This window comes from Pedobacter sp. MR2016-19 (assembly GCF_014947265.1).
In the GTDB taxonomy this organism is placed as follows: domain Bacteria; phylum Bacteroidota; class Bacteroidia; order Sphingobacteriales; family Sphingobacteriaceae; genus Pedobacter.
Genome location: NZ_JADCNK010000011.1, coordinates 57672 through 173014, shown reverse-complemented (window position 1 = coordinate 173014; position 115343 = coordinate 57672). Strand labels below are relative to the sequence as shown.

At 37.5% G+C, this 115343-nt stretch carries 106 protein-coding genes, 1 pseudogene and 1 riboswitch (1 of these 108 only partly in view); of the genes and pseudogenes, 49 read left to right on the top strand and 58 right to left on the bottom strand.

Translation table 11 applies throughout. The features are described 5' to 3' along the window. Positions 1 to 122: 122 nt before the first annotated feature. The 3 genes from IM793_RS15745 to IM793_RS15740 form a co-directional block, all read right to left on the bottom strand. Positions 123 to 503, bottom strand: a complete 381-nt coding sequence (locus tag IM793_RS15745) for a RidA family protein (RefSeq protein ID WP_193422940.1) — start codon at positions 501 to 503, stop codon at positions 123 to 125. Positions 504 to 513: 10 nt separating this feature from the next. Beyond that, positions 514 to 651, bottom strand: coding sequence for a DUF6728 family protein (locus IM793_RS25160; protein ID WP_370629795.1), 138 nt, complete (start codon positions 649 to 651; stop codon positions 514 to 516). A gap of 98 nt (positions 652 to 749) precedes the next feature. Beyond that, a complete protein-coding gene (locus tag IM793_RS15740; RefSeq protein ID WP_193422939.1) occupies positions 750 to 2093 on the bottom strand; it encodes an OmpA family protein in 1344 nt (447 codons plus the stop codon). A gap of 172 nt (positions 2094 to 2265) precedes the next feature. Between IM793_RS15740 and IM793_RS15735 the strand changes: the two genes are divergently transcribed. Continuing rightward, complete coding sequence (locus IM793_RS15735; RefSeq protein WP_193422938.1) at positions 2266 to 3555, top strand: aminopeptidase P family protein; 1290 nt, start codon at positions 2266 to 2268, stop codon at positions 3553 to 3555. 92 nt (positions 3556 to 3647) lie between these two features. On the opposite strand, the gene meaB is transcribed toward IM793_RS15735, so the two are convergent. Further along, a complete protein-coding gene (meaB, locus tag IM793_RS15730) occupies positions 3648 to 4544 on the bottom strand; it encodes a methylmalonyl Co-A mutase-associated GTPase MeaB (RefSeq protein WP_193422937.1) in 897 nt (298 codons plus the stop codon). A gap of 57 nt (positions 4545 to 4601) precedes the next feature. Between meaB and IM793_RS15725 the strand changes: the two genes are divergently transcribed. The 5 genes from IM793_RS15725 (at position 4602) to IM793_RS15705 (ending at position 10963) form a co-directional block, all read left to right on the top strand. Continuing rightward, a complete protein-coding gene (locus IM793_RS15725) occupies positions 4602 to 5477 on the top strand; it encodes a glycosyltransferase family 2 protein (protein ID WP_193422936.1) in 876 nt (291 codons plus the stop codon). A gap of 47 nt (positions 5478 to 5524) precedes the next feature. Next, the gene (locus IM793_RS15720; RefSeq protein ID WP_193422934.1) at positions 5525 to 6580 is read left to right on the top strand and encodes a glycosyltransferase family 1 protein; all 1056 of its coding nucleotides are present in this window, start codon (positions 5525 to 5527) and stop codon (positions 6578 to 6580) included. A 428-nt stretch (positions 6581 to 7008) separates the two neighbouring features. Next, entirely contained in the window at positions 7009 to 8844 is a 1836-nt protein-coding gene (locus tag IM793_RS15715) for an ABC transporter ATP-binding protein (protein ID WP_193422932.1), read from the top strand. 8 nt (positions 8845 to 8852) lie between these two features. Further along, entirely contained in the window at positions 8853 to 10016 is a 1164-nt protein-coding gene (locus IM793_RS15710) for a glycosyltransferase (RefSeq protein WP_193422929.1), read from the top strand. Continuing rightward, complete coding sequence (locus IM793_RS15705; RefSeq protein ID WP_193422927.1) at positions 10013 to 10963, top strand: glycosyltransferase; 951 nt, start codon at positions 10013 to 10015, stop codon at positions 10961 to 10963. Before IM793_RS15710 ends, IM793_RS15705 begins: the two co-directional genes overlap by 4 nt. A gap of 45 nt (positions 10964 to 11008) precedes the next feature. Here the strand turns inward: IM793_RS15705 and IM793_RS15700 are convergent, their stop codons facing one another. Then, complete coding sequence (locus tag IM793_RS15700; protein ID WP_193422925.1) at positions 11009 to 12118, bottom strand: glycosyltransferase family 4 protein; 1110 nt, start codon at positions 12116 to 12118, stop codon at positions 11009 to 11011. Positions 12119 to 12322: 204 nt separating this feature from the next. Here IM793_RS15700 and IM793_RS15695 point away from each other — a divergent pair, with 204 nt between their 5' ends. Further along, a complete protein-coding gene (locus tag IM793_RS15695) occupies positions 12323 to 13168 on the top strand; it encodes an alpha-1,2-fucosyltransferase (protein ID WP_193422923.1) in 846 nt (281 codons plus the stop codon). Then, positions 13153 to 14193 carry a glycosyltransferase gene (locus IM793_RS15690; RefSeq protein WP_193422921.1) on the top strand — a complete coding sequence of 347 codons (1041 nt, stop codon included), beginning with the start codon at positions 13153 to 13155 and terminating at the stop codon, positions 14191 to 14193. The genes IM793_RS15695 and IM793_RS15690 overlap by 16 nt, the downstream gene beginning before the upstream one ends. A 140-nt stretch (positions 14194 to 14333) precedes the next feature. Here the strand turns inward: IM793_RS15690 and IM793_RS15685 are convergent, their stop codons facing one another. Beyond that, positions 14334 to 15425, bottom strand: coding sequence for an acyltransferase (locus IM793_RS15685; RefSeq protein WP_193422919.1), 1092 nt, complete (start codon positions 15423 to 15425; stop codon positions 14334 to 14336). Between the two features lie 239 nt (positions 15426 to 15664). On the opposite strand from IM793_RS15685, the gene IM793_RS15680 reads away from it, so the two are divergent. Beyond that, positions 15665 to 16414 carry a DUF268 domain-containing protein gene (locus tag IM793_RS15680; protein WP_193422917.1) on the top strand — a complete coding sequence of 250 codons (750 nt, stop codon included), beginning with the start codon at positions 15665 to 15667 and terminating at the stop codon, positions 16412 to 16414. A 63-nt stretch (positions 16415 to 16477) separates the two neighbouring features. Here IM793_RS15680 and IM793_RS15675 read toward each other — a convergent pair whose 3' ends face one another. From IM793_RS15675 to IM793_RS15665, 3 genes are all read right to left on the bottom strand, one after another. After that, on the bottom strand, positions 16478 to 17782 hold the full coding sequence (locus tag IM793_RS15675; protein ID WP_193422915.1) for an MAC/perforin domain-containing protein: 1305 nt from the start codon (positions 17780 to 17782) through the stop codon (positions 16478 to 16480). 551 nt (positions 17783 to 18333) lie between these two features. Beyond that, entirely contained in the window at positions 18334 to 19767 is a 1434-nt protein-coding gene (locus IM793_RS15670) for an MAC/perforin domain-containing protein (RefSeq protein ID WP_193422913.1), read from the bottom strand. Positions 19768 to 19927: 160 nt separating this feature from the next. Next, positions 19928 to 21229 carry a S41 family peptidase gene (locus IM793_RS15665; RefSeq protein ID WP_193422911.1) on the bottom strand — a complete coding sequence of 434 codons (1302 nt, stop codon included), beginning with the start codon at positions 21227 to 21229 and terminating at the stop codon, positions 19928 to 19930. A 189-nt stretch (positions 21230 to 21418) separates the two neighbouring features. Between IM793_RS15665 and IM793_RS15660 the strand changes: the two genes are divergently transcribed. Then, on the top strand, positions 21419 to 21697 hold the full coding sequence (locus IM793_RS15660; protein WP_193422909.1) for a helix-turn-helix transcriptional regulator: 279 nt from the start codon (positions 21419 to 21421) through the stop codon (positions 21695 to 21697). Here IM793_RS15660 and IM793_RS15655 read toward each other — a convergent pair. From IM793_RS15655 to IM793_RS15635, 5 genes are all read right to left on the bottom strand, one after another. Further along, positions 21692 to 22924 (bottom strand): ATP-binding protein, encoded by a 1233-nt coding sequence (locus IM793_RS15655; protein ID WP_193422907.1) that lies wholly within the window; start codon positions 22922 to 22924, stop codon positions 21692 to 21694. The two genes, IM793_RS15660 and IM793_RS15655, sit on opposite strands and share 6 nt — an antisense overlap. Positions 22925 to 23095: 171 nt before the next feature. Beyond that, on the bottom strand, positions 23096 to 26191 hold the full coding sequence (infB, locus tag IM793_RS15650) for a translation initiation factor IF-2 (RefSeq protein ID WP_193422905.1): 3096 nt from the start codon (positions 26189 to 26191) through the stop codon (positions 23096 to 23098). A 62-nt stretch (positions 26192 to 26253) separates the two neighbouring features. Further along, positions 26254 to 27498, bottom strand: a complete 1245-nt coding sequence (nusA, locus tag IM793_RS15645) for a transcription termination factor NusA (RefSeq protein ID WP_193422903.1) — start codon at positions 27496 to 27498, stop codon at positions 26254 to 26256. A gap of 2 nt (positions 27499 to 27500) precedes the next feature. After that, a complete protein-coding gene (gene rimP / locus IM793_RS15640; protein ID WP_193422901.1) occupies positions 27501 to 27965 on the bottom strand; it encodes a ribosome assembly cofactor RimP in 465 nt (154 codons plus the stop codon). Positions 27966 to 28086: 121 nt separating this feature from the next. Continuing rightward, positions 28087 to 28473, bottom strand: a complete 387-nt coding sequence (locus IM793_RS15635; protein WP_193422899.1) for a hypothetical protein — start codon at positions 28471 to 28473, stop codon at positions 28087 to 28089. A gap of 63 nt (positions 28474 to 28536) precedes the next feature. Between IM793_RS15635 and IM793_RS15630 the strand changes: the two genes are divergently transcribed. After that, entirely contained in the window at positions 28537 to 28881 is a 345-nt protein-coding gene (locus tag IM793_RS15630; RefSeq protein ID WP_121284438.1) for a phage holin family protein, read from the top strand. 67 nt (positions 28882 to 28948) lie between these two features. On the opposite strand, the gene IM793_RS15625 is transcribed toward IM793_RS15630, so the two are convergent. The 4 genes from IM793_RS15625 to panC all read right to left on the bottom strand — a co-directional run bounded on the left by IM793_RS15625 (position 28949) and on the right by panC (position 32829). After that, positions 28949 to 30088 (bottom strand): acyl-CoA dehydrogenase, encoded by a 1140-nt coding sequence (locus tag IM793_RS15625; RefSeq protein ID WP_193422897.1) that lies wholly within the window; start codon positions 30086 to 30088, stop codon positions 28949 to 28951. 453 nt (positions 30089 to 30541) lie between these two features. Further along, positions 30542 to 31522 carry a lysylphosphatidylglycerol synthase transmembrane domain-containing protein gene (locus IM793_RS15620; protein ID WP_193422895.1) on the bottom strand — a complete coding sequence of 327 codons (981 nt, stop codon included), beginning with the start codon at positions 31520 to 31522 and terminating at the stop codon, positions 30542 to 30544. 4 nt (positions 31523 to 31526) lie between these two features. Then, positions 31527 to 31877: an aspartate 1-decarboxylase gene (gene panD / locus IM793_RS15615; RefSeq protein WP_193422892.1), complete on the bottom strand. Its 351-nt coding sequence runs from the start codon at positions 31875 to 31877 to the stop codon at positions 31527 to 31529. 106 nt (positions 31878 to 31983) lie between these two features. Then, a complete protein-coding gene (panC, locus tag IM793_RS15610) occupies positions 31984 to 32829 on the bottom strand; it encodes a pantoate--beta-alanine ligase (protein WP_193422890.1) in 846 nt (281 codons plus the stop codon). Between the two features lie 149 nt (positions 32830 to 32978). Between panC and IM793_RS15605 the strand changes: the two genes are divergently transcribed. Both IM793_RS15605 and IM793_RS15600 read left to right on the top strand, forming a co-directional pair. Next, positions 32979 to 33803 carry a glycogen/starch synthase gene (locus tag IM793_RS15605; protein WP_227256271.1) on the top strand — a complete coding sequence of 275 codons (825 nt, stop codon included), beginning with the start codon at positions 32979 to 32981 and terminating at the stop codon, positions 33801 to 33803. A gap of 21 nt (positions 33804 to 33824) precedes the next feature. Further along, a complete protein-coding gene (locus tag IM793_RS15600; RefSeq protein ID WP_193422886.1) occupies positions 33825 to 35249 on the top strand; it encodes a DUF4270 domain-containing protein in 1425 nt (474 codons plus the stop codon). 140 nt (positions 35250 to 35389) lie between these two features. Here the strand turns inward: IM793_RS15600 and IM793_RS15595 are convergent, their stop codons facing one another. Further along, the gene (locus tag IM793_RS15595; RefSeq protein WP_193422884.1) at positions 35390 to 35827 is read right to left on the bottom strand and encodes a single-stranded DNA-binding protein; all 438 of its coding nucleotides are present in this window, start codon (positions 35825 to 35827) and stop codon (positions 35390 to 35392) included. Between the two features lie 55 nt (positions 35828 to 35882). After that, positions 35883 to 36944, bottom strand: coding sequence for an A/G-specific adenine glycosylase (gene mutY / locus IM793_RS15590; protein ID WP_193422882.1), 1062 nt, complete (start codon positions 36942 to 36944; stop codon positions 35883 to 35885). 169 nt (positions 36945 to 37113) lie between these two features. Here mutY and IM793_RS15585 point away from each other — a divergent pair, with 169 nt between their 5' ends. The 5 genes from IM793_RS15585 to IM793_RS15565 all read left to right on the top strand — a co-directional run bounded on the left by IM793_RS15585 (position 37114) and on the right by IM793_RS15565 (position 42697). Next, positions 37114 to 37416 (top strand): HU family DNA-binding protein, encoded by a 303-nt coding sequence (locus IM793_RS15585; protein WP_025143406.1) that lies wholly within the window; start codon positions 37114 to 37116, stop codon positions 37414 to 37416. An 11-nt stretch (positions 37417 to 37427) separates the two neighbouring features. Beyond that, positions 37428 to 38306, top strand: a complete 879-nt coding sequence (locus IM793_RS15580; RefSeq protein WP_193422880.1) for a M48 family metallopeptidase — start codon at positions 37428 to 37430, stop codon at positions 38304 to 38306. A 279-nt stretch (positions 38307 to 38585) separates the two neighbouring features. Further along, positions 38586 to 40136 carry an Rne/Rng family ribonuclease gene (locus IM793_RS15575; RefSeq protein ID WP_193422878.1) on the top strand — a complete coding sequence of 517 codons (1551 nt, stop codon included), beginning with the start codon at positions 38586 to 38588 and terminating at the stop codon, positions 40134 to 40136. A gap of 398 nt (positions 40137 to 40534) precedes the next feature. After that, complete coding sequence (gene radA, locus IM793_RS15570; protein WP_193422876.1) at positions 40535 to 41911, top strand: DNA repair protein RadA; 1377 nt, start codon at positions 40535 to 40537, stop codon at positions 41909 to 41911. 321 nt (positions 41912 to 42232) lie between these two features. Beyond that, entirely contained in the window at positions 42233 to 42697 is a 465-nt protein-coding gene (locus IM793_RS15565) for a DUF4920 domain-containing protein (protein ID WP_193422874.1), read from the top strand. 200 nt (positions 42698 to 42897) lie between these two features. Here the strand turns inward: IM793_RS15565 and IM793_RS15560 are convergent, their stop codons facing one another. Both IM793_RS15560 and IM793_RS15555 read right to left on the bottom strand, forming a co-directional pair. Continuing rightward, a complete protein-coding gene (locus IM793_RS15560; RefSeq protein ID WP_193422872.1) occupies positions 42898 to 43962 on the bottom strand; it encodes a branched-chain amino acid aminotransferase in 1065 nt (354 codons plus the stop codon). A 143-nt stretch (positions 43963 to 44105) separates the two neighbouring features. Continuing rightward, on the bottom strand, positions 44106 to 45071 hold the full coding sequence (locus IM793_RS15555; RefSeq protein ID WP_193422870.1) for a tryptophan 2,3-dioxygenase family protein: 966 nt from the start codon (positions 45069 to 45071) through the stop codon (positions 44106 to 44108). A gap of 64 nt (positions 45072 to 45135) precedes the next feature. Next, a riboswitch (Fluoride riboswitch) is annotated at positions 45136 to 45198 on the top strand. A gap of 18 nt (positions 45199 to 45216) precedes the next feature. On the opposite strand from IM793_RS15555, the gene IM793_RS15550 reads away from it, so the two are divergent. Next, a complete protein-coding gene (locus tag IM793_RS15550; RefSeq protein ID WP_193422868.1) occupies positions 45217 to 46506 on the top strand; it encodes a voltage-gated chloride channel family protein in 1290 nt (429 codons plus the stop codon). Between the two features lie 214 nt (positions 46507 to 46720). On the opposite strand, the gene IM793_RS15545 is transcribed toward IM793_RS15550, so the two are convergent. Together IM793_RS15545 and IM793_RS15540 are read right to left on the bottom strand one after the other, a co-directional pair. Further along, entirely contained in the window at positions 46721 to 48022 is a 1302-nt protein-coding gene (locus tag IM793_RS15545) for an HAD-IB family phosphatase (RefSeq protein ID WP_193422866.1), read from the bottom strand. Next, on the bottom strand, positions 48022 to 48984 hold the full coding sequence (locus tag IM793_RS15540) for an NAD-dependent epimerase/dehydratase family protein (protein ID WP_193422864.1): 963 nt from the start codon (positions 48982 to 48984) through the stop codon (positions 48022 to 48024). The genes IM793_RS15545 and IM793_RS15540 overlap by 1 nt, the downstream gene beginning before the upstream one ends. Before the next feature lie 71 nt (positions 48985 to 49055). Between IM793_RS15540 and IM793_RS15535 the strand changes: the two genes are divergently transcribed. Together IM793_RS15535 and IM793_RS15530 are read left to right on the top strand one after the other, a co-directional pair. Beyond that, a complete protein-coding gene (locus tag IM793_RS15535) occupies positions 49056 to 50237 on the top strand; it encodes a formimidoylglutamase (RefSeq protein WP_193422861.1) in 1182 nt (393 codons plus the stop codon). A gap of 235 nt (positions 50238 to 50472) precedes the next feature. Then, the gene (locus tag IM793_RS15530; RefSeq protein WP_193422860.1) at positions 50473 to 51618 is read left to right on the top strand and encodes a TlpA disulfide reductase family protein; all 1146 of its coding nucleotides are present in this window, start codon (positions 50473 to 50475) and stop codon (positions 51616 to 51618) included. Between the two features lie 68 nt (positions 51619 to 51686). Here the strand turns inward: IM793_RS15530 and IM793_RS24820 are convergent, their stop codons facing one another. The 7 genes and pseudogenes from IM793_RS24820 to dcd all read right to left on the bottom strand — a co-directional run bounded on the left by IM793_RS24820 (position 51687) and on the right by dcd (position 59666). Continuing rightward, a complete protein-coding gene (locus IM793_RS24820) occupies positions 51687 to 51890 on the bottom strand; it encodes a hypothetical protein (RefSeq protein WP_227256270.1) in 204 nt (67 codons plus the stop codon). A gap of 24 nt (positions 51891 to 51914) precedes the next feature. Continuing rightward, positions 51915 to 52106, bottom strand: a pseudogene (locus tag IM793_RS24815) (SMI1/KNR4 family protein); the annotation flags it as partial. 97 nt (positions 52107 to 52203) lie between these two features. Next, positions 52204 to 53475, bottom strand: a complete 1272-nt coding sequence (purD, locus tag IM793_RS15520; protein WP_193422858.1) for a phosphoribosylamine--glycine ligase — start codon at positions 53473 to 53475, stop codon at positions 52204 to 52206. A 65-nt stretch (positions 53476 to 53540) separates the two neighbouring features. Next, on the bottom strand, positions 53541 to 54422 hold the full coding sequence (locus IM793_RS15515; protein ID WP_193422856.1) for an SDR family oxidoreductase: 882 nt from the start codon (positions 54420 to 54422) through the stop codon (positions 53541 to 53543). Positions 54423 to 54561: 139 nt separating this feature from the next. Next, positions 54562 to 55323 carry an enoyl-CoA hydratase/isomerase family protein gene (locus IM793_RS15510; RefSeq protein ID WP_193422854.1) on the bottom strand — a complete coding sequence of 254 codons (762 nt, stop codon included), beginning with the start codon at positions 55321 to 55323 and terminating at the stop codon, positions 54562 to 54564. 118 nt (positions 55324 to 55441) lie between these two features. Then, positions 55442 to 58132 carry a carboxypeptidase-like regulatory domain-containing protein gene (locus IM793_RS15505; RefSeq protein ID WP_193422852.1) on the bottom strand — a complete coding sequence of 897 codons (2691 nt, stop codon included), beginning with the start codon at positions 58130 to 58132 and terminating at the stop codon, positions 55442 to 55444. A gap of 997 nt (positions 58133 to 59129) precedes the next feature. Next, a complete protein-coding gene (gene dcd, locus IM793_RS15500; RefSeq protein ID WP_132399469.1) occupies positions 59130 to 59666 on the bottom strand; it encodes a dCTP deaminase in 537 nt (178 codons plus the stop codon). Positions 59667 to 59737: 71 nt separating this feature from the next. On the opposite strand from dcd, the gene IM793_RS15495 reads away from it, so the two are divergent. From IM793_RS15495 to IM793_RS25155, 5 genes are all read left to right on the top strand, one after another. Continuing rightward, a complete protein-coding gene (locus IM793_RS15495; protein ID WP_132399471.1) occupies positions 59738 to 60385 on the top strand; it encodes a 4'-phosphopantetheinyl transferase superfamily protein in 648 nt (215 codons plus the stop codon). An 11-nt stretch (positions 60386 to 60396) separates the two neighbouring features. Then, positions 60397 to 61122, top strand: coding sequence for a lipoyl(octanoyl) transferase LipB (gene lipB / locus IM793_RS15490; RefSeq protein ID WP_193422850.1), 726 nt, complete (start codon positions 60397 to 60399; stop codon positions 61120 to 61122). 46 nt (positions 61123 to 61168) lie between these two features. Continuing rightward, complete coding sequence (locus tag IM793_RS15485; protein ID WP_193422848.1) at positions 61169 to 61894, top strand: SGNH/GDSL hydrolase family protein; 726 nt, start codon at positions 61169 to 61171, stop codon at positions 61892 to 61894. An 83-nt stretch (positions 61895 to 61977) separates the two neighbouring features. After that, positions 61978 to 62313, top strand: coding sequence for a CD225/dispanin family protein (locus tag IM793_RS15480; protein WP_132399479.1), 336 nt, complete (start codon positions 61978 to 61980; stop codon positions 62311 to 62313). After that, positions 62313 to 62708, top strand: coding sequence for a DUF2752 domain-containing protein (locus IM793_RS25155; protein ID WP_132399481.1), 396 nt, complete (start codon positions 62313 to 62315; stop codon positions 62706 to 62708). The genes IM793_RS15480 and IM793_RS25155 overlap by 1 nt, the downstream gene beginning before the upstream one ends. Here IM793_RS25155 and IM793_RS15470 read toward each other — a convergent pair. After that, positions 62705 to 63448 carry an RDD family protein gene (locus tag IM793_RS15470; RefSeq protein WP_193422846.1) on the bottom strand — a complete coding sequence of 248 codons (744 nt, stop codon included), beginning with the start codon at positions 63446 to 63448 and terminating at the stop codon, positions 62705 to 62707. The genes IM793_RS25155 and IM793_RS15470 overlap by 4 nt on opposite strands. A 178-nt stretch (positions 63449 to 63626) precedes the next feature. On the opposite strand from IM793_RS15470, the gene IM793_RS15465 reads away from it, so the two are divergent. From IM793_RS15465 to IM793_RS15440, 6 genes are all read left to right on the top strand, one after another. Continuing rightward, positions 63627 to 64580, top strand: a complete 954-nt coding sequence (locus IM793_RS15465; protein WP_193422844.1) for a stage II sporulation protein M — start codon at positions 63627 to 63629, stop codon at positions 64578 to 64580. Position 64581: 1 nt separating this feature from the next. Then, complete coding sequence (locus tag IM793_RS15460; protein WP_193422842.1) at positions 64582 to 65466, top strand: hypothetical protein; 885 nt, start codon at positions 64582 to 64584, stop codon at positions 65464 to 65466. Between the two features lies 1 nt (position 65467). Beyond that, the gene (locus IM793_RS15455; protein WP_193422839.1) at positions 65468 to 66196 is read left to right on the top strand and encodes a DUF4129 domain-containing protein; all 729 of its coding nucleotides are present in this window, start codon (positions 65468 to 65470) and stop codon (positions 66194 to 66196) included. Then, positions 66193 to 67383 (top strand): DUF4350 domain-containing protein, encoded by a 1191-nt coding sequence (locus IM793_RS15450; RefSeq protein WP_193422837.1) that lies wholly within the window; start codon positions 66193 to 66195, stop codon positions 67381 to 67383. The genes IM793_RS15455 and IM793_RS15450 overlap by 4 nt, the downstream gene beginning before the upstream one ends. Beyond that, positions 67364 to 68341 carry a MoxR family ATPase gene (locus IM793_RS15445; protein WP_132399493.1) on the top strand — a complete coding sequence of 326 codons (978 nt, stop codon included), beginning with the start codon at positions 67364 to 67366 and terminating at the stop codon, positions 68339 to 68341. Before IM793_RS15450 ends, IM793_RS15445 begins: the two co-directional genes overlap by 20 nt. A 241-nt stretch (positions 68342 to 68582) precedes the next feature. After that, on the top strand, positions 68583 to 69929 hold the full coding sequence (locus IM793_RS15440) for a DUF58 domain-containing protein (RefSeq protein ID WP_193422836.1): 1347 nt from the start codon (positions 68583 to 68585) through the stop codon (positions 69927 to 69929). An 80-nt stretch (positions 69930 to 70009) separates the two neighbouring features. Here IM793_RS15440 and IM793_RS15435 read toward each other — a convergent pair whose 3' ends face one another. Continuing rightward, a complete protein-coding gene (locus IM793_RS15435) occupies positions 70010 to 71068 on the bottom strand; it encodes a nucleoid-associated protein (protein WP_193422833.1) in 1059 nt (352 codons plus the stop codon). A 152-nt stretch (positions 71069 to 71220) separates the two neighbouring features. Then, a complete protein-coding gene (locus IM793_RS15430; RefSeq protein ID WP_193422831.1) occupies positions 71221 to 71793 on the bottom strand; it encodes a TlpA disulfide reductase family protein in 573 nt (190 codons plus the stop codon). A 221-nt stretch (positions 71794 to 72014) separates the two neighbouring features. Here IM793_RS15430 and IM793_RS15425 point away from each other — a divergent pair, with 221 nt between their 5' ends. Then, entirely contained in the window at positions 72015 to 72302 is a 288-nt protein-coding gene (locus IM793_RS15425) for a hypothetical protein (RefSeq protein WP_193422829.1), read from the top strand. A gap of 112 nt (positions 72303 to 72414) precedes the next feature. Next, a complete protein-coding gene (locus IM793_RS15420) occupies positions 72415 to 74733 on the top strand; it encodes a TonB-dependent receptor (RefSeq protein WP_193422828.1) in 2319 nt (772 codons plus the stop codon). A gap of 157 nt (positions 74734 to 74890) precedes the next feature. Here the strand turns inward: IM793_RS15420 and IM793_RS15415 are convergent, their stop codons facing one another. The 4 genes from IM793_RS15415 to IM793_RS15400 all read right to left on the bottom strand — a co-directional run bounded on the left by IM793_RS15415 (position 74891) and on the right by IM793_RS15400 (position 79472). Next, entirely contained in the window at positions 74891 to 76480 is a 1590-nt protein-coding gene (locus IM793_RS15415; protein ID WP_193422826.1) for a hypothetical protein, read from the bottom strand. Positions 76481 to 76862: 382 nt separating this feature from the next. Continuing rightward, positions 76863 to 77942 (bottom strand): NADPH dehydrogenase NamA, encoded by a 1080-nt coding sequence (gene namA / locus IM793_RS15410; protein ID WP_132399505.1) that lies wholly within the window; start codon positions 77940 to 77942, stop codon positions 76863 to 76865. A 106-nt stretch (positions 77943 to 78048) separates the two neighbouring features. Then, positions 78049 to 79038 carry an aldo/keto reductase gene (locus tag IM793_RS15405; protein WP_193422824.1) on the bottom strand — a complete coding sequence of 330 codons (990 nt, stop codon included), beginning with the start codon at positions 79036 to 79038 and terminating at the stop codon, positions 78049 to 78051. A gap of 2 nt (positions 79039 to 79040) precedes the next feature. Then, on the bottom strand, positions 79041 to 79472 hold the full coding sequence (locus IM793_RS15400; RefSeq protein ID WP_227256269.1) for a DoxX family protein: 432 nt from the start codon (positions 79470 to 79472) through the stop codon (positions 79041 to 79043). Between the two features lie 214 nt (positions 79473 to 79686). Here IM793_RS15400 and IM793_RS15395 point away from each other — a divergent pair, with 214 nt between their 5' ends. From IM793_RS15395 to IM793_RS15375, 5 genes are all read left to right on the top strand, one after another. Continuing rightward, the gene (locus tag IM793_RS15395; protein ID WP_132399509.1) at positions 79687 to 80514 is read left to right on the top strand and encodes an ATP-binding cassette domain-containing protein; all 828 of its coding nucleotides are present in this window, start codon (positions 79687 to 79689) and stop codon (positions 80512 to 80514) included. Between the two features lie 3 nt (positions 80515 to 80517). Next, the gene (locus IM793_RS15390) at positions 80518 to 81336 is read left to right on the top strand and encodes a hypothetical protein (protein ID WP_132399511.1); all 819 of its coding nucleotides are present in this window, start codon (positions 80518 to 80520) and stop codon (positions 81334 to 81336) included. 15 nt (positions 81337 to 81351) lie between these two features. Beyond that, the gene (locus IM793_RS15385) at positions 81352 to 81726 is read left to right on the top strand and encodes a GntR family transcriptional regulator (protein WP_193422822.1); all 375 of its coding nucleotides are present in this window, start codon (positions 81352 to 81354) and stop codon (positions 81724 to 81726) included. Positions 81727 to 81729: 3 nt separating this feature from the next. After that, positions 81730 to 82578, top strand: a complete 849-nt coding sequence (locus IM793_RS15380) for a hypothetical protein (protein WP_193422820.1) — start codon at positions 81730 to 81732, stop codon at positions 82576 to 82578. A 162-nt stretch (positions 82579 to 82740) separates the two neighbouring features. Then, complete coding sequence (locus tag IM793_RS15375; protein WP_193422818.1) at positions 82741 to 83724, top strand: alpha/beta fold hydrolase; 984 nt, start codon at positions 82741 to 82743, stop codon at positions 83722 to 83724. 232 nt (positions 83725 to 83956) lie between these two features. On the opposite strand, the gene IM793_RS15370 is transcribed toward IM793_RS15375, so the two are convergent. From IM793_RS15370 to IM793_RS15360, 3 genes are all read right to left on the bottom strand, one after another. Beyond that, positions 83957 to 84847, bottom strand: a complete 891-nt coding sequence (locus IM793_RS15370) for a DUF6263 family protein (protein WP_193422816.1) — start codon at positions 84845 to 84847, stop codon at positions 83957 to 83959. Positions 84848 to 84860: 13 nt separating this feature from the next. Then, a complete protein-coding gene (locus IM793_RS15365) occupies positions 84861 to 85634 on the bottom strand; it encodes a zinc-dependent peptidase (RefSeq protein ID WP_121284490.1) in 774 nt (257 codons plus the stop codon). A 77-nt stretch (positions 85635 to 85711) separates the two neighbouring features. Continuing rightward, the gene (locus IM793_RS15360; protein ID WP_193422814.1) at positions 85712 to 86737 is read right to left on the bottom strand and encodes a Gfo/Idh/MocA family oxidoreductase; all 1026 of its coding nucleotides are present in this window, start codon (positions 86735 to 86737) and stop codon (positions 85712 to 85714) included. Between the two features lie 105 nt (positions 86738 to 86842). On the opposite strand from IM793_RS15360, the gene IM793_RS15355 reads away from it, so the two are divergent. Then, positions 86843 to 87193 (top strand): hypothetical protein, encoded by a 351-nt coding sequence (locus IM793_RS15355; protein WP_193422812.1) that lies wholly within the window; start codon positions 86843 to 86845, stop codon positions 87191 to 87193. 519 nt (positions 87194 to 87712) lie between these two features. Here IM793_RS15355 and IM793_RS15350 read toward each other — a convergent pair. The 4 genes from IM793_RS15350 to IM793_RS15335 form a co-directional block, all read right to left on the bottom strand. Beyond that, positions 87713 to 88390: an OmpA family protein gene (locus IM793_RS15350; protein ID WP_121284492.1), complete on the bottom strand. Its 678-nt coding sequence runs from the start codon at positions 88388 to 88390 to the stop codon at positions 87713 to 87715. 176 nt (positions 88391 to 88566) lie between these two features. Then, entirely contained in the window at positions 88567 to 89259 is a 693-nt protein-coding gene (locus IM793_RS15345) for an ABC transporter ATP-binding protein (protein WP_121284493.1), read from the bottom strand. A gap of 2 nt (positions 89260 to 89261) precedes the next feature. Next, on the bottom strand, positions 89262 to 90734 hold the full coding sequence (locus tag IM793_RS15340) for a DUF5687 family protein (protein ID WP_193422809.1): 1473 nt from the start codon (positions 90732 to 90734) through the stop codon (positions 89262 to 89264). Between the two features lie 67 nt (positions 90735 to 90801). Then, complete coding sequence (locus tag IM793_RS15335) at positions 90802 to 92082, bottom strand: replication-associated recombination protein A (protein WP_193422807.1); 1281 nt, start codon at positions 92080 to 92082, stop codon at positions 90802 to 90804. A 120-nt stretch (positions 92083 to 92202) separates the two neighbouring features. Here IM793_RS15335 and IM793_RS15330 point away from each other — a divergent pair, with 120 nt between their 5' ends. Next, complete coding sequence (locus IM793_RS15330; protein ID WP_193422805.1) at positions 92203 to 92583, top strand: VOC family protein; 381 nt, start codon at positions 92203 to 92205, stop codon at positions 92581 to 92583. A 271-nt stretch (positions 92584 to 92854) separates the two neighbouring features. On the opposite strand, the gene IM793_RS15325 is transcribed toward IM793_RS15330, so the two are convergent. Continuing rightward, positions 92855 to 94153: an MFS transporter gene (locus tag IM793_RS15325; protein ID WP_193422802.1), complete on the bottom strand. Its 1299-nt coding sequence runs from the start codon at positions 94151 to 94153 to the stop codon at positions 92855 to 92857. A gap of 192 nt (positions 94154 to 94345) precedes the next feature. On the opposite strand from IM793_RS15325, the gene IM793_RS15320 reads away from it, so the two are divergent. Next, positions 94346 to 95077 (top strand): class I SAM-dependent methyltransferase, encoded by a 732-nt coding sequence (locus IM793_RS15320; protein ID WP_193422800.1) that lies wholly within the window; start codon positions 94346 to 94348, stop codon positions 95075 to 95077. 121 nt (positions 95078 to 95198) lie between these two features. Here IM793_RS15320 and hisS read toward each other — a convergent pair whose 3' ends face one another. The 5 genes from hisS to IM793_RS15295 all read right to left on the bottom strand — a co-directional run bounded on the left by hisS (position 95199) and on the right by IM793_RS15295 (position 99063). Further along, positions 95199 to 96590 carry a histidine--tRNA ligase gene (hisS, locus tag IM793_RS15315; protein ID WP_193422798.1) on the bottom strand — a complete coding sequence of 464 codons (1392 nt, stop codon included), beginning with the start codon at positions 96588 to 96590 and terminating at the stop codon, positions 95199 to 95201. A gap of 73 nt (positions 96591 to 96663) precedes the next feature. Next, positions 96664 to 97281, bottom strand: a complete 618-nt coding sequence (locus IM793_RS15310) for a LytTR family DNA-binding domain-containing protein (RefSeq protein WP_193422796.1) — start codon at positions 97279 to 97281, stop codon at positions 96664 to 96666. Beyond that, complete coding sequence (locus tag IM793_RS15305) at positions 97271 to 97471, bottom strand: hypothetical protein (protein WP_132399541.1); 201 nt, start codon at positions 97469 to 97471, stop codon at positions 97271 to 97273. Before IM793_RS15305 ends, IM793_RS15310 begins: the two co-directional genes overlap by 11 nt. A gap of 223 nt (positions 97472 to 97694) precedes the next feature. Beyond that, complete coding sequence (locus IM793_RS15300) at positions 97695 to 98045, bottom strand: translation initiation factor (protein ID WP_090504011.1); 351 nt, start codon at positions 98043 to 98045, stop codon at positions 97695 to 97697. A 136-nt stretch (positions 98046 to 98181) separates the two neighbouring features. Continuing rightward, the gene (locus tag IM793_RS15295) at positions 98182 to 99063 is read right to left on the bottom strand and encodes a diacylglycerol kinase family protein (RefSeq protein WP_227256268.1); all 882 of its coding nucleotides are present in this window, start codon (positions 99061 to 99063) and stop codon (positions 98182 to 98184) included. 223 nt (positions 99064 to 99286) lie between these two features. Here IM793_RS15295 and metK point away from each other — a divergent pair, with 223 nt between their 5' ends. Beyond that, on the top strand, positions 99287 to 100537 hold the full coding sequence (metK, locus tag IM793_RS15290; protein ID WP_138819454.1) for a methionine adenosyltransferase: 1251 nt from the start codon (positions 99287 to 99289) through the stop codon (positions 100535 to 100537). Positions 100538 to 101419: 882 nt separating this feature from the next. Here the strand turns inward: metK and IM793_RS15285 are convergent. Both IM793_RS15285 and IM793_RS15280 read right to left on the bottom strand, forming a co-directional pair. Then, on the bottom strand, positions 101420 to 101953 hold the full coding sequence (locus tag IM793_RS15285; RefSeq protein ID WP_193422791.1) for a biopolymer transporter ExbD: 534 nt from the start codon (positions 101951 to 101953) through the stop codon (positions 101420 to 101422). Positions 101954 to 102064: 111 nt separating this feature from the next. Then, positions 102065 to 102595, bottom strand: coding sequence for a superoxide dismutase family protein (locus IM793_RS15280; RefSeq protein WP_193422789.1), 531 nt, complete (start codon positions 102593 to 102595; stop codon positions 102065 to 102067). A gap of 118 nt (positions 102596 to 102713) precedes the next feature. Between IM793_RS15280 and IM793_RS15275 the strand changes: the two genes are divergently transcribed. Next, on the top strand, positions 102714 to 103061 hold the full coding sequence (locus tag IM793_RS15275) for a hypothetical protein (protein ID WP_121284503.1): 348 nt from the start codon (positions 102714 to 102716) through the stop codon (positions 103059 to 103061). A gap of 37 nt (positions 103062 to 103098) precedes the next feature. On the opposite strand, the gene IM793_RS15270 is transcribed toward IM793_RS15275, so the two are convergent. Continuing rightward, positions 103099 to 104298, bottom strand: coding sequence for a redoxin domain-containing protein (locus tag IM793_RS15270; RefSeq protein WP_193422788.1), 1200 nt, complete (start codon positions 104296 to 104298; stop codon positions 103099 to 103101). A gap of 117 nt (positions 104299 to 104415) precedes the next feature. On the opposite strand from IM793_RS15270, the gene IM793_RS15265 reads away from it, so the two are divergent. From IM793_RS15265 to IM793_RS15255, 3 genes are read left to right on the top strand one after another with little or no spacing between them, the layout of a single operon-like run. Next, the gene (locus IM793_RS15265) at positions 104416 to 105918 is read left to right on the top strand and encodes a sensor histidine kinase KdpD (protein ID WP_193422785.1); all 1503 of its coding nucleotides are present in this window, start codon (positions 104416 to 104418) and stop codon (positions 105916 to 105918) included. Further along, positions 105906 to 106601 (top strand): response regulator transcription factor, encoded by a 696-nt coding sequence (locus IM793_RS15260; RefSeq protein WP_193422783.1) that lies wholly within the window; start codon positions 105906 to 105908, stop codon positions 106599 to 106601. Before IM793_RS15265 ends, IM793_RS15260 begins: the two co-directional genes overlap by 13 nt. A gap of 55 nt (positions 106602 to 106656) precedes the next feature. Further along, complete coding sequence (locus IM793_RS15255; protein WP_193422781.1) at positions 106657 to 107511, top strand: DMT family transporter; 855 nt, start codon at positions 106657 to 106659, stop codon at positions 107509 to 107511. Here the strand turns inward: IM793_RS15255 and IM793_RS15250 are convergent. Together IM793_RS15250 and IM793_RS15245 are read right to left on the bottom strand one after the other, a co-directional pair. Further along, a complete protein-coding gene (locus tag IM793_RS15250) occupies positions 107508 to 107792 on the bottom strand; it encodes a putative quinol monooxygenase (RefSeq protein ID WP_193422779.1) in 285 nt (94 codons plus the stop codon). The genes IM793_RS15255 and IM793_RS15250 overlap by 4 nt on opposite strands. Beyond that, positions 107764 to 108393 carry an NAD(P)H-dependent oxidoreductase gene (locus tag IM793_RS15245; protein ID WP_193422777.1) on the bottom strand — a complete coding sequence of 210 codons (630 nt, stop codon included), beginning with the start codon at positions 108391 to 108393 and terminating at the stop codon, positions 107764 to 107766. The genes IM793_RS15250 and IM793_RS15245 overlap by 29 nt, the downstream gene beginning before the upstream one ends. A gap of 99 nt (positions 108394 to 108492) precedes the next feature. On the opposite strand from IM793_RS15245, the gene IM793_RS15240 reads away from it, so the two are divergent. Together IM793_RS15240 and IM793_RS15235 are read left to right on the top strand one after the other, a co-directional pair. Continuing rightward, the gene (locus tag IM793_RS15240; protein WP_193422775.1) at positions 108493 to 109395 is read left to right on the top strand and encodes a LysR family transcriptional regulator; all 903 of its coding nucleotides are present in this window, start codon (positions 108493 to 108495) and stop codon (positions 109393 to 109395) included. A gap of 89 nt (positions 109396 to 109484) precedes the next feature. Continuing rightward, positions 109485 to 111980 (top strand): PAS domain S-box protein, encoded by a 2496-nt coding sequence (locus tag IM793_RS15235; RefSeq protein ID WP_193422773.1) that lies wholly within the window; start codon positions 109485 to 109487, stop codon positions 111978 to 111980. 521 nt (positions 111981 to 112501) lie between these two features. Here the strand turns inward: IM793_RS15235 and IM793_RS15230 are convergent. Next, positions 112502 to 114508 (bottom strand): urocanate hydratase, encoded by a 2007-nt coding sequence (locus tag IM793_RS15230; protein WP_193422771.1) that lies wholly within the window; start codon positions 114506 to 114508, stop codon positions 112502 to 112504. A gap of 18 nt (positions 114509 to 114526) precedes the next feature. Then, a protein-coding gene (gene hutH, locus IM793_RS15225; RefSeq protein WP_193422769.1) for a histidine ammonia-lyase crosses the window boundary here: on the bottom strand, positions 114527 to 115343 show its 3' portion. 716 nt of this gene lie beyond the right edge of the window; 817 of the gene's 1533 nt are visible here — the last part of the coding sequence; its start codon lies beyond the right edge, outside the window — the gene reads right to left on this strand; it ends in the stop codon at positions 114527 to 114529.

The window sequence follows — 115343 nt, the reverse complement described above, 5'->3', positions numbered from 1 at the left end:
AGGTATTCTCAGTAAGGTATAGGTATGTTGGAGAACCTTTTATGTAAGCAAAGGTAGACATTGTTCCCCAGGTAATGTAAGGAACAATGTCCGCATAAAAATTTACTCTTATTTTTTGTAAATTAACTTACAATGGCAATTACAGAGATTTCAACATTAACGTTTTTAGGTAACACCGAAACCTGAACTGTTTCGCGAGCTGGAAAATCAGCAGTAAAATACTGTCCATAAACCTCATTTACCTGAGCAAAGGTACCCATATCACTTAAGAAAATAGTAGACTTTACTACATTCTCAAAGGTTAAACCTGCCTCAAGTAAAACAGCTTTAAGGTTGCGCATCACCTGGTGAGTCTCCTCTTCAATATTGCCAATATTTAATTCTCCATTTTCAGGATTGATGGCAACCTGGCCCGATACGAATAAAAAATTTCCAGCTTGTACAGCTTGGCTATATGGTCCAATTGGAGCTGGAGCATTGTTTGTTTTAATAATTTGTTTCATACAATTAGGGTTATTTAACAAGCCACTGAACAAGCTTGTAGATGATACCTGCAAGAAAAATTAAGATGGCCAATGCATTAATAAAATGCATAATTCTCAGATTGATATTATTTGGCCTGTTTGGATCCTTTTTTCTAAAGAAGTACATGATACAAACTTAGCTAAAAAGCTTAACACAGAAAACTAAAAGGCATAAAAAAAAGTCCTGATTTTCATCAGGACTTTTTTAAATCTTATATTGAAATACTAGTTTCTAGCAGTTTCAACACGACGGTTTTGGATACGACCTTCTTCAGTATCGTTAGAAGCAATTGGATTAGCTTCGCCATTACCTTTAGTAGCAACTTGACTAGCGTTAACGCCAGAGTTTACTAAGTAAGTTTTAACAGAGTTAGCTCTGTCTTTAGATAATTTCAAGTTATATGCAGCAGTACCTTCGCTTGAAGCGTAACCGTTTACAGTTACTTTACCACCGTTTTCACGTAACACTGAAGATAATTTATCTAAAGTAGGGTAAGACTCAGTTTTTAAAACTGAAGAGTTGAAATCGAAACCGATTTTTTCGAAACCTGTTACATTGCTAGTTGCAGTTGTATCAGCTACCATTTTAGGAAGAGGACAACCTGAACCATCAACAGCAGTACCAGCAGGAGTTCCTGGGCATTTATCGAATTGATCAGCAACACCGTCACCATCAGTATCTTTTTTCAAATCTTCAACAGATTTCTCAACAGCAGAAACACGGTTTTTCAATGCTTCAACTTCTTGACGTAAAGTTGGATCTTTTAACTCATCATACATAGTAGCTAATGGGTTAGTCCACTCTAAACTTGGTTTAGCAGAAGAACCTAAAGAGAATTCTAAACCAGCATAACCGTAAGAGAATTTATCTTTAGTTTGACCTTTTGCATAAACTCCGTCTAAGTTGTCAGCATCAACAAAGTTCATGGTGTAACCTAAGTTAAAGTTAACACGCTCAGAAACTTTGAATTTAACACCAGCACCAACTGGAATGTAGAAACCTTTTACGTAATCTTTAGCATCATGTCTGTCATCAGCAGGACCAACAGCACTACCTTTCCAGTCGATAGTTTGATTAGCACTAGTAGTAATTTTTGGAGCATAAGCCATATAACCAGCACCAGCAGTTAAGAAGAAACCTACTGAATTCTCACGACGTAAGAAATCGATAGAACCTACATTTACAACACCACGTAAATCTACAGCATATTGTAATTCAGTTTCAAAATCTTTAACTGATGAAGTAATACCTTCGTTATTACCTGAAAGTTTACCACGAGTTCCGTTTAATTCTAAACCGAAAGAGTGACCTAATTGTTTACGGATGTTTAAACCGTAACCTAAGTTAGCATCCCATTTGTTGAAGTCATTAGAACCGCCGATAGCAACAACTGGCATTAAAACACCGCCGTGTACACCAATAGACCAAGTTCTGTACTGTCCTCTACCGCCAAATACCTTGACAGCAGAAGTGGTTGCAGGAGCATCCTGAGCGACAGCAAGAGAAGCAACTCCTGTTAATGCCACTAAAGAAAGCGCAACACTTTTCTTTAAAGTAGAATAATTCATAATCTTTTTTCTTTTTTAAGGGTTAAACAATTTAATTGATTAATTTTTCAGTGAAGGCAAAATTAATCAAAATTTTAAATTTTCAAACTTTTATACAAACTCCGTTCCAAACTTTACCGTAACTAATCATTTTATTACATTTGGCCATTACCAATATTAAAATACCATTTCCATGAAATACCCTACTATTGATCAGTCATTATTTATTTTAAATAGAAAAAAATACGCTAATAACCTAAAAAACAATTCACTAGCAATATTTAACTCAAGCGATGAATTCCCCAGGAGCGGTGACCAAAGTTTCGTTTTTAAGCAAAATCCGGATTTATTTTATTTATCAGGCATTGATCAGGAACAAACAATTCTACTATTATATCCTGATTGTCCTAATCCTTTGTACAGAGAAGTCCTGTTTTTAAGACAGACCAACGACTATATCAAAGTTTGGGAAGGATATAAGTACACCAAAGAACAGGCAAAAGCCGCCTCTGGCATCCAATCAATATATTGGTTAGAAGATTTTGACAACATTTTACATAGTATTGTTAACTATGCTGAGCATATTTATTTAAATACAAATGAGAATGATCGGTACGCCCATGAGGTTCCTTATCGCGATATTCGTTTCATTGAGAAAATGAAATCAAAATATCCATTGCATCATTATGAACGCTCGGCGCCAATTATGCGAAATTTACGTGCCGTTAAATCAGATGTGGAGATCGAATTAACTAAAAAGGCATGCACAATAACCCGCGATGCTTTTATCAGGGTATTAAAATTCACCAAGCCTGGGGTTAAGGAATATGAAATTGAAGCAGAGATTATACACGAATTTATCCGTCAGGGCGCAACAGGTCATGCCTATACGCCTATTATTGCTTCCGGTCATAACGCAAACATCCTACATTACAACGATAATAACCAGACTTGTAAAGATGGAGACGTAATACTCTTCGATTTTGGTGCAGAATACGCCAATTATAATGCAGATATGAGCCGGTCCATTCCGGTTAATGGCCGGTTTACGCAAAGACAAAAGGATGTATACAATGCCGTACTACATGTAATGAAAGCGTCGATTAAATTAATTGGCGAAGGAACTATATGGAATACCTACCACGAACAAGTTGGCGAAATTATGACTGAACAACTGATTAATCTCGGGCTTATTTCTACAACTGATGTGAAGAATCAAACCGCATCTTGGCCAGCTTATAAAAAATATTTTATGCACGGTACTTCGCATCACTTAGGCATAGATGTACACGACTTTGCAGGAAGATATACTCCATTTGCCAATGGGAACATTCTTACGGTTGAACCAGGCATTTATATTCCAGAGGAAGGCTTAGGTATCCGTTTAGAAAACAATATCCTCATCACCGCAAATGGGAATATAGATTTAATGGCCGATATCCCATTAGAAGCTGAAGAAATTGAGGAGATTATGAATAGTTAATTCCAGTTATCAGTATTCAATTTGCAGTTTACAGTTAAACAATTAACCGATTAACCAGCCTTAACAATTTAGCAATAAGGCAATCTCAACAGTTAACTATTACCAAATTCGTCTGCAAAACGATAAATATTAAAATCATCTTGTTTTAAGGCTGCCTGAACTTTTTCTCGCAGCCTTTTTTTATCGATATGCTGCATTTTTTGATGCTGTATGAGTTTCCATGCTTTTTCTGCAAATAAAAAAGCTTTTCGGTTCTCATTAAAAACCTCCGGTTTGATAATCCATTTACACAATTCGTCGATCCCTATATTTTTATCCGCAACAGTTTTTAAGACCGGAATAGCCTTTACACCTTGATGAACTATTTTTTTCAGATTATTGGCAAAAGTATCTGCTCCTTCCCGATCAGCCTTATTAATTACAAAACAATCAGCAATTTCCATCAACCCGGATTTGATATTCTGAACTTCATCTCCGGATTCTGGCACCAATACGACAATAGTTTTATCTGCCAATCCTGCAATTTCTACTTCCGATTGTCCAACCCCAACAGTTTCAACAATAATCAGATCAAAATTCGAAGCTTTTAAAACATCAACCATTTCGATTGTTTTTGCCGAAATGCCGCCCAAAGCACCACGTGTAGCCAAAGATCGGATAAAAACATTCGGATTATTAAACTGGCCCGCCATCCGGATACGATCGCCCAGCAAAGAGCCAAAATTAAATGGAGAAGTTGGATCTATCGCCAATATGGCAATGCGTTTCCCCTCAGCAACTAAATGATCGGTTACCACATTTACCAAAGTACTTTTGCCAGCACCGGGAGGTCCGGTAATACCCAGAACGGGAACGTTAGCCTTACTATCTAAATCTCTTAAAATCGAATCTGCAGGTTTAATATCGTTTTCAACAAGCGTTAATGTTCTTGCCAAAACCTTATAATTGCCCGCCTTTACTTCGCTTAAAATGGATAGATGCGTATTCATCAATAAAACTATCTTTGTACAAATTAACAAAAATTATCAGCTACAAGGCGCCCAATAATGAAAGTTACCGGTTTTACATTTTTAAGAAATGCTATTGTTAACGACTACCCTGCAAAAGAGGCGATACTTTCTGTGCTGCCATTGTGCGACGATTTTATCGTTGCGTTGGGAAACTCTACAGACCAAACTTCTGAAATGGTTAAAAGCATTGATCCTAAAATCAGAACAATTGACACCATTTGGGATGAAAGTATACGGGAAGGCGGTCGTGTTTTTGCCGATGAAACCAATAAAGCACTAGCTGAAATAGGGAAAGATACCGACTGGATGATCTACATTCAAGGCGACGAAGCCATACATGAAGATTATCTCCCCTTGATTAAAAAAGAAATGGAAGATGAACTTAACAATAGCAATGTTGAGGCCTTACTTTTAAAATATAAACATTTCTATGCCTCTTATGATTACCTGGCCGAATCCAGGCGTTGGTACAGAAGAGAGGTTAGGATTATCAAAAACCTTCCGGGAGTTCACTCTTACCGGGATGCCCAGGGCTTCAGAATTAACGACAGGAAACTTAAGGTTAAGCTAATTGATGCTTACATTTATCATTATGGCTGGGTAAAACCACCAAAAGGATTACAAGGTAAAGTGCGCAACTTTAATCAATTTTATCAAACGGAAGAGTGGATTGAAGAAAATTATCCGGTTCAGGACACCTATGATATGCACAATGCCGATCGACTGGTCCATTTTAAAAGCACCCATCCTAAAGTAATGCAGGAAAGAATTGCGGCTGCGAACTGGAAATTTGAAAAAGATTTAACCAAAGAAACCCCTAAAATGAATTTCCGCAGAAGGGTTTTACAAAAAATTGAAGACTTAACCGGATTACGTTTATTTGAGTATCGGAATTATAAAATTGTAAAGTAGACCACAATTTAAATCTATATATATTTGCATCATCAAATAACATTTTAATGAAAAAGCCCAACGTTTTAGTAACTTTTGATTCGATGAAGGATGCCAATTGCGGCTATTTCTCGTTTGGAAAAGGGTTGGGTGATGCCTTAATCCATGAAAACAAAGGAAAATTTAAATTAAAATTTTATCTTTTTAAACACACGCAATACCTTTTTAATGGTTTGGTTGACCTCATTTATCTATCCAGGTTAGACCGGTTATTCTTTAAAGGGAAAAATGACTTCGATGTTGTTCATCTTTCTGATCAAACCTGCAGACTAAGACCGAGTAAAGTAAATGCAAAAAAAATAATGACTGTTCATGACATGAACAAGGTGCATTTAAAGTTTAGCAAGCCACACAGAATTCAGGTATATCTAAAAAAACTAGGCAAGCTAATAGCACAGTGTGATAAAATTGTATGCATATCGCAGTTTGTTGCAAATGATGTGAAACAATATTTCCCTGAATCAGCAAATAAAATCAGTGTAATTTATAACGGGGCCGATAAATTAGTTTCGGATGAAAATCATCAGCCAGCTTTTAAACCTGGAAAGAAATTTCTATTTACTATTGGGTTGCTCTCTGTACAAAAAGGGTTTCACTTATTACCTGCATTATTAAAAGATAACAATTTCGAACTGGTAATTTCCGGAAGAGAAACACCTCACAAACAACGAATTTTAGAAGAAGCAGAAAAATATAACTGTTTGGATAGGGTACATATTACCGGGCCAATTAGTGATGAAGACAAAGCCTGGTACTATAAAAACTGTGATGCTTTCTTATTTCCTTCAGTTGCCGAAGGTTTTGGTCTTCCTGTAATCGAAGCCATGCATTTTGGAAAACCCGTGTTTCTGTCTAAATTCACTTCTTTACCCGAGGTTGGCGGAGATGTTGCTTATTACTTCGATAATTTCGAACCTGAACACATGCAGGAAGTATTTAACAAAGGTATGAGTGATTTCGCCAAAAATAATCGTGTTAAAGAAGCAATTGCTCAAGCAGAAAAATTTTCGTGGGAAATTGCAGCCAATCAGTATCTGAATTTATATCAGGAATGTTTGAAATAACGAATTAAGTTTTAACAACCAAATTAACAGGTGTAAAAATATAAGAGCCTGTTTAAATTAAATAAAATTTATTTCGTAGGTCAGTCTGAGCGTAGTCGAATACCATTTCAACACATTAATAATGCAATCGACTACGCTCAGTGTGACAGCAAAAGGCCATTTATTTTTGTTATAAAAATTTAAACAGGCCCTAAGTAACTTATAATAACAATTCCTAAAATACAGCCTAAATAATTTATTTCCGATTGTTAACGCAAGCCCCCTAAACAAGCACTTCAATCCATTCTAAAACCCAAGAATTGTAATTTTAATTTTGTTGGGTTTCACGATCTTATTCATGTGTATGAAAAACCGTACATTTGCTAGGATTTTATTATATTTTTTCCCGACCAGGTACTTCCTGGGTTCTGTTATATATACAAGACTTAATGAAAACTTATTTTCGTTTATTATCATTTGCGAAGCCTATTGAAAAGTTTGCCATACCTTACGTTATTGCAACCTTACTTTCTATTCTATTCGGAACCTTTAACTTGGCTTTGTTATCTCCGCTCTTCGAAACACTTTTAAATGCAAACAAGCAAGCTTGCCAAACGCCAAGCTTAACAGATAAAGCAGCCTCCTCATTTAGCTTATTGGGCAAGTTAAGGGATTTTGTTAACTATTCAATAAAGGTTAACACTATAGAAAGTACGCTGATGTACATCTGTATTATCATTGTTATCTCCGTATTGCTTTCCAATTTATTCAGGTATTTTTCTCAGCGTTACATGGAAGATTTAAGAGTTCATACGTTGCTAAACTTTAGAAAGAGGGTCTTTAATAATGTGATGAATCTCCATGTAGGATATTTTAACAATGAGAGAAAAGGCGATATTATTTCTAAAGTTGCCTCTGATGTACAGGTGGTCCAATTCACGGTTACCAATACATTACAGGTCGTTTTTAAAGAACCCGTAACACTAATCGTATATGTTATTCTTTTATTTAATATTTCAGCAAAGCTTACCTTATTCTCTTTACTGGTAATCCCAATTTCTGCATTTATTATCAGTAAAATTGTAAAAAGGTTGAAGCAGCAGGCAAAAGAATCGCATGAATCTTTTGCGAAAATGATTGGCTTTTTAGATGAGGCATTAAGTGGGGTTAAAATCATAAAGGCCTTTAATGCAACGGAACGAATTAAAGACAAATTTAACCAGGAAAATATATACTACTCCAACTTAACACGCAAAATGGTTAGACGCCAACAACTTGGCTCACCAGTATCTGAATTTTTAGGTGTTTTAATGATTTCTATTATCGTTTGGTATGGTGGATCATTAATATTGCATAATGATAAAAATGCCTTAACAGCATCAGATTTTATTGCTTACATCGCTATTTTTTCCCAGGTAATGCGTCCTGCAAAAGCATTAACAGATTCATTTAGTGGAATTCATTCTGGAATTGCAGCAGGCGAGCGGGTTTTAGACCTGATTGACACCAAACCATTGTTGGTTAATCAACCAGATTCGAAAATTATTGATGATTTTAACAGTACAATCAGCCTTCAAAATGTATCATTCAGTTATGGGGAAAAACAAATTCTTAACTCAATAACATTCGACATTGAAAAAGGGCAAACAGTAGCACTTGTAGGCCCATCAGGAGGTGGAAAAAGCACGTTGATGGATCTGCTGCCACGTTTCCATGATCCAAAATCAGGAACGATTAGAATTGATGGCCACGATTATAGGGAGCTCACTGTTGAAAGCATCCGGGCACAAATGGGAACCGTTAATCAGGAATCTTTTCTATTTAACGATACTATTTTTAATAACATTGCCTTTGCCAAACCAGAGGCCACAATGGAAGAGGTTGTTGCCGCAGCAAAAATCGCAAATGCGCACGATTTTATCGAAAATACCGAGAACGGTTATCAATCTTTTGTCGGCGATAGGGGAAATAAGCTTTCCGGTGGACAAAAACAGCGGGTATGTATTGCAAGGGCCGTATTGGCCAATCCTCCAATTATGCTATTGGATGAGGCCACTTCAGCCTTAGATACCGAATCGGAAAAATTGGTACAGGATGCTTTAAATAACTTGATGAAAAACCGCACCTCAATTGTGATTGCGCACCGTTTAAGTACAATACAACATGCCGATAAAATTGTGGTAATTGATAAAGGTAGCGTAGTAGAAACCGGAAGCCATAATGAGTTAATGAATCAAAATGGCTTATATAGACGTTTAATTGACATGCAGACTTTTAACGACTAAACATTTAGATGAGGAGAGTATTATTTTTTATGCCTGATAATCCGCTAAAAAAAAATGCGGGGAACAGAACCAAGGCTTTAAGCATGTTGAATTACTTTAAATCAAGAAATTTCGAAATTGATTTTGTTAGTGAGTATTTTACCGGACGCTGGAGTGAGAAAGATATTAAAGCTTTTGAGCAATCAGGTCTGGCCAATACTACTTATGTAATTAAAAAAAAGCCTTCCAAAAAAAATATACTCTATTATCTCCTTTTTTATAAACTACCAAATTTTTTCTATCAGAATAAGGCCTGGGTTTTTCCGCTTCAATTCCCTGAATTGGTGACCTTGAGGTTTAAGAGGGCGTTCAAAAAAATTTTAAAAAACAACGATTACGATTACATATTTATTAACTATGCCAGCTGGGCAACATTGGTAGAAAATAACGACCTGACAAAAAAAGCGATAAAAGTAATTGACACACACGATTTTATAACTGCTCAACTTCAAAAAAAAAACAATATTGGCCAATCTTTTAAAGAAGAAATCAGGAGAATTTCATTATTTGATATTGCTTTAGCCATTTCTGTTGAAGAGCAGTATGTTTTTAGTCAGTTTTGTAAAAACAAGGTTGTTTTAGCACCAATGATGCTTGATCAACCAGAAAATTTTCATTCTGCTAAAGAAAAATCGTTTGATCTGATTTATGTAGCCAGCGATAATATACATAATCAAAAAGCTGCCAATTGGTTTTTTAGCCATGTATACCCGTTATTACCAACCAGCGTACAGATATGCATCATTGGACAAATAAACGAGCATCTTTCTATAAAGGCACCTAATATTGTTTCCGTAAACTTTGCCGAAGATTTATCAACCTATTATCAAAATGCCAAAGTAGCGCTATGCCCTATGCTAACTGGTACCGGTACGAAGATAAAAGTAGTAGAAGCACTATCTTATGGTTTACCAATAGTTTGCAATACCAGAGGCATTGATGGCTTGATTAATAAAACCAACAATGGCTGTTTGGTAAGTGACGATTCAGTTGAATTTGCAAATAACATCATGAAACTATTAACAAACGAAGCGGAATATAAGAAGCAAGCGGAAAATGCATTGGCCGCTTTTAACACCAGTTACGAAAAGGAACACTGTTATAAAAATCTTGATAAACTATTTTTGAAATGACCATTTTTTTTACTGTAGTCACTACAAATTATCTGCCTTTTGCCGTATCATTACTAGATTCAGCGAAACTATATCATCCAGAATTTGAGTTTTGCATATGCCTTGCAGATTACTTAGATAAAGAGGAGATTGGGACAAACAATCTAATGCAAAAATATCCTATTATCCAGCTTCATGAATTGGAGATTGAGGAATTTGACTTCATTACTCAAAATTACAACCCCATGCAATTGGCTAACTGCTCAAAAGTACTTTTTGCAAGGCATTTTTTGAATCAGGAATGTATTGATAAGGTTATTTTTTGTGATTCTGACACTTACTTTTTTGGAAAACTACCATCTAGTACAATTAATAATGGAGATATTGTAATTACACCTCACTTTACACATCCACCAGATATTAACATGAAGCGCCAAGAACTGGAGGTATTAAATGCAGGATTATATAATGGTGGTTTTTTTAAATTGAAAAAATCAGCAGAAACTGACTCTTATATTGATTGGCTAAGAGAAAGGTCTGTTAAAGAATGCATATACGATTTTAAAAGAGGATTTTATGGAGAGCAATTATGGCTAAATCTCGTTCCATTATACTTTAAAAATGTATTTATAGAAAATAGTCAGGGGATGAATGTAGCTTATTGGAACTTACATGAACGGCATATTTTAGAACACGATGGCATTTTTTCCGTAAATGGAACAACACCATTGTGTTTTTTTCACTATAGTGGTTGGGATTACTTCGCACCGGAAGAAATTTCTAAATGGGCTTTATTTACATCAGAAATGCGCCCAGAGATTAAACCCTTACTACTAAAATATCATGCAGCGCTTCAAGCTAACGAATACGAACACTATATTAACAAGCCTAACTATTATACAAGTAAAAATAACTTAAATAAAAAATCATTTTTTAGTACTTTAAAAAAGAAATATTTTAAATGGTAAATGATTTAATCAGGCTAAAACATTAAAGTTCTTTAAATCGTATTTTTAAGTCATTTCATCCAAAATATCCTCTAAAATTGCAACTTGTTTTTTTACTTCGTAGCCAAGCGCCTGTCTTTTAATTTCTTCTTTATTAAAAGCTAAAGGATTACTTTCAATCTCCTTCATTGCATAAACTAGATCCTCAATTCTCCAAGAGTTAACAACTCTACCGGTATGTGGCTGTACAAATTCACTAATCCCTCCCGAGTTAAATCCGACAATTGGTTTGCCTAAAGTAGCAGCCTCTAGCATTACCAATGGAAACGAATCTTCTCTTGACAGCAGCAGGAAGGCATCGGCCGAGTTAAGATAATTATAATATTCCTCCCGCTGAACACCTAAAAACTTAACCCTATCTGGAAAATTAGTATATAAAGTTTTCTCTGTGTAATAATATAAGCCAGTATATTCATCGCCCCCAATCCAAATAAACTTAAAATTTTGAGGAACTACTTTAAGCAAAGCAACTAAAAAATCAATCCCTTTAATTAAAGATGTTTTTCCTGAAATTGCCCACACAAAATCATCGCTGCTAAAACCAGTAGCTCCTTTTACCTCTGGAGCTAACTTTGTATAAGTTATTTTTTCAGTATCAACAAAACCATATAACAGTTTCACATCTGCTCTCCCCATATCTCTTATTTTATTACACACAGCTTCAGAACAACCAATAAGGATTGATGAATAGTTGACAATTATCTTTAGATCATTATAGGTAATAAAATTATAAGCTATTGTTAGCTCGTGCACATGTGTTATAATTTTAATCCCTAGTTTTTGTGCTATTTCGTAAACCTCAGGAATTATTATAGTATTAACATACCAAAAATCAACATTATTCTTTTTATGAATTTGTTTTAACTGATATTCTAGTGGATTAACCTTAAAAGCCTTTAAAATTACTCTAAATGCCTTGCGAAATAAATTTTTACTCTTTTTGTACGGTAAAAAGTATTTAATATGCGTTGGCAAAATATCAATAAAATCTCCTCTTTCTTTACAGAATATTAAAGGGGTAAACTTATTTTTATTTAGATGATTCAAGGAATACCACAAAAGCATTTCTGAACCTCCTCTACCTAAATTTTGTGTTATAAATAATATTCTTTTCATCAAAAAATAATCAATTGAATAAAATAAATCAGTTAATTTGTATAGTTCTACTCAAGATGCAAAATAAAGAATAAATAGTTTAAAAATTTTATTTGGCCTTATTTAGATTATTTATTTCACTTTCGTGATATCTTAGCGATTTAATAAATTCACCCATTAGAATAAAAAATGGCAATTTTATTCGAAAACGACTAATGCTTATTAATGAAAATTGTAAAATTATTGGGTGGCTTAGGCAATCAAATGTTTCAATATGCTTTCTACAGATCGTTACAAAATAAGGGCATCAATGTTTATGCAGATCTATCTAATTTTGACGAATATCCTTTACATAATGGTTATGAACTGGAAAGGGTATTTAACCTAAGCGTAAAAACCCCAGGCAAATTTCTTTTAAATCTATTCAGGCCCAATCAATCAAAATGGATATTTAGAAAACTTAAAAGAATTTTAAATTTAAAAAACACCTATAAGGTAGAAGAAAATGAATTTACGTTCGATTCTTCTTTTTTTAACAATACTAATCATTATTATTCTGGATATTGGCAAAATGAAGAATATTTTAACCATATAGCAGACCAAATAAAACATGATTTCAAATTTCCTGAAATTGCAGGCATAGAAAACCAAACCGTTCTACAACAAATTATAAATACAGAAAGCGTAGCTATACATGTAAGAAGAGGTGATTATTTAAAGGATCCTTTATTAGGAGGCATTTGCGATTTAGATTATTATGAACAAGCGATATTGAACATAAACTCAAGAATTAAAGATGCCGAATTCTTCATCTTTTCTGATGATATAGCTTGGTGCAAACAAAACCTTAACCTTAAGAAGGCAACGTACATCGATTGGAACAAAGGGAGTAGTAGTTATATAGACATGCAATTGATGAGTAACTGTAAACACAATATTATTGCAAATAGCAGCTTTAGCTGGTGGGGGGCATGGTTAAATAACAACAAAACAAAAATTGTGGTTGCTCCCAAAAAGTGGATTAATGATTCAAATGGTACCTTAGCATTAAAAGAATGGATAAAATGTTAGGTGAGCCAATAGTTACCGTTTTAATGCCAGTTTACAATGCTGAAAAGTATTTGGATGAGGCGCTCTGCAGTATACTCAATCAGACCTTTACAGCTTTTGAACTCTTAATCATAAATGATGGAAGTTCAGACCATACAGAAAATATCATTAAAAAACATGCTGATGAACGGATAACCTATTTAAAAAACAGTGAAAACCAGGGTATTGTTAAAAGCTTAAATATTGGCATAAATTTAAGTAAAGGAAAATACATTGCAAGAATGGATGCCGATGATATTGCCAAGCCAACCAGGCTGCAACAGCAAGTAGATTTCATGCTAGCCAATCCCGAATACAAATTATGTGGTAGCCAGGCCATTGCAATAGATGAAAACAGTGAAGCGCAATTTCAAATAAATATTCCATGCGAATACAATGAAATTAGAGTACAAATGCTGTTTAAAAATACATTTATACATCCCGCCGTGATGCTTGATACGCAAATAGCTAAAAGTATATTGTATTCTATACATTATCAATATGCAGAAGACTATTATTTGTTCTCACAAATAACGCTAAATTATAAAGTCGCTAACCTGAATGATCATCTTTTGTATTACAGGGTACATTCAGAAAATATAACGTCAAAGAAAAAGGCGGAAATGCGCCAATCAGAAAAGAAGGTAATTAAATACAATTTGAATCAATTATTTGGTGAAGCTGTTAGTGATGAAACCATATCTACACACCTTCATCTTTTCACACAGAACTTTCAAAACTTAACTTATAAAGATGTTGAATCTCATCTATTAAAAATTAAAATAAGTAATAAGGTAAAGCAACTATATAATAACGATGTACTAACAATTGAATTGCAGCGGCAATTATATGTTTTCTTATCAAATAGTAGTGAAAAACTTGGCTTCATTAAACTTATATCATCAACGTTGTTTTCTCCAAAAGGTGCTGGCTTTAAACAATTTAGAAAATTGTTTAAAAAATCATTTTTTGGATTGTTTACGGGGATAGGTAGAGGAAGTAATTAAGTACCTCCTATGATTTAAAGACTTCGAGATACAGTTGTTTTTATCAAACAAAAATCGTCCATCACCAAACATGTCCTTAAGGTATCTCTTAAATAAGCACTCCCTAATTTTTTTAGCTAAACAATTACCAGAAACACATTCTAATTCCCTACCATCCATTTCATTTTTGTTTTACCGATGGCTTTGGCTAAGAAAAAACTTACGCTGTAAGTAACTAAAAATCTAAACAGTAGTATTCCGGTATTCTGCCACACATTCAACTCAAGAAAGTTTAACTTTAAAGGTTGAAAAATTAAAGGGAGCCCTCTGCCAATAATGATCACATGGATTAGATAGATACCGAATGTGGTTTCTCTTGGTCGCAAATTTCGCTGTAGCCAGTTTAAGCTGCCAATTTTTAACAGTAGCGCAAACATGATCAAAGAATAGATGATATTACTGAAACGCAAGGTATTGTATGCATCTTTGATACCAAGGCTATTAAGGTAGGTAGATTCTCCAACGGCTATGCAAAAGGAAACAAGTGCAAAAAGCAGGATAATGTACCACGAAGTGGCTTTAATTATGTCAATTATCCTATCATAGAACTCGTTAAAATAAACACCAAGCCATAAATAAAATACAAATCCAAAAATTGCGGTGGTATGGGTAGTGGCAATCCAGCCCTGATAAATATTTACACTATAAAAGAGTGAAAAGAGTGCTAAAACTAAACCAAACCAAAGATTATATAAATACTTTTTAAATAGTAATAAAATGGTAATACAGATCAGAAAATTAAGGATAAACCAATATGGGCTAAATAGTACCATATGTATAAAGGTTTGATAGAAGTATAGAAAAAAGTTAGAGCCTATTAAGCCCATCGCACTTCCTCTGCTATGAGCGACATAACGATCGAGCACACTTATCATAATTAACATACATATCCAAAATAACCATGGCTTAATGGTTTTCTTGAATCTGTTTTTTAAATACTGAAAAGGGGCATATTCATCAAACTTATGGTTAATTAGAAAACCGCCAATTAGAAAAAAAGCTATTGTACTGAACTTAAAGGATTGTATAATACAACTTTCAAAAATATTTTCGAACTGTCTGCTATAGTGATTTGGAGGAACAATTACGCAATGCTCAATAACAATACCGATCATAGATATACACCGGATTGAATCGACAAAAGAAAAATTCTTTGTTTTAGGTGTTGTAACTTTTATTGGCTCAGTATCCATTGAATATCATTTTTAAAAACAGTTTGCGAATATCTACAAAAAATGATCCTATGTAAAAAATCAAGTGAATTTTAACATATATGTATGAAGAATATTACGCATATCGAATATAATTATTAAATTTTTGCAAGAATTATTTATGATTTGCTATAAGTTTACATAATTTAATATTAAATATGGCTGAAAGATTTCATTAAATAATTACATTATCTTAGGCAGTTGAATATTTAGGACTTAGTATGATTAAAAAAATAAGAAAAGTATTTTCTAAAGACAATTCCAATATGCTTAAATTCAAAGCAGAATTTAAGCATTTGCTTGACGAAGAAAAACGCACAAAAAAACGTTTTTCTTTGGATGAAGCAAATCTTTATCCATGTTTGTTTGATAATACGGCAGAAACAGGCTTTGATAGGCATTACATTTATCATCCAGCCTGGGCAACAAGAATAATTGTAAATAACAAACCTTCCAAGCATATAGATATCTCTTCTACGCTACATTTCTGTTCTACACTTTCGGCAATTTTACCTGTTGAGTTTTACGATTACAGGCCAGCGAAATTAGAATTACCAAATTTGGAATCGTTACCTGGTGATTTAATGAATTTACCGTTCGAATCAAATTCAATCGAATCATTATCTTGCATGCACACAGTAGAGCACGTTGGCCTAGGCCGGTACGGAGATCCCTTGGATTACAATGCGGATATTAAGGCTATAAAAGAACTGACAAGGGTATTAGCAGTTGGCGGCACTCTGCTATTCGTTGTTCCCTTAGGCGCAAAAGATATAATCTGTTTTAATGCCCATCGCATTTATTCTAAGGATCAGGTTTTGAACTTGTTTTCAAATCTAGAACTTAAAGAATTCACATTAATACCCGAAGATGAAGCAGACGGTGGATTAGTAATCAATCCACCAAAAGAACTGCTTGAGAAACAGTTTTACGCTTGCGGTTGTTTCTGGTTTACAAAAAATAAAATATGATTAAAGGGAGTTCAAAATGAATTGAACTCCCTTTAATCATATTTTCAAGATTAGTTATTTAATCTACAAAGGCACATTGAACACAGGTCCTTCATTTACAAAGGCTCCGTTTCCAATTGTTGGTACATTACCTGTTCCCAAATAATGATCACTGTTCCTTGAGCTGTAAAACATATAAACTGGTCTTGTGTTTGGCGCATTTTTAGGATATGCATAGAATGCAATCCCTTCATTTACGAAGGCTCCGTTGCCAATTGTTGGCGAATTGCCTAAGCCATAGTAATGATCAGCATTTCTTGAACTATAATATACATAAACAGGAACCGCACCATCAGTAGGTTTAGAAAATGCATAAAAAACAATCCCTTCATTAATAAAATTCCCATTACCAATGGTTGGTTGGTTACCCAAGCCAAAGTAATGATCACCACCTCTTGAGCTGTAATATGCATATACTGGAACTTCACCTAATTCTTTAATCTGCCTAGCAATTATATATCTTTCAACAGCCTCTTTTACTTGTCGTTTTTTAATCGGATTTTCAATGAATTCATAGATAGGTACAGCATTATCTATAGCCACTAAAGCACAATTTTTTGTATTTACACTCTGTTCCCAGCCAGATATATTAACTGATTCAGAGGAATATCCATTTGAATCAAATGAAACACTCCTGCCAGAATTTGTTCCTCCGTAAAATTGCAAACCAAAAGATCTTTCCCTACTTTCATTAAAGTTTCTAGTCATTTCTTCATTAGTTATTGTCGAAGAAATATTTATACCGAATTTTTTAACAAAAAAGCCTAATGCCCCTTCAGCCGACGTTGTTTTCTTTTCAGTAGTCGTTTCGTTTACTATTGAGCCGCTAAAATCGAAAACTAATCTTCCTCCTAAACTAATATTTGTTAAAACATGTGTACCATATCTTTCTACTAAAGCATCGGCACTAATAGTATTGACATTGCTTAAAAATTCAGGAGTTAAATAATTTTTAAGTAAGTCTATGCTAACATCACCATTAAATTGAATAATTTTTACTCTATAAGTTTCCTCAAATCTAGCGTATGAATATTTGCTCGAAAAACTGTATATATTTTGATTTTTATTCTTAGATGTCAAAGAGCCTGTAAAATAAGACTTTCCATCCTCTGTGGGAGATTTAGTTCCTGCAGTAACTGATAAGCTAAAATTTCTTTCTTTTATTACGTCTTTTAAATACTCATTAGCAGTAGCACCATAATAATAATATTGTTTTCCTTCAGTAGTTGTTGGAGTATTAATTCGATTGAAATAATCTCTTTCAAAACTTTTCATATCTATAACAGGCGCATCTGAAGCATTTTGAAGAGCCAGTGGATCTCCCGTCATATCATAACCATAGCCTAATAAATCCCATTTCTCGTCGCCAGCAATGGCTAAATTTTTATGATTACCTGTAAGTCCTTTTTCTTCCGCAAACTCATTTTTCTTGCAGCTAATAAATCCAGCTGTTAATACAGACAGCAGGCAAATAATTTGTAATTGTTTTTCATCAGTATTTATCTGTTATTTTTTCACAAAACTACTGACAAGAAAAATTAATTATGACAAGGTAGAGTTATCAATATGATAATTAATAATAAATTGTAATAGAATTAAACAGATAAATTGATAAAATACAGCACACAAAATATCCTGATTTATAACTAAAAGAATTTACGTTAGTTCCCTAAATGAAAAGCTTGTTAAACATCCGAATCTGGAGCTTATGAATAAACAATTTACGATTTGTTGCTTTTGGTTTAAGAAAGAATAAAAGTGATGATAAAAAAAGGGTCTCAATTAATTATTGAGACCCTTTAAAATTAATGTATGTAAAATATTACAGTACTGGATAATGGCATTAAAAACTATATATCCAATACAATTAAGTTAAAAAATTATGGCTTTGTTTTATAAAGATAACCTGCAATTCCTTCATAGTGATAGCCAGGGTAATTGCCAGAAGCTGTTGTATAATAGTGATCTGTATTGTTATAGTATCTATACAATGGCACTGTACCCGGAAATTGATTTATATATATATATCCTACAACTCCTTGAAACTGATAGCCCGAATAACTACCATTAGTAGTTGTATAATAATGATCTGTGCCATTATAATATTGGTATAAAGGAATACTACCTGTGGATTGTTCTTTATATAAATAACCTTCAATTCCCTCAGAGTGATAACCAGGGTAACCACCATTAGTTGTGGTATAATAATGATCTGTCCAATTATAAAAACGATATAATGGGAATGTTTCATAGACTAAGTTAAGTTGTCTATCAGCAATATATTTTTCAACCGCCGCCTTTACATCTGCTTTTTTAACCGGATCAGTTATAAATTCATAGATAGGAACTGATCTATTTATACCAATCAATGATGCATTATTAACATTAATGCTTTGTTGCCAAGTTACAAGATTGATATTTGTAGAAGTATTCCCCAGGGCATCACCTGAAAAGCTTGTTCCCGAATTATTACCACCATAGAAAGTACCGGCAAATAATTTATCGGTAGTTTCGTTTGAAATTGTTGTTTTTTCTTCTTTGCTTATATCTGCGCTCAGATCAATACTAAACATTTTCGCTATACCAATAGAGAATCCAGCTTTTATGGCACGTAGTTTTTGCTCATAAGTTGTCTCTTTAACAATGGAACCTTTATAATCATATTTCAAACGCCCTCCTATATCAATTCCAAGCAAAATATGTGTTCCATACGTTTGAACTATCTGCTCAGCGCTATAATTAGAAAGATAGGCTAAAAAATCAGGAGTTAAATAGTTTTTTAATAAATCTGTGGTAACATCATCTGTAAAATCTATACTTTTAATCCTATACCACGATTCATAAGTTGCATAAGAATATTTACCGTTATAAGTATAAGTACTTTGTTTATCATTGGTTAAGGAAAAATTAGAAGTGCCATAATAACCTTTATCTTTATCTCCAGCAGTACTAGTAACCCCAAACTTTTGCTTGCTGTTAACGTCTCTTATATAATCGTAAGCATTCGCACCATAGTACACATTATATCCGCCCTTTGTATCTGTCGGCGTTGGAATTCTATTTGGATAATCTGCGTAAAATTTGTTTATATCAATAATAGAAACCTTCGAGGTATTCTTTCTCTCAAATATTTCGCCAGTTATATCATAACCATGTCCTAATAGATCCCATTTTCCATCTCCAGCAACTGCTAAATTATTATGATTACCTGTAAGTCCTTTCTCTTCTGCAAGTTCATTTTTCTTGCAACTACTAAATGCTGCTGTAATTACGCACAGCAGGCAAAGAATTTTTAATTTGTAATTGTTTTTCATCAGTATTTATTGTTATTTTTTCACAAAACTACCGACAATAAAAATTAATTATGATAAGGTTAGGTTATCAATATGATAATTAATAATAAATCGCATTAGAATTAAACAGACAAATCGATGAAATATAAAATACAAAAATATGACTTTAAAAAACTCATAACTAATGCTTTAACTTCAATCTATTTTCAATCATCCCAATTGAATCTTTATCAATGAGTGCTAATGGTATTCTATTTAAATTTAGCCTTAAAATACTTGCACTTTTTTTGGGCTGTAATTGTATTTTACCATCAATTGCAGCAACAGCTGCTTTTAAACATGCTTCTTCAGTATCTCCTAATGTTGGATTGTTAGGCATCGTAACATTCAAATCAGGTTCCATACCATTAAAGTAATTTAACCATCCTTTTGCATTTTTAATGAGGAAGCTACTCAGGTAAACACTATACTGATCGATATTAATCCCAAAAAAACCAACCGGTTTTCCATAAGTCTTTTCACCTATCAACTTCACATTGAAATAAGGTTTCAAACAGCTGATCAATAATTCACTCGCTGAAGCCGTCTGACCAGATACTATAATGTACACATCTTGTATTGATTCCAGACTTCCCTTTTTATTGAATTTATATGTATTGCCACTTTCTGTATAATCAACATCGGCCAGTGTTGCTGAGCGTCCATTATACATAACGGTTTTTCCGTTTTCATCCAGATAGGGCTGATGACGCAGAATTGTTCCCTTACCACTTTGAAGTATCTGATTAAATTGTTCTGAATACATTACTTTTCCATTTAATGTACTTGGTGCAATTAAATTGGCAACATACTCTGCTGTTCCAACAAAGCCGCCACCATTAGAACGTAAATCTAAAACCAGGTATTTAGGTTTATCCGTAGCTATTTCATCAAAAACCTGATCTAATTTAGTTTTAGCTGTGCTTAAAGATGGGAATGAACCTAAGGCTACATAAGCGATAACCTTGTCGTCTGAACGGATAAGGCGTTTAGCCAACACAGCTTCTCCGCTGATTACCCCGGCCCGATTCCCTCCGCCAGAAGTCCTTCCTATTTGAAGGTATGAATATTTAGGTACACCGTTATAGTTAGAAATTTCGAATGGCTTACCAGTAGCCTGGTTAAGTTTAAATTGGGAAATATCGAAAATTTCATTTCTAAATGCACTTATTTCGGATTGGGCATTGCCGTATTTTTCTCTTGGTTTAAAAGTGCTGTAGCCGGGCAACACATCATTCCATAAATAAACCTGTTTTGCATATAAAAAAATAGAATCAAGCGTAAATTCTGTTCTTGTACCCGTAGTTGGTGAAACAATTTCCTCCTTATCTATCTCGATCGGCTTATCTTTTTTACAGCTAGTGTAAGCCACTATTAGAAATAAAAAGAGAATCCCTTTTATGAATTTATAATCATACGTACAACCTGTATTATAGATTTTCAATTTTTTAAAGCTAAAATTTAATTAAAATACACAATCCTTTTGATTATTATTTGTTTTTCGACAATTTAAAACCTACACAAATAAACCGATTTTATTTGCTATTTTTGACAATTGCTTATTATCATTATTTACATTATTAATATACAATAGGTAAATAATAAAAATACATAGCCGTTAACGTTTCTTAATATGTTAGATATAGGGGTTACCTTAAGAAGGTACAGGGATAAGTATAGTTATACACAGCAATACGCTGCTGATGTAATCGGAATAAGCAGGGTTGCCTATCGAAAATGGGAAAACAATGAAGTAGATTTTTCACTCTCCCAACTCGGCAAAATTGCCGAACTCTACGAAATCTCCATTCAGGACATCATCATTCAATCAGCCTTTAGGAAGGCTAAGATAATCTCCCGAAAACAAAAAGGCATCAGTATTTTGATGTATCATCTGATCAATAAACTATAACCTGATAGCCTCTATCGAATCATTATTTGTAAGTATCTTACAAACACATTCCAGATTAAAATCAGGATAAGCCTCTACAAATTTTTTATACTTATTAGGTTTAAACTGGACATCGTTATATTTAACCTCGTAAGCAAGCCCCTTTTTTAATTGTTCTTCTACCACGAAATCTACTTCATTACCATCCGCAGTGCGCCAGAAATGTAAATTGTCTGAATCATGCAACTGCCTTAGCCTGCAGTAAACATAATTCTCGAGCAATTCGCCTTTATCTGCTCTATCGTTTAACTTCGTAAAATTATTTAACAAAACATTGCGCAAGCCATTATCATTAAAATAAATCTTTGGCATTTTGGTTAATTCTTTTCGCACATTACCATAAAAGGGAGAAAGCAATTGTACTATAAAAGTTTTCTGCATTAAATAAATGTAGTTTTCTACCGTAGAACTGGCCATTTGCAAGGTATTTCCCAGCTCATGATTATTCACCAGATTGCCTGTTTGATCGGCTAATAACCTGGCCAGTTGAAAAAACTTAAGTTCTTCCTTAATACCTGCTTCTAATGCATCTTTCTTCATATAACTGTTTACAAGCTCTTTAAGCATTTCTTGCTTTTCCTGTTCCGTATCTGCTAAAACAACAGCAGGATAACCACCGTAAACCAAATATTCATCGAACAGCGCATTTATACGGTTACGCTGGAGCCCCTGGTAAGTAACTCTTTTTTTCATTTGCTCCCACTCAGCGATTAAGTCATCCTCACCTTTAAAGTGCAAAAATTCATCGAATGCCAAAGGGAAAAATTCAAATACCTTTTTTCTTCCCGCCAAACTATCTTTAAAACTCTTATCAATGTAAAACGCACTGCTACCTGTAGCGATGATTTTTAATTTTGGTGAATACTTATCGTATAAAAGTTTTAAAAAATTACTGGGGTCTTTTGCATACTGAACTTCATCAATAATAACATATAACCGCTTATCTGCAGGAAGATCGGCCGGCAATAAGGTATAGTTGAATATACTTTCGGGATGGTGATTTACAGCCTCTAAAATAACAGGATCTTCGAAGGTTAAAAAATACACTAACTCGTTATCCTTTTGCAATTGCACTGCCAGCTGCTTAACAAGCGTGGTTTTGCCGATCTGCCTTGGCCCTATAATAATGGTGTGCTGAGGCTTATTGAGGTGATTTTTTAGAGATTTTAATGCAGTTGATCTTTCCATATCGATAATTGACGAATACAAATATCGATAATTTTAAGACACAAACTTAATATTATCCGATAATTTTAAGATAATAACTCAATATTATCCGATAATTTAAGATTACTATTTCGCTTCAACAAAAAAAGTGGCCCTTTTGAGGCCACTTAAATCATATTTCTTTAAAAGCAATTAGAGCTTTCTTGCTACTTCTACTTGTTCGTAAGCTTCTACGATATCGCCAACTTCGATGTTATTAAAGTTCTGGATGTTTAAACCACACTCATAACCTTTATTCACCTCTTTCACATCATCTTTAAAGCGTTTTAAAGATGCCAGTTCACCTGTGTACACTACAACCCCATCTCTAACGATACGGATCTTGCTGTTACGGGTAATCTTACCATCCAATACCATACAACCTGCAATGGTACCCACTTTAGTGATTTTGAAAGTCTCACGAATCTCAACGTTAGCCACAATTTTCTCTTCAAATTCCGGATCCAACATACCTTCCATTGCCGATTTAATCTCGTTGATTGCATCGTAGATGATAGAATATAAACGGATATCAATTTGCTCAGCTTCTGCAAGTTTACGTGCACCTGTTGATGGACGAACCTGGAAACCAATAATGATCGCATCAGAAGCAGAAGCTAACAACACATCAGACTCTGAAATCTGACCAACACCTTTACTGATGATATTGATCTGGATCTGCTCAGTTGATAGTTTCAACAATGAATCTGCTAATGCCTCGATTGAACCATCCACATCACCTTTAACAATGATGTTAAGCTCTTTAAAGTTACCGATAGCCAAACGACGACCGATCTCATCCAAGGTAATGTGTTTCTGTGTACGTAATCCCTGCTCACGCTGTAACTGCATCCGTTTGTTTGCAATATCACGTGCTTCAGTTTCACTTTCTAAAGCATTAAACCTGTCACCAGCTGTTGGCGCACCCTGCATACCCAAAACCTGTACGGGTTGTGATGGACCTGCTGAATCTACTTTAGCACCACGCTCATTGGTTAATGCTTTTACACGTCCGCTGTAACTACCTGCTAAGATTGGATCTCCAACTCTTAATGTACCGGCCTGAACCAACACTGTGGTTACAATACCACGTCCTTTATCTAATGCCGACTCAATTACAGTACCTGTAGCTCTCTTATTTGGATTTGCTTTCAGCTCTAATAATTCAGCTTCTAATAATACTTTATCTAACAGTAAATCAACATTTAAGCCGCTTTTGCTTGAGATTTCCTGTGATTGGTATTTACCACCCCAATCTTCAACCAAAATATTCATTACCGATAACTGCTCACGTACTTTATCCGAATTGGCACCTGGTTTATCAATTTTTGTGAAAGCAAATACCAACGGTACGCCTGCTGCCTGTGCGTGGTTAATCGCCTCTTTTGTTTGAGGCATCACTGCATCATCAGCAGCAATTACGATAATGGCAATATCAGCGGCCTTAGCACCACGAGCACGCATTGCTGTAAAGGCTTCGTGCCCTGGCGTATCTAAGAAAGTTACTTTTTTACCGGTTGGTGTAGTTACCATATAAGCACCAATGTGCTGTGTAATACCACCTGCCTCACCAGCAACCACATTTGCTTTACGGATATAATCCAGCAATGAAGTTTTACCGTGATCGACGTGACCCATAATCGTAACAACCGGAGCTCTTTCGATTAAATCTTCTTCTTTATCTTCCTCTTCAATTACGTTCTCTTCATCTTCATCTGGTTTTACGAATTGAATTTCGTAACCAAACTCATCTGCCACAATGGTTAAAGTTTCAGCATCTAACCGCTGGTTAATGGAAACGAACATCCCAAGGCTCATACAAGTACCAATAATTTTGGTAACCGGTACATCCATCATGCTCGCTAACTCATTAGCCGTAACAAATTCTGTTACTTTTAATATTTTCGATTGCGATTCAAGTTCGTTTGCGGCCTCTTCTGCATTATAAGCCACATCATCACGTTTCTGACGACGTAATTTAGCGCGTTGTGCAAATTTACCAGATTTCCCTGCTCCACTTAAACGGGCAAGTGTTGCCTTGATCTGATCTTGAATTTCTTTCTCAGTAGGTTCTTCTTTTGGTCCGCTTGGTGTAGCATTTCTATTTTGGAAACCTGGCCTGTTATTGTTGTTATTATTTCTATTTCCCTGGTAAGGAGTTCCGCCTTGTCCGGCTGGCCTGTTACCCTGGTATGGAGTTCCACCGCCTGGTCTGTTACCTTGATAAGGTGTACGAGGTTGCCCTGGTGTACCAGTCTGGCCCTGACCTGCAGGGTTATTTTGTCCTTGCTGCCCTTGACCACCGTGTTGACCTGGTTGGCCCGGTGCTCCCGGAGTTTTTTTGCGTTTACGCTTACGTTTAGCGGCTTCACTATCGCTAGATGATGCTACCGGACCGTTTCTTCTATCCGGAGTTGTTGGTAAAACAATTTTACCAATAATATTCGGACCAGTTAATTTAACGCTACGTGCTTTCATTACTTCAGGCTCGTTGCTTACCGGTTTTGCTTCAGCTGGTTTTTCTTCCACTTTAGGTTGTTCAACTGGTTTTACAGGCTCCGGTGCTTTAGCAACTGGAGGTTCTACAACTGGTGCTGGTGCAGCAGAAGTTTCTTCCTTTTTAACCTCAACCGGTTTTGCTTCCACTTTAGGTTGTTCTACTGGCTTTACAGGTTCTGGTGCTTTAACCACTGGTGGTTCTACAACAGACGACGGTGCAGCAGGCGTTTCTTCTTTCTTAGCCGGGCGTGTTTTAGGATTAAGATCATTTAAATCGATCTTTCCTACAATTTTAACGCCTGGTAATCCGGTTTCCTCTGCTTTTTCTTCTGCCTTAGTTTCTTTTACTGGCTCTACTGCTGCCGCAGGTGCTGGTGTTGGCGCCTCTGCCTTAGGTGTTTCTACAACCTTTGGTTTTTCTACCGGAGGGGTAAATGATTGAGCATTTTTAATTAAAATCTCTTCATTTTTCTCAAAATCGGTATTTTTCTTCGGCGCTTCTACTGGCTTTTCAGTCTCAGGCTCGTCACGACGTATTTTACCAATCACTATTTGTTTGGCTTCTTCTCTTACGATCTTATCTCCCTGATACTCTTTTAACAAGGCATTATACATGTCTCCCGTAAGTTTAAACATAGGGCTTTTCTCGGCAGAGAATCCCTTTTTGTTTAAAAACTCAACGGCCGTACCCATGCCTATATTAAGTTCTTTAATAGCTTTAATTAAAATGATTGGTTTGTCGTCTGACATTTAGCTCCTGTTATTGTTTTTTATTTAATACAAAAGTAGTGTTTATTTGGCAATTACACCACTTATTCAAATTCTGACTTCAAAATTTGAACCACTTCTTTAATGGTTTCCTCTTCAAGGTCGGTGCGTTTTACTAAATCTTCTACTGTAAGTGTTAATACACTCTTAGCAGTATCGCAACCGATAGCCTTTAATTCATCAATGATCCAGCTATCAATCTCATCTGAGAATTCTTCTAAATCAACATCCTCATCGCTTTCTTCTCCAGCTTCGCGGTACACATCAATTTCATAACCGGTTAATTTACCAGCCAGTTTAATATTGTGTCCGCCACGTCCAATCGCCAATGAAACCTGATCTGGTTTTAAGTAAACCGATGCATGTTTGGTTTCATCATCCAATTTAATAGAGGTGATTTTTGCCGGGCTTAAAGCACGGGTAATGTATAATGAAATATTATTAGTGAAGTTAATCACATCAATATTTTCGTTTTTCAACTCGCGAACGATACCGTGAATACGTGATCCTTTCATACCTACACACGCGCCAACCGGATCGATGCGGTCATCATACGATTCAACAGCAACTTTAGCACGTTCTCCTGGCTCACGAACAATTTTCTTAATGGTAATTAAACCATCGAAAATTTCCGGAACTTCCTGTTCGAACAGGCGTTGTAAAAATTCTGGTGCTGTTCTTGAAATGATAATTTTCGGATTGGCGTTGATCATTTCCACTTTAGAGATTACTGCTCTTACAGAATCACCTTTTTTGAAATAATCAGCCGGAATCTGCTCTGTTTTAGGCATTAAAAGTTCGTTACCTTCATCATCTAAAACCAAAGTTTCTTTCTTCCAAACCTGATAAACCTCACCTGTTACAATTTCGCCTACCCTATCCTTATATTTTTTAAAGATTTCATCTTTCTCTAATTCCAATACTTTAGAAACCAAGGTTTGGCGTGCAGCTAAAATTGCCCTGCGACCAAAGCTCTCTAAAGTAATTTGTTCGATATAATCATCTCCCACTTCTAAAGTGCTGTCTAATTTAGAAACTTCAGCAAGTTCGATTTCTAAATCATCATCTTCAGAAAATCCATCTTCCATTACTTTTCTCGTTCTCCAGATCTCCAAATCCCCGTTATCCGGATTTACGATAACGTCACAGTTTTCGTCTGTTCCGTATTTTTTACGCAACATGCTACGAAAAACTTCTTCCAGCACACTGATCACCGTTGGGCGATCTATATTTTTGAAATCTTTAAACTCCTGAAAAGAGTCGATCAAATTAATTGTTGTAGTACTCATTTTTACTTAAATGAAATTAACACACTTGTTTCTAATATATCATTAAACGGAACATCTGTTTGAATTGCTACCGCCTTTTTCCCTTTTTCTTTAACTGACTCTTCAATCTGCAGGTTATTTTCTGTAACCGCTAATAGTTTCCCTTCTTTTTTTAATCCTTCTTTAAGCTTAATGCTTACCGTACGGCCAATATTTTTATTGTACTGACGGATGAGTTTTAAAGGCTCGCCAACACCTGGCGAAGAAACTTCTAAATTATAAGCCTGTTCTATTGTATTTTCTTCTTCGAGATGAAAACCAACATGCCTGCTTATGGCCACACAATCCTGTATGCTAATCCCTTCGTCGCCATCAACATGAATAATTAGTTTATTGTTTGGCAACATTTTTACTTCAACCAAAAACAGTTCTGGCCGATCTGCTATTTTTTCCTCTACGAGGGCTGCAACTCTCTTTTCTACCTGCATATTTTAACCTGATTTCATAGAAAAAGGGGACACTGTCCCCTTCTCTTTTCTTCGATTACGATGCAAATGTAGTAATTTTTTACAAAAAATCAAACACCTGCACTAATTATTATGCTGATTATTACCGTTTAAGTGTTTGTCGCTCTGCTTTCAGATTCTGCTTACCTTTCCCCATCATCAGATCGCCAGCGGTTGCAAATTTTACCCCAATATAACTTTCCACCAGATATTCTTTACCCTTAATAAAAGGCTGATCGGGACTGAATACGAGCGAATCACCTAGTATCTTGATCTTGCCAGGCACTTCCAGCTCATCCTGAATACTATCTAGTTCTCCTGGTTTTATCAAAACCGAAATCACATTGAGTGTATCTGCATTAGCTTTATAGGCATTTTTAACCTGTAAGAGGCTCGCCTCATCAATATTTTTAATTACTATTGATGCACTATCGCCAGCAAACTTAATTACCGGTTTGTTGTTTGTATTCGAACATGAAAGTGCAAACATGGAAACAGCAATTAAAACCGTGTATTTTAAAAAGCATTTAAACATTTACAAAAATAAACAATTATGAGATTTATTATTGAAATCCTTTTAACAGGACTGGCGTTTTTTGTCGGCGCAAAACTGGTGCCAGGGGTGAGTATTGATGGCTTCGGAAATGCCATTATCGCCTCGGTGCTGATTGCTCTTGCAAATGCAACGATCGGATTCATCCTTAGGCTATTAACTTTTCCAATCAATTTCTTAACCTTAGGGTTGGTATCATTTATCATCACCGTTTTAATGATTTTACTGGTTGATAACATGATGACCTCTTTTAACACTTCAGGTTTTATTGCTGCAGCATTTTTAGCGATTGTAGTCGCTTTGATTAAGGCGATATTTAGTGCTGTTGCCGGAGAGAAGGATTAGTTTGGAGTCGTGAGTCTGTAGTCATGAGTCGAATTGGACTAAGGACTACAGACTTTTGACTAAAAGACTACCGGATAACTTCTCTAGATATCACCATTTTCTGGATCTCAGAAGTTCCTTCGTAAATCTGGGTAATTTTAGCATCACGCATTAACCGCTCTACATGGTATTCTTTAACGAAACCATAACCACCATGCACCTGTACGGCTTCAATGGTTACATCCATAGCAACTTTCGAAGCAAATAACTTGGCCATAGAACCTGCCTGAGTATATGGTAAATCCTGATCTTTAAGCCATGCAGCCTTATACACCAACAACCTGGCAGCTTCAATCTGGGTGGCCATATCGGCCAGTTTAAAAGCAATAGCCTGATGCTCAGAAATGGGTTTCCCGAACGATTTACGTTCTTTGGCATACTGTGTAGCTAACTCGAAAGCACCTTGTGCAATACCTAAAGCCTGTGCCGCTATACCAATCCTGCCCCCTTCTAATGTTTTCATGGCAAATTTGAAACCAAACCCGTCTTCGCCTATTCTATTTTCTTTTGGCACTTTAACATCATTAAACATTAATGAATGCGTATCAGAACCACGGATGCCCAATTTATTTTCTTTTGGCCCGATGGTAAAACCCTCCATTCCTTTCTCTACAATAAAAGCGTTGATACCTTTATGCCTTAATTCAGGATGAGTTTGTGCAATAACCAGGTAAGTTGATGCGGTACTTCCATTGGTGATCCAGTTTTTTGTACCATTCAATAGATAATAATCGCCTTTATCTTCTGCTGTTGTGCGTTGTGAGGTAGCATCAGATCCCGCTTCGGGCTCCGACAAACAAAAAGCACCTATTTTTTCGCCGGCAGCCAATGGCTTTAAATATTTTTCCTTTTGGGCCTCACTCCCATATGCTTCTAATCCGTAACAAACCAAAGAGTTGTTTACCGAAACCACTACTGAGGCAGAGGCATCGATTTTAGACAACTCTTCCATCACCAGCACATAAGAAATGGCATCGAGCCCGCTTCCATTATATTTCTCACTCACCATCATCCCCAGGAAGCCAAGTTCTCCAAGTTTTTTTACCTGCTCGGCCGGAAATTTCTGATGTTCATCTCTTTCAATCACGCCAGGCTTTAATTCTTGCTGCGCGAAATCGCGGGCAGCCTGCTGAATCATTAATTGCTCTTCACTTAATTCAAAATGCATAACATTTATGTATAAAAGGTTAGTAAATCAAATGTAGCATTTCCAATCGAAATTACTATGGCAGCATAGCAATTTATTTTCGTTTAATTTTTCCTTACGGCAAAAGCTTTGCTTAGGGCTTTGGTTTATTCACCAAAAATAGCTGTACAATTCAGGCCACCTAAACCCGGCAGTAGTGGCAGCTCCAGATCCTTCATCTGGACTATAGCGGATGACGGGACAGGAATCGACCTATGAGTTACTTCCCTGCTTTCCTAAACACAAGTAATTAATTATTAGTTTTTTTGGAAAGCAATAGCAGCAATACTTCTGTTCCGATAGTCCTGCCCTTTGCTTAATCCAGATGGAAGAATCTGGATAACGCTGTCGGTCAGGTTTATTTAACTAAAGATAGCTGTGCTATAGACAACCAAAAGATATAGCGGACAGCTTTTTAAAACGCCCACAGAAGAATTATTTAATTTCTTTCTTAGTCAAAATCAAGAACAAACTTAAACTTCCTAAAACCAGAATCAGCAAAACCTGGGAAGAATGGATAATGGTTGAGTAAGCCAAGCCATCATTAAAAGATATGCCATATAACACCAATGATTGGGCAACCATCCAATGAAAAACACCAATACCCCCCTGAACAGGGGCTGCCATGGCAAAACCTGAGAAAACAATTGCTGTAAATGCAGCATTAAAGTGCAATCCGGAAGTGGCCTGAATGGAAGAAAAAGCGAAATACATGGAGAGTGAATAGAAAAGCCATATCCCTAGTGTATAAGTTAAAAATAATCCTTTTTGTTTTAACTTGCTATACGAGCCAAATCCCTGGCGCAGACTTACAAAAATGCGTAAGAATTTTTTACTGAATTTTTGACGGAGAAAATATATCGCAATAACAATGAGCAGCAGAATAATGATACCCAAACCAACTAACCATAAATAATTAATAGCACCTAATTTTTTAATGAGATTTAGATATATGGTTTGATAAAGAAAATCTGCTACAATATCATACTGAAAAATAAGCATGGCCAAACTGGTAAGAAAAAGCACCAGTACATCAAACAGCCGTTCGGTAATTACAGTGCCTATAGAGGCAAACATGGGTACTTTTTCTGCTTTGTGAATTACCGAACAACGGCCGATCTCGCCAAAACGCGGCAAAGCTAAGTTGGCCAGGTATCCGATCATTACCGCGTGATAAGCATTCCAGAAACTTACTTTGTAATGGATAGACTGATAAAGCATTTGCCAACGCAATGCACGCAATACATGCGCAATCCAAACAGCAAACGCCGAAGTAATGACCCAAAAGTAATTGGCTGTTTTAATTTCCTGCCAAATCTTTTCTAAATCCTGACCCCTAAACGCTAAATAAAGCACCCCTATCCCGATTAAAAACAGGATGATGTACTTTAGCGCTGTTTTGAGATCGAATATCACGAGGTTATTTTAGCAAATGATTGTTATCGTCAGGAAAAACAAGGATCGGGTTGTATTTTTTGGCTTCTTCCATAGGTAATGAACCATACGACATGATGATCAAAATATCACCAAGTTGTGCCAAACGAGCTGTAGCACCATTTAAACAAATGGTTCCGGTTCCACGTTCGCCTTTAATTACATAAGTTTCGAAACGAGCGCCGTTGTTATTATTTACAATCTGCACCTTCTCATTAGCGATAATGTTAGCTGCATCCATTAAATCCTCATCTATCGTAATACTGCCTACATAATTCAATTCGGCTTGTGTTACCTTAACACGGTGTATTTTCGATTTTAATATTGTGATAACCATTTGGCAAAGTTAGTAATCAGTTTGGAGTTTCACACTAAAGGAAGATGTAATATGGGAAATGGATGATGGTTGGTCGTGTACATCTATAAACCTCTCCCATTTTCCATCACTTTATAATCATATTATCAATCAATCTCGTTGATCCTACCTTTGCAGCAACGAGCGCAACAAGATTACTTTCATCTTTCGATTTAGCGGGTTCCAGCGTATCGCCATTGGCTATGGTAAAGTAGTCGAGTTCTACACCATCTAAATTATTATAGAATGATTTTGCCTTAATTTCTAATTCTTCTAATAAATATTCATTAAAATGATCAATAACGAATTGCAGCGATTTACTGAGTACCAGTGAGTGCTTGCGATCGCTGGCTGATAAATGAATATTGCGGCTACTCATGGCCAGGCCATCATCTTCTCTAATAATCGGGCAGGTAATAATGGTAATAGGCAGCTTAAAATAAGCCAGCATATTCTTGATCATCAGCACCTGTTGAAAATCCTTTTGACCGAACATGGCTATATCAGGCTCAACGGCATCGAACAGTTTTTTTACAATCTGTGTTACCCCTTGATAATGGCCTTTCCTAAATTCGCCTTCCAGTAAAAATTCGGCATTGCCTAAATCAATCTGCCAGGCTTCATCTGCTCCGGTTGGATACATTTCCTCCACATCGGGCATAAACACGCCATTACAGCCTGCGTCTTCGAGCATCGCTAAATCGTGCTCAATGGGACGGGGATATTTCTCTAAATCTTTTGGATCAGTAAACTGCGTTGGGTTTACGAAAATGCTACAGATAATGATATCGGCATTTTGCTGGGCCAGTTTTATCAAAGATATATGGCCATTGTGCAGGGCACCCATAGTAGGCACTAATGCTATTTTTTTAGCTGATGCTTTTAATGGCTGCAAAAAAGCCTTAAGCGCTGCTTTGGTTTTAAATATTTCCAATTTGGACAATCTAAATTAAAGCCGTAAAGGTGTAAATTAATCTAAACGAAACCAAACAAATGCTTGCTATATTGATAAATAGTATTATTATGCTTACCTTTGCAGCTCATTATCTTTTATTTAACTTAATATTTTCTTAGAATATGGAGATGGCAAAAACGAAGCTGCTGATTGTTACACACGAGATGTCGCCTTTCCTCGAGCTTACTAAAATTTCTGAAATTACGCGCCAATTACCACAGGCTATGCAAGAAAAAGGATTCGAAATCCGCATCTTGATGCCAAAATTCGGTAACATCAACGAAAGAAGAAATCGTTTACACGAAGTAATACGCTTGTCGGGAATGAACATCATTATTGATGACAACGATAACCCTTTAATCATTAAAGTAGCCTCCATCCCAGCTGCACGCATGCAGGTTTATTTCTTAGACAATGAAGAATATTTCCAACGCAAACAGGTATTTAGAGATGCCAGCGGAAAATTCTTTGATGACAACGATGAACGTACAATTTTCTTCTGCAAAGGTGCATTGGAAACGGTTAAAAAATTAGGTTGGGCACCGGATATCGTTCACTGCCACGGCTGGATGAGTGCATTGGTTCCTGCTTATATCAAAACTACTTATAAAAACGATCCTACTTTTAAAAATTCTAAAGTAGTGTATTCTGTTTATGAGGATGGCTTTACAGAAAAGTTAAATACCAATTTCGCTACTAAGGCGGTAATGGCCAATATGACTGAGGATGACACTAAAGCATTTTTACCATCTGATTGCGACAGCATGCACATCGGCGCTATAACTCACTCAGACGCAGTGGTTTTAGCTGATGAAAACTTAAGCAAAGATGTGTTAAAATTTGTTAAAGATTCTAATAAACCAACATTAGCTTTTAACTTAACCGAGAATTTTGAAAACTTCTATACTTTTTATGAAGAAATTTCAAATGATGAATTGGTTTCAGTAGCTTAATCAGGTATTATTATTTAAAATATGAAATTTACAAAACAAGACTTATTAACCCTGTTGATAAGTCTTTTTCTTTTTGCATCGTGTAAAAACCCCGATGGTGTTGGTTTAGATGTTGATCCAAATGCCGCCATTACCGGAACCCTGGTAGTATCTCCTGTAACCACACAATTGGTTGAGGAAACTGCAGCGAACACCTTAGGTTTAAACCGCTATCCCCTAGGTTACATGACTGATCCTGTTTTTGGCAAAACAGAAGCTGGTATAGCCATGACCGTCTATCCTGTCGTTAACACAGATTTTGGAACTGCACCTCAACTTGATTCAGCTGTTTTAGTATTAAAATTTGACGAATCCAGCACGTTAACCAAATTTTATGGCGATACCACCAATTCTAAATACAGTATAGATGTATTTCAACTGGCCAATAAGGTAACCACTTATAAAAGTTCAGATGTTCAAGCCATCAACAATACTTTATTAGGAAATTTTACAGGCAAATTGGTACCAAATACCAAAACAAAAGTATATGATATTGTTCCTGGTAAAGCTGATACTTTAAAAACGGTACCTGCACAGATCAGAATTCCTTTAAATAAAGCATTCATCCAAAATGCCATACTCAATCAGGGTACAGCAGGAACCGCAACTGAAACTAAGTTTATAGAATCTTTTAAAGGTTTGTACGCACAGATCAATAAAACATCTTCTACAGGCGTTGGCGGGATTGCATTCTTCAACTTTTCAGGAACTGACTCTTACCTTCAACTGGTTTGGAAAAAAACAAACTCTTCAAATGGCGTAGATACCACAAGTGTAAATTTCCCTATCGGAAAGCTGGTTCAAAACTCCAGCGGAACTACTTCAATTTCGGGAGTAGCAGCCAACATTAAACATGATTATGCGGGCACTCCTGTACAAGATCAAATTTCAAATCCGAATCCTTCGGCTTCATACAATGTAACTTATTTACAGGGTTTAGCTGGTGTAAAAACCAAGTTAACGTTCCCGGAACTAGCAGGTTTTACCGGCACTTACGGAAAAGCAATTATCAATAAAGCAGAATTGGTTGTAGAGATTGGTGAGAATGCACCAGCATACCCTTTTAATGCCGCTCAACGACTTTCTTTGTATCGTTGGGATATTGCGCATCAGCCTGCAGACCTACCTGATTTTACAACATTTTCTGGTAGCGCTTCTGGTGGTGCAGCACTTTTTGGTGGTTATTTCGATTCGTTAAAGAAACGTTATATTTTTATTGTAACCAGTTACGTTCAGAGCTTGATTGATAAAAACATGGAAGATTACGGCACATTCCTGGCTCCTACATCTTATACCGATTTTCAGATCGTTCCTAGTGCTACTTCTGCTGAAAGATCCATTATAGGCGCCAGCAATGCAACTGCAAATAAGATAAAACTGAATATTTATTACACTAAAATTAATTAATGTTTTTAGTGTAATCGTAAAAACTCCTGCCAGCAAAACTGGCAGGAGTTTTTTTATATCATTATTTTAAGGCAAAGAAATAAGTGCATAAAAAAAGCTACCTGACGAGCGCTAGCTTTTTTATGCATTTTAGCCTTGAATTAAAACGGAAGATCTCCATTTTCATCTGATGGGCCGATTGTAAATTCATCATCAATTTTAGTTTCAGTATTTTGATGGATTGGCGTTGTCGGACTTTGCTCAAAATCGCTTTTCCTGCCTAACATGGTAAAGTTTTCGGCCACAATTTCTGTTACATATTTTTTAACCTTTTCTTTATCTTCAAAGGATCTTGTTCTTAGTTTGCCCTCTATGTAAACTAATTTGCCTTTCTGCAGGTATTTGGAAGCAACTTCTGCTAAGCCACGCCATAACACAATATTGTGCCATTCTGTTTGCTCTACTCTCTTACCGTCTTTGTTGTATGTTTCCGAGGTAGCTAATGGAAAACTGGCTACGGTTACGCCACCGTCTAAATGTCGCACTTCAGGGTCCTTGCCTAAATGGCCTACTAAAATAACTTTGTTAATCCCAGACATAAATATTTTTGGTTAGTTTTTCGTTTTCTAAATGCGCGCCAAACAAGATGGTTAGTTACTCCATTTTGTCCTTATAAAAATATTCCAGAACAAAATCATGGATTACTTTTGGCTGCGGTAACTCATCTAATTTACTTAAAGAAACCCAATTAAGTTCCTTTTGTTTATTAAAGTTAAATATATAATTTTTTAATGCAAAAAATTGTACATGGATTATTTGGTGGGTTAACAGGTGCTTTTTTGTACTGATTAACATAAAATCTGCACTGCTACCAAAGGTATTTTTCACCGTATCGGCGAAAAAGCCACCATCTATATCTTCAGGTGTAAGCGTTTCTATGCTTGGAAAATCATATAAATGCTGCCAAACATCACCAGCCTGCCGTTCTCTTACCAATACCTGGTCACCATCAAAACAAACAAAATAATTAATATAACGGTGCTTTTGCGCCGCCTTTTTCAACTTAACAGGAAGCTCGTTTACCGTTTTATGGTTAAAGGCATAACAGGTTTGGTTAAGCGGACAAATGCCACAATTTGGCGATTTAGGCTTGCATTGCATGGCCCCAAATTCCATTATAGCCTGATTGTAAAGGGCAGGGTCATCCTGATAAAGCAACTCATTTGCCAAAGTAAAAAACTCCTTTTTGCCTGCCGGAGAATTGATTGCGGTAGCAACGCCATAATACCTGGAAAGTACCCGGAATACATTTCCATCTACCACAGCACGTGCCTCTCCAGATGAAAAAGAAGAGATTGCAGCAGCTGTATATTCACCAATTCCCTTTAATTTTATGAGCTCATCATGCAGATTTGGGAAGATTCCATGGTAATCTTTCACCACAATTTGAGCAGTTGCATGCATATTTCTTCCCCTCGAATAGTAGCCCAATCCCTGCCAAAGCTTCAAAACTTTTGCTTCGGTCGCATTGGCAAAATCATTAACGGTAGGGAAATTCTCTAAAAATTTATTGAAATAAGGAAGACCCTGCTCTACCCTTGTTTGTTGTAATATAACCTCTGATAACCAGATGATATAAGCATCATTGGTATGCCTCCAGGGCAGATCTCTCTTGTTAAGCAGGTACCAATTGATGAGTTCATTTTGAAATGTCATTAGTGCAAATTACGGTCTATTTATCCGATTAAAAAAAAACTTGCAATAGCCTGATAAGTCTAGTGATAAAAAAATCATCTTTTATTTCCCTATCTCATTAAAAAGCAATACTTTTGCAACCCCAAAACAGTAGTAATATTAAAACATAATATATAATAAATAATAAAATATGACTAAGGCAGATATTATTTCAGAAATATCAACAAAAACCGGAATTGAGAAGGTTGATGTACAGGAAACAGTTGAGGCATTTTTCAAGGTTATCAAAACCAGCATGATTGGCGGTGAAAATGTATACGTTAGAGGCTTCGGGAGCTTTGTTGTTAAAAAGAGAGCGCAAAAAACTGCGAGAAATATCTCAAAAAACACTGCAATAATTATCCCTGAACACTTCGTTCCTAGCTTTAAACCAGCAAAAGTATTTGTTGATAAAGTTAAAAGTAATTCAAAAAAAATTAACGTAGAAGCCTAAGTCTTATATATATGAATAGCAACATCAGATCAAAACAAACCATTGTTATTGGAGCGATTGTATTGCTTGTTGCATTCTTATTTACAAGAGACATTAAGGGTTTAGTTAAACCAACTGAAGAAAATGGAAAAATGCCTTCAAGTGGCCCAATGGCCGGAGCAGCTTCTCCATCGTCAGCATCGGTACTAAACCTCGAAACTTCGTCTACTGCTGCAAAAAATGTGATCAATAAAAATTTGGCCACAGATATTACAGCTTTAGAAAACAGCTACAAAGGCGCAAATGGCGCAGAAAAGATCGAACTTGCCAAACAACTGGCTCAGAAATGGGACGATGTTGAACAAATTACTCCATCTGCTTTATATTTAGAAGTTGTTGCCGAAGGCGAACCATCAACAAAATCGTGGTTAGCGGCCGGCAATCAATTTATAAAAGCTTTTGAAAGCACACAAGATAGCATCGCGCAGCCTGCTTTATTGCAGAAAGCCAATGCATCTTATAAAAATGCATTAGAGAAAGACTCTACAAACATTGAAGCTAAAACAGGCTTAGGTGTAACGATAGTAAATGGCTTAGGCGCACCAATGCAAGGTATTGCAATGTTGCTGGAGGTTGTGGCTAAAGAACCTAAAAATGTAAAAGCGAATATGAATTTAGGATTGTTCTCTATAAAATCAGGTCAGTTTGATAAAGCAATTCCTCGTTTTAACACCGTAATTGCTATAGCTCCAACCCCTGAAGCCTATTTTTATTTAGGAACAGCTTTAGAAAATTTAGGCAGAAATAAAGAAGCAGTAAATGCTTACCTATCAAGCAAAAAATTAGCGGCTAACCCAACCTTAGCATCATTCATTGATAAGAAGGTGGCTGAACTAAAGAATAAAAATTAATTAACAGATTAATAAAAACATTTAAAACTTAAAACTATGCCAAGCGGTAAAAAAAGAAAGAGACATAAAATGGCTACCCACAAACGTAAAAAACGTTTAAGAAAAAACAGACATAAGAAAAAATAGTTTCTTATTTTGATTAAGCCAATTAAACCTCATAGTAAACACTATGAGGTTTAAACCATTTATATGATTTTTTTATTGTATATGTTTCTGGCTACATCACTGTTTTATTTACTATCCATTTGTTAATAGGCGAAAGCCTTAAATCTGTAGCTGTTGGTAAAAGAATTAATTATCAATTCGACTCCTGCCGGAGTTACCATAGCATTGATTGAAGACAAACAACTTGTTGAGCTTCACAAAGAACAAATCAATATTAACTACGCTGTAGGCGATATTTATTTAGGCCGCATTAAAAAAATTATGCCTGGCCTGAATGCTGCTTTCGTGGATGTTGGTTATGAAAAAGATGCCTTTTTGCATTACTTTGATTTGGGCCCACAGGTGCAATCTTTAATTAAGCTAACGAAGATCAAGCGTAATGGCTCGGTTACAGGCACATTATTAGATAATTTAAAGCTGGAAGCCGATATTAATAAGGCAGGCAAAATTTCTGATGTGCTCAGTAAAAACATGCTCCTACCTGTACAAATTGCCAAAGAGCCAATTTCTACAAAAGGACCTCGTTTAAGTTCCGACATTTCGATTGCCGGCAGGTATGTGGTACTGGTGCCATTCTCCAATACCATATCTGTATCAAAAAAAATTAAAAGTAATACCGAGCGTAATCGTTTAAAAAAGATTATCGAAAGTATTAAACCTCAAAATTTTGGGGTCATTATCAGAACCGTTTCTGAAGGCAGAGGGGTTGCCGAAATGCAAAAAGATCTTTTAGATTTAATTGCTAAATGGGAAAACTTCATTAAAAAAATGCCCTCTACCGAACCTTCAAAAAGGGTTTGGGGAGAAATGGACAGATCATCAACGTTAATTCGTGATATTCTGAACCCTGATTTTACAAACGTTTACGTAAGTACACCAGAGCTGTATGATGATATCCGTTCTTATGTTCACGATATTTCTCCTGAAATGGAAAAGATCGTTAAACTATACAAACAGAAAGAGCCTATCTTCGACCATTTTGGTATAGAAAAGCAGATTAAAAATGCTTTCGGAAAAACAGTAAACTTACCAGGTGGTGCTTACCTTGTTGTAGAGCACACTGAAGCACTCCACGTGATAGACGTGAACAGTGGAAACCGTACTGCCAGTAAAGAAAATCAAGAAGAGAATGCTTTACAGGTAAACAAAGAGGCGGCTAAAGAAATTGCCCGTCAATTGCGCTTGCGCGATATGGGTGGTATTGTGGTAATCGATTTTATCGATATGCACAAACCAACAAACCGTAAAATGCTATTCGACTATTTGCGTGAGCTGATGTTATTGGATAGGGCCAAACACACTATTTTGCCTCCAAGCAAATTTGGTTTGGTACAAATTACCAGACAACGTGTTCGTCCGGAAATGAATATTGTTACGGTAGAAAAATGTCCGGCCTGCGATGGGACCGGAGAAATTAAAGCGAGTATCGTTTTAATGGATGATATTGAAAACAACCTTAATTATATTTTAAGAGAGCAAAATGAAAAAGGTGTTACACTTTGCGTACACCCATACATTGAAGCTTATATTACAAAAGGCATTTTCAACCTTCAACGCCGCTGGTTCTTTAAATATGGCCAGTGGATTAAAGTTAAAGAGCAGTCATCTTATCATTTAACTGAGTTTCACTTTATCTCTGCTAAAGACGAAGAGATTAAATTATAACTTAAAAAAACATTTAACTGAAAGCCCGGATTTTAAAATCCGGGCTTTTTGTTTAAGTAAATTTTAAACCTAAAATATAAATTAAGCACTTCACTATGCTGCGCTCAGATGACTTAAGTTAGGTGGTTTTTTTTTTGGAAAACGACTGTCCAGAGCGTTTTGGGTCACTTAGTCCTGCTATCCCTCCAAGTCCTCACTCACTTCGCTCCGGGCTTTCCGTTCTATCAGGTTTATCAACAATGATTCGGCATTTCATAGGGATGTTTCAAACCTCGCAGGTTTTGAAAACCTGTGAGGTTTAACATAAAATGCGATTCGGGCAAAGGATTAATTGTTCAAAAAAATAAAACCACTTTCAATCCTGAAAGGTTAAATTCGTAATCTAAAATTTTAATCAATTGGCAAAATCAAAAAGTGCATTTTTCTGTCAGAGTTGTGGCTACGAATCGGCAAAATGGCTGGGTAAATGTCCGTCATGTAACCAATGGAATACCTTCGTAGAAGAAATTGTAGAAAAAAGCTCAGCATCTGTTCCAACCTGGAAAAGCGATACCGCAAGCCGTAAGCTAAGCAAGCCAAGCAAGGTTGATGAAATACAATCGTCAACCGAGCGGAGAATATTAACGGGCGACAAAGAACTCGACCGTGTTTTAGGTGGTGGGTTGGTAGAAGGATCGCTGGTATTGATCGGTGGTGAACCGGGTATCGGAAAATCGACCTTAATGCTACAGTTGGCCTTAAATATAAAAGGGAAAAAGTTATTATATATTTCGGGAGAAGAAAGCGAGCAGCAGATTAAAATGCGGGCCGAAAGGATCCAGGAAAGCCCATCGTCTAACTGTTACATCCTGACAGAAACTTCAACGCAGAATATATTTAAACAGATCGAAATTCTGGAACCTGAAATTTTGGTTGTAGATTCTATCCAGACTTTGCACTCCGCTCATATCGATTCGACTCCAGGCAGCGTATCGCAGGTAAGAGAATGTACAGCCGAATTATTGCGTTTTGCAAAAGAAACTGGTGTACCAGTTTTCCTTATTGGCCATATTACTAAAGATGGTGCCATTGCAGGACCTAAAATACTCGAACATATGGTTGACACTGTTTTGCAGTTTGAAGGTGACAGACATCATGTTTACCGCATTTTACGTTCAATTAAGAATCGCTTTGGAGCTGCCGCAGAATTGGGCATCTACGAGATGCAGGGAAGCGGTTTAAGAGAAGTCTCCAATCCTTCTGAGATTTTGTTGTCGCAGCGTGACGAGGAACTGAGCGGAATAGCTATAGCTGCAACCCTGGAAGGCGCCAGGCCGATGTTAATTGAAACACAGGCCCTGGTAAGCTCGGCAGCCTACGGAACCCCTCAACGCTCTGCAACAGGTTTTGACACCAAAAGAATGAATATGCTCCTGGCTGTTTTGGAAAAACGCTGTGGCTTTAGGTTAAGTACACAGGATGTTTTCTTAAATATTGCTGGGGGGATTAGAGTAGAAGACCCTGCAATTGATCTGGCTGTATTAATTGCCATCATATCATCGCATCAGGACATTGCCGTATCTTCCAAAAATTGTTTCGCTGCAGAAGTAGGTTTATCAGGAGAAATAAGAGCGGTAAACAGAATCGAACAACGCATTGCTGAAGCAGATAAATTGGGTTTCGAAACCATTTATATCTCTAAATACAATTTAAAAGGTATTGCCATAGAAAAATACAACCTTGAGATTAAAGCTGTAAGTAAAATAGAAGAAGTATTCAGTCTTGTTTTTGGCTAAATAAGAAGTGGGGAAATAACTCAACAACATTCCTCATAAAGAAGATAATATTCTACATTTCTACAATTTTATCTGCTATCAATAAAACTATTACACAAAATATAAGATACTGAATATAAGATAATTATATACAACTAAAAGGAATATTTTCTTTTTGGTTGCTGGTTTGCCATAAAGTTAGATGTATATCATAGCATTTGATCTACACAATTATAGGGATGATTTTCCTCGTTAACGGATGTTAACGAGGTTTTTTGTTTTCAGTATTTAGAAAAATTTTAAATAACTTTGATTAGATCATAACCGGATAATTATAAATTCATGAAAAAAATCATTCTAAGCTTGAGTTTTTGTCTTTTGACGGCACTTTCATTTGCTCAAACCGCATACACAGGTAAAAAATTTGGAGAAGAAGTTAAACCAGGTGATGTAAAACCAGCTGCCAGGATGGAAGCTGCAATGGGCGACAAAAAAACTGTCGATATGAAAATTGAAGGCAGAGTAGTAGATGTATGTAAGAAAAAAGGCTGTTGGATGACATTAGAAATGCCTAACGGTGATCCAATGCGGGTAACTTTTAAAGATTATGCTTTCTTTATGCCTATGGATATTGTTGGCAAAAAAGTAGTTTTGGATGGCTTAGCAAAAAAACAAACCATCTCTGTAGAAACTTTACGCCATTATGCTGAAGACGCTAAAAAAACTCCTGAAGAAGTAGCTAAAATTACCGATCCTAAAAAGGAACTGGCTTTTGAAGCTAAAGGTGTAGTGATTTTAGATAAATAATTCTCAGAATTAAACATGTTAGTATTCGTCACCCTGAACCGAGCCTTAGCGAGCCACCCAAGGTAATTTATTTCAGGGTCTTAAAGATGCTGAAATAAATCCGATAGCTATCGTATCAGCATGACGAAACTAGAAAATGAAACAAAAAATAACCCCGATACAGATTATGCATCGGGGTTTATCTTTTATGTTTTTTCGGGTTATAAAACCCAGTTCCAACCAAATTCATCCGGTGCTAAACCGTAACGAATATCGTTCAGTTTTTTTGCAATGCCATTAGAAATATGTCTGGTTGATGGATCGGTCAATTTATAGATCTGACCATTATAGCCCATTTCGCCTACATGCGTTACTGTAGCTGCAGTTCCTGCGGCAAAAGCTTCGGTTAAGCTTCCGTTTTCAACTCCTTCAATTATTTCTTTAACAGAAACCCTACGTTCTTCAACTTCTACTCCTGCATCTTTAGCCAGTTTAATAATGGTATCACGCGTTACACCATCTAATACAGTACTGCGTACTGATGGTGTTACCAGTTTACCATTAATTACAAAAAGTAAGTTCGCTGTTCCGGCTTCTTCGATAAATTCATGGGTTACTGAATCTGTCCAGATCAATTGATCGTAGCCTTCTTTTTTAGCTTGCTCAAAAGGATATAACGAACGGGCGTAATTTCCAGCAGTTTTGGCAAAGCCCACACCACCTTCGTCTGCACGTGTAAATTCAGTTTCAATTTTAACCTTTAATGCACTGCTATAATATGGGCCGGTTGGTGTGGTTAGTAAAGCAAATTTATAGGTATCAGATGCCTTAACACCCAAATAAGGATCCATGGCGAACATTACCGGACGGATATACAAAGCGTAATCTTCCTGATCAGGCACCCACTTCTCATCAACATTGATTAATGTAGACAAACCTTGCATAAAAATTTCTTCAGGAATACCTGGCATAGACATTCTTGCAGCTGATTTGTTAAAACGCTCGAAGTTTTTATCAGCACGGAACACACTAATTTTTCCGTCTGGCTGGCGATAGGCTTTTAATCCTTCGAAAATCGCCTGTCCATAATGAAGCGCGGAAATTGCCGGACTCATTGGAATCGGGCCATAAGGAAGAATCTGTAAATTTTTCCATTCGCCATCTTCGTAGTCGGCAGTAAACATGTGATCGGTAAAAACCTTACCGAACGGTAATTGTGAAAAATCAGTAACAGTCAAACGTGTTTGATCTGTCTTTGTGATTTTTATATCTAATGTCTCGGTCATTGTATTTGAATTTTGAATGGGTGAACGATCGAATGATTGAGTGTTTACACTCTCATCTCTAATTCAATAATTCCCTCGTTCTGTCATTAACTATTTTGCGCAAATTAAGAAAAAACAGGCTTTTTTAATAGCTTTTTGCAATATTAATCTTTGTTTTTGAGTGTTTTAAGTACACTAAGCACCCATCCTTTACCCCACTCTTCCATTTGCTCATCTGTCCATAGAAATGGATAAAAGATTCTTTTCTGAAAACGCGGAGGCAGGTACTTTTGCCAGTTGGTTCCACCTGTTGCCGCAATATCAACCGGATCTTTCTCCAGATAACGTACAGCCGATTTGTAATGCGATAATGGCCATTCTACATTAACATACAAGTCCAGCTTACGTAGTTCTTCGGCAAGAGCAGAAACATCGGCTCCATTAGCTTGTAATTGGTGGTATAAAGCTGAGAAATTGGTTAAAGTACGGTCTTTTGCCAGTTGTAGAAACTGAGCTGCATACTTTTTAATAAATTGCTTTAAGGTTAACGTTTGCTTACCCGAAGCCAGTTCGGTTGCACCGAATTTCCAATAAATATTTTCGAATTGTTCTTCTATTGTTGCAGTGCTTAGTTCTTCACGTCTGGATTTGTCCACCAATCGGATAAAATCCGTAGCACAGATCTCAATCATCCGGTACTGGCCTGACTGGAATCCACTGGCAGGCAATAACGACATGCGGAATTTCAAAAACTGTTCTTTTTCCATACCATCAACCATCACTTCAAAAGAAGTGGTTAAGGCATTGAAATAAGCATTGATCCGTTTAACACGTGCAGTAAAAAAATCGACAGTTAAATTTTCATGCTCCGCAATCTGTCTGCATTCGTGCAGTGTAAGCTTAAAATAAAGTTCGGTAATCTGGTGGTACATGATGAAAATTTCTTCATCAGGTATTGGTGTTTTAGGGCTCTGCAAGCTCAGCAAAGTATCCAAATGGATGTAATCCCAATAGGTTAAGAAATCGGCATATAATAGTCCATCGAGGTATGATTCCATATCTTGCCCCATTGCCGTATATTTTTCCTGTAGTTGGTGTAGTTTGTCTTTTATTTCGGGTGTAAAGTCCATGGTTTAAAGTTAGCTGCACAAAGGTGATAAAGATTTTGCAACAAATAACTAAATTTTATACATTTGGGCCAATGGCGATGGGGTACCGCCAAAACCGCCAAAACAGGCTGATGACTCCTACGATTTTATTTAAAATTGAATACAAATGCCTGTTAAAAAACTAACAGAAGGATTTCTTCTGTCTATCAAACACTTTATTAAACTCGATTTTGGATTAATCTTAATGAGCACTTTAAAGTGGCTATTGATTTCTGCAATATTGGGTGGAATTATCGGCTCTGCCTCCGCCCTGTTTTTAGAAACTTTAAATTGGGCAACCGATTATCGCGTGCAACACCTCTGGATTATTGCTTTTTTACCAATCGCTGGTATAATCATTGGTTTGGCTTACCATTATTGGGGGGCAAAGGTTGTTAAAGGAAACAATCTATTGATAGAGGAATTACAATCTCCTAAGAATGTGATTCCTTTGATTATGGCACCGCTCATTTTCGCGGGTACAATTATAACCCATTTATTTGGCGGATCGGCTGGAAGAGAGGGAACAGCTGTGCAAATTGGAGGAGCCTTTGCCGATCAGTTTACGAAACTATTTAAACTTAAAGCCAGAGATCGAAAAGTGATCCTCATTTGCGGAATCAGTGCTGGTTTTGCTTCTGTTTTTGGAACACCATTGGCAGGCGCCGTATTCGGATTGGAGGTTTTTGTGATTGGAAGTTTAACTTACAGTGCAATTCTTCCTTCCTTTATAACGGCAATCATTGCCGATTACGCCTGTAAAGCCTGGGGCGTTGGCCATACCCATTATTCTATAACTGCTGTACCAGAAGTAGATTCAATAAACCTGTTGTTATCTTTAGGCGCAGGAATTTTGTTTGGTCTTACGGCGAGAAGTTTCTCTGCGTTAAACCATGCACTATCAAGCCTTTTTGCCAAAATTAAATATCCACCATTACGCCCATTTATTGGCGGAATCATTTTAGTTGCCATTATTTATCTGATTGGAAATACACGATACATAGGACTTGGCATTCCGGTTATTTCAGAATCATTTATGCAGCGAGAAGCATATTATACCTTTGCAATTAAATTATTTTTGACTGCATTTACCTTGAGTGCCGGATTTAAGGGAGGTGAAGTTACGCCACTCTTCTTCATTGGCGCGACACTAGGCAGCTTTTTGAGTTTCTTTATCCCTTTACCGCTTAGCCTAATGGCAGGCATGGGTTTTGTAGCTGTTTTTGCAGGGGCTGCGAACACCCCATTGGCTTGTATTTTTATGGGTATAGAATTATTTGGTGCCTCATCAGGAATTTATATTGCCCTAGCCTGTGTTACTGCCTATTTATTTTCTGGCCATACGGGGATTTATCGTTCGCAAACGATAGGCGCACCTAAACATTTGTTGTTGAAGAGGCATCAGTTTTTAAGGTAGGCAGCTATGCTAAGCGGTTGGCGTTTAGCGCACAGGGCTCAAAACGCAGAGAAAATCAGTATTCTTTTTGTCATTCTGAACGCAGTGAAGAATCTTTTAACACAAAAACTAAAAGCAGCACTTTATGTGAGCAAGTTAAAAACAGAGATTCTTCGTTGCACTCAGAATGACAATGATTATTAGATGCTGAAATAAATTCAGCATGACGATACTATTAATACAGCACCCTAAATTTTATTGTTTGCTCAATCTTTTTAAGGGATTTAAACAATTGTTTATCATACTGTGCATTGATATCGGTAATGGCATAGCCAATCTCCGGATTGGTCATCAAAAACTGGCTCACAATATTGATGTCGTGTTTGGCAAAAACAGTATTTATTTTCGCCATAATACCCGGAACGTTTTTGTGAATATGGATTAAACGGTGTGATTTCTCAATTTTCGGTAATTGTAAGTTAGGGAAATTGCTACTCAGATATGTTGCTCCGGTATTCATAAAATCGGCTACCCGTTTCGGGATAAAATCGATGTTGCGCGGATTGTTTTTCGGGTCATCAAAAACAACAATACCTTGTGTTGTACACAAACCCAGGTCTATTTTATTTTTTGCATTACCTAAATATCCAATAGTTTTCAGCTTAGCAGCATTTTTTAACTGTTCTTCATCTATTTTCTCGCCATCGGCTAACAAGATAATCCCCACATCTTTTACATATTTGTCTTCGAATGAGGTTTTATGACGAATAGATAAACCGTCATTTTTAAGAATGGATATGGTTAAAGGATCAACATCTCCAATTACCAAACAAAGAATTCTGTTTTTTGGATAAGAAATTGCACGCGGCAGATCGTTTACGTACAAAAACTCGTCGAAACTTGGTGTTACATGGTCTGCTTTGGAAACAATGCTTTCACGGGCAATATTCTCTGTAAATGCAAAAAACTTATTGATGATACCGCTTTCGCGCAACTGGAAATCAGAATAACCATCACCTATACCAAATAACTCTCCTTCGAGTTTTAAATGCTGAAGTAATTTTACTTTACCACCTTCTTCACTTAAAGGATTGGCATGATCGTAATCTATAATTTTGCCATCTCCGGTGGTTACAAAGGTATTGGCATAAATATTTTCCTTTTTGATGTGATATTGGCTTACTACAGGTGTAATAAATTCCTTAAACCCGCCGGATACAATCAGTACCTCATCGGCATGTTTCTTAAAAAACTCGGCATTACGCGAAAAGGAAGTAGATACTTTCTTTTTTAAATGTTTAATGAGTTGTTTTAAATGATCTTCATTGGCTTCAAGCAGCTTAACACGTTGTGCTAAACTTTCGGAGAAGGAAAGTTTTCCTTCCATGGCAAAATTGGTATAGTCTTCAATCTTTTGGAAAATCGCCTCTTTATCCGGGTGGTTCTTTAGCGAAATTCGGGCAAGTTCATCAAGGGCTTCTACCTGTGTAAAGGTACTATCAAAATCGATGATGTAATAGGCTTTTTCTTTGGGCATTATCTTAAATGTTGGGTAATTTCTTTTATGCTTTCAGCAACTGGCTTAAAAGTAATACCTGTTGCCGTTTTTACTTTATGGTTATTGTAATAACTTAGGGTTAAACTGCTCTTTGCAGCATCTTTGGTGATAGAAGGCTGTTTACCAGTAAATATAGACACAAATTTTAGTGCCCTCCAGGCTATTCCGAGCATCCATGGTTTTGCTTCTTTTGTTGGCGCTTTAACACCAAAACCCTCAGCAATTTCGCTAAACAGTTCTTTATAATGATAATCATCGGCAGAAACGATGTACCGCTCTCCCGAGACTTCGGCGTCCATTAGCAGAATCATCGCTTTAACTGCATCTTCAACATCAACAAAACCCGAAGCTCCATCAGTATAAAATGGAAAACCATCTTTTACTAATTTAAAAATTGCTCCACTCCCTTCAAAACCCGCATTTTTACCAATAATGACTGATGGGTTGACAATAATAGCATCTAATCCTTCGGTGATGCCACGCCAAACCTCCATTTCTCCTTCATATTTGGACAAACCGTAAGCATGTGCTTTTGCGTCATACTCCCAAAAGTCTTTTTCAGTAATTTTATGTCCTTTTTTTGCATTGCCCAGGGCAGCAACCGAACTTACATGCAATAGTCTGCAATTATTTTCGGCAGAAAGGTTTACAATATTCGATGTACCTTCTATGTTGATATGAAAAAGCTGCTTTTTATGTTTCGGGTTAAACGATACGAATGCGGCGCAATGGTAAACTTTAGTAATCCCCGTAAAAGCATCTTCTAAAGTAGCAAGTTCATTAATATCGGCTTCAAACCATTCAATCAAAGGATTATTTTCAATCAACGCAGGGATTTTAGATTTCTCCCGCTTCAGTGCCCGAACCGTTAAACCATTGTTGGTTAACTGCTTAATTAATTCAGATCCTAAAAATCCAGTTCCTCCGGTTACCAGTATCATTTTATTTTTTTCGAGCTATATGTGGAAATACGCATTCAAAAATAGATATTTGAGCCGAGAGTTTTAAATATATGTCATTAACGGATTTCTTTTCCCCAATAAACCCCGATAGTTTTACGCCAAAACAAGGATTTTTTACAAGCCAGTTGGGTTTAAGAGTACAGATTTACACCGAATCGTTTCCCGATTTTGAAGATCATACTTACGATTTGGCCATTTTTGGCGTACTGGATGGAAGAGGTGCCGTTAACAACGAAGGTTGTGCCCTTGCACCCGATTATTTTAGAGAGAAATTTTACAAACTTAATGAAGGCGCTTTTAATAGCAGAATTGTCGATTTAGGTAATATTAAACATGGTGCAACCATTGCAGATACTTACATCGCCATCAAAATGGTGGTTTCAGAACTGATCAAAAAAGACATTATTCCAATCATTATTGGTGGCGGACAAGACTTAACCTATGGCCAATACCTTGGTTATGAAGATTTAGAGCAAAAAGTAGATCTGGTCATTATAGATAATCAATTTGATATTGGTGATGACGACAATGAGGGAATTGCTACCCGATCGGATTGTTACCTGAATAAGATTTTCTTACATCAGCCCAATTACCTTTTCAATTTTAGCAATTTGGGTTATCAAACTTATTTTGTAAACCAAGAGAGTTTGAGCGTAATGGATAAATTATATTTTGATGTACATCGTTTGGGTGAGTTTGCTCAGGATATTACGTTAACGGAGCCCATTATCCGCAATGCAAACATGATAAGCTTTGATATGAGTGCCATCCGCTCTGCCGATGCTGCAGCAAATGCGAACACCACGCCAAATGGTTTTGATGGCGAAGAAGCCTGCCGCATTGCCCGCTACGCAGGCATGAATGATAAATTGACCTCAATTGGTTTTTACGAGTTTAATCCGGCTTACGACAATAATGGACAAACTGCTTTCTTACTTGCCCAAATGGTATGGTATTTTGTGGATGGATATTATGCGCGCAAAAAGGATTTTCCACTTACACCTAAATCGCAGTTTATAATTTATCGAACCAGTTTAAAGGATGGTTCGGGAGAAATGATGTTTGTAAAAAGCAAAAAATCAGACCGCTGGTGGATGCAGGTACCTTATCCGTCTGGCCAGACTAAAAATGAACGTTACCACCTTGTACCTTGCAGGTACGATGATTATCAGACTGCCGTTAATGGTGAAATGCCAGATTTATGGTGGAGAACCTATCAAAAACTGAATTAAATTCTATGTAATTTCAAAGTTAGTGTTGAATTTTTCATTTTTCACCGAAAACCAGCACAAAGGATTACACGCTTATGAGCAGTCTATCATAATTTTACACAGCTATTTACGTTTTAGCGATACAGAATTCTATATTTGGACAGGATTTAACCAACCTCATAAAAACATCATGATTTTCAAAATCAAAAAGTAAAATCAACAAATCATGATAACTAATGAAAACAATTTTATACAGATGAAAAAATTATTATTATCAGCAATGGCTTTATTGCCCCTTGCAGCATTGGCACAGAAGCCATTTACAGTTAATGGTGACATAAAGGGCCTAAAAACCGGAGATAAGGTTTACCTTATATATCAAACTGAAGGTAAAAGCATTACCGACTCAGCAATTGTAGCAAATGGTGTTTTTGCTTTTAAAGGAACATTAGCAAGCCCTGCTCAGGGAAGTCTTTTCTTAAACAAAAACCCTTATGTTAATCGTCCGGCACAGGGTGAGAGATTAGATGCATTATCGCTATACGTAGAGCCAGGAAATATAAAGCTATCTGCAGCAGATTCATTAAAAAAAGCTACAATTACCGGCTCTCCTGTTAATGCTGATGCAATGAAGCTAAAAGCATTAACAAAACCAGTAGCAGATAAACTTGCTGCAATTAATGCAGAATATGCGGCTTATACACCAGAGCAAAAACAAGATAAGGCCCTTATGGAGGCTTTAGGCGCTCGTTATGAAAAAGAAGCTGCAGGACTGACTCCATTGTTATTGCAGTTTGCTAACAGCAACCCAAAATCATTTATTAGCCTAAATTCAATTAATGAGCTGGCCTCAGATCCAGATCAGGCGGCTGCAGCAGAGAAGACTTTTAACACACTGTCACCTGAGCTTAAGGCAACTTACACGGGCAAAAAAATTGCTCAAATATTCGAAGCAGGAAGAAAAACAGCTGTAGGTGTGATGGCTATGGATTTTACCCAGAATGACCCTGATGGTAAACCCGTTAAATTATCTGATTTTAAAGGAAAATATGTACTGGTAGATTTCTGGGCTTCATGGTGTGGTCCATGCCGTCAGGAAAATCCAAATGTGGTAATAGCTTACAACAAATTTAAAGATAAAGGCTTTACTGTTTTAGGCGTTTCTTTAGACCGTCCGGGCAAAAAAGATGCCTGGTTAAAAGCAATTGCTGACGACAAATTAACATGGACACATGTTTCTGATTTAAAATTTTGGGATAACGAGGTAGCTCAAATGTATGGCATCCGCTCAATTCCAGCCAATTTCTTAATTGATCCAACAGGTAAAATTATTGCTAAAGGCTTAAGAGAACAAGCTTTACAAGATAAACTTCAAGAATTATTAGGAAGTAAATCAAAATAAAAAAGCATTCAAAACAAAGAAAGTCCCAACTAAAAATTGGGACTTTCTTTGTTTTATAGAAAAACGTATTATGCAGATTTTAAAAAATCCAATACATTAATGAAATAATTTTCAAGTCCTTGGTAAGGATCCTCTCCAGGAATCCACGATGCGAATTTCCCGTATTCCCAATCGGCATTTTCGATTACCGGTGGGATTAAAAGGAAATATTGTTCTTCATCTAATCCACCAACAATAATGCTTCTGGCCAGTTTAATGGCAACCTCTAACAACTCATCATTTTCTGTCCAGATTTCGATTAACTGTGGATCAACATCTTTTAGAAATGCTACGTCACTTATTTTGAAAAACGATGGATCAACATTTTCATTTGGCGTAGTAAATCCATTGGTAATTAACAGAAATTCTTTATAATCCGCTGGAAGCGTTACTCCCAGCCTTATTTCAGCTTCTTGTATTTCGGCTGAGGTGGCAGGTTGACTGCCCAGCCACTTTGTTTCGATTTGCTCAGTGGTAAAACTAAATTCTCCTTGTTTAATCGCCGTTTCGGAAATTTTCCTGAGTATTTTTTCAACTTATAATCTTTTAAATCAAGTCAAACCCGATATCTTCCCTGAAGTATTTCCCGTCGAAATAAATTCTGCCAGCATCAGCGGTTGCCGATTGTAAAGCAGTAAACAAATCTTTTTGCAGACTGGTAATCGCAATTACCCTTCCTCCATTTGTTTTCACCACATCATTTTCTAATAACGTACCAGCATGAAATGCATTAGAATGACGTAAGTTCTCGATTCCTGATATGGCTTTACCTTTCAGGTAATCGCCTGGGTAACCACCTGCCACAATCATTACAGTAGCGGCCGTTTGCTCAGAAATAACCAGATTAACCTGGTTTAGTTGTTTGTTGGCTGTAGCTAAAAATAGCTCTACCAAGTCGTTTTCAACTCTGGGGATCACGCTCTCTGTTTCTGGATCGCCCATACGTGCATTGTATTCGATTACAAATGGCTCCTCTCCTACTTTAATCAGTCCGAAAAAGATAAAACCTGTATAATCGATATTATCTTTCTTTAACCCATCAACTGTTGGTTTAATAATGCGTTCTTCCACTTTAGCCAAAAATTCTGGTGTGGCAAAAGGAACCGGCGAAACCGAGCCCATACCACCAGTATTTAGGCCGGTATCGCCCTGGCCAATTCTCTTATAATCTTTAGCAGAAGGCAGTGTAATATAATTTTCACCATCAGTTAAAATAAATACCGAAAGTTCTATCCCGCTTAAAAATTCTTCAATCACTACCGTTGCCCCAGCTGAACCAAATTTACCGCCAAGCATCAGTTTTAATTCTTCCTGGGCTTCGATGGTCTCGGTACAGATTAACACCCCTTTACCTGCTGCTAAACCATCTGCCTTTAAAACTACCGGTAAAGCATGGTTTTGCAGATAAGCCAACCCATCTTCCAAAGTTTCTGGAGTAAAAGATTTTGAAGCCGCAGTAGGAATACCATGGCGCTCCATAAACTGTTTAGAGAAATCTTTGCTTCCTTCCAGAATGGCGCCTTCTTTTTTAGGTCCGATAACAGGAATGTGCGCAATGGCTTTGTCGGCAAGGAAAAAATCATGAATACCATTTACCAGCGGTTCTTCAGGACCTACTACAACAAGTCCGATGTTTTCGGTAAGCACTACTTTTTTAATGGCATCAAAATCGTTTACATTGATGTTGATGTTTGTACCATAAACTCCTGTACCACCGTTACCTGGAGCAATAATTAGTTTATCGCAGTGCGAAGACTGGCTCATTTTCCAAGCGAATGCGCTTTCTCTGCCGCCTGAACCTAAAAGTAAGATATTCATATCGGCAAAGATAATATTTTAGTAACAAGTAGCGAGTATCAAGTAATAAGACTTGTCATCAAATACTAGCTTCCTTTCGCGCTCCGCGTCATTTGCTCAAGCATATCCCACATTTCGTTCGGGATGGCTTCCAAACCATTCATCTGGCCTGCCCCCTGCAACCATTCACCACCATCAATGGTAATTACTTCGCCATTAATATAGCCTGAAAAATCGCTTACCAGAAACGCCGCTAAATTGGCGAGTTCCTGATGATCGCCAACTCTTTTTAAAGGCACGCGGTTTTTAAAGTCGAATTTTTTGGCTAAATCGCCAGGCAATAAACGCTCCCATGCACCTTTAGTTGGAAACGGACCTGGAGCAATAGCATTGGTACGAATACCATATTTACCCCACTCTACGGCCAAAGACCTTGTTAGTGCTAAAACACCACCTTTTGCACAAGCCGATGGTACTACATAGGCTGAACCTGTAAATGCGTAAGTGGTAATAATATTTAAAACCGTTGCCGCTTGTTTTTCCTTAATCCAGTGTTTACCAAAGGTAAGTGTACAGTTAACCGTTCCTTTTAAAACGATATCGATAATGGATGAAAAGGCATTTGCGGATAACCGTTCGGTTGGTGAGATAAAATTACCCGCAGCATTGTTCAATAATACATCTACCGAGCCAAATCTTTCTAAAGTTTTGGCCAATACATTTTCTACCTGTTCAATCTCCCGCACATCGCAGGCTACAGCCAATACTTTGCCACCGGTTTTTTCTTCCATTTCGTCGGCAGTCTTTTGTAATACATCCTGCTTACGGCTGGTGATCACTAAATTAGCGCCTAACTTCAGAAAATAAACGCCCATCGCTTTCCCAAGTCCCGTTCCTCCACCTGTAATTACGATAGTTTTTCCTTTTAAAGCATCTTCTCTGAGCATGGGTGAATTATAATTGAACATAATATTTGGTTAAACTGGTTAATTGTTTAGACTGTTTTTATTGCTAAATTGCTGGGAATGGTTAATCGGTTAATTGTTGTGATTGGTTAACTGTAGAGGTTCGTAAATTGCTAACTGGAAACCTACAACTGCAAACTGATCACTTTCTCTGCAGGTTAGCTAAAATTGTTTTTAATATATGGCGCGTTGCAGGTGACCACCACTGTGCCAACATTTTCTCCAGAGTAGCAGATTGATCAGCAGATACGGCAGCAATGAGTTCTTCGCGAATATTCACTTTACTCTGCGACCAGGTATTGCTTTCGAGCTCCATGTATTTTTTAATCTTGCGCTCGGCAGCCGTTAACAAACTCTCGTTTTTTACCAATTCATCAACCAAACCGACTTTTAAAGCTTCTTCGGGACTGTAAAGTTTACCCGAAAGCAAACTACGGCTTGCTTCAGCTTTACCTAACCAAAACGCATACAACTGAAAAATACTATTGGGTACGATAATGCCTACCGGAACTTCGTTTAAGCCAATAATGTATTGTCCTTCTGCCATTACCCGGTAATCGCAGGCTAATGCCATTACACATCCGCCAGCCGGGCTATGGCCACTAATTGCCGCCACCATAGGTTTTTTAAATGAAACCATATTGGCAGTAAAGCCCAGAAACAACTGCCAGAAAGATTTAACCTCCTCTTCGTTATAGTTATAAAGTTCTACCAAATCCAATCCAGCGGAAAAGAAAGGTGCTGTACCAGTTAAAATTACACCGTCAATGTTATCATCAGCAGTAATATTTTTAAGCATATCATCAAGTTCGGTAATCAGCTCGCGGTTTAAGGCGTTTGATTTACCTCTATCTAATGTGATGGTTGCCAGGCGATCTTTAACACTTACTTTTATTGTATTCATATTTAAATAGTATCAAGATTTGAATATTCAGTATCAAGGTTTAAGTATCGGGTATCAAGATAAATATACCGCAGCATAAGCTATGCATGCATACTAATTCAAATTTATCTATTTTTATCTATTTAACATCATAAGTGTAAACTTTTCTTGCCAAATGCCCTACAGCGTCCATTCCTTCTATTACTACTCGGTAGGTTCCGGGCTCATCTGCATTATAAAATTCGAATTGTGCTTTTCCATCCTTATCGGTAACAACCTGTGGATTCCAATAAATAGTAGTTCTCAAATCAGACCTGCTGCCTGAGCTAGTTGCATCATATTTTGGCGAATAAAATTCTCTTGAGATTGTAAATCCTTTAGGGTTAAATGTTACAATTCCTGGCGCATATCTATCGGTACTTCTACCACCGTCACCACGTTTGGTGGTAATAATAATTATACCTCCACCACCTTGCGAACCATAAATAGCGGTATTACCGATACTTTTCAGTAACTCGATAGATTCTACATCATTAGGTGTAACATTATCCAGAAAATCAGCCTCCATTTGCATCCCATCAACAATAATACGAATTGGTGTGTCTTGACTACGCATTAAATACGGTACATTGCCTCTGAATATTACCCCAGGTAAACGGCCTTGCAAACATTGAGATAAGGTAACACAGGTAGATAACTGATCGGCAGTCATAATAAAATCGGCCCTACCGGCACCATTTAAATTGGATGAATTTTTCGCCGGATTTTTCTTTTCAGTAATCGTTACCTCTTCGAGTTTAATGGTCCGCTCCAGCAAACCTAAACGGGTCATTTCATTAAAATAGTTATCACTTTCTTTAATATACTTCATCAAAGTATTGTTCACATTGATATCGATATCGGCTCCATTTTTATTCTTGGTTACAATCTGCCCGGGAATAATATCAAGATTAATATCTACAAATTTGCGTTCTGTTTTTGTTCTTGCCTGAACCACGAATTTCGTGCTGTCGCCAAAACTTAAATTATCGAAAACAAATTTTCCTTCGGCATTTGTTACCGTATCCAAAATGTACATGGTTCCTTTTGTGGCCATTAGCATTACTTTACCACCAGGTACAGGTTTATTGCCTTTCATCACCGTTCCGCTAATGCTAATAGATTGTTCTGGCTTATAGGTAATATTCGGACCAGCATTATTGATGATATTTTTCCAAAGAAATCTTCTCCAGCCCTGGGTAAGCATGAGGTTGTCGAGTTCTTTTTGTGTTTGAAGATCGTCTTTTAAAAAATAATGGTTGGGATTCTCTACGTATCCGGTCAGATCAGAGGTAAGCAACAACGAGGTGAGTATATTCGATTCATTGTTTTCATCAGGGCTAACTTTTGTTGCATTGGTAACCGCAACTGAAAAACTACCTAAAACAGGCTTATTCTCATTATTTGCATTGAAAGTAAAAGCTGCTTTTCCTCTTTTTGAGGCAGATACTGCGGATGCATTAAGCGATACATCAATTAGTTCAGCCTTATTGTTTATAAAAACCAGACGTTCTGCTAAAGGTTGATTCGTGCCCGAAAACAATGTAAACTGAACAATACCGGCTGGAAGGTTCTTTTTTGAAATATTGGCTACCAGTACCTGTTTATCCATTTTAGCTTTAGAGCCATAATATACATTGCCTCCATTCTGGGCCACAACTTTTAGTTCAGCTCCGTTTACAAGATCGGCACTTGCCATAATTTTAACTACCACTTTACCAGTATCTAAAGCATTTACAGAAAGTGCATATCCGCTTTTAGCGGCTACCGGAAGTTTAATTATCTTTTCAGATCCATCTTTAAACTTAACTTTTGCTGCGTAAGATCGACCTGCCTGACTATTAAACACGAAATTTCCCATACCCAGGTAATTGGTAGAAAAAGAAGTAACTTCATTTCCCGTTTCATCTACAATGCTGCCTTGAACATCCTCGCCACGGCCATTAGTACCAACGGCTTTGATAGCCACTTTTTGTGGCAGCTCTTCAACAAGGCTACCTCCTTCTGGCATAAACTGTACATCTACATCATTAGAAGTTGAAGTAATCGGGATAGATTTGATCACTTTTTGTTTATTATCAAGCGTTATGGTTGCAATAATTTTCCCAGATTTATTTTGAAAAGGCTGATTATTTGTAAAATTAATCACCGCATCGCCTGTTAAACTGGTTTTAACTTTTCCTTTGCTAACCGAGTGGTAATCCAACTGTACATCATAACTCACTTCGTTTTCGCTATAAGCCACACCATTTTTATCTTCGAAATGAACTGTGGCCGTAACCTTATCGGTGTTGTTCTCTTTTGTAAAGTTATAGGTGGTTTTTGTAAAAACTTTGTTAGCCCAGCTATTTCCGATCTTAATCGTCTTATCGTAAAAGAATTCAGCGCCAAAATTCCGCATATAATTGGTATAGGCCCTAATTCTATAATTGCCCTCGGCCAGTGAATCTGTGAGCTTAAAATCGCCCCAGGTAATTCCACCCATAATGGGTAATTTAACCATTTTTTTTAATGAATCTTTTTCATTAATCAGCTCTACATAAAGGATTTTACTGATGCCAGAAGGAGCTGAAGTCTTGGTATTTACAACATAGGCTTTGAACCAAATATCATCTCCAATAGCATAATAAGGCTTATCTAAATGAAGATGAACTTTTTCTTGAGGATATTTACTGGTATAATCTTCGAGTTTTTGCAAAAGCTGACTAAATGGATCATCATCCATTTTAAATGCGCCAAAAACAACAAGCAGAGATAGAAAACTGATTGCGAGAGTAATTTTGAGTTTCATGTGGTTATTAACAAATAAATACGTGTCAAGGTACAAAACCTAAGGCATACTTTTATGAAGTTAGCATGAAATTTAGCCTGACTTCTAAGCTTTTAGTTAACCGCTATAAAAACGCTTAATTATAAATGTACAGGATTAGAATCAATGTCATAAGTTAAGAATTTTTAACCACAGATGGGCACAGATAAACATGGATTTTCATTGTTTTGTGCATCCTTTCTATCTGTGGTTAAATTATTTTTTGCTTGTGCCGAATGGCTTAACTCGATGAAGAATCGGTGTGTTCGCTTTAATCGGTTTTAGGAACGATGTTTAGCGCCATGAGAACAGACTGCGAATCATAAACCCGACAGCAGCGGCGGCTCCCGATCCTTCTATCGGGACCACAGCGAATGGCGGGGCCACAGACCGCCACAGCGCACTAGCTTTCATTTCCAAAAAACATTTCTATAGTTAGGTGATTTGGAAATGAAAGGTTCCGAGCGTTCGGCAGCATCAGCCCCGCTTTACGCTTTACTCCGGCTGCGCTTCGTGTTCGCTTTAATCGGGTTTAGGAACGATGTTTAGTGCCTTGAGAACAGACTGCGAATCATAAACCCGACAGCAGCGGCGGCTCCCGATCCTTCTATCGGAACCACAGCGAATGGCGGGGCTACAGATCGCCACAGCACACCAACTTTCATTTCCAAAAAAAAACAATTCTTTAGTTAGGTGATTTGAAAATGAGGGGTTCCAAGCGTTTGGAAGCATCAGCCCCGCTTTATGCTTTACTCCGCTGCGCTTCCTGTTCGCTTTAATCGGGTTTAGGAACGATGTTTAGTGCCTTGAGAACAGACCATAGTTAATAAACCCGACAGCAGCGGCGGCTCCCGATCCTTCTATCGGGACCACAGCGAATGGCGGGGCCACAGACCGCCACAGCACAACGGCTTTCATTTCCAAAAAAAAAAGATGTAAGCTCAATTGACTTTCGGCTACCAACAGATTAAACAAATTGTTAAAACTTATTCTTCCACATCATGCTTTCTACCGGCCTGGTGGTTTTATTGTTGTACTTAGCGTTACCTTTTGAATTATACATTGTTTCAATTTTACCTTCGACAACAAAATAAATCAATTGGCCAATAGGCATTCCGGCATAAATTTTTACAGGTTGTGCTACCGATATTTCTAATGTCCAGGTATTACAAAAACCAACATCACCTTTACCTGCTGTTGCATGAATATCGATACCTAAACGGCCGGTGCTGCTTTTGCCTTCTAAAAAGGGTACATGCCCGTGTGTTTCGGTGTATTCTACGGTAACACCAAGATACAAAGTACCCGGGTGAAGAACATAGCCATCTTTAGGAATTTCGAAATGTTCGATTTCGTTGTGCACCTTCGCATCAAGCACACGGCTTTTATATGTAGCCAGATATTTCCCTAAATGGACATCATACGAGTTGGTTCCTAAACATTCGCGTTTAAAAGGCTCAATGATGATTGTTCCCTTCTCAATTTCCTCTAATATCCTGCTATCAGATAATATCATTTTTATACGTATTTTTGGCCTAAATTATCATTTATTTAAGATAATTTTGCATGTAATCTCCAATTTAGTCAATGCCAATAATTTACCACAAAAATATTGATCAGCATTCTGTTTTAGCAATTTGGAAAATTGAGGAAACAGAAGAAGAGTTGTTGGCCGGACTGCAGCTTAAGCAGCATGAACATGATATTATTTCATCATTAAACAGTGGCAAAAGGCTATTGCATTGGTTAAGTACGAGGCTGCTATTGAGAACAATGTTGAATACAACAGAGTATATTGACTGCCAGTTTGATGAACATGGCAAACCCTATCTGGTTAATTTCGATTACCATATTTCATTAAGTCATTCTTACGATTATGCAGCCGTGATGATTAGCAAAGATCATCCTGTTGGCATTGATATTGAACTGATTAAACACAAAATAAAAAGCATTAAACACAAGTTCTTAAGTGATGTAGAACTTGCCCAAAAGCAAATCGGGGATAATACCGATGGCTTATACGTAGCCTGGTGTGCTAAAGAGGCCATTTATAAGTGGCATGGCAAAAAAGGACTGGAGTTTAAACAGCATATCCATATTAAACCTTTTAAGTTAAGAAACGAAGGTTCATTAAATGCGTTGGTAGAATTGCCAGCCGGTACGCGGGAGTTAACCATTAATTACTTTAAAACAAAAGACGGTTACATGCTGGGCTATGTAGCCAGCAATTCTTAATATAAACGGAGATGAACGAGACAGTAGAAGCAATTGCAACAGACTTAAAACCAACTATTTTTGCAGACTGGGGCTTAACAGACTACCAGGAAGCATGGGATAAACAGGAAGATTTATTAAATAAAACGGTAGCCATTAAAACAGAAAACCGCGTAAATAACACCAATAAGCCTACTCCTAACCATCTCGTGTTTTGCGAGCACCCGCATGTTTATACTTTAGGTAAAAGCGGACATCCCGAAAATTTATTATTGGATGAGCAGGGATTAAAAGATAAAAAAGCAACTTACTATAAAATAAACCGGGGTGGCGATATTACTTATCATGGTCCGGGGCAGCTAGTGGGCTACCCTATTCTTGATCTTGATAACTTCTTTACTGATATCCATTTATATTTACGTACCCTGGAAGAGGCCGTTATCCTTACTTTAAAAGATTATGGGATAGAAGCGGGACGTTATCCTGGCTTTACCGGGGTTTGGTTAGATGCTGATAATGAAAAGGCACGTAAAATATGTGCTATGGGCGTTCGTTGCAGTCGCTGGGTTACCATGCATGGTTTTGCCTTTAATGTAAACGTAGATTTAGATTACTTTAAAAACATTGTGCCATGCGGTATTGATGATAAAGCTGTCACCTCTTTAGCAAAAGAATTGGGTTATCAATTAGATATGGAGGAAGTAAAAGGTAAACTGAAAAGCCACATTGCCGGACTCTTTAAAATGCAACTGATTTAATCGGCTGGATAAAACTAAGCCAAACGCTACTTCGTAGATTAACCCTATGAAGATTTTATTAAGCGCCATTTTATTTTCTTTCTTAACTTCGGGCTGTACAAAACAAGCACCCATGATTAACGAGCCAGCAATCAATCAAGCTACCAATCCATCAAGCGGAACAGGAAATTTCACTTATTTAGCCCTTGGCGATTCTTATACGATTGGTGAAGCTGTTAAACAAACAGAATCTTTTCCGTATCAACTTCAAAGCCTATTAAAGAATCAAAACATCAACGTAGCCAATCCTAAAATTATTGCCACTACAGGCTGGACAACCGACGAACTACAAGCTGCCATTAAAAAGGAAAACTTAACCGGCAGCTATAGTTTTGTTACGCTTTTGATTGGCGTAAACAACCAGTATCGTGGTTATCCGATCAGCACATACAAAAAAGAGTTCGCAGAATTGTTACAAACGGCAATTAATTATGCAGGTGGCAATAAAAGCAGGGTTTTTGTGGTTTCTATTCCCGATTGGGGTGTTACCCCTTTTGGTAAAAACTCAGGAAGAAACGTGCAAACCATAGCAAGCGAGATTGATAATTTTAACGCTGCAAACCAGGAAATGACGCTTGCAGCCGGCATAAATTATACGAATATTACTCCAGCCTCCAGAAATGCGACTACAGATATTTCATTAATTGCTGATGATGGCCTGCATCCAAGTGCCAAAATGTATGGCCAATGGGCCGGGGCCTTACTAACAAAAGTGGCCCCTATGTTGAAATAATTAATTTACAATTTATTCCATTTTTGAATTAAAAAAATTACTTTAGTTCAACAATTTAAATTAATAACTTTAAAGTTGATACTATGGAAGATCAAAAACCTCAAGAACAAGCACCTTTCGGGCAACCGCCTTTTGGACAACAACCATTCGGAAATCCTATCCCAAAAAACTGGCTTGTAGAATCAATCCTTGTTACCTTATTCTGCTGCTTACCATTCGGAATAGCTGGTATTGTAAATGCTGCAAATGTAAATAGCAAATATGCTGCTGGCGATTATGCCGGAGCTCAGGCTGCATCTGCTGCTGCCGGAAAATGGACAAAAATCGGCTTTTTTGTTGGAATCGGTGTTTATGTTTTATACATATTATTCTTTGTAGTGCTTGGTTTTGGCGGTGCCATGATGAGTAATTATAGATAATGAAACTACTGTACATCTTAGGATCGATTGTATTGTTATCAATTGTGATAATTTACTATAAATTCAATCCTGAGGTGTACAATTTCTTTCCCGAGTGCCCCTTCCACAAATACCTGCATTTAGATTGTCCTGGCTGTGGTTCGCAAAGAGCTATACACGCCTTGCTTCATTTAAACCTTCAGAAAGCGATGGGATATAACCTGCTGCTTGTACTCAGTTTGCCAATCCTAGTTCTGCACCTATTCTTCAAAATATACACTTATTTCACCAAAAGAAACCTGGTATTGCATTTCTGGTATAATCCAAATACGCCCAAAATAATTTTTGTTATCGTAATGATATTCTGGATTGCGAGAAATTTGCCATATACCCCATTTAAATATCTTGCCGCTTAAATACTCATATTAGCTGTAAGGTGATTATAATCTTTTAATACGGTTTCTAAAAACTGCAACTCGTTCATGCCACTTGGGATGGTTACAACAATATGTTCTTTGGTTTTGGCTGCCATCGTATAAATCAGGTCAGCATTTCCGGTCTGGTAATAACCTGTTAATACTTCATGGATCAGTTCTATATCACGATCGCTTAAATGTAATACTTCTTTAAACATTGGTTCATATTCCTCAGGCAGTTTAAAGCTAAAAGCGACATTGGCAAACGCTGTACGTGGTTTTGTTTTAATCAATGTGGTTTTAGCCAATATATCGCCCAAACGCTGGTGGTTTTTGGTTACCGCTACAGATACCAGTGCCACTACTCCCCATCCAAACGGGAAGCCAAAATCGATCATCCTGAACAACCACCTAAAAATATACTGACTAAAAGTTGGCTGGGTGCCATCTATACTGATTACTTTTATTTTTAACGCCTTTTTACCCAATGTTTGCCCATCCATCGTGATCTCGCAAACCAGGTCGTAAAAAGCAAATATTGCAATGAAAACAAACAGGACAATCATACCTGCACTTCCTGATATGCCTACTGAAACTGCCCCCATCACTACAAGGGTAATCACAGCAATCACCAGAAATCCAGCCAGGTCGATACACCTTGCAGCGATGCGCTCCCCAAGTCCGGCAATTTCATAATCAATATCAATATTTTGAGCAGTGCTAATTCTGATGCTATCCATATTCCAAACATAATTTTTTTTAAAGATAGTTGGGGTATATCAACTCGTAATTTTTTACAACTAAAGTTTTCTTATATATTTAAGCTTAGATGGCATTTGTTTTGCAGGTAAGATCAATCGTGGTTTTATTTACATAAAAAATTAACTATTTTAACGCCAGATTTGGTAACGCCTTTAAATGAGAGAAGCATTATTTGTTAAACAGAATTCGGAGAAATGGCAGCATTATGATTCCATGCGACAAGCCAATCCCGACGAAGTGGCCAATCAGTTTATCGAAATTACCAACGATCTTGCTTACGCAAAAACTTTTTATCCAAACTCGAAAACCACAGCTTATTTAAACGGTTTAGCGGCTAAACTGCACCAATCGGTTTATAAAAACAAAAAAGAGAAATCGAACCGCTTTATCCATTTCTGGAAAACAGAATTGCCTCTGATATTTTTAGCGCACCGGAAACAAATATTTTATGCTTTGTTTTTTTTCCTGATTTCCTGTGCTATCGGTGCCTTATCAGCCAAATACGACGATACCTTTGTCCGTTTGATTATGGGGGATAACTATGTAAATATGACCAATGAAAACATTGCCAAAGGCGATCCTTTTGGCGTATACAAACAGGATAATCAATTTATGATGTTTTTGCAGATAGGTTCTAACAACATCTTCGTTGCCTTATATACTTTTGTTTTGGGCATCTTATTTTCATTTGGTTCCATCGTTTCCCTATTCAGGAACGGAATTATGCTCGGTTCTTTCCAATATTTCTTTTTCAGCAAGGGCCTGGGTTTTCAATCTGTTCTGGTGATCTGGATCCATGGCACACTCGAAATTTCCGCCATTGTGCTGGCTGGCGCGGCTGGTTTAATTTTAGGCAACAGCTTTTTATTTCCCAAAACCTACACCCGCATGGCATCCATACAAAAAGGGGCAAAAGATGGGTTAAAAATTGTAATCGGCCTGATTCCGATTTTTATTGTCGCTGCTTTTTTCGAAAGTTTTGTTACCCGCCATACCGAAATGCCGTTAGCGCTAAGCCTGTTGATATTGTTATCGTCAGCAGTATTTATGATATGGTATGTATTTATTTATCCTATTAAAATTCAACGTAAACAAGTCACACTAAATTAACATGATCGGGAAATTAGAATTTAGAAAAAAAAGAGATTTCGGACAGGTGATAAACGATACGTTTACCTTTATGCGGCAAAACTTTAAACCGCTGATTAAGGTATATTTTACGTTTTGCGGCTTGTTCGTATTGGCCAGTATGCTTACCATGCTGTTGCAACAATATAAAATGGTTAATATTTTCAATACCATTGGTGTTGAAGGAAATACAAACAAGTTTGGCTTATCATCGGTATATAGCATAGAGTATTTTTTATCCATTTTATTTTCACTGGCCACATATGCCAGTATGAGCGTAGCTATACTTTCTTATATCGCCGTGTACGTAAAAAAGAGGAATGAAACGCCCACTACTGAAGAGGTTTGGGGTTATTTTAAATATTATTTTTTCAGGATTTTTGGCAGTTCGCTTTTATTGATCCTGATGCTCATTATATCTTTTGTCTTCTGTGTTGTACCGTTCTTTTGGCTATTCCCTTACGTAGCGATGATCTTTCCGATCATGGTAATCGAAAATGGTTCGCTGGGTTATTCTTTCACAAGAAGTTTTGCTGTAATCAAAGATAATTTCTGGGTTACTTTTGGAACCCTTATTGTGGTATGGATTATTGTATATGCCTGCATGAGTATGGTGATTTTACCAACCACTTTATTCAATATGATCGGTATGTTTACGCATAAAACACCTCGCATGTCGTTAACATTAACCATGATTACCACCGTTTTACAATCTATCTGCCAAGTTTTTACCATTATACCGATCATTACCATCTCGCTTGCCTATTTCAGTTTGGTTGAACAGAAAGAAAACCCAGGACTAATGGAACGCATTTCCCATTTTGGCAATACCGAAAAACCTATAGATACCAGACCTGAAGAATATTAAAATGCAGCGTATTTTTATCCGATATCTTCTCGTTTCCTTTTTGTTTTTTATTCCGGTAATCAGCAATGCGCAAGCTATTAAACCGAAAACTATTGTTAAGGAGCTCAGGATTGATAGTGCTAAAATTACCCCATCAAAATTTGATAAGGATTCGATCAGCAGTTATAAAGAGCAGAAAGAATTTCAGTATGATGAAATTGGCCAGCAGCAGCTTTCCTGGTGGGATAAATTCTGGATGTGGTTTTGGAATTTAATTGGCTCATTGATTCAAGGGGCAACCTCTAATTTGATTTCGAGGTATATTTTTATCGGGCTAGGTATAGCGCTTATCCTGTATATCGTGATCAAAACTATCGGAGCTGAAAATATATTCAGGAAAAAATCAAAAGAAACCATTCTTCCTTATGATGTAATTACCGAAAACATTCATGAGATTGATTATGAACAGGAACTGCAAAGATTAGTTGCCGAAAGGAAATTCCGTTTGGCAGTTAGGCTTTTGTATTTGAGGGCGCTAAAAAAATTAAGTGATGCCGAAATCATCAATTGGCAACCCGATAAAACCAATTACAATTATTTAATGGAAATCACTAAACCCGAACTCAGAAATGATTTCAGTAGACTTACCCTACAGTTCGATTACATCTGGTACGGCGATTTCCCTATCGATGAGGTGAAATTTGAACCCATTAACCAGTCGTTTAACCAGTTTAACAACCAGATTAAATGAAAGGTTATAAAACATATCTGATTATTGGTTCAATCCTGATCCTCCTTTATTTAGTTGCCCAATACAACAAACCCACACCAACAAACTGGGCACCAACTTATGCCATAAAGGATAAAATACCTTATGGAACATACATCTTGTACCATCGGATCAAGGATATTTTACCAAAGGCAACGATTCATCAATCTAAAAGCGCCATTTACAATACTTTAAAGGCTAAAAAATTTAACAAAACGGCCTATTTGATCGTTGCCCAAAAAGCAGAGATCAGCAAAACGGATTTCAGCCAGCTGGTTAAATATATGCAGGCTGGTAATGATGCCTTTATTGCCAGTTACGATCTTGGCAAGATAGAAAAGACCCTTAAATTGCAAGCGGTTGGCGCCATGTCGGCCGAAGGCAGCACACTGAATTTCACCAACCCAAACCTAAAAACTGACGCAAACTATGGCTTCGACAGGGGCATTGGCAGTCAATATTACAGTAAACTTGACACCAATAAGGCGACTGTACTTGGTGTAAACGGGGATGGGAAACCTAACTTCATCCGCTACAATTATGGGAAAGGCAATCTATATCTGATTGCGGAGCCGGGGTTTTATACCAATTTTAACCTATTGGATAAATATGGGGCCGAATATGCTGCAAAAACCCTGAGTTACCTGCAGGGAAATACCCAGGTAATTTTTGATGAATATTTTGCCGGACAGGAAAATACCACAACCGATATGCTCAGGGTATTTTTTAAACATCCCGAACTTAAATTTGCCTATTACCTGAGCATTTTCAGTTTGATTATTTTTGTTTTCTACGATATCAAACGCAGGCAAAGGATTATCCCCATTGCCGATCCGCTTACCAATTCGTCATTGGCCTTTGTTCATGTGGTTGGTAGTGTGTATTATCATGAGCGGAATAACCTCGATATCGCCTTGAAAAAAATCAACTACTTTATGGAACATCTGCGGAGCAGGTATTACCTTAAAACCAATGATATCGACAGCAAATTTGCTCAAATACTAATGGAAAAAACGGTTATTAACGAAGCCCTTGCCAAAACGTTAACCAGATATTTTATCGAAATACCTCAAATGGGCAACCTGAGCGATACACAATTGATCAATTTAAACGAAAGCATAGAACAGTTTTATAAAATTACGCAAAGCAATGGAACAAGAACAGTTTAACCCACGTACCGATTTAAGTGCATTAAATGCAGCTGTAAATCAAATTAGAACCGTACTTGGAAATATCATAGTAGGCCAAAAACAGGTGATCGATTTTTTGATTGTTGGTTTACTTGCCGATGGACATATCTTAATTGAAGGCGTTCCGGGCGTAGCAAAAACGTTAAGCGCAAAACTGCTTGCCAAATCAATCGATGCTCAATTTTCGAGGGTACAGTTTACGCCTGATCTAATGCCTTCAGATGTATTGGGTACCCCGATTTTTAATACCAAGGCAGGTGATTTTGAATTCAGAAAAGGTCCGATTTTCGGTAATATTATTCTGGTTGACGAAATTAACCGTGCACCGGCCAAAACCCAATCTGCACTTTTCGAAGTGATGGAAGAACGCCAGGTAACCATTGATGGACAAACCTATATGATGGATGAACCTTTTATGGTATTGGCTACGCAGAACCCGATTGAGCAGGAAGGAACTTACCGTTTGCCCGAAGCTCAACTAGATCGTTTCCTTTTCAAAATTGAGGTTAAATATCCTTCTCTGGAGGAAGAAACGGCAATTTTAACCGCACAGCACACTTTGGTTAACAAAACGTTATTAAACGATGTACAACCGGTATTATCCGTGCAACAGATACAAGAGGCCAGGGCCATTATCCGCAATTTATTTGTTGAGCCGAAGTTATTAGAATTTATCGCCAAAATTGTAACCGAAACCCGCAACAATTCATCCCTTTATTTAGGTGCTTCGCCTAGGGCATCATTAGCCATTGTCCATAGTGCAAAAGCTTTTGCTGCCATCCAGGGCCGCGATTTTGTTACACCGGATGATATCATTGCCGTTGCTAGCCCTGTATTAGCTCACAGAATATTGTTATCTCCTGAAAAAGAAATGGAAGGCTTAACCACAACCGATATTGTAAACCAGATTATTAAAAAAATTGAAGTACCGAGGTAAGTCCACAGTCTTGAGTCTGTAGTCATTAGTCTTAATTACCATTAATAAGTCACCCTGAGCGGAGTCGAAGGGTAATCGATTAACTAAAACAGTTGTCAATTTTCAGTTCGCAGTTTGCAATTAACCGATTTGAACAATTACCAATGATCAAATCACAATATCAAATCCAGCGATCGGGCTAGCAATTGCCATAATACGGTTAACCATTTTAAACAATTTAGCAATTAAACAATCTCTACAATTGAAAAAATTCTTTCAGCAATATTATACCAATCTATTCCTAACTGATCGTTTATTTACGGCCTTAGGCTTCTGTATTGTACTTTTTTTGCTAAAGTTCTTTTTTGCCTGGCTGGGCGATATCCCTGAAATTGCAACTGGAGCGGTAGCTGTTTTGTTTTTTATCGATCTTTTTATCCTCTACCGGAATAGCAAGGGAGTTGAAGTAAAAAGATTTACGTCAAAGCGTTTGAGCAATGGCGATGAAAATCCGATCCAGATTGAAATCGCAAACCGTTATGGTTTTGGGGTAAATGCAAGGGTAATTGACGAAATACCTTTTCAGTTTCAGATCCGTGATAAAGATTTTAGACTTCATTTAAAACCTGCAGAAATAAAATCAATCCATTATAACTTACGACCAACCAAACGTGGTGAATATGATTTCGGATTTATCCGGACTTATATCAGTTCACCGTTGGGCTTAATCAGTCGGCGTTATAATTTCGATGGAGCGAAAGTTCTCCCCGTTTATCCTTCATTTATCAATCTTGGTCAATACGAATTGATGGCCGTTTCGCGCTATTTAACCGAGTTTGGAATCAAAAAAATCAGAAAGGTTGGACAGAGCAGCGAATTCGACCAGATTAAAAATTATGTAGGCGGTGATGATATCCGTACCATTAACTGGAAAGCCACCGCCAGGAAAGGTGGTTTGATGGTGAATACCTATACGGATGAAAAATCGCAGAATATTTATTGCATCATCGATAAATCGCGGGTAATGCGCATGCCTTTCGAAGGCTTAAGCCTGCTCGATTATGCCATCAATGCAAGTGTTGCTTTGTCGAAAGTAGCCATGCTGAAAGAAGATAAAGCAGGTTTGATTACCCTATCCGAAACCATCGGTTCAATAGTACCTGCCGACCGTAAAGCTTCGCAGCTGGGCAGTATTATGAATGTACTGTACAAAGAAAAAACCCGGTATCTGGAAAGTAACTTAGAGGCGCTTTATTCTACTGTACGTTCGGTAGTAAAACAACGCGGACTTTTAGTTTTCTTTACCAATTTCGAAAGTTTATCGGCACTTCAACGTCAGTTACCCTATTTAAAAAGAATCGCCAAGTACCACTTATTGGTTGTGGTATTTTTCGAAAACACCGAACTTAAAGGATTAAGCACCGATCCGGCCAAAGATGTAGAAGGCATTTACCATAAAACGATTGCAGAAAAGTTTATCTACGAGAAGAAACTGATGGTTAAAGAACTGAACAAACATGGCATTTTGGCTATCCTTACCCCGCCACAAAAGCTTACGGTTAATGTAATTAATCAGTATTTGGCATTGAAGGCACAGCAGCGGATATAGTCCACAGTCTTAAGTCCTTAGTCCAAAATAAGCGATTGACAAGAGACTCACGACTTAAGACTACTGACTCCGGACTAACCCTACTCTTCTTCCCTAAAATACACTTTATAAAAGTTCATCGATTTATCATCGTCGTAACCTTTCTCGATCATGTCTTTATTGCCGTGGATATAGATGTGGAAGTTCTTATCCAGTTTTAACACGCTTTTATAAGCCCGGGCTTGTTTTTTAACGGCAGATTCGGCGATTTCAAAATGATCAGCTATCGGGCTTTCGAATTCCTCTTCGTAATTTTTCTTATAATTCTTGAACGATTCGATCCCTTCGGCATTACCGATTACCTCATTCCCGAATTCTTCAATATCAAAGGTTTCTTTTTCTTTGAAGTATTTCATTGAACGGTTTAAAAGATCGATTTTATCCGCTTTACTGATTTCATAATCATCATCCAATTTCTGGGTGACAAAGTTTTTATAAACGCCTAAAACGTTATTGGTTTGGTTATAACTATCGTTCCTGATTTTCAGCTTCAAAAACTCATCCTTCCAATAAACGGCAGCATCGTTGCTGCTTTTCGATTGATCTAAAACCACGACTTTATAGCCTTCTTCTTTGTCTACGTTAAAGATCAGGCAGCCCTTATCCAATTTATTAATACTGATGGCCTCCTGCTCGTAGCTCATATTAAAGCCGTCGAGCTCGGGGTAAACCTTTAAGTAAGTATCTTTAGTTTCAGATTTGAAAATCCCCAAAACATCCAGTTGTTCGCCTTCTATCTGCACTTTTTCGAAATAAGCGACATACAATTCACCCGATTTAATTTTTGGGTGGTTGGCTACATCATATAAATATTTGGCCAGTTGCTGCGAGTCTTCATGAAAAAGCGCATTGTTTTCAAAAATCTCATGTGCAAAGTGGAATACTTCGTTCAGCGCTAAATTATCATTGGGATGATAAAAACGATAAACTTCATTAACTTTTTCGAAAGGCTTTAAGAAATACTGCATCAGCAGGTTTCCTAATAGTTCATCTTCAATTTTTAAAGGTGCATCAGATAATTTATAATACTCTTCAACCAGTTTATTACCGGTATGGTGGATGGAAAGTTGCTTAAGCGAAGCCTCGAAAAATGAAATCATGGCAGCAAAAATAACAAAATGATTGGTTAACCTTACTCAAAAATCACATAGCTATTGTTCAACCAATTGTTCAACATTCACTCAAATACAGAAATTATTTCAGCATCAAATTTTATTGATTAAAATTTTAAAGTTAATAAGACTGATAGAAACTAACGGCTACTTTTTAATTTATTAATGAAATCAATAATCTTTTGATCGGCATAATTTGCCACGCCTTCATGCCTGAAAGATAGCCTGCCCTGTTTATCAAAAATGACAGTTGTGGGCAAGGCACCCGCAAATACTTTTTCTGGAATATCACTATCTACTTTATAGATTGGCATTGCATATTTACGGTCGGACATAAACTTGCCCGATTTAGCAAAATCACCATCAGCATCTGCAAAAATAAAAACTATATCTTTATCCTCTTTAAATTGTGTATAAAGTTTGTTAATTGATGGCATTTCGGCCCTACATGGCGGACACCAGGTTGCCCAAAAATTGAGAAAAATAATCTTCCCTTTTAAATCACCCAGATCAATCAGATTCCCTTTAATATCTTTAAACCGGATCCCGTTGAGACCTGCAACATTTTCTTTCGGCGTTTCAACAGTAGGCTTATAAAAACCAATCTCCATCAATCCTTTAATAAAAAATGCTTTTGCATCGGGTACAAAAACAATTACCAATAGGAAAATGACAAATAAAGCGTTGAATATATTTTTCCTGATGAACTTCATTAATTATTTGTTTTCTGTATCGCAAATCATAACAAATAGGTTTGCAAATTGATATTTGAATAATTTATTGTACCGCTTACGTTAAACTATCGATTAAATAAAGGGTCATACCACTATAAATACAATGTTACTTTGTAAATATATATAATTGATTAAGAATTACTACTTTTGGCCTGTTGAAAAAGCATAGACAAAACATTCAAAAATATTTATCGGTATTTATGCTGATTGTATTTGCTATTGCTTTAACTCCCTGGAGTGTACTTCACCACCATAATCCTCTTCCGGTTGTGGAGAAAGAGGTTAACTGTAAACATGTTAGTCACTTACAGGCCCATGGCGATACCTGTTTAATCTGTAATGCGAGTTTTGAAAAAAACTATGTGCAAACGCACCACATTTACAAAATCTTCTTATCAGCTAAAATCTTTAACCGTACCGAACCTACGTTAAAGAATGCTTTTACCGAAATAAAGCGCACTTGCTTACGCGGTCCCCCATTAGCTTAATTTTTTCATTTCGAGCGCAAACGCGCTAAACCATTTTTTTAGATGAAACCTAAACTAGCTTCAAAAAGGCTATTTATTGGGCTTTCCGATCATTTTTATTTAAACACAACACATGAAAAAATTACAGCTTATTGGCTTGGTAATTCTATATACATTATTAAGCAATACCGCTTTCGCTGCCTTGCTAAAAGATATAAAAGGTAAGGTTATTGATGCCAGTACAAAACAAACATTACCAGGTGCTACCATTTTTATTCCGGATTTGAAGGTTTCGGCCGTAACCAACAATGATGGAGAATTTACATTGAATAACCTTCCTTCGAGAGGAAGTTACCTGGTTGAAGTACATTACGTAGGCTACAAAACCGCTACACAAGTGGTAAATTTTGCCAGCGCAGACGGATTAGAATTTTCTTTACAGCCTACTGCAATAGAAACAAAAGAGATCGTAATCACAGGAAGTTTAATCAGTAGCACGAGCAAACGAAATAGTGCTTCATCGGCAATAGTGGGCAAAGATCAGCTTTTGCAGCCTTCCACCAATTTAATTGATGCATTAACCAAAATCCCTGGAGTATCACAGATCACTACCGGACCTTCTATTTCCAAACCTGTTATCAGAGGTTTAGGCTACAACAGAATTGTAACTTTAGATGACGGAATTAAACAACAGGGCCAGCAATGGGGCGATGAACATGGTATCGAAATCGATCAGTTTAAATCAGACCGTATCGAAGTTTTACGTGGTGCAGCATCATTAATGTACGGTTCGGATGCACTTGGGGGTGTAATTAACTTATTAGAGCCTAGTTCAGCACCAGAAGGACAGGTAAAAGGTGAATTTATTAGCAATTACTCTACTAACAACGGACTTACCGCTAACTCATTAATGTTAAATGGTAACGAAAACGGCTTTGTTTGGAGAGCCCGTGGAACCTATAAAAATGCCTATTCTTTTAAAACGCCTACAGGTTACTTCCCAAATTCCGGCTTTAACGAAACCGATTTAAGCGGTATGGTGGGCTTGAACAAAAGCTGGGGTTATACTCACTTAAATGTTTCCAACTTTCATAATAATATCGGTTTTTACGATCCTACTTTAGATGCGAATGGAAATTTCGTGAGAGAGGACAGTAGTTCCTTCACAAACAAAGATAATAAGAGTCGTACTTTAGAATATCCGCGTCAGGATATCAGGCACTTTAAAATTGCCTTGAACAACAATTTCATTATCGGTAATGGCAATTTAAAAGCTGATTTTGGTTATCAACAGAACCAGCGCCGCGAGTTGGAAGATGGTCCAGATCCATCATTATTCTTCGATCTTAAAACCTACAATGCCGATTTAAAATACTATATCCACGAAACGAACGGATGGCAACCTGTATTTGGTGTAAGCGCTGATGCAGGTCACAGTGAAAACAAAGCAAATGATGAATTTTTGATACCAAATTATAATACTTATGGTATTGGTGTTTTTGCTTATGCCAAGAAAAATTGGGAGAACAATACCTTTAGTATTGGTGCCCGTTACGATTATAGAAAGAATAATGGGAAACAATTATTCGTAGATAATGAAGAGCAATTTGCACCTTTTCGGAATAAATTTTCTAATGTGAGTGGTGCACTAGGTTTTACGCATCAATTTAACGAAGAATGGAACTTTAAAGCGAATGCGGGTTCTGCTTTCCGTGCACCAAATCCAGCTGAATTAGCATCAAATGGTGTACATGAAGGAACTTTCCGCTATGAAATAGGCAACTCCAATTTAATGCCAGAACGCAGTTATCAGGTGGATGCAGCTTTAGAATACGAAGGAAAAATTGTGAGTGCAAGTGCAAGTATTTATAATAATTACATTCACAACTTTATTTACGCTTCAACCAACGGAGAAAGAATAGATGCAGAAGGTAATAATTATCCAGTTTACCGCTACGGTCAAGTTAATGCTAATTTATATGGAGCTGAAGCGAGTTTAACCATTCACCCTGTTCCGTTTATTCATTTTGAAAATACTTTTGGATATGTTCATGCACGAAACAATAGCTTAAATAAGCCACTGGCTTTCATACCGGCCGGAACATTGAGAAATGAGCTGCGTTTCGAGCCTAAATTTAAAGGAACAAATGATGCATATCTTTCTGTAGGCATCAACTCAGCATTTAAACAGGCCCGTGTGGATAATGTTTTTGAAACGCCTACCAGCGGCTATACCTTGCTGAACGCAGGTATCGGCGCTACATTTAATTTAGGCAAACAACCGGTTAAACTATCGGTTTCGGCCAATAATTTATTAAACCAGAAATATTATGATGCATTGAGTAGATTAAAACCTGGTCGTTTAGATTCAGAAAACCTTAATTTAGGTGTTTATAACCCAGGCAGAAACATCACTTTCGGATTGTATATTCCTTTCCAGGTAGTTAAATAATTCAATCTATAGTTCTATAAACTAAAAGAGCTTGATAAATCAAGCTCTTTTAGTTTAATTTTGTGCTATGCCCAACTAATCAAATGCACATTTAGAGGCCAGAAGCATTTACTGGCGATATTAGTCGAAATACATTACAGTTCAACAAACAATTGATTTAAAAATCAAGGCTTGGCATTGACACATCTGTCTTTTTTAAATTAAAAGTCTTTACAATTGTCACCTTTTTTGATCCATCTTTAGGAATTACGTCAAAGCTAATCCTTACAGCTAGTTGCCAATTTCGGGGATCTGCTGTTTTTTTATCGGGATAGCTAAAGTCTCGATAATACTGATATGATCTGTCCTTACCGGGAAATTCAACTGGATTTACATATACTTTATCATTTCCAACTGTTTCAAATGTTCCACCTGTAACTGTAAAAATTGCAGCTTCGGCACCTGTAAATGCACCTAGTGTGGGATTTAAAACCAATAAATCCTCCTTTATATTTTCTATATCAGCAATTCTTAGAATTTCTGGATTAAATACTAAGTTATTTTTTGGAAGATTATTATCATTAAATTTAAATTTCCACTTTGCCGAATGTGGACCTCTAAATGTTGAAAACACATGGTAATTTTGAGCAAGAATCTCTGGAGCATTTAGAAGATTTACTATACCCATGGTCTGATTGTACTGGGGAATCAGACCATCAGCTACCTGCGAATTGCTCTGACCAGGTAAAACTAAAAATGAATTACTCAATCCAGAGCTATTTGTTGCGGTTCCTTGTAATTCAATTTTTGTATCCATATTTAAACGAACTTGCTGAGTGTTTGAACTACTTCCACCTACTAGAGCGCTAAAAAAACCAGACATTTTACCTGATAACAAATTGGTTATCGCTCCACTAATGCTATTATAAAATCCTTTTTCAGCTTCAGTACTAGCCTTACCTAATAGAGCTTGTACTCCAGATGCACCAGCAAAAGTTAAACCAGCCTTGGTTGCAACGTTTAATATGGAAGTAATATCACCACTTGTTGGACTTGTGATTGTTCCATTAATAGATCCTGTTTGTGTTCCATTCAAATTGAAATTTGTAATATTAACCGTTTTTGTATTCCATTGAATTCCAAACGATGGAAAAGTAGTATTTGAAATATTCGGATCGTAAGCAATTTCATAATCCATTGCAATCCAATTACCCATCAAATTTATTTGTTGATTATTGGTTTTTGCGAATCCACTAATTGCTTCACCAGCATTAGTAATTCCTCCACTCTCGAAATTTAGCATCTGTGAGTTTGAGTTACCAAATAAACTTAATCCATGAAGAATCTGCGAAGAGGCAGTTATTGTTCCCGGAGGGATATATAAATAAAACCTTAGCAGCCCTCTATATTTATTATAAAGCGCAAAGTATAATCCCCCTGGTTTAATTTGTGACGGAGATGTATTACTATCAAATGTGTCATAAACTAATTCCCAACCATCGGCTTTTTTATAATCGCCAACAATATTTGCATCAATACCACCAACACTTCCTATCCATGGCATAGGAATAACATTAGCGGGATTAGACGGCATATAGGTTGTCTTTTCCCAGTCAAAAATAAAAGGAGGAATTACGCTTAATTTGTTCTTTAATGAAAGAGTTTTTTCTGGGCTAGGAGAATCCTCTTTTTTACATGAAGTGAAGAAAATGGCACCAAATGATATCATTAGTAGATAATACCGAAAGGTTAATGTTGTTTTAATCATAGTTATATTTTTTTTAAAGATATATAACAAAGATAAAAAAATGCAACAATGTTGCGAATGTTATTTAGAAAACTTCATTATAATTATATTTTTATAAAAAACTCATTATTAAGCGTTTAAAAACATTGCTAGAAACATCACTTTCGGACTGTATATTCCTTTCCAGGTGGTTAAATAAGATCATTAATTTCTTTATAAACCAAAAAGCGGAGTTGATCGATGAGATCACTCCGCTTTTTGGTTTAAGTATGTTCTACGATAAATCGTCGTCATCTCGACTGAAGCGTAGCGAAATGGAGAGATCTATCTAGACAGATTTCTCGACTGCGTTGCACTCCGCTCGAAATGACGGTAACCTGAGGGAGAGTCGCTGCCACCTCAACTATTTCTTAAACGTTTCCCTTTTTGCCCTTACATACTGGTTTGGCCATTCCGTATTATCTCCTAATACCTGTGCTGCATGTGTTGGAAAATAAGCATCACGTAATGATTCGCGGGCAATAAAAATTAAATCGGCTTTTTCCTGTTCCAGAATTTCTTCTGCCTGGTGCGCCTCAACAATTACGCCTACAGCACCGGTATAAATGCCGATCTCATTTCTGATTTTATCAGCAAAAGGAACCTGGTAATTTGGTCCGGCTGGGATAAAGGCATCAGGTACATTGCCACCCGAAGAAGTATCAATTAAATCTACACCCCGATCTTTTAATACCGCAGCCAATTGCAATGAGTCATTTTCGTTCCATCCGCCTTCTGTCCAGTCGGTTGCCGAAATGCGGACAAATAAAGGCAGGTTTTCGGGCCATACCGATTGCACAGCTTCAACCACATCAATGACTAAACGGATCCGGTTTTCGAAACTTCCACCGTAAACATCTGTACGTTTATTGCTCAGCGGACTAAAAAATTGATGCAGTAGATAACCATGTGCAGCATGTATTTCTACTACTTTATAGCCTGCATCCAATGAACGTTTAGCTGCTGCCCTAAACGCAAAAACAATATCCTGAATTTCCGATATCGTTAATTCGTGTGGTTCAACCTGCCCTTGTTTAAAAGGAATTGGCGATGGACCAACCGGTTTCCAGCTGTCTTCGCCGGCAGCAATCTGTTCGCCGCCATTCCATGGCACCTCACAACTGGCTTTTCTGCCTGCATGTGCCAACTGAATCCCGGCGATAGCACCATTATTATGAATAAAAGAAACAATCTGTTTCAGTTTTTCTACATGTTCATCTTTCCAGATACCCAGATCGGCATAAGTAATTCTTCCATCAGCCGTTACTGCTGAAGCTTCCTGGATAATTAAGCCTGCACCACCAACAGCACGGCTTCCTAAATGCACCAGGTGCCAATCGTTGGCAAAGCCATCAATAGCAGAATATTGGCACATGGGCGAAATCACAATTCTATTTTTTAAGGTTACATCCTTTATGGTAAAAGGAGAAAATAATTTAGACATATCTTGTTTGTTTAACCACAAAGGACGCAAAGTTTTTTCGCAAAGAAATTGAAGACCTTAACCTCTGTGCCCTTTGCGTATTCCTTCTTTTCTTTGCGGTTGAAGTTTAAAAACCAGCATTCATTAATTCGGTATTGATGAACTGAATTTCTTCAGCGTTTAATTTTACGTTTATCGCTCCTGCATTTTGTACCGCTTGTTTTTCATTCCTTGCGCCGACCAAAGCTATGGTTATGCCCGGGCGTTCAACCGTCCAGCGTAACACCAACTGAGATAAGGTAGCATTTTTCTCATCGGCCAACGGTTTTATTTTAGCCAAAAACGCATTTGTTTTTTCGATACTTTCCGGTGAGAAAAATTTATTACCCTGACGATGATCGCCTTCTTCAAACTTATAATCAGCAGTCATTTTTCCGGTCAATAAACCACGTTCTATCGGACTATAAGCCAGAACCGATTTATTGTTTTCGATACAATATGGAACAGTTTCCTCTTCAACACCACGGTTTACCATACTAAATGGGATCTGGTTAGAAATAATTTCTAAAGTCTGATCTGCTTCTTTTAATTGCGCTGCATCATAGTTGCATACGCCTGCATAACGCACTTTACCCTGTTCAATTAACCTGCTCACGGCTTCGAAAGTTTCGCTGATCGGTGTGGTTACATCAGGCCAGTGGATCTGGTAAAGATCTATATAATCGGTACCCAGCCGTTTCAAAGATTGCTCGCATTCGTAAATTACACTTTCTTTTCCGGCATATTTATAAATGTCGATCTCCTTTCCATCATTGTTTTTACTCTTAAAGCCGAAATCACCTTTGGCCAGATCCCAACGCATCCCGAATTTGGTGACTAATTGTAATTTATCGCGTGAAATGCCTTTTATTGCATCGCCTACAATTTCTTCACTATCTCCCTGACCATAAATTGGTGCCGTATCAATTGAAGTAACCCCTAAATCATAACCGGCTTTAATTGCATTAATGGCATCGTTTCTATCTGTGCTTCCCCACATCCAGCCGCCAGCAGCCCAGGCGCCAAATGTGATTACCGAAAGTTCTAAATCTGAGTTTCCAATTTTTCTGTATTCCATAATTATTTTTTAATGATTTGATCAACCGCATAACTGTTATGCGGCAGGTAAGCGAGTAGTACCGATAAAAATGCCACATGGATAAGTTGAGAAGGCAGTGCCTCCCAGTTCTCAATTAACGTTGTTCCGAAAATTAGCGCTAACGAAATCACTCCGGCAAATAATAAACCTTGCCTGGTAAATAAACCTAAGATAATCATTATACCTGCAATAAATTCGGCAAAAGGCAAAACAGAACTGAAAGAAATAACCAATGCATCAGGCAAATACGATTTCGAAAATTGCCCCACCATCCATTTACTAAAACCAGCAAGTTTTGGTAAACGCACCAAACCATGTCCGAAAAAACTTAAACCAATGGCTAAGCGGCTAAGTAAATATGCCCATTTTTTATCCATAAATATCGATGTACTACAAACATACAATCTCCACATTAAGGATGTTTTAATGCAACAATTATTAGACTGATATTTTACCTTTCAATGGCGGAAAGCAGAGGGCGAAGAGCGGAGAGTGTGGAGCGTTAGGCGTATGACTGAAAACGCCTCACGCTATTCGCCTGACGCTCGCTAAACTTTTTTCACCAAAAATTTGGAGATAACAAAACAACATCATACTTTAGTGTATTATTTAACTAATACAGTAGATATGATCAACATTAACAATCTTAATTTTGGCTACAGTAAGCATAAGCCATTATTTAAAAATATGAGCATGCGGTTAAGCAACGGCCATATTTACGGTTTGCTCGGTAAAAACGGCGCAGGCAAATCAACATTATTAAAAAACCTCGCTGGTTTGGTGTATGCACAGAGCGGTACGTTGGAGGTAATGGGTTATGACCCTGCGAAAAGACAGCCCGCACTTTTAGAGCAGATCTGTTTTATTCCGGAAGAATTTTATTTACCATCGGTAAAAATTGATGCGTATATAAAAGCCAACGCCCCTTTCTATAAAAGCTTCGACCATAACTATTTCACTGATCTGATTAAAGAATTTGATATTCCGGTTGAACAGAAACTCATCAATATGAGCTATGGACAGAAGAAAAAAGTAATTATCGCCTTCGGTCTGGCCACCCAGGCTAAACTCGTGATTATGGATGAACCTACTAATGGTTTAGACATTCCATCAAAAGCACAGTTCAGAAAAATTATGGCTTCAGCAATGACAGATGAACGCTGTATTATCATTTCTACGCACCAGGTTAGAGATTTGGATAACCTGATTGACACAGTGATTATGCTTGATGAGAACGATATTGCCCTTAAAGCAACAGTAGAAGAAATTACTGCAAAATTAACCTTTAAAAAAGTAAAAGAAATTGATGACAGCATTATTTATGCTGAACCATCCCTCTCTGGTTATAACGCTGTAATGCCAAACTACCACCAGGAAGAAAGCAAATTAGATATGGAGCTACTTTTTAATGCCATACTCGCAGAAAAAATCAAATTTAAACCTCTATTCAGTTAAGCGATGAACAACACATTTAATATTAATCGATTTGGCTTATTGCTTAAAAGACAATGGCTTGATTTTGGAAAAATTTACCTGATCAGCCTTGTGGTATTGTTGGGAATTGTGGTAGGGCTTTACAGTTACAGTATACCCTCGCCTCTTAAGAGCAATAATTTTGACTACGACGGCGACCTTGATATGCGTTTCAGATATGGTTTATTTTTAATGCTGGGTTTCATTTTTATAAGCGTTGTTGCCAGCAGCTATTTTGCATTGCTGGGTCAAAAATCAAGAGCAATTTTAGAACTGATGACGCCCGCATCGGTATTCGAAAAATTTCTGGCAGGGGTAGTTTACACTGCAATAATAAGTTTGTTTAGCTACCTGTTGATCTTTTATTTAACAGATCTCGCTTTTGTAAAATACCTGAATGGTCACCTTGATGCTTTTAAAGGACTGTCACCCAATAACGCTATTGTTAAACCAGTTGAAGCTATTAATTATCAGGTATTTAACGATGAAGGTTATAGAAAATATTGCAGCTATTTTTTCGCATTTCCCTTTCTTATTACCAGCGTATTCCTTTTAGGATCGGTCTACTTTAATCGTTTCCATTATATTAAAACAGCGCTATCTGTAATGGTCTTTACAGGCCTGGCATCTTACCTCGTGGTTAAACTTTCTATGTGGTTAATGGAAGGTAAAGTTGCCAATCATCATAATTTTAGAAAAGAAGATAGAGACTGGATTTTGCTAATAGTTTTATTGGTAACAAGCATTATCACCCTAATTATCTGGACGATTACTTACATCCGTCTAAAAGAAAAAGAAGTTTAATTACAAGGTATAGATATGGAATTTAGAGATAATAAGGCAATATACCTTCAAATTGCAGAATACGTTTGTGAACATATTTTGCTCGGAAAATGGAAAGCCGAAGAAAAAGTACCCTCAGTTAGGGAATTAGCGATTGAACTTGAAGTTAATCCAAATACAGTAATGCGTACCTACGAATTGCTACAAAATAAAAGCATTATCAATAATAAAAGGGGAATCGGCTTTTTCGTTAGTGATGATGCCATTGAACATGTGAAAAACTACAGAAAAGTTTTATTTATGGATGATGAACTTCCGGTATTATTCAGGAACATTTATTTATTAAATATTGGATTTGATGAACTGAAAAGCAAATACGAAACATTTATAAAAGAAAATTTTAACGCTTAAAATATGAAAACAAGCAATAAATTATTAATCAGCCTCGCGGTGCTATTAATTGTTGTCCCAATCTTAGTGGTAGGCATAAATATCAAGGTAAATTATACAGAAAAAGGTCCTGAGGATACCTATTTAGGAACACAAAACATCAACAATGAGTCTTTTGAACAAAAATCGAAAGAAAGGGTTAGCATTTCATTGCAATCGCCTTTCAATGCAGTTCAGATTAAAGATGCAAAGGGTTTTAGTGTACAACTTTTTGTAAAAGAAGATAACCAGTATGGACTTAAGATTCAAGAAAAGTTTAAAAATGATTTAAAGTATGAAGTAGATGCAAACGGCGTACTTCAACTATCGATTAAAAATTTTAGTGGGGATAATGGCATTGAAAAAATTGTTATTGTGATTTACTGCCCGAAGATCAGCGAAGTTTCAGTTGCAAATTCGAACATTTTGGAATTTAGTGCCCATTCTGATGCTGTAACCTTAAACTTAGATAATGTTGAAGATCTATTTTTAAGCGGGGATATTACGAACAACGATGCAAAAGGAAAAACCATAAGTGTAATTAACCCAACTAAGATTGGTAAACTTTACCTTAACCTAAATAAAACTAAGTTCAGCGGTTATACAAATTCTTTTAAGGATCTGTATGTTATTGCAAATAATTCAGAACTTGAAATCGGAAATATGGATGAAAACAACAAAACGCCATTTCCTTTTGATAATCTGAGTATTAAAACAACAGATACATCAAGTGTAAAACTTCAAAATGTTAATGTAAAAACCTTTGTGGCCGATTTCTCAGATGCTACAACTTTACAGATCCCAACACCCTTACTTAAACAGCTGTTTAAGTAATAATTTTACTCCCGATAAGATTCGTTTATCGGGATTTTTTATTCAATAATGTATTTTCACATACCTTTTCTTCTGGTTATGTAAAAAAGGCATGATTTTTAAGCTAACTAATAGGCAAAAGTTTAACTTGAGCCAATTAGTTTTTTACATTATCAGCCATCAATGAAGCGATACTTCCTTTTACTTTCCCTGAGCTTATTTGTTTTTAGCCACGTAAAGGCAAAAACAGATACCCTTTCTATTACCTTAGATAACGTTAAATACCCTTATCCGGTTAAATATTTCGCCATCAATACCGAAGGACAGGATCTTAAAATGGCCTATATGGACGTCGCACCTACTGCAAATACAAATGGCAAAACAGCAATTCTTTTCCATGGAAAAAATTTCGGCGGTTATTATTGGGGCAACGTCATCAAAGCATTAACCAACATTGGTTATCGGGTTATTGTTCCTGATCAGATCGGTTTTGGAAAATCATCAAAAGCATTTATCCATTACAGCTTTCACCAGATGGCGGCCTGGAACAAAAAACTCCTGGATACCTTAGGCATTCAAAAAACGGTGGTTTTAGGCCATAGTATGGGTGGTATGCTGGCCACACGCTTTGCTTTAATGTACCCCGAAACAACCCAAAAACTACTGCTCGAAAACCCGATTGGTTTAGAAGATTATAAAACTTTTGTTCCTTACGTTACCACCGCACAGCAATACCAAACCGAGTTAAAAACTACGGCAGAAAGTGTTAGGAAATATTATCAAGGCTCTTATTTTACGTATTGGAAACCTGAATATGAATACCTGGTTGATATTGCCGGAGGGGTAACTAATAGTGCTGATTATCCGCGCTGGGCTAAAGTAGCTGCACTCACCTATACCATGATTTATGAACAGCCTGTGGTTTATGAATTTCAGAATTTAAAGGTACCTGCCGTTTTATTTATCGGCAAAGAAGATAAAACCATTGTGGGCAAAGGTTTACTTACACCTGATCAACAGGCTTTACACGGCCAGTACAGACTTTTAGGCAAACAGACAGCTGCCAAAATTATAGGGGCTAAAATTATCGAGTTTGATGCCTGTGGCCATATTCCACATATCGAAATTCCAACGGAATTCTTGGTGGCATTAACGGGGAGTTTGTAGTTTTTTAAAAGACCTCTCAGGTTTCAGAACGGCGAAGCCATCAATGAGGCCACTAAAAACATCAAACACTCCGAATTAAACCTGCGAGGTCTAATATCTATGAAAGTCCAGGTAAATCTAACACTTAGATGCGCTAGGCTGGCTTAGGTGGTCAAAAGAAAATGAAGCAGTAAAAATAGTTTCCTCCGTTTCGTTGCTCTTAAGTCGAGATGACGATCAACTATAAGCCTAATTAATTCACCTCTTTCCCCATGATTTTATTAATACCCTGCATCTCAAAATCAATGTCTTGTCCCATCGATTTCATTTTCCCATACAGCTCTATACGCAGGTGACTGTTCAGCACGATCCCGGTCTTAATATCGATAGATGTTTCTCCTGAGTTGGTCCCTTTTAAATCGGTTTCCATTTTATTGCCCATAGCCTCAAAACTTCCTTTTGATACCAGTGCACCTTTTACGCTCAGGGTCGCAATCCCATCTTTCACTTCTTTCAAAGTGTATTCCGTAATGGTTTCTATAGGCATACTCATTTGCAGTTTTGTATCAACCGTCCATTTATCGCCAATTTTAACAGCTCTTTCCGGATATATTTTAAACGAAGATTCCATGGTCTGTTTTACCACTTCTTCGCTGAACTGTTTGCTTAAGGCATTTTTGATCTGTTTTACCTGACTGGTATCTGTAGTCATTTTTGACGCCATATTGTCGAGCATTTTATCAATGCCCGCAACCGTTTTTATCCCTCCGTATGGCGTTACCGTCATAAAAAAAGAAGCGCCCTTTAAACCACTAAATGGATTTTTTTTGGTGCTGTCCTGCTCATCCGAATTATAGGTCATTGTAGTGCCCATCGCAACCGATTTCATAAAAATCCTGTTGTAGGTTACTTTCACATCTTTTTCTCCATTATGGCCTTCGGTAATATCGAAAGTATAATCCGTGCCTATATTTTGGGTTAAATGCACATCCCGACCGCCAATTTTCTGATTGATGATCTGATCAGAGTTAATGGAGAAATCATACCGATAACCTGTCGGATAATTTTGCCTTAATACATAAGTTTTCTGCGCAAAACTGCTGATCGAAATCAGACTACAGATTATGGTTGCCAATATTCTCATTCGATAATTCATTTTAACCGGCAGGCTGTTGCGCAAAAATGCGACTTAACTGAAAATACAATTCAGGATGTTTATCTTTTAACAGCTCAGGCTTTTCAAAAAAATATTCTGAAACTACGGCAAAAAATTCAGCCTGATTAGTGATAGCATAAGGGTTGATATCCGACTTGTTATCCTCAATTTTTTCCATTTCTTCATGCATCATTTTAATCCATGGTAAAGTGTACTCATGTGCCAATAAATTTTCAGGAACACCATCAGTTGCCCCATCCGATTTATCCAAAAGATGAACAAATTCGTGTATTGCTGTATTTTCTTTCCCGGCACTTTTAGAAAAACCATGGCGCAGCGCCGAACGCGATAAAATCATCTGTCCGTTCATATAACCTGTACCCACCATACCCATAATATTCCTTTCCCCGCCATCAAACTGAAAATCCTTGTTAAAAGTATCAGGATATAATAAGACGCTGGTTAAGTTTTTGTATTGCCAGTCATCGAAACCAAAAATCGGAATCACGGCGCTCGAAGCAATCAGCAATTCATCTAAAGTTGTCATTTCCAAACCTACTGCTTCAATTTTAACCGTACTAAAAAATGCAGCTACCTTTTGCTCAAACCTAAGTTTATCAGTCGAATCAAGATTATGATAATAAGCAACATAATCATCCAGAATCTTTTTGTCCACGTCCGTTAAAGGCTCAACAGCAACCTTCTTTTTTTTAAGAATAAGGTAAAGAGCGATCAAAAAAATAGGGATTAAATAAGCAAATGGCAACGAGTTCATAATAAAGATTACACAGATTAGAGTGATTACGCGGATTTAAGGTGATTACACCGATAATAGATTGTACAAATTGGAGGTTAGCTTTCGATGATTTCTAATTGAACCAGAACATCTTCCCTGGTAACCGGATATGGCTGATTATTGGTTATCGCCTGATAAACAGCTTCGAAAAGGGGCAGATAACTTCCTACCTCCGATTTGATGATTTCTTCTATTTTGTTCCCATCTATATCAATAGTGGTTAATAAACCATCCTTATTTGCAGGCTCAACGCCGTAGCCTGGATCAGTTAATTTCATGCCCGCCAGTAATTGTTCTTCCTGAATATCGGTCCTTTGTTTAATAAAGCTACCATTTACGCCATGTAAAATAAAGCCTGGCTGTGGGTTTACCACCAACATACTCGAGGTTACGAAAACATTTACACTGTCGGGATAGCTCAATTGGATCGAGAAATAATCGTCAACCAAGGTACCTGCCCTGTTTTTACCCAAAATTTTATGAAAACTCAATGGCTTGCCAAATAAACTGATCACCTGATCTAAAAGGTGTGGACCTAAATCGTATAACAGTCCGCTGGCCTCTACCGGCTTTTCTTTAAATGCCTTCGGTCCGATCACATTGCGGTAACGATCGTAACGCAAATGAACTTCAACCAGCTTACCCAGCTTGCCACTTTCAAGCACTTTTTTTACTGAAGTAAAATCACTGTCCCAACGGCGGTTTTGGTAAAAGAAAATCTGTTTACCAACGCTATCGGCCAGTTCGAAAAGTTCTTTGGCCTGCACAGTGTTAGCGGTAAAAGGTTTTTCAACCAGAATATGTTTATGCGCATTTAATGCGGCTTTCGAATGTTCATAATGAAGGTTATTTGGGGTATTAATCACCACTAACTCAATTTCTTCATCGTTCAAAAGTTCATCAACGCTGTTGTAACTAATAATATTGGGATAATCGTTAACTGCATTTTTATGGCTTCGCTCTACTACGGCCTTTAGATTGAAACCATCATATGCATTTAGGAATGGCGCGTGAAAAACCTTACCTGACATCCCATAAGCTAATAAACCTGCATGAATTGTTTTATTGATATTCGTATCCATAGGTTATAAATGTAACCAAAAATACCATTACCATTCAAGCTTAAGTGTTAAAAAGCCTAAACGTTTTACTTAAGGCTTACACGTTTTTACACTATCTTTGCAGATATGAAGCCGTCGGAGATTAATGCCAAATGGAAAGTTTTACAGGAAAGGATTTCAACTGAATTTGATTCGGATTTTCCTGATTTAAAGGTGATGCTTTTTCTCATCGGCGTTCAGGAATTGGGCAAAGGTCCGAAGAAATACAGTAAACGCCAGAAAGAAGAACTGATGCACATTGCTACCTGCCGTTTGTTGAGCGAAATGGGCTTTTATGAACTAGAGGGTTTGGATCAGGATGGTTGGCCGCACTGGAAGTTAATTAAAGCGATTCCGCCTTATACCATGTTGGAGCAGGAAATGCTAGTGAAATCGCTGGTGGTGAGTTATTTCGAAGATATTTATTCTGCAGACTAAATCTTATCGTATCCGTGGTGTTGGATATTCCCATCCGACACAAGTCTATTTAAAGAGTTATTTAAGTGTTTTGGAAAGCAGGGCCTCTGCTTTTTTTTTGTTAGTCGGGCTTTTTGCTATATCCCGATGAAAAATCGGGTATGCCGCTTCAATCCCGTTTAAAAAATTCTGCTGGTGCAACTATTTAGGGTTGCTGGTGCGCTGGAAAAACTTACGAAGTTGTCCTCGGCTTGGGCTAAGCGAAACTCGTCAGTTTGGCCTGATCAACGTCAAACCTAAGTTAACTAAACCCGACAGTAGCGGACATCCCGACGTAAAGTCGGGATAAAGCGAATGGCGGGACTATCGGAACCGATAAAAACAGGAACCTGCTTTTCAAAAAAAGATGAGAATATAAACTAGCAGTGTCAGATGGAAACATCAGACACCACAACCCAACGATTAAAAACAAAAAACCCCGGTGAATGTACACCAGGGCTGCATATATAATGACCTCATAGGTAGAGGGAATGTGCGGTATTATCCTTGTTTTTGCGCTGATGCTTTTAATGCATCGTTAGCCACGATTACAATTTCCACACGACGGTTAGCTGCACGGCCTGCGTCAGTAGTGTTATCTGCAATCGGTTCCGCAAAACCTTTACCCATGGTAACTAATCTTGATGATGGAACACCTTGAGAAACGGCATAAGCTTTAACTGCTGCAGCTCTTCTTTCTGAAAGGCCCATGTTATATTGTTCGGTACCACGGCTATCGGTATGGCCGATAATTTTGATATCTGTATCAGGATATTGATTTAGTGACGAAGCTAAACTCTGAATATTGGTTTTAGCTGCATCTTTTAAAGCAGTTTTATCGAAATCGAATAAAATACCACTATCAAATTTTACAATAATACCCTCTCCTTCACGAATAACTTCCGCATTAGGTATGGCTTTTTGGATTTCAGCTGCCTGTCTGTCCATTCTACGACCGATAAAAGCACCCGCTGTACCACCAATAGCACCACCGATTAAAGCGCCAACTGCTGTATTACCAGCTTTTTTACCGATTAATGCACCAATAACACCACCAGCTGCAGCACCAATACCAGCTCCTTTTTGTGTTTTAGTTAAACTATCACAACTTTGGAATGCCATCGAACCTACTGCTAACCCTATACTTAATGTTGCTATTTTTACTTTTGAAATACTCATGATATGATAGATTTATAATTTCTACCCGACATATTCAAACACAATGCCAAAAACTAATATAACCGTATTTTCGGCCCATTTCGATAGTTTACGCTACAAACAGTATTCTTATTTACAAAAAGAGTCCTGATAAATCAGGACCTTTCTCACATATTGTATCATTCTTAGTACAAAAACTATGCAGAGAAATAACTCTCCAATTCTTTTAAAGTATTTTCGTCCGTTTTAAAATCTTTGATCACTTTCCCTTTTTCTACCAGAACAATCCTGCTACAAACATCGGTAACATGGTTTAAATCGTGACTAGAGATAAAAGTTGTCATGTTGCCTGCCTGTGCTTTTAACAAATTCTTTAAGCGGATCTGCGTGGTTGGATCGAGGTTGGCAAAAGGTTCATCCAAAATTAAGATCTCGGGCTTTTGCATCAAAGCGGCAGCAATACCCACTTTAACCTGGTTTCCCTTGCTAAAATCGCGGATGTATTTACCACTATTGAGGATTTCGCCATTAAAAAACTCGCCGTATTGGTTAAGGTATGCAGAAACATCGGCGACACTTAAATTGTGTAAACTGCCAATAAAAATAAAATACTCTTCAGGCGTCAAATAATCGATCAGGAAACCTTCGTCCAAAAATGATGCGGTATAATCTTTCCAGGTATCATTCTGCATAACATTTTGGCCTTTCGATAAAACCTCGCCTGTGGTTGGGCGAATCAGGTCTAAAAGCATCCTAAAGAAAGTAGTTTTACCGGCACCGTTATTTCCTACTAAACCCACGGTTTCTCCGGCAGCAATCTGTAGATCTTCGATGTTTACAACGGTTTTATCGCCATAAACTTTTTGTAATTTTTTAACTTCTAAAATCATAATTATTCTCTAAAGCCTTCGGCAATTTTATATCGTTGTTTTTCAAGTCTTTTTGCAATGTAGTTTACCCAGAAGCCCCGCATCAACAGCATAATCAAACCGAATATGCCAACTACAGCTAATCCCCAGTAAGGTTTATTTAATATACCAAAGGGTACATACATTAAAATAGGCGTAAGTGCATAAGGGAACATTAAAAGCCATTGGGTAGCACCGGTTCCCTGGTAATTAAAGCTTGCAGCTTTAGTTATATCCAGGCGTTTATAGTTTAAGGTAGCAAGGTAAAGCACTACAACAGTTCCAAAACCGATGTTATAGAAATAAGCCGCCAAGTGCAGAAGCAATAATTTCGGACTTAAAAAGCCATAAAAACTGGCCAATACAGTAATAATGGTACAGCCAATGGTAAAAAGCAAAAATTTAGCCTTAATATAATCTTTAAAATTGATTTTGTTGGCCAATATGCCATCAAAATGGGCACTTTGCCAGGCAAACATAAACTGACCATAAATAATGATAGAAACGCCAGTCATAAAAATGGCACCAAACATCATCTGACCAAAAGCATCACTATTGATTGCTTTTTCCTTATAGAAGATAAATCCATAAAAGAGGAAAAAGAACCCCAGAATTACCGCGGAGCGAGGGCGTTTATGCCGTAAGATTAATTTCAACTCTAAAGCGGCCAGCTCGCCAACTTTCCCAAAACGGTTAAGGAAAGCATAATCGGTACTGCCTTTTTTCTCTTGTTTACTACTTAACTCTTCTACATACAAGTTTTTACGTAAGAAAGTAGAGTTAAGGTAAAATATAGCTACAGCTGCCAGGGTAAATGCAAAGGCATAATAAGGGTGCGCAGCAATGGCACGGAACACAAAATCGGAACCGGCCATGATTGAAATTACCTTATAGTATTCCAATGCGGCAAATGACGCAATTATAACCAATCCAAAAAAGGTATAAAGGGTATTGGTGATCGATTTACGCTTGATGTACAGCACGAGATAGTTGTTAAAAACCATGATTGAAAATATCGAAACGATATACATGATGGTAGCAACAGCACCTAGTGCAGGCGCAATTTTAATGAAGCAGAAGGGCAGAAAAATAAAAAATGGCCAAAGGTTAAATGCGGAAAAAAGCGCCTTAACATTTAAAAACCTGATGATTTTACTCCTCGAAATCCTTAAATGCAGATAAGGGATAATACTTAAGGTTGGCAGCTCCTGAAACTGCAGGCGCATGATAAAATCAAATGCGAAATAATAAAGGATGATACCGTTGAAACTTTTAATTACATCTTGGTTTGGAAAAAAGTAAGCCAATAAATGAGACATACCAAGACCGGCACCAAGTGCCAAAGAAAAAAAGTACAACATAAAGAAACCCAAAACAATCTGGCCAGCAATACTACTGCCTCTGTTCCGCGAACGCCAGAAAGATTTTCTTTGATGGCTTAAAAAAGTACTCAGCATATTTAGTTTAGGTGTTTGATTTTTAGTCAATATACCTATTAGTACGCATTTGGGAAAAAATGTTACATTAATATTTGTATTTGTCTTTCCAATTTTGTCTTAGCTTTTCGCGCAGTTTCTCTTCTGCAGCATTTTTACCCGGATCGTAGAGCTTTGTGCCGCTTAATTCTTCCGGAAAATATTCCTGGGGCGAAAAATTACCTTCATATCCGTGCGAATACTGATAGTCTTTACCATAACCGATATTTTTCATCAGTTTGGTCGGTGCATTGCGGATATGTAAAGGTACAGGTAGATTCCCTGTCTGTTTAACCAAAGCCTGCGCTTTGTTAATGGCCTCGTAAGAGGCATTGCTTTTAGGCGAACTGGCAAGATAGGTTACACATTGTGACAGGATAATCCGGGCTTCCGGATAACCGATAACATTTACCGCCGTAAAACAATTATTAGCCAGTAAAAGCGCATTCGGATTGGCATTTCCGATATCTTCTGAAGATAAGATCAATAACCTGCGGGCAATAAATAAAGGATCTTCTCCACCATCAATCATCCTGGCTAACCAGTAAACCGCAGCGTTGGGGTCGCTACCACGGATTGATTTAATAAATGCCGAAATGATGTCGTAATGCTGTTCTCCGGCTTTATCGTACAAAGCAAGGTTCTGCTGTGCATGTGCCAGCACATTCTCATTAGTGAGGACGATTTTATTACCACCAATGCCATTGATGGCGATTTCGAGTACGTTTAAGAGTTTTCGTGCATCGCCACCAGATAACCGGATTAAGGCCTCATGCTCTTTTATGGTGATTTTTTTCTCGGCAAGAACAGCATCTTTTTTAATGGCTGTTTGCAACAAACCGACTAATTCCTCTTCTGTGAGTGATTTTAAAATGTAAACCTGACAACGGGAAAGTAACGCTGAAATAACCTCGAACGATGGATTTTCGGTTGTTGCACCGATTAAAGTAACCAAACCCCGTTCAACTGCGCCCAACAAACTATCCTGTTGCGATTTGCTAAACCGATGGATCTCATCAATAAACAAAATGGGCAAACCCAGAAAGCTATCTTTTAGCTGTGCGGCACGGTCGATTACCTCGCGGATATCTTTCACGCCACTGTTAATGGCACTCAGGTTAAAAAACGGGCGGTCTAATGCCTGCGAAATAATATAGGCCAATGTAGTTTTACCAACTCCCGGAGGACCCCAAAAAATCATGGATGGCAGCTGACTGCTTTCGATCGCTTTGCGTAACACCGCTCCCACTCCTACTAAATGTTTTTGCCCAACATATTCATCGAGATTTTGTGGGCGCATACGTTCGGCTAAAGGAGGCAGGTTTTGCATAATGGTAAATATATAAAAATTGATTATTTTGTTGGTTGATAATCTGCCAACCAAATGTCAGGATTATAAAATCCTTTAGTTAAAACAAAAGGATGAATGCTTTAGTTCTAATTTATTATTATGGACATCAAGAATTTAGACCACCTTGTATTAACGGTCGCCAATTTGGAAAGTACCTGCAGGTTTTACAGTCTTGCCCTGGGAATGGAGGTTATTGAATTTGGCGAAAACCGAAAAGCGCTGAAGTTTGGTAATCAAAAAATCAATCTTCACCAATATGGAAGTGAGTTTGAGCCAAAAGCATTTAAACCGATGCCGGGTACGGCCGATTTATGTTTTATTACCGATTTTCCACTTCCTGAGGTGATGCAGGAACTGAAAGAAAAATGTGTAGAGGTTGAAGAAGGACCTGTAGAACGGACGGGAGCAAATGGTAAAATTATTTCTATTTATTTGCGCGATCCGGATATGAATTTAATTGAGGTGAGTAATTATTTATAGTTTTCACTTATTAAAGCCGTTCATTTTTTATTACCATCTTAGTCACCTGAGATCATCTTAGTTATGTGCATAAAACTTTCATTGTCCTCGTTTGTAACGAGGATAAAAGAGAAAGGAGATTTTATCGCCATTTAGTTTGCTTAACTGCATTACAAATGCAAATCTCGATAATCCTCGTTACAAACGAGGACTATTTAGGAGAGATCTATCCAGCTAGATTTCTCGGCTGCGTTGCACTCCGCTCGAAATGACGACAGATAGCACAAAAAATCTAATCCTCTATCTTCGAATGATGCTTCGTATCTTTCATAGTCGTATACAAAATCAGCGAAATCAAAATACATCCGGTTACATACCAGTAGAAATAATTTTCGTGACCGATATTTTTAAACCAAAGCGCAAAATACTCTGCCGTGCCACCGAAAATGGCAACGGTTAAAGCATAAGGTAAACCTACACCCAAAGCCCTGATTTCGGCAGGGAACAGCTCGGCTTTAACCACAGCATTAATACTGGTATAGCCACTTACAATAATTAAAGCGCCGATCATCAATAAAAAAATAATTGTGGTATTGGTTTCGCCAGCCAGGCCTGTTAAAATTGGATAGGTACATAAGGTACCCAGTACCCCAAAACCGATTAACAAGGGCTTTCTACCGATTTTATCGGATAACAAACCAAACAAAGGCTGCATAATGGCAAAAACCAGCAACGAAATGAATGATAACGTTGTAGAGGTCTCTTTACTGAGGTGAACCGTATTCACCAGAAACTTTTGCATATAGGTACTAAATGTGTAAAAGGCAATTGTACCGCCCAAAGTTAAACCCACAACCGTAAAAATCTCTTTCGGATATTTCAATAGTACAGCGATGCCTCCTTTTTTGTCTTCTGAATTTTTACTTTTAAAGGCTGCCGTTTCATTGATATGTCGACGCAGATATAACGCAATAAAAGAGAGTACAGCACCAATAAAAAAAGGAATGCGCCAACCCCAACTGTGTAACTGGGCAGGAGTAAGTAACCAGTTCTGCAAAATCAGCTGAATCCCTAAAGCTAATAATTGTCCGCCAATCAGGGTTACGTATTGAAAACTCGAATAAAAGCCACGGTGCTTTTTGGTGGCCATTTCGCTGAGATAAGTAGCAGAGGTTCCATATTCGCCACCGGTACTCAAGCCTTGTATCAATCTTGCAAACACAAGCAACAGTGGAGCAGCTATACCGATTCGTTTGTAACCTGGGGTTAAACCGATAATTAACGAACCTATCGCCATTATTAACACAGAAAGTGTCATCGCGCGTTTCCTGCCTAATTTATCAGCAATGCTACCAAATAACCAACCTCCAATGGGGCGCATTAAAAATCCCACGGCAAAAATGCCTGCAGTATTCAATAACTGAGCCGTTGGATTGCTATTCGGGAAAAAAGCCGGAGAAAAATAAAGTGCAAAAGCAGAATAGGTGTACCAATCGTACCACTCAACAAGATTGCCAACCGAACCACCAAAAATAGATTTCAACCGGTATTCTACATCCTTAACTTCGTCTTTTTGTACTGTTTTTTCCATAGTATAATATTGAATGAGAGAGTGAGTAAGTGATTGAATGAATGACTGAGTAATTCAATAACCCAATATGAAACTTAAATTAACCCCAGTTGTTAATCAAAAATATAATAATTTTATAAAGAAAGAGCGGAGTTATTTTCATTGCGATTCCATTTAATCCTTCCGCCATTCAACACTCAATCATTAATAAAAATGAAAGATAACTTTTCTACCCAATCTGCCGATTACGCCATATATCGTCCTACTTATCCGCAGGAATTGTACGATTATCTTTTTAGTCTGCTAAAAAACAAGGAAACTGCCTGGGATTGTGCCACAGGAAATGGCCAGGTTGCTCGGGTATTGGCTCAGCATTTCGGATCGGTTTATGCAACAGACATTAGCGAAAATCAATTAAAAAATGCTTTACAGTTGCCAAATATCACTTACAAAGTGGAGCCAGCAGAACAAATATCGGTTGGTAATGATAGTTTTGATCTGATTACGGTAGCGCAGGCCATCCACTGGTTTAACTTCGAAGCCTTTTATGCAGAGGTAAAAAGAACATTAAAACCAGATGGACTTTTTGCGGTAATTGGCTATGGCATTATGTCTATCAATAAAAAAGTAGACAAAGTTATCCATAAGCTTTATGAAGATATATTAGGCAAATACTGGGATAGTGAACGCCGCTATATTGAAGAAGGTTATAAAACCATCCCTTTTCCTTTTGAAGAAATAATTGCACCACATTTTCAGATCAAAACCACCTGGAATTTTAACCAGTTAATTGGCTATTTAAATACCTGGTCATCCTTGCAACATTACAAAAAAGCCAACGATCGCAATCCCTTGGAATACCTGTTTACTGAACTAAAAGAAGCCTGGGGTGACGATGCAGAGAAAGATGTTCATTTCCCGATTTTATTGCGGGTTGGACGATGAATTTAACCACAGAGGTAACAGAGAAAAGGCACAGAGCACACTGAGTTGTTTCAGTTAGGGATAGCCAATAGCCTCCGTTTACTCTGTGAAAACTCAGCGATCTCTGTGGTTAATTAAACTTCTATTTCAACAACTCCAGTATACCTAAAACAGTTAGCTTTTTCTGTTCCCCGCTTTGCATATCTTTCAATGTAAGTTCGCCACTAGCAATTTCATCGCCTCCGATTAATATTACATAAGGGATATTCTTGGCATCGGCATAGGCCATTTGTTTTTTCAGTTTTGCCGAACTTGGGTATAACTCTGCTGAAATCCCTGCATTTCTAAACTGTTGAACGATTGGCAAGGCATATTTTTCGGCTTCCGCATCAAAATTACTGATCAATACTTTGGTTCCAACTTCTGCTGAGGCAGGGAACAGGTTAAGTTCTTCCAATACATCATAAATACGGTCGGCACCAAAAGAAACACCCACGCCGGTTAAATCTTTTAAACCGAACATACCTGTTAAATCATCATAACGGCCGCCGCCACCAATACTACCCATGGCCACTTCGTTGGTTTTAACCTCGAAAATACAGCCAGTATAATAATTTAATCCACGAGCCAAAGTAATATCAAGCTCCAATTTGGCTATCAATGGCAACCCATAAGCAATCAGGCTTTCTACATATTCAAAAACCTGTTCTATTTCAGCAATACCTTTTAAACCGGTTTCAGATTGTGCTAAAACTTCTTTCAGACTGGCCAATTTTTCTTCATTGGTACCTTCCAATAAAATTACCGGACGCAGTTTTTCCAAATCAGTTTCGGTAAAACCACGTTCCAATAATTCTTTACTTACACCATCTAAACCGATTTTATCCAGTTTATCGATAGCAACCGTCATATCAATAATTAAATCAGGTTTACCAATGATCTCAGCAATACCCGATAAAATTTTCCGGTTATTAATTTTTATGCTGAAATCTTTTAGTCCCAACTTGCTTAAGGCTTCATTGTAAATTAAAATAAATTCAGCTTCATTCAGTAAACTTTCTGATCCCACCACATCCACATCGCACTGATAAAATTCGCGGTATCTACCTTTTTGAGGACGATCGGCACGCCAAACGGGCTGTACCTGAAAACGTTTAAAAGGCAAGGTGATTTCGTGCTGGTGCATTACCACATAACGTGCAAAAGGTACAGTTAAATCGTAACGTAAAGCTTTTTCAGAGATTAAGGGGATTAGTTTATTGCTATTATCTTCTTCAGCAAAATCGAACGATTTCTTTTTTGGGTCTTTAAGAAATTCGCCGCTATTTAAAATTTTAAAAATCAGTTTATCACCTTCATCACCATATTTCCCGGTTAGGGTAGAAAGATTTTCAAAACTTGGCGTCTGGATTTCAGCATAACCATATTTCCTGAATACCGTTTTAATGGTATCGTAAATAAAGTTGCGTTTTACCATTTCAACCGGAGTAAAATCGCGGGTGCCTTTTGCTAAAGAGGGTTTAATAACTGACATAGCCGCAAAAGTACAAAAATGTAATGTAATGTGTAAACCTCGCAGGTTTTAGAAACCTGCGAGGTTTGAAAAGTCATTTCCCCAACACCTCTTTCACCATTTCCCTATTGGGTTTAGATACAGGGATTTTATCTCCATTATCCATCAATAGTGTTCCACCATCTTCTTTTAACCAGCTTTTTACAAATTTCGGATTTACCAAATGACTTTGGTGCGCCCGAACAAAACCTTGTGGTTTAAGTAGGTCTGAATATTCTTTTAATGGTTTTGAAATGAGCAGCTTATCTCCCCCGCTAAAAAAGAAGTTGGTATAATTGTTATCCGCTTCGCACCTTATAATTTCATTAGTGTTAACGTACCTGATTTCGTTCTGTTGAGGCAAAGCAATCCTGGCATTTATCTTAATGGGTTCTTTCTTATCCGTCTTTTCATCCACAGGTGGATTTTGATATGCTGTGGGAGGTACAAAATTTATGGCAACGGTATTTGGCATTATTTGGGGATGCGTACGGTTCCTTCTGATCAAAAAATAGATCAACATAAAAATACCTCCAAAAAAACCGAAAAAAATAATACCTGCTACTAAAAGCATAATGATCTCCGCACTCCCCATATTTAAAAATTCCGCATGGGCAACCTGAATGCTGTAGGTAACTATAAAAGCAAATCCGAAGATTATTTTATTTCTCATGTTTAGCGGTTTTAACGCGTTTGGCTAAATATAAACATAAAAAAAGAACCACTCCAACAAAGGCTAAGGTAAAAAAGCCTACGACCAAAAGCATGATTATTTCTGCAGTGCCAAGATTCAAAAATCCAGCATAAGTAACCTGTAAGCCAAAAGAAATAACAAAAAAGAATAAAAATAATAACCGTTTCATGTTGATTGATTTAAATGTTTAACGAAAGTAATTATGCGCTATACATTTAAAAACCAATATTGAGGATTGGCTAGGTTTTGATGAGGATTGGTAGGAAGGCACTTAGTATTCTGTGAGGTTAGTCATTGAGAAGAGAAATTCCGACTTTTTGGGAAAGTAATCTTTTATGCTCGCGATGAACAAGAAAAGATCCTTCGTTGCACTCAGGATGACAGCTTCTCTATTATCCCCCGGCCTTTTTCACTTTATAGCCATCTTTTTGCAGAATACCCATCACTTTATCACGAACATCCCCCTGAATCATAATTTCACCATCTTTAACAGAACCGCCTACGCCACATTTGGTCTTCAGCATTTTGCCCAATACTTCTAAATCTTCTGAGCGGCCCCTGAAACCTGTAATCAACGTTACGGCTTTACCGCCTCGGTTCTTTTTATCAAGCATTACCCTTAAATCCTGCTGGTTGTTCGGCGAGGTAACGGTATCATCAACTTCTTCTTCGTATTCGAATTCGGGATTGGTAGAATACATAATTCCGCCAAGATCGCTTAAACTGTTTTTCTTTGGTTTCATGCTTATAATGTAATATGGGAGATGTGTGAGGGTTCATTAGCCATTAGTTTATTGGTCAATGTTTGATAGTTCATGGCTTAAAGCCGATCAATAGATTAATTCGCTCCAAACTCCAAACGCTTAACTCCAAACTCAACTAAGGAACAATCACTTTTAACGAGAGTGGATTAATAACTGCTTCAATTTCAACGCCCATTTGCAAAGGCTCTCCATCCACATGCACCGCTCCTGCCGCTTCTCTTATAATTTTAATATTTTTTCCTTTAATAATTTCAATCATATCAGAGCTTTCTGCTTTGCCCCTCAACATTACATAACCCAAAACAGGCAATTTTATTATCGGGAAGGGCTTGATAATGCAAACATCCAGCAATCCGTCCTTTACCGAAGCATTTGGTGCGATATAAACATCGTTTCCATACTGCGATGAATTGGCAATACTGATGGCAAAAGCTTTCCGGGTATATGCTGTACCGTCTATATCCAGCTGATAAGTTTGCGGTTTGTAATTAAAAACCTCCTTAAAGCCCAATTTTATATAACCTGATAGTCCGCGTTTTTTGTCTTTCGAAAAAACAGAACTCAGGTGGGCATCAAATCCCATACCTGCCAGATTAAAAAAACATTTTTGGTTAAACTCGGCCGTATCAATTTCATCAATCTTAAAATTATTGATAATAGAAAGCGCATACCTTAAGTTTTTGGAAATACTTAAAAAACGCGCAAGTCCATTGCCTGATCCCAGCGGCAAAATCCCTAAAATTTTATTGTGCTTTAAAACTTTTGTGGCTACCTCATTTATGGTACCATCGCCACCTGCAGCTATAATTACGTCAAAGTTTTTGATAGACGCTTCGTCTGCCAGTTCGCCGGCATGCCCCACATATTCGCTAAAAACGAAGTTTGGGCTAAACTTTTCTTTATCCAGGTATTTGTCGATAAAATCTGGGATACGCAGTTTTCCCCTCCCACCAGAGATGGGGTTTATGATAAAGAGGATATTGATCTTTGTGTGCAAAGTGTAAGATTGAGTGCACAAAATAATCTATAATTTTTGAAATAAAGAAAATATGCTAATTTTGCGACAGTAAAAAGTGGATTGATTTGCTATCCCGATACCACGGGACCGGATTGCAACCACTTAAAAAAATTGCTAATGCCTCCTTTCAATCATTTCAACACCTGTTTCCAAGGGGTTTGGCAATTATAAATTTGTTTACTCATAATTAATTATTTAATAAATGTCATATTTATTTACATCAGAATCTGTTTCTGAAGGTCACCCAGATAAAATCGCCGATCAAATTTCGGATGCGTTAATTGATAATTTTTTGGCTTTCGATCCAGAATCAAAAGTAGCTTGCGAAACTTTGGTAACTACTGGTCAGGTTATTTTAGCAGGTGAGGTAAAGTCTAAAACATATTTAGATGTACAGCAGATTGCACGTGATGTAATCAAGAAAATTGGTTACACCAAAAGTGAATACATGTTCGAAGCCAACTCTTGCGGTATTTTATCGGCCATCCATGAGCAGTCGCAAGACATTAACCAGGGTGTAGATAGAAGCAGCAAGGAAGAACAAGGTGCAGGCGATCAAGGCATGATGTTTGGTTATGCAACTAACGAAACTGAAGATTACATGCCATTGGCATTAAACCTTTCTCATAAATTATTACAGGAACTTGCTGTTTTACGCCGCGAAAATAACGAAATCACTTATTTACGCCCGGATGCAAAAAGCCAGGTAACTTTAGAGTACGATGATAACAATAAACCCGTTCGTATCGATGCCATTGTAATTTCTACACAGCATGATGATTTTGATGAAGAAGCTGCGATGTTGGCTAAAATCAAAACTGATCTGGTAAACATCCTGATTCCAAGAATCATCAAAAACAACCCGGCTTACGCACATTTATTTAACGATAAAATTGAGTACCACATTAACCCAACCGGTAAATTTGTAATTGGCGGTCCGCATGGCGATACTGGCTTGACCGGTAGAAAAATTATTGTTGATACTTACGGTGGTAAAGGTGCTCACGGCGGTGGCGCTTTCTCGGGTAAAGATCCAAGTAAAGTAGATAGAAGTGCGGCTTATGCTACCCGTCACATCGCTAAAAACTTAGTGGCTGCCGGCATTGCTGACGAAATTTTGGTTCAGGTATCTTACGCTATCGGTGTTGCAAAACCAATGGGTATTTACATCAATACTTACGGAACGGGTAAAGTAGGTAAAACTGATGGCGAGATTGCTAAAATTGTTGAATCAATTTTTGATATGCGTCCTTATTTTATTGAGCAACGTTTAAAGTTAAGAAACCCAATTTACAGCGAAACTGCTGCTTACGGGCACATGGGCCGTACGCCAGAAACGGTTACCAAAACTTTCAGAACACCAAACGGTGAAGAAAAAACGGTTACGGTTGATTTGTTTACCTGGGAGAAATTAGATTACGTAGATCAGGTTAAAGCTGCTTTCGGCATATAATCAGTCGAATAAATTTTTAGGAAAGGCGTTTTGCAGCATTGCAGAACGCCTTTTTATTGTCGTGAAGTCAGATGTTACCATCTGACTGTAAAAATCTGTGTCGGATGGTAACATCCAACACCACCATGTGTGGTGGCTCACTAAACAGTAGAAAAATCATTGATATTTTTTTGAAAAACAGGGTTCTGCATCCATCGGCACCGAAAGCCCTGCCATCCGCTTTACCTCTCTGCGTTCGGTGTCCGCTCCTATCAGGTTTAGTTAACCCGGGTTTGGTGCTGACAGGCCAAACTTACGAAGTTTCGCTTAGCCCAAGCCAGGGCCAACTTCGTAAGTTTTTCTGGCACACCTGCTCAACCTAACCTAGTTGCAAAAAACTAACCTATCTAAACCTGATTGAAGCGGATAGCTCCCGTTTTTTTTCTAATCTTATTCCATGTGTGGTGGCTCACTAAACAGTAGAAAAATCATTGATATTTTTTTGAAAAACAGGGTTCTGCATCCATCGGCACCGAAAGCCCTGCCATCCGCTTTACCTCTCTGCGTTCGGTGTTCGCTCCTGTCAGGTTTAGTTAACCTGGGTTTGGTGCTAACAGGCCAAACTTACGAAGTTTCGCTTAGCCCAAGCCGGGGCCAACTTCGTAAGTTTTTCTGGCACATTTGCTCAACCTAACATAGCTACAAAAACTTAACCTACATAAACCTGATTGACGCGGGTAGCTCCCGATTTTTTTCTAATCGGGACTACAAGCAAAAAGCAGGACTAACATTAAAAAGACTTACTACAATTGCTTTCCAAAAAACAAAGAAATCAATTGACCTTTATCATATTCAATTTATTCTTTAGTCTTAAACATTTTATATCTATTTAAAATCAGTGATCTATATGCCATTCATTTTCATAAACGACAACTCTTTCCCGGCGAAATGATCATCGTCTATGCTATAAGATTTAATATCCGCAATTTTCATTTCATCAACTGCATCTACAAAATTTTGGAACTTAGCTGTTTTGCCCGGTTTGATGATCACGATCATATACTTTGATGGACTGTTCTGATGGGTAGCCGCAACCAATAACTTATTCGAAGCAATTTCCTTTTGGAGACTTGCCATAGGGATCACTTTCATATTGGCCTTTTCAATAGTCCCCATATAAGACACTACCTTATTATCTTTACCCAGTACAATGGTCATGGTACGCGATTCGGGATAATTTTCTGTTATATTAATATCCGTCTTATCTGGCTTAGCAATATCTGCAGCATTTAATTGGCTCAACGTTGTGGTTAGCATAAAAAATGTAGTTAATAAGAACATCAGGTCTACCATTGCAGTAAGATCTACCTTTGGTGTTGCTTTTTTGGTTCTTCCTTTTACGGCCTTGCCGCTTTGAGATTCGTTTAGAGTTGCCATAATGATTAGGTTTTTAATGATGATGACAACCTTGATCAAATTGCATAAAAAAAGCAGCTAAAAATTTAGCCGCTTTAGAAAGGTTAGCAATGACGATCATTTTAATACAAATTATTTCACTGCTTCAATAACACCACAGCCCACTCGTGGTCCGGAGTTGCCTGTAGGTTGCGTGGTATAATCATCTGTACCGCCATGTACAATAATTCCACGACCGATAATATTTTTAATATCGCCATCTTTTATACTCCACCTATCGGTAGTAACCGAAAGTGTGGCATGGCCTTTACTATCTAACATGATATTGCCGATATCGCCACTGTGGTAAGCTGCAGATCCCCATTTTCCATGTGCTTCCTTCGTTGGATTCCAATGGCCATGTGTATTTTCGCCCATATTGCCGCAATCGCCATGCTCGTGAAAGTGGACGGAAACATTGCTATCAGCACGTGCAGCAAAATTCATCTCAATATCCATCTTAATTTTCCCATCGCTCAATTCGTAAAATTTTGCTGTTCCAATGGTTTTGGTATTATCAGCCGTTTCGGTTAATGTTGCCTGGGCAATTTCTTTGTCGGCTTTGGTACAGGCACTTAAAAATGCAAGGCCCGCAATGGCTACGCTTAAAAGATATTTTTTCATTTTATTAAAATTTAGTTTACATAATAAACACATTGACAATCATTTAGTTTGATCTAAAACAGATGCAGGTAAAACCATTTCGAATACCACTTGTTAATCATTATAAAATCGTATAACTATGGAACAGCCAACTGCAATGAACACTTTGAGTCAAATTCTGGAGAAATTGAGGCTGAAAGGAAAAGATAACGAACTAAAAATGTCTGACCACGGTAAGATGCAAAGTAAATCGTTGGGTAAAATTTACAAACCTGAAGATTTAACGATTGTCAAAACATACCGTTTTGAAGGAGATTCAGATCCTGCGGATAACTCTGTATTGTATCTTCTGGAAGATCAGGATAAAAACATTGGATATATATTAGACGCTTATGGCATCTATTCGGATAACGACGGGCCATCTTTTGACGATTTCTTAAAAAAGATCCCAACTGAAAACAGAGACGAGCAGGAATTATTCAGTTAATAAAATTTTAAAGATGGCCCGGTTAACCGGGCCATTTCTATTTGTAAAAAACCAGAACCTTCATTTTTTTATCCTGTTTAACTAAGTCTAATCCGATATCATTAATAGATTTCAGCATACCCTCTCTATTTCTCATCGCTACATCAGTTTTGATATTGTATCGTTTTGATAAACCTGTTTCGTCTACAACGGGCAAACTAAATTCATTACTCAGATAATCGTTGGCAAAGTTGGCTAATGTAGCACCCTGTCCATCGTAACCTTGCCCGCTAAAACTATAACTCAGTTTTACATCATTTGATTCTTTTTGGTTAAAATTTTTATTGATCAGCACATAAACAGGCATCATCCGATATTCTATTCTAGCCTTTACAGGAAGTAATACCAGAAGTTTATTTTGTAGGATAACCATTAAACTATCCTTTTGTTCAGGCTTAACCAGCAAGTCTAAAGAATAGAGTGTTTCCTTGTGATCAAAGTCAGAAACTTCTTTTTCGGGGAGTTCGTAAATCAATTGTTTTTCAGAAACGATACCATAAGCATCTTTATACAAGGAAGCCATCGAAGCATTGGTAAAGGTAATCCTACGACCATTGAAGGCACTTTTATCGGTATACCGCATACTGCCCGAATGCTGACCTTTTATATAACCGCGCAACGTAAAACTGTGGATCAAAGTAGAATCAACAGCAAAAATATCACTGTTGTTATTTACAGGTTTCTCTTTAAATTCTGCTGTAGATTTTACTGCTAATCCTTTTACTAACCGATCGATCATTTGTTGATCAATCGAATCACTTCTAACCAGGGTCACAACTTTACCCTTAGCATTTATAATTGCACTCTGCCCTACATACGCAAAGGCAAACAGCTTGTAAAAAAATCCGGAGGTATCACTACAGAGCCAAACCTTCGACGGTTTTTTTATCAGGTAATTTTGGAGTCTTGAAGGCTTTTCGTCAGAAATACCGATGACCTGAATGCTTGCCTGATTATGCGACTGTAGTTTAGCCAGGGTATCCATTTCAGGAATGCATGGACTACACCAGGTACCCCACAAGTTTAAGATATAAATCTTATCCTGCTTTTGCCCAGGCTGAATGGACCTGACAGGCGAATTAATTAAGTTTTTGATCAATATATCCGGAAATTGATCGCCGGCTTTGATCTGAATACCCTGTGCCCATGCACCAGATACACATACAGATAATAATAGATTAAAAAATATTGCTTTCATCATTTTTGTTTTACCAAAACTGAGCAAAAACCACTTTAAACTGAGTTATCATATATGTTATTTTAGGTTATATTATGTTAATGCAATATTTAGATTTAGAGATTTAACATACATTTGATGATGCGAAAAAGTGCCAATATTTTAATTGCAATCTGTTTTTCGGTAATGGTGGCACTTTTATCGTTGCAGGTATATTGGATTGTTAACTATTACAAAGCCACTTTAAAAGATTTTGAAAAGGAAGTTAACCTTGCTTTCGAAGATGGAATAAAAAAAGAGCTCAACTTACGCTGCGATACCATTCAGAACATTATTGAAAAAAAGCTTTTAGATACCAATGCTTTTTTGATTAGTGCCAAATTTGATAAAAAAGACAAAAAATATATCTACACGGTTAGTGCAAAGGGTGATGAGAAAGATAAATTCTCATCGTCATTTAGCTTATCAGATTATAGTAAGGCCCTTCCAAAAAACAAAAGTGATACCAGTGTGCGCAAACATATTGCTGGCCAACTTGCAATGTTAATGAGAGAAGAAGATCTGGAAACACATACCATTTATTATAGAACACAAAAGCTTGGCCTATTTATGGATGAACAGACCAAGAAATACCAGTTCGACACCACTCGCTTAAGGCCTGCATTTAACATTTACTTAAAAGCCCGAAACATTGAAACACCTTATCGCTTTATTGTTAAAAAAGTAGACAGCACCAATAATAAGAGTATAAAAAAGCTTGATTATGCTTTTGTTACGAGGGCGTTTCAAACCTACCGTTTCACCGATGATCAACGCTACGTAAGAGCAATGTTTAAAAGTCCATCGGCTTACATTCTTTCCAGAATGGCCTTGCTTCTGTTTTCTTCGTTCGCTATGATACTTATAGTATCAGGCTGTATGATCATTCTTTTAAAAAGACTTTTTTGGGAGAAAAGATTATCGACCATTAAAAACGATTTCATAAGCAATATTACCCATGAATTTAAAACACCCATATCAACCGTCTCAGTTGCCATTGAAGCCTTGAACAACCCCATCATCCGAAACGATGACGATAAATATAACCGGTACCTGATCCATGCAAAAAATGAAATTGAACGATTGAATATTTTGGTTGATAAAGTCTTAAATATCGCCATTTATGAGGATGGGAAATCTCCCTTACTAAGGGAAAAAGTCTTTTTCGGTGATAAAATAATGGAAATCATACACCTGCATGAAATGAAAGCCGGGAAAAGAATTGCTATCGATTATCAAAACAGGAGTGAACTAAATGAGATACATGTTGATTCTACTCAGTTTCAACATGCCATAAGCAACATCATAGACAATGCAATAAAGTATTCAGGTGAAGAATCCCTGATCAAGGTAACCATTAAAAAGAAAGAGGATTTTCTAACGATACAGGTTGAAGACAATGGCATTGGAATAGCTGAGAAAGACATTCCTGCCGTGTTCGAGAAATTCTATCGGGTAAGTACCGGAAATAGTCATCCGGTAAAAGGACATGGATTAGGGTTAAATTATGTGAAACAGATCATGCATTTGCACAATGGATGGTATAAAATTGAAAGTAAACTCGGTAAAGGAACTAAAATCACTTTGGGATGGCCACTTTAAATAAAATTCTATTTGTAGAAGACGAGCCTGCACTTGCCGAAATAGTTAAGGAAACTTTGGCCTTAAAAGGATTCGAAGTGATACATACTTTAACCGCTAAAGAAACTATTAGCCAATACCATAAATCAAAGCCCGACATATTAATATTAGATGTAATGCTACCAGATGGCGATGGCTTCTCGATCGCAAAACAATTGAGACAGCTTGATATGGCAACGCCGATTATATTTTTAACATCGAAAGCGCTCCCTGTCGATGTGGTAATGGGTTTCGAAAGTGGCGGCAACGACTATTTAAAAAAACCTTTTAGTATAGAAGAGCTCACCATCAGGATAAAAGCATTATTAAGTCAAAACCGGCTTGTTTTTAAGCCCGAAAATGAAGAAAAGCAGCCAATAAAAATAGGCAATTATCATTTTTTTTATCCAAAAGGCATTTTAACTACAGCGAATAGTCAGAGAACATTAACCACCCGCGAAGCTGAAATATTACAAATGCTTTTGCTCAATAAAAACAACATGCTGGAGCGTAATGTAATTTTGAATGCACTTTGGAGCAACAATGACTATTTCTCTGGCAGAAGTCTCGATGTGTTTATCACCAAACTAAGGAAATATCTGAAGGATGATCCATCTATTTTCATTATGAATATCAGGGGGCAGGGCTATAAATTGGTTTATTAAGCTTTTACCACATTATAATTCCCTAATTTTGCGCCTCAATTTACGAGTGCCCTTAATGAAAAGCAAAATCAATATTCCACCAATACCTGCTGTTTTACTATCCATTATCAGTGTAAATTGTGGGGCGGCAATTGCAAAAGGGCTTTTTCCGCAAATTGGGGCTGCTGCAACTGCATCTTTACGGATCGGCTTATCTTCGGTAATCTTACTAATTGCCTTTAGACCAAACCTATTTAAACTTAATGCTAAACAATGGAAATATGTGATCTTGTACGGTGTGTGTTTAGGGGTAATGAATATGGTTTTTTATATGGCCATAGCAAGAATTCCAATCGGTTTAGGGGTAACATTAGAATTCGTGGGACCTTTAGGACTTGCCATTTTTGGATCGAAGAAACCTGTTGATTTTCTGTGGGTGGTACTTGCTGCTACCGGTATTGTATTGATTACGCCATGGACAGGCAAAGGACTTAATTTAGCCGGTGTACTGCTGGCACTTTTGGCCGGCGTTTTCTGGGCAGGCTATATTATTTTGGGCGGTAGAATTTCAAAAATAATGAAAAGTGGTGATGCCGTTGCTATCGGGATGTTATTTGCTACAATAGTAATTTTACCCTTTGGTATTTATGGTGGCGGTTTAAGCACGCTGAACCCTAAATTAATAGGATTAGGAGCAGCACTTGCGCTACTATCAAGTGCCATTCCCTTTACCCTGGAAATGAGAGCCCTTAAGCAGCTTCCTGCCCGGACTTTCAGTATCTTAATGAGTTTAGAACCTGCTATGGCCTCATTAGCCGCACTCGTTTTTTTACAAGAATACCTTACATTAAAAGAGTGTTTTGCCGTGGCTTTTGTTGTAATTGCTTCAGCAGGCTCTTCATTAACAGCCAGGCACACGAAAAATAATTAGGCCAGTTTTTCTGTTTTATAGATGACAATATCATCTATCAACTGATCAGCCTGTGCTACAAAGGCTAAAATATACGGCTGCTTATTGTGCAGATCTAAACCTACCTGATCTTTCCACTCTTCCTGAAAAATAAAGGTATGATCATCTCCCGACTCGTGCAGATCATACTGAATGCAGGCTTCTTCCTTACGGGAATTTACCACCATATCCAGCAACATCGTTCTTAATGCCGCTGTGGTTTCTTGTTTGCCTTTAACTATTGCTGTTAAATAAATGCTCATATACTTCTGTATTTAAAAAAATTTGGGTTAAATGTTCCCGGTATAATTTAAGTGCACTCCTAATATCTGCATTCTTTTCTACATCATGAAAATGGATGCCATCTATTCGTTCCATTCCGGTAAAGGCATTCATTCTGTGGAAACCGAACAAGACACCTTCATCCACACTAGTTTCCATAAAGAATTCTCCAGGTAAAGTAAAAGCTTCTTTTGGTGCATTCCATGATGATGTTACCATATATTTCCGTCCGTGCAACATACCACCTGTACCATAATTTCTGGTTGGATTATCAGCCTTACGCCCATCGCTAACATAAATTCCTTTTTTATGACCTTCGGTAAATACCACATCAATATATTTTTTAAATCCATGTGGCAATTGGAACCACCAGATTGGGGTATGGTAAATTACAACATCCGCCCAAACATATTTCTCGACCTCTTCCCTGGGGTTATAATCGTGGTTGATATTGGTTGTTTTTACTTCAAATTCTTTCATTGAAGTAAAAAAATCGACTGTTGCATTAGCTATTGTCTCGTTAAACCTGCCACCAGAATGACCAAATTTTTGTCCTCCGTTAATAATGAATATTTTTGTCATTTCGTTTTTTCTATTTGATAACACAAAATTACAGCGCCTTAATCTATTATTAAAACAAGTTAATTCATAGCTTTGTATCAGAATTATAATACATCAGTTATGGTTAATTTAGAATGGTATAGGAGTTTTAAGGCGATTTATAAAACAGGAACCTTAACTGGTGCAGCAGAAAATCTGTTTATATCGCAACCTGGGGTAAGTTTGCATTTAAGTTCTTTAGAAAGTTATGTTGGCTACAAGCTGTTCGAGCGAACCAGCAGGAAAATGATCCCTACCGAAAAGGGAAAAGTATTGTATAATTTTATAGTGGAGCCTTTGACCAAACTGGAGGATGCAGAAAAACATTTCCAGAAAAGTACGGAGAAGCATACCCCAACCATTAGCGTAGGCATGTGTTTCGAAACTTTTCAGATTACACTCGAACAATATATTTCTACCCTTCCGTTTAATGTAATTATCCGTTTTGGCGAATATCCCGAAATGCTCGATCAGTTGGATAAAGGCATTTTAGACCTCATTATTACCCCACAAAAAGGGAACTCGCCAAATGTTGAACATGAAGCGTTTTCTTCCGAAACCATTGTTTTAGTAGGTGGAATAGAAACTGACGGGCGAACTTTTGATTCGTTAGTTAAAAAGAACGATCTGGCAGGAATGGAGGCCTGGTTAAAAAAACAAAAATGGTATGGTACGGCGGGCGATATGGAACATCTTTTACGTTTCTGGCAGCTTAACTTCGGCAAGCATGCCGATTTTCGCCCTAACTACATTGTACCTAATCTCAATTCAATTGTCCGCTGCTTATCTGGTGGAAAAGGCCTGGCAATTATCCCCGATTTTCTTTGTAAAAAAGAAGTTGAAGAAGAAAAAGTAAAGGTTATTTGGGAAGGTACCTCAAAGCTCACCAACACTTTATACTTTGGTTGTAGAAAAAATACGCAGTATGCATCAGAAATTCACATAATCAAAAACCTTTTTAAAGAGGTTATGGTTAGTATATAGTTTCTATTGAAAATAATCCTGATTAGGCCTGTTTTTATTTTGAACCTTAAGTAAAATAATTATTTTAGATCACGTCGTAAAATTCCAGAATGAGTCAGTCCAGTCCGCTTTTAAGTAATGATCAACTAATAGAAGTTTTTAATCAAACCCATACCGCAACGGCTGTTCATGTTGGAGAAACGGCCATTATACAGGCCGCAAATGATGCGATGCTCCGTATTTGGGGTAAAGACAGGCGTGTGATCGGGAAATCGCTTGAAGATGCCCTGCCTGAATTAAAAGGCCAACCTTTTATTGAGATGTTCAGAAAAGTTTGGCTAGAAGGCCTTGTGATTTCGGGAAAGGATACCGCTGCCGACATTATTATTGACGGGGAACTAAAGACCTTTTATTTTGATTTTGAATATCGGGCCATAAAAAACGCCGAAGGCAAGACCATTTGTATTTTACATACCGCGATTGATGTAAGCGAGCGTGTACTGAGGAAGGAGGCTGTAGAAAGGGAGCAAGAAAAGGATGAAGCATTACAGCGCGAACAGGTATTGAACGAGGAGCTTGCGGCTACAGTAGAAGAACTTGCATCTACCAATGAAGAACTGGTGGCCACGAATGAAGAATTGCAGGAAACACAAGAAACTTTACATGTTTTAAATAACGAACTCGAATTAAGGGTTGTAGAACGGTTTAACCAACTGTCGGAAAGCGAAAAACGCTTTAAAACCATGGCAGAAGGAACTGATATTTTTATTGCCGTTGGTGATGAGCAGGGAAATGCGATTTACTTTAATAAACCCTGGATTACCTTAACCGGCAGATCAATGCAGAACCTGCTTGCTTTTGGCTGGGCTGACCTGATTCACCCTGAAGACCGTGATAGGTACTTAAACATTTACCTTTCAGCACTGGCAGAAAAAAAACCATTTAAAGGCGAATTTAGAATCCTGACTAAAAAAGGTGATTACCGATGGTTGCTTGCGAGCGGCCCTCCACGTTTCCACGCCGATGGATCTTTTGCCGGTTATATCAGTTCGTGTATTGATATTACAGAAAGAAAATTAATCGAATTAGAACGGTTAAATTTAAATAAACTCATCGAAGCCAGTTCAGAGTTTATTGCTTTAGTCGGTTTAGATATGTCTATCCAATATTTGAACCCTGCAGCATTAAGGAAATTAGGTTGGACTAATCTCACGAACCGAAAGATAACAGACTGTGTTTTCCCTGCAGACAGGCCCGCCGCCCAACAACTTTTACCCGGGGTTTTGCAGGGCATCAATTTCAAACAGGAAATCCGCTTCTGGAACAAAAAGACAGGAAATCCGTTTTGGATCGAATGGAACGGTTTTGCCATAAAAGATCAGGAAAAAGATAAAATAACCGCGATTGCTACGGTAAGTCCGGATATTACAGATCGAAAACTTTATCAGGAAGAGCTTCAGGATATCAACATCGAAATGGCGGCAGCAAATGAGGAATTGGCCACTACCAACGAAGAACTCGCCCAAACCCATGAAGACCTGATCCAATACACCAAAAAGCTGGCCGATAGTGAAGAAAGGCTACTTCAGGCCATTGATACCGGCAGAATGGGTACCTGGAGCATCGACCCAAAAACACTCGAAATTACCGTATCGGGATTTGTTAAAAATTTACTCGGCTTGCCACTTGATGAGCCTGCTAAAATGGACGTCATCATGAGCGCGATCAATCTCGATTATCATGATATACTGAATGCATCTTTAACAAATGCATTAAACAGCCACTCTTCAAGTGATAATGAATTTCCAATAAATAATTTAATCACCGGCGAAGAAAAATGGGTCAGAGCAACCGGGCGGGTATTTGTAGATCAGCATGGTAATGCGACAGAATATTCGGGTCTTTTTATTGATATTACGGAGCAAAAACTAGATGAACTTCGAAAAAATGATTTCATCGGAATGGTCAGTCATGAATTAAAAACGCCATTAACAGCCATTAATGGCTTTGTTCAGGTTTTGCAGCGCAAGGCTAAAAAAGATCAGGACAATTATGAAATGATCGCTCTGGAAAAAACACATAGCCAGATCAGAAAAATGAGCACCATGATCAATGGTTTTTTAAATGTATCACGTTTGGAATCTGGTAAGCTGCTTATCGAAAAAATCAACTTTAACTTAGATGAGTTGTTGAAAGAAACCATTGAAGAAACTTATATCTCACAATCTTCGCATCAAATTATATTAAATCCAACCTGCGAGGTTAACATTAACGCCGATCGGGATAAAATTGGGAATGTGATTTCTAACCTGATCAGTAACGGAATAAAATACTCCGATAATGGAACGCGCATCGAAATAACCTGCAAACTGCTTGATGCTGAGGTTGAAATTCAGATTAAAGATGAGGGAATAGGCATAAAACCTGAAGATATTGACAAGCTTTTTGAACGTTATTACCGCGTTCAGGGCAATCATACAATCTCGGGCTTCGGTATTGGACTTTATTTAAGCGCCGAAATTATTGAGCGGCATGGTGGCAGGATATGGGCTGAAAGTGAAGAAGGTAAAGGCTCTGTGTTTCATTTTACTTTGCCTTTGAGGTAATTTATCACAGTTTTTTACCGCAAAGATTACTAAGTTCTTCGCAGATTGAGTTAAGTTTTTTTCTGAAAAAATGGTCGTTACAGAACCTGTACCTATATTTTTTTGTTATTCTGAGGATAATTTATTGTATAAAAATCAATATAAATGACAGATTTTTTAGGGAACTATAGGCTGCGAGGAATCGTCATTCCCAACTTGATTGGGAATCGTAATGCAAACGCTTTAAGATTCCCGCCTGCGCGGGAATGACGACGTACTGATAGATTCTGTCAATGGTAGAGGTTAAATTTTTCAAATACATCGGAGCGTTGATGACAGATATACAAGGGGCGTCATTTCGACCGCAGTGGAGAAATCTTTGAACTATATTAAAAGATTTCTCCATTTCGCTGCGCTTCGGTCGAAATGACTGCGATTTTTTAAAATTTGTCATTCTGAGTGAAACGAAGAATCTTTCTCTCTAAGAATGAAAGATTCTTCACTGCGTTCAGAATGACAACAAAAGCCTATATCGTAAAAGCCTACCCTATTCCCAAGCCATTCAATAGTTCTTCATCAACTAAGTTGGGCAATGTAATTTTTAAAGTACCCGTGCGTTCCATTTCGCGTTCAATGGCAAAACGAGCTTCCTTATTACGGGCCCAGCTTCTTCGGGCAATACCATTGTTTACATCATAAAAAAGCATGTTCTGCAATTTTTCTGCAGCTTGTTCGGTTCCATCAAGCACCATTCCAAAACCACCGTTTATCACTTCGCCCCAGCCTACGCCACCGCCGTTGTGGATCGAAACCCAGGTTGCACCCCTAAAACTATCACCAATCACGTTATGGATGGCCATATCGGCGGTAAACCTGCTTCCATCGTAAATATTGCTCGTTTCCCTAAAAGGCGAATCCGTTCCGCTTACATCGTGATGATCCCTGCCTAAAATTACAGGAGCTAATAATTCGCCGGTTTTAATGGCTTCATTAAATCGCAGTGCGATTTTTGCACGACCTTCAGCATCAGCATATAAAATACGGGCTTTTGAACCCACCACCAGCCTGTTTTCTTTTGCTGCTGTAATCCAGTTGATGTTGTCCTGTAACTGTTGCTGTATTTCTGAGGGTGCACTCAGTTTGATTTCTTCCATTACTTCTTTTGCCAAGCGATCGGTTAAATCGAGATCCTTTTCATCGCCCGAGGCACAAACCCACCTAAAGGGACCGAAACCATAATCGAAACATAAAGGGCCCAAAATATCTTCTACATAAGATGGATACCTAAAATCTATTCCATTAGGCGCCATTACATCGGCATCTGCCCTGCTGCATTCCAGTAAAAAGGCATTTCCATAATCAAAAAAGTAGGTTCCCTTAGCAGTATGTTTGTTAACGCTGGCGGCATGTCTTTTTAGCGAATCCTGAACGTTAATTCTAAATTGATCAGCTGCATTGGCCATCATTTCATTGGCTTCTTCAAAACTTAAACCTGCGGGATAATAGCCACCAGAGTAAGGATTATGAAGCGAAGTTTGGTCAGAACCAATCGCTACTTCAATATTTTCCTGATCAAATCGTTCCCAAACATCTACCACATTACCAATGTAAGCTAATGAGACTGCTTGTTTTTCATGTTGAGCCAATAGAACCCTTTTCACCAGCTCATCCAAATTATCAATCAGCTCATCCACCCAACCTTGCTGATGCCTTTTGGTTGCTGCCTTTGGGTTTACCTCTGCACATACCGTGATGCAACCCACAATGTTACCAGCTTTGGTTTGCGCTCCACTCATTCCACCTAGTCCGGCTGTAAGGAAAATTTTACCGGCAGTATCTTTTCCATAAAAGCCTTTTTTACGGAAAGCATTCATTAAAGTAATTGCCGTACCATGAACAATCCCCTGAGGTCCGATATACATATACGAACCGGCGGTCATCTGCCCATATTGAGTTACCCCTAAGGCATTAAATTTTTCAAGATCCTCAGGCGAAGAATAATTCGGTATCATCATGCCATTAGTAACCACTACCCTGGGTGCTGCAGTACTGGAAGGAAATAATCCCTGCGGATGTCCACTGTAAATATTCAGCGTTTGCTGATCGGTCATTGTGGCGAGATATTGCATGGTGAGTAAATATTGCGCCCAATTTTGGAATACACTGCCATTGCCACCATAAGTAATCAGTTCTTCTGGGTGTTGTGCTATGGCCGGGTCCAGATTATTCTGGATCATGAGCATAATGGCAGCAGCATGTGCTGTACGACAAGGATACTCGCTTATTGGCCGTGCATAAATGGCATAATCGGGCATAAAACGGTACATGTAAATGTGTCCATAGTTTTCCAGTTCACTTAAAAACTCTTGCGCAAGCTCCTGGTGCCATGCTTCGGGGAAATAACGCAGCGCATTTTTAATGCTCAGTTTTTTTTCCGCAGCATTTAACACCGCTCTCCTTACCGGCGCATGGCTCAATTGCGCATTTCTTATTTTTTTTGCGGGTAAAACCGAAGGAATACCTGCCAATAGCTGTGCTTTAAAATCCATTTCCTGTAATTTTAACTCTTATAAATCCTGTCCTGCCTTGATTGCAGCGGCAACAATTTTACCATGTTGTACCATTTGTATCGCATTTTCCATCCTGTCGTACATGATTTGATCTTCTTCAAAATGATCGATTTCAGTACGCACAAAATCGTGTACCGCAGCCAATATTTTTCCTGGCTTTAATGGATGATGATAATCAACGGCCTGTGCAGCACAGAACAATTCGATACCAAGGATTTTTTCTACGTTTTCGATTACCTGTAAGGCTTTACGACCACTGATGGAACCCATGCTTACATGATCTTCCTGACCAAGCGAGGTTGGAATACTATCGGCACTGGCCGGGAAACAAAGTCCTTTATTTTCGCTGGCCAAAGCTGCCGAGGTATATTGAACAATCATAAAACCAGAATTTAATCCGGTTTCTTTCATCAGGAGTTTAGGTACGCCTGGCGTATTTCCTTCCAGGGAAAGATAAATCCTACGATCGCTGATGTTTCCGATCTCTGAGGCGGCTAAACAGGCATAATCAAGCGGTAAAGCCAATGGCTGACCGTGAAAATTACCTCCGCTGATGGTTAGATCATCATTAAATATGACAGGATTATCGGTTACTGAATTGAGTTCAATTTCCAATGCTTCTTTTAAATGCATCCATGCCGTTCTGGAAGCCCCATGCACCTGCGGAATGCATCTTAAAGAGTAAGGATCCTGTACTTTGGCACAATCGGCATGTGATTTCATGATTTCAGAACCTCGCAACAGCTTACGTACCTGTTCTGCCACGGCAATATTTGCGGGGTATGGTCTTAGTTGATGAAGTTGTGCATGAAAA

Coding starts and splice junctions, on each gene's coding strand:
- IM793_RS15745 (WP_193422940.1), bottom strand. CDS start 503: ATGAAACAAATTATTAAAACAAACAATGCTCCAGCTCCAATTGGACCA.
- IM793_RS25160 (WP_370629795.1), bottom strand. CDS start 651: ATGTACTTCTTTAGAAAAAAGGATCCAAACAGGCCAAATAATATCAAT.
- IM793_RS15740 (WP_193422939.1), bottom strand. CDS start 2,093: ATGAATTATTCTACTTTAAAGAAAAGTGTTGCGCTTTCTTTAGTGGCA.
- IM793_RS15735 (WP_193422938.1), top strand. CDS start 2,266: ATGAAATACCCTACTATTGATCAGTCATTATTTATTTTAAATAGAAAA.
- meaB (WP_193422937.1), bottom strand. CDS start 4,544: ATGAATACGCATCTATCCATTTTAAGCGAAGTAAAGGCGGGCAATTAT.
- IM793_RS15725 (WP_193422936.1), top strand. CDS start 4,602: ATGAAAGTTACCGGTTTTACATTTTTAAGAAATGCTATTGTTAACGAC.
- IM793_RS15720 (WP_193422934.1), top strand. CDS start 5,525: ATGAAAAAGCCCAACGTTTTAGTAACTTTTGATTCGATGAAGGATGCC.
- IM793_RS15715 (WP_193422932.1), top strand. CDS start 7,009: ATGAAAACTTATTTTCGTTTATTATCATTTGCGAAGCCTATTGAAAAG.
- IM793_RS15710 (WP_193422929.1), top strand. CDS start 8,853: ATGAGGAGAGTATTATTTTTTATGCCTGATAATCCGCTAAAAAAAAAT.
- IM793_RS15705 (WP_193422927.1), top strand. CDS start 10,013: ATGACCATTTTTTTTACTGTAGTCACTACAAATTATCTGCCTTTTGCC.
- IM793_RS15700 (WP_193422925.1), bottom strand. CDS start 12,118: ATGAAAAGAATATTATTTATAACACAAAATTTAGGTAGAGGAGGTTCA.
- IM793_RS15695 (WP_193422923.1), top strand. CDS start 12,323: ATGAAAATTGTAAAATTATTGGGTGGCTTAGGCAATCAAATGTTTCAA.
- IM793_RS15690 (WP_193422921.1), top strand. CDS start 13,153: ATGGATAAAATGTTAGGTGAGCCAATAGTTACCGTTTTAATGCCAGTT.
- IM793_RS15685 (WP_193422919.1), bottom strand. CDS start 15,425: ATGGATACTGAGCCAATAAAAGTTACAACACCTAAAACAAAGAATTTT.
- IM793_RS15680 (WP_193422917.1), top strand. CDS start 15,665: ATGATTAAAAAAATAAGAAAAGTATTTTCTAAAGACAATTCCAATATG.
- IM793_RS15675 (WP_193422915.1), bottom strand. CDS start 17,782: ATGACGGGAGATCCACTGGCTCTTCAAAATGCTTCAGATGCGCCTGTT.
- IM793_RS15670 (WP_193422913.1), bottom strand. CDS start 19,767: ATGAAAAACAATTACAAATTAAAAATTCTTTGCCTGCTGTGCGTAATT.
- IM793_RS15660 (WP_193422909.1), top strand. CDS start 21,419: ATGTTAGATATAGGGGTTACCTTAAGAAGGTACAGGGATAAGTATAGT.
- IM793_RS15655 (WP_193422907.1), bottom strand. CDS start 22,924: ATGGAAAGATCAACTGCATTAAAATCTCTAAAAAATCACCTCAATAAG.
- infB (WP_193422905.1), bottom strand. CDS start 26,191: ATGTCAGACGACAAACCAATCATTTTAATTAAAGCTATTAAAGAACTT.
- nusA (WP_193422903.1), bottom strand. CDS start 27,498: ATGAGTACTACAACAATTAATTTGATCGACTCTTTTCAGGAGTTTAAA.
- rimP (WP_193422901.1), bottom strand. CDS start 27,965: ATGCAGGTAGAAAAGAGAGTTGCAGCCCTCGTAGAGGAAAAAATAGCA.
- IM793_RS15635 (WP_193422899.1), bottom strand. CDS start 28,473: ATGTTTGCACTTTCATGTTCGAATACAAACAACAAACCGGTAATTAAG.
- IM793_RS15630 (WP_121284438.1), top strand. CDS start 28,537: ATGAGATTTATTATTGAAATCCTTTTAACAGGACTGGCGTTTTTTGTC.
- IM793_RS15625 (WP_193422897.1), bottom strand. CDS start 30,088: ATGCATTTTGAATTAAGTGAAGAGCAATTAATGATTCAGCAGGCTGCC.
- panD (WP_193422892.1), bottom strand. CDS start 31,877: ATGGTTATCACAATATTAAAATCGAAAATACACCGTGTTAAGGTAACA.
- IM793_RS15605 (WP_227256271.1), top strand. CDS start 32,979: ATGGCAAAAACGAAGCTGCTGATTGTTACACACGAGATGTCGCCTTTC.
- IM793_RS15600 (WP_193422886.1), top strand. CDS start 33,825: ATGAAATTTACAAAACAAGACTTATTAACCCTGTTGATAAGTCTTTTT.
- IM793_RS15595 (WP_193422884.1), bottom strand. CDS start 35,827: ATGTCTGGGATTAACAAAGTTATTTTAGTAGGCCATTTAGGCAAGGAC.
- mutY (WP_193422882.1), bottom strand. CDS start 36,944: ATGACATTTCAAAATGAACTCATCAATTGGTACCTGCTTAACAAGAGA.
- IM793_RS15585 (WP_025143406.1), top strand. CDS start 37,114: ATGACTAAGGCAGATATTATTTCAGAAATATCAACAAAAACCGGAATT.
- IM793_RS15580 (WP_193422880.1), top strand. CDS start 37,428: ATGAATAGCAACATCAGATCAAAACAAACCATTGTTATTGGAGCGATT.
- IM793_RS15565 (WP_193422874.1), top strand. CDS start 42,233: ATGAAAAAAATCATTCTAAGCTTGAGTTTTTGTCTTTTGACGGCACTT.
- IM793_RS15560 (WP_193422872.1), bottom strand. CDS start 43,962: ATGACCGAGACATTAGATATAAAAATCACAAAGACAGATCAAACACGT.
- IM793_RS15555 (WP_193422870.1), bottom strand. CDS start 45,071: ATGGACTTTACACCCGAAATAAAAGACAAACTACACCAACTACAGGAA.
- IM793_RS15550 (WP_193422868.1), top strand. CDS start 45,217: ATGCCTGTTAAAAAACTAACAGAAGGATTTCTTCTGTCTATCAAACAC.
- IM793_RS15545 (WP_193422866.1), bottom strand. CDS start 48,022: ATGCCCAAAGAAAAAGCCTATTACATCATCGATTTTGATAGTACCTTT.
- IM793_RS15540 (WP_193422864.1), bottom strand. CDS start 48,984: ATGATACTGGTAACCGGAGGAACTGGATTTTTAGGATCTGAATTAATT.
- IM793_RS15535 (WP_193422861.1), top strand. CDS start 49,056: ATGTCATTAACGGATTTCTTTTCCCCAATAAACCCCGATAGTTTTACG.
- IM793_RS15530 (WP_193422860.1), top strand. CDS start 50,473: ATGAAAAAATTATTATTATCAGCAATGGCTTTATTGCCCCTTGCAGCA.
- purD (WP_193422858.1), bottom strand. CDS start 53,475: ATGAATATCTTACTTTTAGGTTCAGGCGGCAGAGAAAGCGCATTCGCT.
- IM793_RS15515 (WP_193422856.1), bottom strand. CDS start 54,422: ATGTTCAATTATAATTCACCCATGCTCAGAGAAGATGCTTTAAAAGGA.
- IM793_RS15510 (WP_193422854.1), bottom strand. CDS start 55,323: ATGAATACAATAAAAGTAAGTGTTAAAGATCGCCTGGCAACCATCACA.
- IM793_RS15505 (WP_193422852.1), bottom strand. CDS start 58,132: ATGAAACTCAAAATTACTCTCGCAATCAGTTTTCTATCTCTGCTTGTT.
- dcd (WP_132399469.1), bottom strand. CDS start 59,666: ATGATATTATCTGATAGCAGGATATTAGAGGAAATTGAGAAGGGAACA.
- IM793_RS15495 (WP_132399471.1), top strand. CDS start 59,738: ATGCCAATAATTTACCACAAAAATATTGATCAGCATTCTGTTTTAGCA.
- lipB (WP_193422850.1), top strand. CDS start 60,397: ATGAACGAGACAGTAGAAGCAATTGCAACAGACTTAAAACCAACTATT.
- IM793_RS15485 (WP_193422848.1), top strand. CDS start 61,169: ATGAAGATTTTATTAAGCGCCATTTTATTTTCTTTCTTAACTTCGGGC.
- IM793_RS15480 (WP_132399479.1), top strand. CDS start 61,978: ATGGAAGATCAAAAACCTCAAGAACAAGCACCTTTCGGGCAACCGCCT.
- IM793_RS25155 (WP_132399481.1), top strand. CDS start 62,313: ATGAAACTACTGTACATCTTAGGATCGATTGTATTGTTATCAATTGTG.
- IM793_RS15470 (WP_193422846.1), bottom strand. CDS start 63,448: ATGGATAGCATCAGAATTAGCACTGCTCAAAATATTGATATTGATTAT.
- IM793_RS15465 (WP_193422844.1), top strand. CDS start 63,627: ATGAGAGAAGCATTATTTGTTAAACAGAATTCGGAGAAATGGCAGCAT.
- IM793_RS15460 (WP_193422842.1), top strand. CDS start 64,582: ATGATCGGGAAATTAGAATTTAGAAAAAAAAGAGATTTCGGACAGGTG.
- IM793_RS15455 (WP_193422839.1), top strand. CDS start 65,468: ATGCAGCGTATTTTTATCCGATATCTTCTCGTTTCCTTTTTGTTTTTT.
- IM793_RS15450 (WP_193422837.1), top strand. CDS start 66,193: ATGAAAGGTTATAAAACATATCTGATTATTGGTTCAATCCTGATCCTC.
- IM793_RS15445 (WP_132399493.1), top strand. CDS start 67,364: ATGGAACAAGAACAGTTTAACCCACGTACCGATTTAAGTGCATTAAAT.
- IM793_RS15435 (WP_193422833.1), bottom strand. CDS start 71,068: ATGATTTCATTTTTCGAGGCTTCGCTTAAGCAACTTTCCATCCACCAT.
- IM793_RS15430 (WP_193422831.1), bottom strand. CDS start 71,793: ATGAAGTTCATCAGGAAAAATATATTCAACGCTTTATTTGTCATTTTC.
- IM793_RS15425 (WP_193422829.1), top strand. CDS start 72,015: ATGCTGATTGTATTTGCTATTGCTTTAACTCCCTGGAGTGTACTTCAC.
- IM793_RS15420 (WP_193422828.1), top strand. CDS start 72,415: ATGAAAAAATTACAGCTTATTGGCTTGGTAATTCTATATACATTATTA.
- IM793_RS15415 (WP_193422826.1), bottom strand. CDS start 76,480: ATGATTAAAACAACATTAACCTTTCGGTATTATCTACTAATGATATCA.
- namA (WP_132399505.1), bottom strand. CDS start 77,942: ATGTCTAAATTATTTTCTCCTTTTACCATAAAGGATGTAACCTTAAAA.
- IM793_RS15405 (WP_193422824.1), bottom strand. CDS start 79,038: ATGGAATACAGAAAAATTGGAAACTCAGATTTAGAACTTTCGGTAATC.
- IM793_RS15400 (WP_227256269.1), bottom strand. CDS start 79,472: ATGTGGAGATTGTATGTTTGTAGTACATCGATATTTATGGATAAAAAA.
- IM793_RS15395 (WP_132399509.1), top strand. CDS start 79,687: ATGATCAACATTAACAATCTTAATTTTGGCTACAGTAAGCATAAGCCA.
- IM793_RS15390 (WP_132399511.1), top strand. CDS start 80,518: ATGAACAACACATTTAATATTAATCGATTTGGCTTATTGCTTAAAAGA.
- IM793_RS15385 (WP_193422822.1), top strand. CDS start 81,352: ATGGAATTTAGAGATAATAAGGCAATATACCTTCAAATTGCAGAATAC.
- IM793_RS15380 (WP_193422820.1), top strand. CDS start 81,730: ATGAAAACAAGCAATAAATTATTAATCAGCCTCGCGGTGCTATTAATT.
- IM793_RS15375 (WP_193422818.1), top strand. CDS start 82,741: ATGAAGCGATACTTCCTTTTACTTTCCCTGAGCTTATTTGTTTTTAGC.
- IM793_RS15370 (WP_193422816.1), bottom strand. CDS start 84,847: ATGAGAATATTGGCAACCATAATCTGTAGTCTGATTTCGATCAGCAGT.
- IM793_RS15365 (WP_121284490.1), bottom strand. CDS start 85,634: ATGAACTCGTTGCCATTTGCTTATTTAATCCCTATTTTTTTGATCGCT.
- IM793_RS15360 (WP_193422814.1), bottom strand. CDS start 86,737: ATGGATACGAATATCAATAAAACAATTCATGCAGGTTTATTAGCTTAT.
- IM793_RS15355 (WP_193422812.1), top strand. CDS start 86,843: ATGAAGCCGTCGGAGATTAATGCCAAATGGAAAGTTTTACAGGAAAGG.
- IM793_RS15350 (WP_121284492.1), bottom strand. CDS start 88,390: ATGAGTATTTCAAAAGTAAAAATAGCAACATTAAGTATAGGGTTAGCA.
- IM793_RS15345 (WP_121284493.1), bottom strand. CDS start 89,259: ATGATTTTAGAAGTTAAAAAATTACAAAAAGTTTATGGCGATAAAACC.
- IM793_RS15340 (WP_193422809.1), bottom strand. CDS start 90,734: ATGCTGAGTACTTTTTTAAGCCATCAAAGAAAATCTTTCTGGCGTTCG.
- IM793_RS15335 (WP_193422807.1), bottom strand. CDS start 92,082: ATGCAAAACCTGCCTCCTTTAGCCGAACGTATGCGCCCACAAAATCTC.
- IM793_RS15330 (WP_193422805.1), top strand. CDS start 92,203: ATGGACATCAAGAATTTAGACCACCTTGTATTAACGGTCGCCAATTTG.
- IM793_RS15325 (WP_193422802.1), bottom strand. CDS start 94,153: ATGGAAAAAACAGTACAAAAAGACGAAGTTAAGGATGTAGAATACCGG.
- IM793_RS15320 (WP_193422800.1), top strand. CDS start 94,346: ATGAAAGATAACTTTTCTACCCAATCTGCCGATTACGCCATATATCGT.
- hisS (WP_193422798.1), bottom strand. CDS start 96,590: ATGTCAGTTATTAAACCCTCTTTAGCAAAAGGCACCCGCGATTTTACT.
- IM793_RS15310 (WP_193422796.1), bottom strand. CDS start 97,281: ATGAGAAATAAAATAATCTTCGGATTTGCTTTTATAGTTACCTACAGC.
- IM793_RS15305 (WP_132399541.1), bottom strand. CDS start 97,471: ATGAAACGGTTATTATTTTTATTCTTTTTTGTTATTTCTTTTGGCTTA.
- IM793_RS15300 (WP_090504011.1), bottom strand. CDS start 98,045: ATGAAACCAAAGAAAAACAGTTTAAGCGATCTTGGCGGAATTATGTAT.
- metK (WP_138819454.1), top strand. CDS start 99,287: ATGTCATATTTATTTACATCAGAATCTGTTTCTGAAGGTCACCCAGAT.
- IM793_RS15285 (WP_193422791.1), bottom strand. CDS start 101,953: ATGGCAACTCTAAACGAATCTCAAAGCGGCAAGGCCGTAAAAGGAAGA.
- IM793_RS15280 (WP_193422789.1), bottom strand. CDS start 102,595: ATGAAAAAATATCTTTTAAGCGTAGCCATTGCGGGCCTTGCATTTTTA.
- IM793_RS15275 (WP_121284503.1), top strand. CDS start 102,714: ATGGAACAGCCAACTGCAATGAACACTTTGAGTCAAATTCTGGAGAAA.
- IM793_RS15270 (WP_193422788.1), bottom strand. CDS start 104,298: ATGAAAGCAATATTTTTTAATCTATTATTATCTGTATGTGTATCTGGT.
- IM793_RS15265 (WP_193422785.1), top strand. CDS start 104,416: ATGATGCGAAAAAGTGCCAATATTTTAATTGCAATCTGTTTTTCGGTA.
- IM793_RS15260 (WP_193422783.1), top strand. CDS start 105,906: ATGGCCACTTTAAATAAAATTCTATTTGTAGAAGACGAGCCTGCACTT.
- IM793_RS15255 (WP_193422781.1), top strand. CDS start 106,657: ATGAAAAGCAAAATCAATATTCCACCAATACCTGCTGTTTTACTATCC.
- IM793_RS15250 (WP_193422779.1), bottom strand. CDS start 107,792: ATGAGCATTTATTTAACAGCAATAGTTAAAGGCAAACAAGAAACCACA.
- IM793_RS15245 (WP_193422777.1), bottom strand. CDS start 108,393: ATGACAAAAATATTCATTATTAACGGAGGACAAAAATTTGGTCATTCT.
- IM793_RS15240 (WP_193422775.1), top strand. CDS start 108,493: ATGGTTAATTTAGAATGGTATAGGAGTTTTAAGGCGATTTATAAAACA.
- IM793_RS15235 (WP_193422773.1), top strand. CDS start 109,485: ATGAGTCAGTCCAGTCCGCTTTTAAGTAATGATCAACTAATAGAAGTT.
- IM793_RS15230 (WP_193422771.1), bottom strand. CDS start 114,508: ATGGATTTTAAAGCACAGCTATTGGCAGGTATTCCTTCGGTTTTACCC.